Origin of the sequence: Demequina capsici, assembly GCF_032102965.1 — a bacterium.
Lineage (GTDB): Bacteria > Actinomycetota > Actinomycetes > Actinomycetales > Demequinaceae > Demequina > Demequina capsici.
Genome location: NZ_CP134880.1, coordinates 2106402 through 2221744, shown reverse-complemented (window position 1 = coordinate 2221744; position 115343 = coordinate 2106402). Strand labels below are relative to the sequence as shown.

The 115343-nt window shown below is 69.7% G+C and carries 97 protein-coding genes and 1 pseudogene (1 of these 98 only partly in view); 63 read left to right on the top strand and 35 right to left on the bottom strand.

Annotated elements, in window-relative coordinates; translation table 11 throughout:
• Together RN607_RS10635 and RN607_RS10630 are read left to right on the top strand one after the other, a co-directional pair.
• On the top strand, positions 1-82 hold the 3' end of the coding sequence (locus tag RN607_RS10635) for an ABC transporter ATP-binding protein (RefSeq protein ID WP_313542530.1). Its footprint begins 1649 nt before the window's first position; the window shows 82 of its 1731 coding nt (coding positions 1650-1731); its start codon lies beyond the left edge, outside the window; it ends in the stop codon at positions 80-82.
• Positions 79-2061, top strand: coding sequence for an ABC transporter ATP-binding protein (locus tag RN607_RS10630; protein WP_376784158.1), 1983 nt, complete (start codon positions 79-81; stop codon positions 2059-2061). Before RN607_RS10635 ends, RN607_RS10630 begins: the two co-directional genes overlap by 4 nt.
• A 48-nt stretch (positions 2062-2109) precedes the next feature.
• Here the strand turns inward: RN607_RS10630 and RN607_RS10625 are convergent, their stop codons facing one another.
• From RN607_RS10625 to RN607_RS10615, 3 genes are all read right to left on the bottom strand, one after another.
• A complete protein-coding gene (locus tag RN607_RS10625) occupies positions 2110-3150 on the bottom strand; it encodes a TIGR00341 family protein (RefSeq protein WP_313542528.1) in 1041 nt (346 codons plus the stop codon).
• Between the two features lie 162 nt (positions 3151-3312).
• Positions 3313-3624: an SHOCT domain-containing protein gene (locus tag RN607_RS10620; protein WP_313497011.1), complete on the bottom strand. Its 312-nt coding sequence runs from the start codon at positions 3622-3624 to the stop codon at positions 3313-3315.
• A 9-nt stretch (positions 3625-3633) separates the two neighbouring features.
• Entirely contained in the window at positions 3634-4071 is a 438-nt protein-coding gene (locus RN607_RS10615) for a DUF6325 family protein (protein ID WP_313542526.1), read from the bottom strand.
• Positions 4072-4362: 291 nt separating this feature from the next.
• Between RN607_RS10615 and rho the strand changes: the two genes are divergently transcribed.
• Positions 4363-6207 (top strand): transcription termination factor Rho, encoded by a 1845-nt coding sequence (rho, locus tag RN607_RS10610; RefSeq protein WP_313542524.1) that lies wholly within the window; start codon positions 4363-4365, stop codon positions 6205-6207.
• Positions 6208-6377: 170 nt separating this feature from the next.
• On the opposite strand, the gene RN607_RS10605 is transcribed toward rho, so the two are convergent.
• Positions 6378-7310, bottom strand: a complete 933-nt coding sequence (locus tag RN607_RS10605) for an endonuclease domain-containing protein (RefSeq protein ID WP_313542522.1) — start codon at positions 7308-7310, stop codon at positions 6378-6380.
• 366 nt (positions 7311-7676) lie between these two features.
• On the opposite strand from RN607_RS10605, the gene rpmE reads away from it, so the two are divergent.
• The 23 genes from rpmE to RN607_RS10490 all read left to right on the top strand — a co-directional run bounded on the left by rpmE (position 7677) and on the right by RN607_RS10490 (position 28429).
• Positions 7677-7886: a 50S ribosomal protein L31 gene (rpmE, locus tag RN607_RS10600; protein ID WP_313497003.1), complete on the top strand. Its 210-nt coding sequence runs from the start codon at positions 7677-7679 to the stop codon at positions 7884-7886.
• A 21-nt stretch (positions 7887-7907) separates the two neighbouring features.
• Entirely contained in the window at positions 7908-8993 is a 1086-nt protein-coding gene (prfA, locus tag RN607_RS10595) for a peptide chain release factor 1 (protein ID WP_313542521.1), read from the top strand.
• Positions 8994-8995: 2 nt separating this feature from the next.
• A complete protein-coding gene (prmC, locus tag RN607_RS10590; RefSeq protein ID WP_313542519.1) occupies positions 8996-9892 on the top strand; it encodes a peptide chain release factor N(5)-glutamine methyltransferase in 897 nt (298 codons plus the stop codon).
• A gap of 13 nt (positions 9893-9905) precedes the next feature.
• Positions 9906-10571 carry an L-threonylcarbamoyladenylate synthase gene (locus RN607_RS10585; RefSeq protein WP_313542516.1) on the top strand — a complete coding sequence of 222 codons (666 nt, stop codon included), beginning with the start codon at positions 9906-9908 and terminating at the stop codon, positions 10569-10571.
• Positions 10568-11761: an MraY family glycosyltransferase gene (locus RN607_RS10580; protein ID WP_313542514.1), complete on the top strand. Its 1194-nt coding sequence runs from the start codon at positions 10568-10570 to the stop codon at positions 11759-11761. The genes RN607_RS10585 and RN607_RS10580 overlap by 4 nt, the downstream gene beginning before the upstream one ends.
• The gene (locus RN607_RS10575; protein ID WP_313542512.1) at positions 11758-12189 is read left to right on the top strand and encodes a Cg1360 family ATP-synthase-associated protein; all 432 of its coding nucleotides are present in this window, start codon (positions 11758-11760) and stop codon (positions 12187-12189) included. Before RN607_RS10580 ends, RN607_RS10575 begins: the two co-directional genes overlap by 4 nt.
• Before the next feature lie 76 nt (positions 12190-12265).
• Positions 12266-13063 (top strand): F0F1 ATP synthase subunit A, encoded by a 798-nt coding sequence (atpB, locus tag RN607_RS10570; protein WP_313501731.1) that lies wholly within the window; start codon positions 12266-12268, stop codon positions 13061-13063.
• A gap of 36 nt (positions 13064-13099) precedes the next feature.
• A complete protein-coding gene (atpE, locus tag RN607_RS10565; protein WP_062201269.1) occupies positions 13100-13333 on the top strand; it encodes an ATP synthase F0 subunit C in 234 nt (77 codons plus the stop codon).
• Complete coding sequence (locus tag RN607_RS10560; protein ID WP_376784157.1) at positions 13330-13893, top strand: F0F1 ATP synthase subunit B; 564 nt, start codon at positions 13330-13332, stop codon at positions 13891-13893. Before atpE ends, RN607_RS10560 begins: the two co-directional genes overlap by 4 nt.
• A 3-nt stretch (positions 13894-13896) precedes the next feature.
• The gene (locus RN607_RS10555; RefSeq protein WP_313496986.1) at positions 13897-14709 is read left to right on the top strand and encodes a F0F1 ATP synthase subunit delta; all 813 of its coding nucleotides are present in this window, start codon (positions 13897-13899) and stop codon (positions 14707-14709) included.
• 49 nt (positions 14710-14758) lie between these two features.
• On the top strand, positions 14759-16393 hold the full coding sequence (gene atpA, locus RN607_RS10550; protein ID WP_313496984.1) for a F0F1 ATP synthase subunit alpha: 1635 nt from the start codon (positions 14759-14761) through the stop codon (positions 16391-16393).
• A 5-nt stretch (positions 16394-16398) separates the two neighbouring features.
• Complete coding sequence (locus tag RN607_RS10545; protein WP_313496982.1) at positions 16399-17295, top strand: F0F1 ATP synthase subunit gamma; 897 nt, start codon at positions 16399-16401, stop codon at positions 17293-17295.
• A 17-nt stretch (positions 17296-17312) separates the two neighbouring features.
• Positions 17313-18818: a F0F1 ATP synthase subunit beta gene (gene atpD / locus RN607_RS10540; RefSeq protein WP_313496980.1), complete on the top strand. Its 1506-nt coding sequence runs from the start codon at positions 17313-17315 to the stop codon at positions 18816-18818.
• A gap of 3 nt (positions 18819-18821) precedes the next feature.
• Positions 18822-19091: a F0F1 ATP synthase subunit epsilon gene (locus RN607_RS10535; RefSeq protein ID WP_313496978.1), complete on the top strand. Its 270-nt coding sequence runs from the start codon at positions 18822-18824 to the stop codon at positions 19089-19091.
• A gap of 6 nt (positions 19092-19097) precedes the next feature.
• Positions 19098-19793, top strand: coding sequence for an endonuclease NucS (gene nucS, locus RN607_RS10530; RefSeq protein ID WP_313496976.1), 696 nt, complete (start codon positions 19098-19100; stop codon positions 19791-19793).
• A 403-nt stretch (positions 19794-20196) separates the two neighbouring features.
• Complete coding sequence (locus tag RN607_RS10525; RefSeq protein ID WP_313496974.1) at positions 20197-21615, top strand: PTS transporter subunit EIIC; 1419 nt, start codon at positions 20197-20199, stop codon at positions 21613-21615.
• An 80-nt stretch (positions 21616-21695) separates the two neighbouring features.
• A complete protein-coding gene (locus RN607_RS10520) occupies positions 21696-23588 on the top strand; it encodes an oxidoreductase (RefSeq protein WP_313542508.1) in 1893 nt (630 codons plus the stop codon).
• A 28-nt stretch (positions 23589-23616) separates the two neighbouring features.
• Positions 23617-24066, top strand: coding sequence for a PTS sugar transporter subunit IIA (locus RN607_RS10515; protein ID WP_313542506.1), 450 nt, complete (start codon positions 23617-23619; stop codon positions 24064-24066).
• A gap of 85 nt (positions 24067-24151) precedes the next feature.
• Complete coding sequence (locus tag RN607_RS10510; RefSeq protein WP_313542504.1) at positions 24152-24997, top strand: PRD domain-containing protein; 846 nt, start codon at positions 24152-24154, stop codon at positions 24995-24997.
• A gap of 60 nt (positions 24998-25057) precedes the next feature.
• Positions 25058-26506: a glycoside hydrolase family 1 protein gene (locus RN607_RS10505; RefSeq protein WP_313542503.1), complete on the top strand. Its 1449-nt coding sequence runs from the start codon at positions 25058-25060 to the stop codon at positions 26504-26506.
• A 26-nt stretch (positions 26507-26532) separates the two neighbouring features.
• Positions 26533-26844, top strand: coding sequence for an Rv1322 family protein (locus tag RN607_RS10500; RefSeq protein WP_313496964.1), 312 nt, complete (start codon positions 26533-26535; stop codon positions 26842-26844).
• Positions 26845-26878: 34 nt separating this feature from the next.
• A complete protein-coding gene (locus RN607_RS10495) occupies positions 26879-27604 on the top strand; it encodes an alpha/beta hydrolase (protein ID WP_313545425.1) in 726 nt (241 codons plus the stop codon).
• 63 nt (positions 27605-27667) lie between these two features.
• Positions 27668-28429 (top strand): alpha/beta fold hydrolase, encoded by a 762-nt coding sequence (locus tag RN607_RS10490; RefSeq protein WP_313496962.1) that lies wholly within the window; start codon positions 27668-27670, stop codon positions 28427-28429.
• A 3-nt stretch (positions 28430-28432) separates the two neighbouring features.
• Here RN607_RS10490 and RN607_RS10485 read toward each other — a convergent pair whose 3' ends face one another.
• Entirely contained in the window at positions 28433-28840 is a 408-nt protein-coding gene (locus RN607_RS10485) for a hypothetical protein (protein WP_313542500.1), read from the bottom strand.
• A 7-nt stretch (positions 28841-28847) separates the two neighbouring features.
• Positions 28848-31586, bottom strand: coding sequence for a hypothetical protein (locus RN607_RS10480; protein WP_313542498.1), 2739 nt, complete (start codon positions 31584-31586; stop codon positions 28848-28850).
• A 170-nt stretch (positions 31587-31756) separates the two neighbouring features.
• On the opposite strand from RN607_RS10480, the gene RN607_RS10475 reads away from it, so the two are divergent.
• From RN607_RS10475 to RN607_RS10465, 3 genes are read left to right on the top strand one after another with little or no spacing between them, the layout of a single operon-like run.
• Complete coding sequence (locus RN607_RS10475; protein ID WP_313542496.1) at positions 31757-32755, top strand: hypothetical protein; 999 nt, start codon at positions 31757-31759, stop codon at positions 32753-32755.
• Complete coding sequence (locus RN607_RS10470; protein WP_313496955.1) at positions 32752-33729, top strand: DUF8094 domain-containing protein; 978 nt, start codon at positions 32752-32754, stop codon at positions 33727-33729. The genes RN607_RS10475 and RN607_RS10470 overlap by 4 nt, the downstream gene beginning before the upstream one ends.
• Before the next feature lie 17 nt (positions 33730-33746).
• Complete coding sequence (locus RN607_RS10465) at positions 33747-34673, top strand: tetratricopeptide repeat protein (protein ID WP_313542494.1); 927 nt, start codon at positions 33747-33749, stop codon at positions 34671-34673.
• A gap of 22 nt (positions 34674-34695) precedes the next feature.
• Here RN607_RS10465 and RN607_RS10460 read toward each other — a convergent pair whose 3' ends face one another.
• The 7 genes from RN607_RS10460 to RN607_RS10430 form a co-directional block, all read right to left on the bottom strand.
• Positions 34696-35538 (bottom strand): hypothetical protein, encoded by an 843-nt coding sequence (locus RN607_RS10460; protein ID WP_313542492.1) that lies wholly within the window; start codon positions 35536-35538, stop codon positions 34696-34698.
• A gap of 40 nt (positions 35539-35578) precedes the next feature.
• Positions 35579-36184, bottom strand: a complete 606-nt coding sequence (locus RN607_RS10455; protein WP_313542490.1) for a DUF6318 family protein — start codon at positions 36182-36184, stop codon at positions 35579-35581.
• 62 nt (positions 36185-36246) lie between these two features.
• Positions 36247-38412, bottom strand: a complete 2166-nt coding sequence (glgB, locus tag RN607_RS10450; RefSeq protein WP_313542488.1) for a 1,4-alpha-glucan branching protein GlgB — start codon at positions 38410-38412, stop codon at positions 36247-36249.
• A 150-nt stretch (positions 38413-38562) separates the two neighbouring features.
• On the bottom strand, positions 38563-40563 hold the full coding sequence (locus RN607_RS10445; protein ID WP_313542486.1) for an alpha-1,4-glucan--maltose-1-phosphate maltosyltransferase: 2001 nt from the start codon (positions 40561-40563) through the stop codon (positions 38563-38565).
• Positions 40564-40663: 100 nt separating this feature from the next.
• Positions 40664-42820 (bottom strand): glycogen debranching protein GlgX, encoded by a 2157-nt coding sequence (glgX, locus tag RN607_RS10440; protein ID WP_313496947.1) that lies wholly within the window; start codon positions 42818-42820, stop codon positions 40664-40666.
• Between the two features lie 70 nt (positions 42821-42890).
• On the bottom strand, positions 42891-45662 hold the full coding sequence (locus RN607_RS10435; RefSeq protein WP_313542484.1) for an alpha-L-rhamnosidase: 2772 nt from the start codon (positions 45660-45662) through the stop codon (positions 42891-42893).
• A 104-nt stretch (positions 45663-45766) separates the two neighbouring features.
• The gene (locus RN607_RS10430; RefSeq protein ID WP_313542482.1) at positions 45767-46357 is read right to left on the bottom strand and encodes a TetR/AcrR family transcriptional regulator; all 591 of its coding nucleotides are present in this window, start codon (positions 46355-46357) and stop codon (positions 45767-45769) included.
• 109 nt (positions 46358-46466) lie between these two features.
• On the opposite strand from RN607_RS10430, the gene RN607_RS10425 reads away from it, so the two are divergent.
• The 8 genes from RN607_RS10425 to RN607_RS10390 all read left to right on the top strand — a co-directional run bounded on the left by RN607_RS10425 (position 46467) and on the right by RN607_RS10390 (position 58311).
• The gene (locus tag RN607_RS10425; protein WP_313542480.1) at positions 46467-48014 is read left to right on the top strand and encodes an ABC transporter substrate-binding protein; all 1548 of its coding nucleotides are present in this window, start codon (positions 46467-46469) and stop codon (positions 48012-48014) included.
• A gap of 70 nt (positions 48015-48084) precedes the next feature.
• The gene (locus tag RN607_RS10420; protein WP_313496939.1) at positions 48085-49026 is read left to right on the top strand and encodes an ABC transporter permease; all 942 of its coding nucleotides are present in this window, start codon (positions 48085-48087) and stop codon (positions 49024-49026) included.
• Positions 49023-50816: an ATP-binding cassette domain-containing protein gene (locus tag RN607_RS10415; protein ID WP_313542478.1), complete on the top strand. Its 1794-nt coding sequence runs from the start codon at positions 49023-49025 to the stop codon at positions 50814-50816. Before RN607_RS10420 ends, RN607_RS10415 begins: the two co-directional genes overlap by 4 nt.
• Entirely contained in the window at positions 50813-51673 is an 861-nt protein-coding gene (locus RN607_RS10410) for an ATP-binding cassette domain-containing protein (protein ID WP_313542476.1), read from the top strand. Before RN607_RS10415 ends, RN607_RS10410 begins: the two co-directional genes overlap by 4 nt.
• A gap of 55 nt (positions 51674-51728) precedes the next feature.
• A complete protein-coding gene (locus RN607_RS10405) occupies positions 51729-52964 on the top strand; it encodes a family 1 glycosylhydrolase (RefSeq protein ID WP_313542474.1) in 1236 nt (411 codons plus the stop codon).
• On the top strand, positions 52961-55393 hold the full coding sequence (gene pgmB, locus RN607_RS10400; RefSeq protein ID WP_313542472.1) for a beta-phosphoglucomutase: 2433 nt from the start codon (positions 52961-52963) through the stop codon (positions 55391-55393). The genes RN607_RS10405 and pgmB overlap by 4 nt, the downstream gene beginning before the upstream one ends.
• A gap of 2 nt (positions 55394-55395) precedes the next feature.
• Entirely contained in the window at positions 55396-56844 is a 1449-nt protein-coding gene (locus RN607_RS10395) for a DUF1593 domain-containing protein (RefSeq protein ID WP_313545423.1), read from the top strand.
• A 12-nt stretch (positions 56845-56856) separates the two neighbouring features.
• Positions 56857-58311 carry a glycoside hydrolase family 43 protein gene (locus RN607_RS10390; RefSeq protein ID WP_313542471.1) on the top strand — a complete coding sequence of 485 codons (1455 nt, stop codon included), beginning with the start codon at positions 56857-56859 and terminating at the stop codon, positions 58309-58311.
• On the opposite strand, the gene RN607_RS10385 is transcribed toward RN607_RS10390, so the two are convergent.
• Together RN607_RS10385 and RN607_RS10380 are read right to left on the bottom strand one after the other, a co-directional pair.
• Positions 58308-59126, bottom strand: a complete 819-nt coding sequence (locus tag RN607_RS10385) for a CE1 family esterase (protein ID WP_313542470.1) — start codon at positions 59124-59126, stop codon at positions 58308-58310. The genes RN607_RS10390 and RN607_RS10385 overlap by 4 nt on opposite strands.
• 183 nt (positions 59127-59309) lie before the next feature.
• On the bottom strand, positions 59310-60593 hold the full coding sequence (locus tag RN607_RS10380; protein ID WP_313542468.1) for an MFS transporter: 1284 nt from the start codon (positions 60591-60593) through the stop codon (positions 59310-59312).
• A 285-nt stretch (positions 60594-60878) separates the two neighbouring features.
• On the opposite strand from RN607_RS10380, the gene RN607_RS10375 reads away from it, so the two are divergent.
• From RN607_RS10375 to RN607_RS10360, 4 genes are all read left to right on the top strand, one after another.
• A complete protein-coding gene (locus RN607_RS10375) occupies positions 60879-61667 on the top strand; it encodes an electron transfer flavoprotein subunit beta/FixA family protein (RefSeq protein WP_313542466.1) in 789 nt (262 codons plus the stop codon).
• A complete protein-coding gene (locus RN607_RS10370) occupies positions 61664-62623 on the top strand; it encodes an electron transfer flavoprotein subunit alpha/FixB family protein (RefSeq protein WP_313542464.1) in 960 nt (319 codons plus the stop codon). The genes RN607_RS10375 and RN607_RS10370 overlap by 4 nt, the downstream gene beginning before the upstream one ends.
• Positions 62624-62783: 160 nt before the next feature.
• Complete coding sequence (locus RN607_RS10365) at positions 62784-63755, top strand: hypothetical protein (protein ID WP_313542461.1); 972 nt, start codon at positions 62784-62786, stop codon at positions 63753-63755.
• Positions 63756-63964: 209 nt separating this feature from the next.
• Positions 63965-66778 carry an ExeM/NucH family extracellular endonuclease gene (locus tag RN607_RS10360; protein ID WP_313542459.1) on the top strand — a complete coding sequence of 938 codons (2814 nt, stop codon included), beginning with the start codon at positions 63965-63967 and terminating at the stop codon, positions 66776-66778.
• A 104-nt stretch (positions 66779-66882) separates the two neighbouring features.
• Here the strand turns inward: RN607_RS10360 and RN607_RS10355 are convergent, their stop codons facing one another.
• Complete coding sequence (locus RN607_RS10355) at positions 66883-67713, bottom strand: oxidoreductase (protein ID WP_313542457.1); 831 nt, start codon at positions 67711-67713, stop codon at positions 66883-66885.
• Between the two features lie 334 nt (positions 67714-68047).
• Between RN607_RS10355 and RN607_RS10350 the strand changes: the two genes are divergently transcribed.
• Both RN607_RS10350 and RN607_RS10345 read left to right on the top strand, forming a co-directional pair.
• On the top strand, positions 68048-68740 hold the full coding sequence (locus RN607_RS10350; protein ID WP_313496914.1) for a tyrosine-protein phosphatase: 693 nt from the start codon (positions 68048-68050) through the stop codon (positions 68738-68740).
• Positions 68741-68902: 162 nt separating this feature from the next.
• Complete coding sequence (locus tag RN607_RS10345; RefSeq protein ID WP_313496913.1) at positions 68903-69298, top strand: OsmC family protein; 396 nt, start codon at positions 68903-68905, stop codon at positions 69296-69298.
• Between the two features lie 18 nt (positions 69299-69316).
• Here the strand turns inward: RN607_RS10345 and RN607_RS10340 are convergent, their stop codons facing one another.
• From RN607_RS10340 to RN607_RS10325, 4 genes are read right to left on the bottom strand one after another with little or no spacing between them, the layout of a single operon-like run.
• On the bottom strand, positions 69317-70690 hold the full coding sequence (locus RN607_RS10340) for a sensor histidine kinase (RefSeq protein WP_313542455.1): 1374 nt from the start codon (positions 70688-70690) through the stop codon (positions 69317-69319).
• A gap of 2 nt (positions 70691-70692) precedes the next feature.
• Entirely contained in the window at positions 70693-71388 is a 696-nt protein-coding gene (locus tag RN607_RS10335; protein ID WP_313496909.1) for a response regulator transcription factor, read from the bottom strand.
• On the bottom strand, positions 71385-73334 hold the full coding sequence (locus RN607_RS10330; protein WP_313542453.1) for a YhgE/Pip domain-containing protein: 1950 nt from the start codon (positions 73332-73334) through the stop codon (positions 71385-71387). Before RN607_RS10330 ends, RN607_RS10335 begins: the two co-directional genes overlap by 4 nt.
• A 2-nt stretch (positions 73335-73336) precedes the next feature.
• Entirely contained in the window at positions 73337-76081 is a 2745-nt protein-coding gene (locus RN607_RS10325; protein WP_313542451.1) for an MMPL family transporter, read from the bottom strand.
• Positions 76082-76210: 129 nt separating this feature from the next.
• Between RN607_RS10325 and RN607_RS10320 the strand changes: the two genes are divergently transcribed.
• Positions 76211-77353: a cysteine desulfurase family protein gene (locus tag RN607_RS10320; protein WP_313542449.1), complete on the top strand. Its 1143-nt coding sequence runs from the start codon at positions 76211-76213 to the stop codon at positions 77351-77353.
• A 49-nt stretch (positions 77354-77402) separates the two neighbouring features.
• On the opposite strand, the gene RN607_RS10315 is transcribed toward RN607_RS10320, so the two are convergent.
• The 3 genes from RN607_RS10315 to RN607_RS10305 form a co-directional block, all read right to left on the bottom strand.
• Positions 77403-77603 (bottom strand): hypothetical protein, encoded by a 201-nt coding sequence (locus RN607_RS10315; protein ID WP_313542447.1) that lies wholly within the window; start codon positions 77601-77603, stop codon positions 77403-77405.
• The gene (locus RN607_RS10310) at positions 77588-78265 is read right to left on the bottom strand and encodes a hypothetical protein (RefSeq protein WP_313542444.1); all 678 of its coding nucleotides are present in this window, start codon (positions 78263-78265) and stop codon (positions 77588-77590) included. Before RN607_RS10310 ends, RN607_RS10315 begins: the two co-directional genes overlap by 16 nt.
• A gap of 138 nt (positions 78266-78403) precedes the next feature.
• Positions 78404-79399, bottom strand: coding sequence for a hypothetical protein (locus tag RN607_RS10305; RefSeq protein ID WP_313496899.1), 996 nt, complete (start codon positions 79397-79399; stop codon positions 78404-78406).
• A 105-nt stretch (positions 79400-79504) separates the two neighbouring features.
• Between RN607_RS10305 and RN607_RS10300 the strand changes: the two genes are divergently transcribed.
• Entirely contained in the window at positions 79505-80104 is a 600-nt protein-coding gene (locus RN607_RS10300) for a TetR/AcrR family transcriptional regulator (protein WP_313542442.1), read from the top strand.
• Between the two features lie 4 nt (positions 80105-80108).
• Here the strand turns inward: RN607_RS10300 and RN607_RS10295 are convergent, their stop codons facing one another.
• Both RN607_RS10295 and RN607_RS10290 read right to left on the bottom strand, forming a co-directional pair.
• Positions 80109-80663, bottom strand: a complete 555-nt coding sequence (locus RN607_RS10295; protein WP_313542440.1) for a hypothetical protein — start codon at positions 80661-80663, stop codon at positions 80109-80111.
• A gap of 93 nt (positions 80664-80756) precedes the next feature.
• Positions 80757-81449, bottom strand: coding sequence for a TetR/AcrR family transcriptional regulator (locus RN607_RS10290; protein ID WP_313542438.1), 693 nt, complete (start codon positions 81447-81449; stop codon positions 80757-80759).
• Between the two features lie 97 nt (positions 81450-81546).
• On the opposite strand from RN607_RS10290, the gene RN607_RS10285 reads away from it, so the two are divergent.
• Positions 81547-83004 (top strand): MFS transporter, encoded by a 1458-nt coding sequence (locus RN607_RS10285; RefSeq protein WP_313542436.1) that lies wholly within the window; start codon positions 81547-81549, stop codon positions 83002-83004.
• A gap of 42 nt (positions 83005-83046) precedes the next feature.
• Here RN607_RS10285 and RN607_RS10280 read toward each other — a convergent pair whose 3' ends face one another.
• Together RN607_RS10280 and RN607_RS10275 are read right to left on the bottom strand one after the other, a co-directional pair.
• On the bottom strand, positions 83047-83628 hold the full coding sequence (locus RN607_RS10280) for a hypothetical protein (RefSeq protein WP_313542434.1): 582 nt from the start codon (positions 83626-83628) through the stop codon (positions 83047-83049).
• 102 nt (positions 83629-83730) lie between these two features.
• Positions 83731-83844: pseudogene (locus RN607_RS10275) on the bottom strand (GNAT family N-acetyltransferase); the annotation flags it as partial.
• A 258-nt stretch (positions 83845-84102) separates the two neighbouring features.
• On the opposite strand from RN607_RS10275, the gene RN607_RS10270 reads away from it, so the two are divergent.
• The 7 genes from RN607_RS10270 (at position 84103) to RN607_RS10240 (ending at position 93788) form a co-directional block, all read left to right on the top strand.
• Positions 84103-85089 (top strand): LacI family DNA-binding transcriptional regulator, encoded by a 987-nt coding sequence (locus RN607_RS10270; RefSeq protein WP_313542432.1) that lies wholly within the window; start codon positions 84103-84105, stop codon positions 85087-85089.
• A 51-nt stretch (positions 85090-85140) separates the two neighbouring features.
• Complete coding sequence (locus RN607_RS10265) at positions 85141-86412, top strand: sugar ABC transporter substrate-binding protein (RefSeq protein ID WP_313542430.1); 1272 nt, start codon at positions 85141-85143, stop codon at positions 86410-86412.
• Between the two features lie 101 nt (positions 86413-86513).
• Entirely contained in the window at positions 86514-87476 is a 963-nt protein-coding gene (locus RN607_RS10260) for a carbohydrate ABC transporter permease (protein ID WP_313542427.1), read from the top strand.
• A gap of 1 nt (position 87477) precedes the next feature.
• The gene (locus RN607_RS10255) at positions 87478-88314 is read left to right on the top strand and encodes a carbohydrate ABC transporter permease (RefSeq protein ID WP_313496883.1); all 837 of its coding nucleotides are present in this window, start codon (positions 87478-87480) and stop codon (positions 88312-88314) included.
• 3 nt (positions 88315-88317) lie between these two features.
• A complete protein-coding gene (locus RN607_RS10250) occupies positions 88318-90276 on the top strand; it encodes a glycoside hydrolase family 127 protein (RefSeq protein WP_313496882.1) in 1959 nt (652 codons plus the stop codon).
• A gap of 14 nt (positions 90277-90290) precedes the next feature.
• Entirely contained in the window at positions 90291-92336 is a 2046-nt protein-coding gene (locus RN607_RS10245; protein WP_313496880.1) for a glycoside hydrolase family 31 protein, read from the top strand.
• A 345-nt stretch (positions 92337-92681) separates the two neighbouring features.
• Positions 92682-93788, top strand: a complete 1107-nt coding sequence (locus RN607_RS10240; protein WP_313496878.1) for a WD40 repeat domain-containing protein — start codon at positions 92682-92684, stop codon at positions 93786-93788.
• A gap of 150 nt (positions 93789-93938) precedes the next feature.
• Here the strand turns inward: RN607_RS10240 and hutI are convergent, their stop codons facing one another.
• The 5 genes from hutI to hutH form a co-directional block, all read right to left on the bottom strand.
• The gene (hutI, locus tag RN607_RS10235; RefSeq protein WP_313496876.1) at positions 93939-95135 is read right to left on the bottom strand and encodes an imidazolonepropionase; all 1197 of its coding nucleotides are present in this window, start codon (positions 95133-95135) and stop codon (positions 93939-93941) included.
• Positions 95125-96444: a formimidoylglutamate deiminase gene (locus RN607_RS10230; RefSeq protein ID WP_313542425.1), complete on the bottom strand. Its 1320-nt coding sequence runs from the start codon at positions 96442-96444 to the stop codon at positions 95125-95127. The genes hutI and RN607_RS10230 overlap by 11 nt, the downstream gene beginning before the upstream one ends.
• Entirely contained in the window at positions 96441-97745 is a 1305-nt protein-coding gene (locus tag RN607_RS10225) for an allantoate amidohydrolase (RefSeq protein ID WP_313496872.1), read from the bottom strand. The genes RN607_RS10230 and RN607_RS10225 overlap by 4 nt, the downstream gene beginning before the upstream one ends.
• On the bottom strand, positions 97742-99430 hold the full coding sequence (gene hutU / locus RN607_RS10220; protein ID WP_313496870.1) for a urocanate hydratase: 1689 nt from the start codon (positions 99428-99430) through the stop codon (positions 97742-97744). The genes RN607_RS10225 and hutU overlap by 4 nt, the downstream gene beginning before the upstream one ends.
• A 92-nt stretch (positions 99431-99522) precedes the next feature.
• On the bottom strand, positions 99523-101085 hold the full coding sequence (hutH, locus tag RN607_RS10215) for a histidine ammonia-lyase (RefSeq protein WP_313542423.1): 1563 nt from the start codon (positions 101083-101085) through the stop codon (positions 99523-99525).
• 77 nt (positions 101086-101162) lie between these two features.
• On the opposite strand from hutH, the gene RN607_RS10210 reads away from it, so the two are divergent.
• The 3 genes from RN607_RS10210 (at position 101163) to mnmA (ending at position 105029) form a co-directional block, all read left to right on the top strand.
• A complete protein-coding gene (locus tag RN607_RS10210; RefSeq protein WP_313542421.1) occupies positions 101163-101984 on the top strand; it encodes an IclR family transcriptional regulator in 822 nt (273 codons plus the stop codon).
• A 235-nt stretch (positions 101985-102219) separates the two neighbouring features.
• Positions 102220-103932: an HNH endonuclease gene (locus tag RN607_RS10205; RefSeq protein WP_313542419.1), complete on the top strand. Its 1713-nt coding sequence runs from the start codon at positions 102220-102222 to the stop codon at positions 103930-103932.
• A gap of 20 nt (positions 103933-103952) precedes the next feature.
• A complete protein-coding gene (gene mnmA, locus RN607_RS10200; protein ID WP_313542417.1) occupies positions 103953-105029 on the top strand; it encodes a tRNA 2-thiouridine(34) synthase MnmA in 1077 nt (358 codons plus the stop codon).
• Between the two features lie 312 nt (positions 105030-105341).
• Here the strand turns inward: mnmA and RN607_RS10195 are convergent, their stop codons facing one another.
• Positions 105342-105479 (bottom strand): hypothetical protein, encoded by a 138-nt coding sequence (locus RN607_RS10195; protein ID WP_313542415.1) that lies wholly within the window; start codon positions 105477-105479, stop codon positions 105342-105344.
• 462 nt (positions 105480-105941) lie between these two features.
• Here RN607_RS10195 and RN607_RS10190 point away from each other — a divergent pair, with 462 nt between their 5' ends.
• The 5 genes from RN607_RS10190 to RN607_RS10170 all read left to right on the top strand — a co-directional run bounded on the left by RN607_RS10190 (position 105942) and on the right by RN607_RS10170 (position 111935).
• Positions 105942-107294, top strand: coding sequence for an ABC transporter substrate-binding protein (locus RN607_RS10190; RefSeq protein ID WP_376784155.1), 1353 nt, complete (start codon positions 105942-105944; stop codon positions 107292-107294).
• A 67-nt stretch (positions 107295-107361) separates the two neighbouring features.
• Positions 107362-108387, top strand: coding sequence for a carbohydrate ABC transporter permease (locus RN607_RS10185; protein WP_313496859.1), 1026 nt, complete (start codon positions 107362-107364; stop codon positions 108385-108387).
• The gene (locus RN607_RS10180; protein ID WP_313542411.1) at positions 108387-109238 is read left to right on the top strand and encodes a carbohydrate ABC transporter permease; all 852 of its coding nucleotides are present in this window, start codon (positions 108387-108389) and stop codon (positions 109236-109238) included. The genes RN607_RS10185 and RN607_RS10180 overlap by 1 nt, the downstream gene beginning before the upstream one ends.
• 64 nt (positions 109239-109302) lie before the next feature.
• Complete coding sequence (locus tag RN607_RS10175; RefSeq protein ID WP_313542409.1) at positions 109303-110340, top strand: LacI family DNA-binding transcriptional regulator; 1038 nt, start codon at positions 109303-109305, stop codon at positions 110338-110340.
• A gap of 122 nt (positions 110341-110462) precedes the next feature.
• Complete coding sequence (locus RN607_RS10170) at positions 110463-111935, top strand: amidohydrolase (RefSeq protein WP_313542407.1); 1473 nt, start codon at positions 110463-110465, stop codon at positions 111933-111935.
• Between the two features lie 32 nt (positions 111936-111967).
• Here RN607_RS10170 and RN607_RS10165 read toward each other — a convergent pair whose 3' ends face one another.
• Positions 111968-112522: a TetR/AcrR family transcriptional regulator gene (locus RN607_RS10165; RefSeq protein ID WP_313542405.1), complete on the bottom strand. Its 555-nt coding sequence runs from the start codon at positions 112520-112522 to the stop codon at positions 111968-111970.
• A 242-nt stretch (positions 112523-112764) separates the two neighbouring features.
• Between RN607_RS10165 and RN607_RS10160 the strand changes: the two genes are divergently transcribed.
• Both RN607_RS10160 and RN607_RS10155 read left to right on the top strand, forming a co-directional pair.
• A complete protein-coding gene (locus RN607_RS10160) occupies positions 112765-113829 on the top strand; it encodes an SDR family NAD(P)-dependent oxidoreductase (RefSeq protein ID WP_313542403.1) in 1065 nt (354 codons plus the stop codon).
• Between the two features lie 108 nt (positions 113830-113937).
• Entirely contained in the window at positions 113938-114570 is a 633-nt protein-coding gene (locus RN607_RS10155; RefSeq protein ID WP_313542401.1) for a gamma carbonic anhydrase family protein, read from the top strand.
• Positions 114571-114759: 189 nt separating this feature from the next.
• Here the strand turns inward: RN607_RS10155 and RN607_RS10150 are convergent, their stop codons facing one another.
• Complete coding sequence (locus RN607_RS10150; protein WP_313496848.1) at positions 114760-115212, bottom strand: Hsp20/alpha crystallin family protein; 453 nt, start codon at positions 115210-115212, stop codon at positions 114760-114762.
• Between the last annotated feature and the right edge of the window lie 131 nt (positions 115213-115343).

Sequence of the window (115343 nt, the reverse complement as noted above, 5' to 3'; positions counted from 1 at the left end):
CGGCACTCACGACGAGCTGCTCGTCACGTCGGAGACCTACCAGGAGATCGTCAGCACGCAGCTGCGAGTGGAGGCGGCATGAGCACCGAGACGCAGAACCGTCCCCCGCAGCGGCGGGGTGGACCGGGGCCCATGGGCCACATGGGTGGCGCTCCGGCGGAGAAGGCGCAGGACTTCAAGGGCTCGGTGCGGCGACTCGCCGGCCTGCTCAGCCCCGAGAAGAGCCTGGTCTACTTCGTGATCTTCCTGGGAGCGGCCTCGGTCGCCCTGAACGTCATGGGCCCCAAGATCCTCGGTAACGCGACGACCCTCGTCTTCGAAGGTCTCCTGGGCGGCACCGGAGTGGACTTCGGGCGGATCCACACGATCCTCGCGTGGCTGATCGTCATCTACCTCTTCGCGGCCCTGCTGCAGTTCATCCAGGGGTACATCCTCAACGGCATCACGCAGCGCACGGTGTACCGGCTGCGCGAGCAGGTGGAGGACAAGATCCACCGCCTGCCGCTCAGCTACGTGGACCGCCACCAGCGCGGTGAGCTGCTGTCCCGCGTGACGAACGACATCGACAACGTGTCGCAGACGCTCCAGCAGACGCTGAGCCAGCTGTTCACGTCGCTGCTGACCGTCATCGGCGTGCTCATCATGATGATCTACATCTCACCGTGGCTGGCGCTGGTGGCGATCGTCTCGATCCCGCTCACGCTCGGCATCGTGATGCAGGTGGCCAAGCGGTCGCAGCCCAAGTTCGTGGACCAGTGGAAGCACACGGGCACGCTCAACGGGCAGATCGAGGAGGGCTACACCGGCCACGCGCTGGTGAAGGTGTTCGGCCGCCAGAAGGAGACCCAGGAGGAGTTCGCGCGCAAGAACGAGGAGCTCTACGAGGCGAGCTTCGGCGCACAGTTCATCTCCGGGATCATCATGCCGTCGACGATGTTCGTCGGGAACCTGGTGTACGTGGCGGTCGCCGTCGTCGGCGGTGTCATGGTGACCAACGGCAGCCTTCCGCTGGGCGACGTGCAGGCGTTCATCCAGTACTCGCGGCAGTTCCAGCAGCCGCTGACGCAGCTGGGCTCCATGGCGAACCTGCTGCAGTCCGGCGTGGCGAGCGCGGAGCGAGTCTTCGAGCTGCTGGACGCCGAGGAGCAGTCGCCCGATGAGGACCCGGCGCTGACGCCCGCCGACGACCACGGTCGGCTGGTGTTCGAGGACGTCACGTTCCGTTACGTCGAGGACAAGCCTCTCATCGACAACCTCGACCTGACGGTGGAGCCCGGCAGGACGGTAGCGATCGTCGGCCCGACGGGTGCCGGCAAGACCACGCTCGTCAACCTCATCATGCGGTTCTACGAGCTCAACGGCGGTCGGATCACGCTCGACGGCGTGGACATCGCCAAGATGACGCGGGACGACCTTCGTTCGCGCACTGGCATGGTCCTGCAGGACGCGTGGCTGTTCGGCGGCACGATCCGCGACAACATCGCGTACGGCCGTGACGGTGCGACGGAGGATGAGATCCACGCTGCGGCGAAGGCTGCGTACGTGGACCGCTTCGTGCATTCGCTGCCCGACGGCTACGACACGGTGCTGGACGACGACGCGACGAACGTGTCCGTCGGCGAGCGGCAGCTCATCACGATCGCCAGGGCGTTCGTGTCGCGGCCGCAGGTGCTGATCCTCGACGAGGCGACGAGCTCGGTGGACACCCGTACCGAGCTGCTCGTGCAGCACGCGATGGAGAAGCTGCGTCGCGATCGCACGGCGTTCGTGATCGCGCACCGTCTGTCCACCATCCGCGACGCGGACCTGATCCTCGTGATGGAGAACGGTTCGATCGTGGAACAGGGCAACCACGCGGAGCTGCTGGCCCTCAAGGGTGCGTACGCGCGGCTCTACGAGGCCCAGTTCTCGGCGCCGGTCGACGAGGTCGAGCCTCCGATCGACCCGGTGCACGCCCCCGCTGGGGCGCAGCCGGTGGCGTTCGACGATCCGTCCGTTCCGCACACCGAGGCGCCGGCGCACAAGGGGGAGTCCCTGGACGATCCCGACGTGGATCGCTGACGGAAGCGACGAGGGCCGGTGCCGTGAGGCGCCGGCCCTCGTCGCATGTCAGAACGAGTCGCGCGCGCCGTTCGAGTCGAACGTGTAGGAGGGGACGAACTCGAGGATGATCGAGTCGACGTCGAGGCCCGAGGCGGCCATGTCCGCGTAGACCGCGCTCACGTCAGGCAGCGGCGGGGTGCCCTTGATGAGCACGTGGACCATGTTGTTCTCGCGCGCGGTCACGGACACGATCGTCCACTTGGAGTCGGCGGCAGCCTGGTCCACGTAGGTGCGGATCTTGCCGATGCGGGAGTTGTTCTCGATCGCATGCGCGGTCGAGTAGGTGAGAGGTCCGCTCACGACGAGCACGAGCGCGGCCATCGTCATGTAGGTGCGGGCGCGGCGGCGACGCTCCGCCTCCTTGTCATCCGAGGCCTCGAGCCGGAGTCGGGAGTAGCCGAAGATGCCCATCACGAGCGCGCCGGTAGCGAGGATGGCCGCGACGTTGGTGAGGAAGAGCAGGAGCGCGCCGAGCGCCTGCGCAGGCTCGCCGGACTCGAGGGTGAGGCCTACGACGACCAGCGGCGGCACCAGCGAGATCGCGATCGCGACGCCGGGGAGGGTGTCGGAGATGTCCGAGCGGATCAGCGCCACGGAGCCGACGGCTCCCACCGCGAGCGCGGCGAAGAGGTCGACCAGACCAGGGGAGACGCGACCCGCGACCTGCGCATTGGTCTCCGCGACGACGGGCTGCACCACGAGCAGTCCCAGGACGAAGCCGACGGCGACGGCCGCGGCAGCTCCGGCGAGCATGAGTGCGACCGAGCGGAGCAGGTTCCGGTGGTCGCCGAGCACGGTGGCGAGCATCGTGCCCTGGATGGGACGCATCAGCGGTGCCACGATCATCGCGCCGATCACGGTGGCGGTCGAGTCCGCGACGACGCCTGCGGTGGCGATCGCGCTCGCGAGCAGCAGGAGCAGCCAGAACCTGGTGTGCTGCGCCCGCACCCGATCGCCGTCGAAGAACACCGCCTCGCGCATGTACTGGACGGTGTTGAGCCGTCCCGACCAGCGCGTCTCGCGCACCTGCTCGGCCCACGACGCCATGGCGATCCCTTCCCCTCGGGGCTGCTTCGGACCCCTTGATGGCAGGCTAGAGCGGGCCTGGGGACGGTCGACCTCGCCACGCCGCAACCGCGATCCGGGTTCGTAGGCATGCGCAGGCGTGGACGGGCGCGATGAGGCTGCCGGTCCACGGCTGCGCTGTGCTCAGGCGAGCAGCTTGGCCTTCGCGGCGGCGAACTCGGCGTCGTCGAGCAGTCCTGCTGCGCGCATCTCTCCGAGCTTCGTCAGCTGAGCCATGAGGTCGCCTCCCGCGGACGGTGCGGCGACCTGCGGCACGGGTGCGGCGGCGACGGGCTCGGCGTAGGCCGCCTCCGCGTATGCGGGCGCGGCGCTGCGCTGTGCGCGTGCCGCCTGGCGCCTGGCGACGTTGCCGGAGACCGCGGTGGCGGTGCCGGAGATGACGGCGGTGCGCGCCATGGTGCCGATGAGGCCTGGTCGTCCTACACGGATGGGCATGATCGCTCCTCAGTCCTGGTTGTCGAGTGCCGCGACTGCGGCGAGCACGTCGTCGGCGACGGGGCCGGGGATGCGCATGGTGTCGAGCAGCCGCCCGCCCGCTGCGGAGATCGCATCGCGCAGGGGTACCACCCACGTGTGCTCGAAGCAGAGGATCGCAGCGGCCGACCCTGGCGCGAGCTCCTCGACCAGCTCGTCGACGTCGTCGTCGGAGATCAGCCCGTCGATCTCGGAGACGAGCGCGCGCAGCGCGTCGAGCCCGTCATCGGTGGCGTCGTCGATCTCGAGCACGGTAGCGGCGCCGTCGGCGTCCTTGCGGGCGAGCACAGCGTCGACGATCCGGATGGTGCCCGAGTCGACGAGCCGTTGCAGCTCCGGCAGGATCGAACCGTCGAAGCGGTCCTGTCCGAATCCGATGACGACGACCTCGATCGGTCCGAGTCCCATGGCGTTCCCCTTCCCCTCGAGGCGGCACCGGTCGACGCCCCCTCCCTTCGGAGGCTATTCCAGCGACAGGGCGTCGGCAACAGATGCCACGACCCGCCGAAAGCCTCGATTGTGCAGGGGCAACGGCGGTGCTACGCTGGGCGTGCTTCCCCCGGATCGGCGCGTATCGCCCCGGCGGACAGCAATCCACGTGTGAGGCGTCCAGCCTTCTTTGACGCTTATGCGAACGTACCCGCGTGGATCGACTCGCACTTCAGAGCCAAGCGTGCTCGTGCGAGGGAAGGAATGTACGTGACCGACACGACGACGGCCAGCGACAACACCGCGGCCCTCACAGCTTTGAAGCTTCCCCAGCTGCAGGCGCTTGCAGCGGAGCTCGGTGTCTCCGGCACCGCCCGCATGCGCAAGTCCGACCTGGTGGAGGCCATCCGTCACGGCGGCGTGGTGCCGTCCAAGCCCGAGCCTGCCAAGGCGGAGCCGAAGCAGGCTGAGCCGAAGCAGGCCGCGCCCAAGGGCGAGGCACCCAAGAAGGCCTCGTCGCGCAGGGCGACGTCCAAGGCGGGAGCGCCTGCGGCGGATGCCCCTGCGGCCCAGACCGCTTCGGCCGATGCGACGCCTGAGATCAAGATCGACCTGCCCACCCGCGACGAGGCTCCGGCCGGCTCCGGCGACCAGCATGACGGCGAGTCCGCCGACGAGCGCGCGCGACGCGCGAAGGAAGCGGTGTCCATGGCTGCCTCAGGCGACTCCGACGGCGGCGAGCGTCGCCAGGGCGGCAACGGCAACAGCGGCAACGGCAACAGCGGCAACAGCAACGGTGGCAACCGGGGCGGTCAGGACGACCTCGACGGCGACCGCGGCAACCGTCGTCGCCGTGGCCGCGGTCGTGGCCGCGGTCGTGGCCGTGAGCGCGAGGGTGGCGAGACCGGTGGCACCGCGCCTCAGCAGCAGCACCAGCAGTACGACGAGGACGCGCCTCGCGAGGGCGAGGAGATCACCCCGATCGGCGGCATAGTCGACGTGCTTGACAGCTACGCGTTCGTGCGTACGGCGGGCTACCTGCCCGGCAAGGCAGACGTGTACGTCTCGATGAACCAGATCAAGAAGTACGGGCTGCGTCGTGGTGACGCGGTCGCGGGAACCGCCCGCCCGCCGCGACCTGGCGAGCGCGGCCAGCGTCAGAAGTTCTCGGCGCTCGCCACGATCACCCAGGTGAACGGGCAGACGCCTGAGGACGCCAAGGGCCGCCCGGTGTTCGGCGACCTCACGCCGCTGTACCCGCAGCAGCGCCTGCACCTCGAGACCGAGCCGCGCAACATGACCAACCGCGTGATCGACCTCGTCGCGCCGATCGGAAAGGGCCAGCGAGGCCTCATCGTCTCGCCCCCGAAGGCCGGCAAGACCCTGGTGCTGCAGTCGATCGCGAACGCGATCTCGCAGAACAACCCCGAGGTCCACCTCATGGTCGTGCTCGTCGACGAGCGTCCTGAGGAGGTCACGGACATGCAGCGCACGGTCCGTGGCGAGGTCATCGCCTCGACGTTCGACCGTCCCGCGTCCGACCACACGGCCGTCGCCGAGCTCGCGATCGAGCGCGCCAAGCGTCTCACCGAGATGGGCCAGGACGTCGTGGTGCTGCTCGACTCGATCACCCGCCTGGGCCGCGCGTACAACATCGCCGCGCCCGCGTCGGGCCGCATCCTCTCCGGTGGTGTCGACTCGTCGGCGCTGTACCCGCCGAAGCGCTTCTTCGGCGCGGCTCGCAACATCGAGCACGGCGGCTCGCTGACGATCCTCGCGACCGCGCTGGTCGAGACCGGCTCGAAGGCCGACGAGGTCATCTTCGAGGAGTTCAAGGGCACCGGAAACATGGAGCTCAAGCTCTCCCGCACGCTCGCCGACCGCCGCATCTTCCCGGCCGTCGACGTGAACGCGTCGGGCACGCGCCGTGAGGAGATCCTCATGAGCGCCGAGGAGCTGAAGATCATGTGGAAGCTGCGTCGCGTGCTCACGGCGCTCGAGCAGCAGCAGGCCATCGAGCTGCTCCTGGGCAAGCTGAAGGAGAACAAGACGAACGCCGAGTTCCTGATGCAGGTCGCGAAGACCTCGCCGGGCGCCGACGACGCGGAGAAGTAGCGCGAGCGCGGACGACGCTGCAGCGTCGTCCCGATGCGGAAGGGGCCCGGTCCATGCGGATCGGGCCCCTTCCTCGTCCCGGGACGTCCGTTCGCCGAGCCCCGCCGGCCCCTGCATCGTCCGTGTGCGCTGTGAGCACATAGGTGCTCAGAATCTGCGTTCTGGAGCACTCATGTGCTCCAGGGATTGCTGAGTCGTCGTGCGACCACGGTGAGGACCCGCTCGCGGCACCACTCGGGCCGGTCGACGATGTCGCGCCATCCGAACCTGATCACCACGAAGCCCGCTGCGATGAGATCCGTCTGGCGGTTGCGGTCCTCGTCACGGGCCTTCCGGGTGGAGTGATACGTGTCGCCATCGAGCTCGACGATCACCCGTGCGCGCCGGTGAAGGATGTCTACGGTGGGCTTGCGCGTCGGCAGCCTCAGGTCGACCTGCCACTCGAGCTCGGCGAATCGCGTGCCGGTGAAGACCTCGTGCTTCGCGCGCACCTCGAGAGGTGACGTCGCGCCTTCGGCGAACCATCCGAGCACACGCTCAAGGTCGTGCCGACCACGGATGCGGGGTGTGCGCGCGACCTCGTGTCTCACCTGCCTCCACGTGCAAGCACGATTCCACAGTGCGAGGTAGAGCAGCTCTCTGCGTTCGCGCGGAGCGGCATTCGACCACGCGTCGACGGCCGCTCGCGCGGCAATGACGCACCTCACCCCGCGAGGGCCGGACTCGACCGCGACGGGTGCCCTTTGCATGACTCGCACCCACGTGGGATTCCGCACGCGGCTTCCGTAGGGGACGACGAGGTCTGCGGTGTCGGGGACCGGGAGGGCTTCTGAGTAGAGCGACAGAGCGAGCTCACCCGTGACGAGGCCTCGAGGCACCCAGAGGTTGAGGCTCTCTCCGAGGACGAGACGGTCGTTCCGGTGGGCCGGTGCGCAGTAGACACCCGGCAGGATTCTTGTCGCGGTGCCGCCGGCGAGGCAGCGGTCGAGCTCGCTCCGGGGCCACCGCGCGAGCACCTCGTCCCGCGTGAACGCATGTGCGCTGCGGCCGAGCAGGTCGCTGAGCGAGGCCGCGGGAGGCGAGAGCGCAAGGAATGGTCGCATGCGCAGCATCGGACCTGGCCTGTCCGCGCCGCGGAGAGCCGGGCACGAAAGATGTGGAGCGTGGGGGGCTGACGAGGGCCTGGGAGTTGCGCTGGACCCCCTTGAGCACATAGGTGCTCAGAATCTGCGTTCTGAAGAAGCGATGTGCTCAAGGGACGATGCCGGCCCCGGCTTGGTGGCGCGCTCGGGCAGGGGAGGGGAAGGGCGTGGAGGCGCGTGACATGCTCGGGCGCTGGAGCCAGATTCGCCAGCCACTTGACGGGCATGGCAGAATAGCCCGTTGGCTCGGTCCGAGGATCGGGTCCACGGCATCCGGTTCACCGAAGCGAGGTACGCAAGGACCCGGACGCACATCTAAGGGAGATCATGAAGAAGGACATCCACCCCGAGTACGTGGCCACCACTGTCACGTGCACCTGCGGCAACACGTTCGAGACCAACTCCACCGTGAAGTCCGGCGTGATCAACGTCGAGGTCTGCTACGCCTGCCACCCGTTCTACACCGGCAAGCAGAAGATCATGGACACCGGTGGCCGCGTGGCCCGCTTCGAGAAGCGCTACGGCAAGAAGGCCTGAGGCCGGAAGCCAACCGACGACGTGGCCGAGGCCTTCGCAGCCGTCCAGCCGTTGCTGGACGAGTACGCCGACATCGAGCAGCAGCTCGCCGACCCCTCCGTGCATGCGGACGGGGGGCGGGCGCGCACGCTCGGGCGTCGGTTCGCGGAGCTCGGCCGCGTCGTCGCCGCGCATCGCGCGTGGAAGGCGGCGACCGATGACCTCGAGGCCGCACAGGAGATGGCTGAGCTCGATCCCGAGCTCGCCGCAGAGGTCCCCGCGCTGGAGCAGGCCGCCGAGGAGGCGACCGAGCGGCTGCGCCGCATCCTGATCCCTCGCGACCCTGACGATGCGCGGGACGTGATCATGGAGATCAAGTCCGGCGAGGGCGGCGAGGAGTCGGCGCTGTTCGCCGGAGACCTGCTGAAGATGTACCTCAAGTACGCCGAGCATCAGGGCTGGAAGGCCCAGGTGCTCGAGTCGACCGAGACCGACATGGGCGGCTACAAGGACCTGTCCGTCGCGATCAAGGCGCCCGGCAACGTGGACCCCGAGAACGGCGTGTGGGCGCACCTCAAGTACGAGGGCGGCGTGCACCGCGTGCAGCGTGTGCCCGCGACCGAGTCGCAGGGCCGCATCCACACCTCCGCGGCGGGCGTCCTCGTGTACCCCGAGGCGGAGGAGGTCGAGGACCTCGAGCTCGACATGAACGACGTGCGCGTGGACGTCTACCGGTCCTCCGGACCCGGCGGCCAGTCCGTCAACACCACCGACTCGGCCGTCCGGCTCACCCACCTGCCCACGGGCATCGTGGTGAGCTGCCAGAACGAGAAGAGCCAGCTCCAGAACAAGGAGTCGGCCATGCGCATCCTGCGTGCCCGCCTGCTTGCCGCCCAGAAGGAGGCGGCGGAGGCCGAGGCTCAGGACATGCGCAAGTCGCAGGTGCGCACCGTGGACCGCTCGGAGCGCATCCGCACCTACAACTTCCCCGAGAACCGGATCGCGGACCACCGCACCGGCTACAAGGCGTACAACCTCGATCACGTCCTCGGCGGCGAGCTCGGCCCGGTCATCCAGTCCGCGATCGACGCCGACGAGGCCGCTCGCCTCGCCGCGCACCAGGACTGACGGTGCCTTCGGTAGGCGCGCGTCTGCGCGACATCTCGCGGCGCCTGGCCGACGCCGGGGTTCCGTCTCCTGACCACGACGCGGTCGCGCTGATGGCGTACACGTTCGGCTGGACCACCGCCGAGGTGAGGACCGCGGCCGCGCGGGACGACCACTGGCCCGAGGATCCGCTGGACCATGACCTGCTGGAGGCCAGGGTCACGCGCCGCGCGAACCGCGAGCCGCTGCAGCACATCACTGGCTCCGCGCCGTTCCGCCACCTCGATCTCCAGGTAGGCGTCGGCGTGTTCATCCCGCGGCCGGAGACCGAGATGATCGCGCAGGTGGCGCTCGACCTCGCGCGCGACGCCGCGCCGTCGAGCGACGGATTCGTGCACGTGACCGACCTCTGCGCGGGATCGGGGGCGATCGGGCTCTCGATCGCGACGGAGATGGAGAACGCGCACGTCTCCCTGGTCGAGGCGAGCGAGGAGGCGAACGTCTACCTGCGCCTCAACTCCCAGATGCTCCCGCCGAGCGTGCGGCGGCGGGTGCGGCCCATGCTCGCGGACGCTCGCGGCTGCCTGCACCTTTTCGAACGCTGCGCGCAGATCGTCGTCACCAACCCGCCGTACATCCCGCCGAACGCCGTGCCGCGTGACCAGGAGGTGCGCGACTACGACCCGCCGCAGGCGCTGTACGGCCTGGGCGAGGACGGGCTCGAGGTGCCGCGCGCGATCATCGATGAGGCTGCGCGCCTGCTCGAGATCGGCGGATGGCTCGTGATGGAGCATGGCGAGCTTCAGGGCGCTCAGCTGCGCGCGTACGCGGAGTCCTCCGAGTTCTGGGATGACGTCCACACGCGTCAGGACCTGACCGGACGCGACCGCATGCTCGTCGCCCGACGCGTCGGCGTCTGAGACAATCGGGGCCATGATCTACCCCTGCTCGGATCCCGCCACCTGGGGCCCGTCGCTCGACGCCGCCGTCCACGCGGTGGAGCGCGGCGACGTGATCGTCCTCCCCACGGACACGGTGTACGGCGTCGGTGCCGACGCGTTCCAGCCCGATGCGGTGGCACGGGTGCTCGCTGCCAAGGGACGCGGACGCCAGATGCCGCCGCCGGTGCTCATCCCGGACGTCCGCACCGTGGACGGTCTCGCGATCGACGTGCCGGAGTCGGCGCGTGCGCTCATGGAGGCGTTCTGGCCGGGTGCGCTGACCGTCATCGTGATGGCTCAGCCGTCCCTCGCCTGGGACCTGGGCGACACGCATGGAACCGTCGCGCTCCGGATGCCGGATCACGAAGCGGCGCTCGCGCTGCTGCGCCGCACCGGTCCGCTCGCGGTGACGAGCGCCAACCGGACCGGTACTCCCGCAGCGACGTCCGCAGCCGATGCGCAGGCGCAGCTGGGAGAAGCGGTGTCCGTGTACCTCGACGCGGGCGACAGTCCGCTCGGCGAGGCCTCGACCATCGTCGATGCCACGAATCCTGCAGGCCTGCGCATCGTCCGCGCCGGGGGAGTGACCCAGGAGGACATCGTCGGCGTGGTCGGCGAGGAGGCGTTGCTGGGGGCCCCGGAGGCCGGCTCCGAGTGAAGGTCTACCTGACGCTGCTGCTCGTCGCCGCTCTGGTGGCGTACGCGGCGACCCCTGCGATGAGGCACCTGGCACGACGCGTCGGCGCCGTGACCGCGGTGCGCGCGCGCGACGTGCACACGCAGCCGGTCGCGCGGCTCGGGGGAGTGGCGATCTACCTGGGTATCGCCGGAGCGCTCGTCGTGGCCAGCACCGTCAGCTTCCTGTCGCCGGTGTTCGAGGCGTCGCATGCTCCGTGGGGAGTGCTCGCGGGGGCCGGGCTGGTGTGCGCGCTCGGGTTCGCCGATGACGTGTGGGACCTTGACTGGATGGCCAAGCTGGCGGGCCAGATCCTCGCCGCGCTCCTGATGGCGTGGGGTGGCGTGCAGCTGGTGACGGTGCCGATCGCCGGCCTGACCATCGGGTCGTCGTACCTGTCGTTGTCCGCGACCGTGGTGGTGGTGGTCGTCGCGATCAACGCGGTGAACTTCGTCGACGGGCTCGACGGGCTGGCCGCCGGCATGATCACCATCGGCGGGCTGGCCTTCTTCACCTACACCTACCTCCTCGCGCGATCGGCGACGCCTGGCGACTACTCGTCGCTTGCGAGCCTTGTCCTCGCAGTCCTCGTGGGCGCCTGCCTGGGATTCCTGCCGCACAACCTGCATCCGGCGCGCATCTTCATGGGCGATTCGGGCTCGATGGTGCTCGGCCTCATGATCGCGGCGGCGGCGATCATCGTGACCGGTCAGATCGACCCGACCGTGGTGTCGGAGCGCGAGCGGATCCCCGCCTTCATCCCGATCGTGCTGCCGCTGATGGTCGTCGCGGTGCCGCTCATCGACATGGGGGCGGCCGTCATCCGGCGCACGTTGAAGGGGCAGTCTCCCTTCACCCCCGACGCGCACCATCTGCATCATCTGCTGCTGCGCGCCGGCCACAGTCATCGTTGGGCGGTGACGGTCCTCTATCTCTGGACCGCCGTCCTGTCCTTCGGCACGGTGTCCATGGTCTTCCTGTCCACGGCGGGAGCGATCGCGGTGCTCTCCACCGGGATCCTGCTCTCCAGCCTCATCACCTTCTCACCCGGCCTGCGACAGGGCGTCTCGCGCGCGTGGCGGTCCGTGGGCCGGCGCGCGGCACCGCTCCGTGAGAAGGTCACCCCTGAGGGTCGCGCCCTCCCCGACGTCAACCCAGAGGAGAGCTCATGAGAGCCCACGCGCTCGTCTTCCGCAAGGGCCTGATCTGGTCCGCCGTCTCGATCGCCGTCATCGGCGTCGCGGGGGCTGTCGTCGGGTGGTTCGTGGCGGGTTCCGCAGGCCTGTGGTCCGCTGTCGGGGGCTTCGCGGCGGCGGCTGTCTTCGGCCTCGGAACGCAGGCCGTGGCGTACCTCACGGTGCGTCGCCATCCGGTCGTCTGGGTGGCCGCCGTAGGCGCTTCGACGATGGTGAAGATCCTCCTTGTGATGGTCGCCGCTGTGGTCGCGCAGAGCATCGAAGGCCTGGTAAAGCCTATGTTCGGGGCAGTGCTTGTGCTCGGTGCCGTGTCGGCTGTGGTGGTCGACGTGGTGGTGTTCGCACGGGGTCGGATCCCCTATGTCGAGCCACGCACGATGACCTCTGACGATGGGGTAGGCTAAGTCCGTTTCCTGACCAGAACTGGCTTGCTTCCAGCGTGGCCCGGACCGAGGAGGGTGTGCTCTGAACTACGTGTCGATGATCCGTATCGCTACTGAAAGTGGCGACGGATTCCACGCACCCTCGATCAGCGACTTCTATCCCGATGCCCTCTTCGGCGACGGGACGTTCTACGAGTTCAACCGCATCCTGCTCGTGCGCGTGATCGCCACGATCGGCCTGCTCGCGATCATGGGCTTCGTCGCCAAGCGCGCGACGGTCGTCCCTTCGCGCGGCCAGAGCATCGTCGAGCTCATCCTCGGCTACCTGCGCGAGAACGTCGTGTACGGCGTTCTCGGCGAGGAGGTCGGCAAGAGGTACGACAAGCTCCTCATCACGATCTTCTTCGCGATCTTCGCCTTCAACATCACGGGCACGATCCCCGGACTCAACATCGCCTCGACCGGCTTGATCGGCGTGACCCTGGTGCTCGCCGTCCTCATCTGGGTGGTGTACCTGACATCGGGCATCATCAAGCACGGGTTCGTGGGCTACTGGAAGTACTCGCTGTTCCCCTCGGGCGCCGCGCTCGCCGTCAAGCCGCTCATCGCGCTCGTCGACCTGGCGCAGATCGTGCTGATCCGCCCGGCCACCCTTGCGCTGCGACTCACGATCAACATGATCGTCGGACACCTGCTGCTCGCCCTCACGTACTCTGCGACGCAGTACTTCTGGGTCGACGCCGCCTCGAACTTCAACATCGCGTACGGCTTCATCACCTTCTTCGGCATCTTCTTCATGACCGCGCTCGAGGTCTTCGTCGCTGTGCTGCAGGCGTTCATCTTCGTCATGCTCTCTGCGGTCTACATCAACATGGCTGTGTCGGAGGACCACTAACCGTCCGGAGCCTCCGGACGAACGAAAGGAATCACCATGGCAGACGTCACGACGCTTGCTGAGATCACGGGCAACATGAACACCGTGGGATACGGCCTCGCTGCGATCGGCCCGGCCATCGGCCTGGGCATCCTGATGGGCAAGGTCGTCGAGGGCACGGCACGCCAGCCCGAGATGGCCGGTCGCCTCCAGGGCATCATGTGGATCGGCATCGGTCTGATCGAGGTGCTCGCGCTTATCGGCATCGCCACTCCGTTCTTCCTCCCGTGATCGTGACGCAGCAGGCAATCGCGATCTTCGCGGCTGCGGGTGAGGAGAACATCAACCCCCTCATCCCCGCGCCGTTCGAGATCTTCTGGTCGCTGATCCCGCTGGCGGTCGTGTTCTTCGTCTTCTTCCGCTACGTGATGCCCAAGCTGGGTGCCGTGCTGGACGAGCGCGCGGCACTGATCGAGGGCGGCATCTCCAAGGCTGAGAAGGCACAGGCGGAGGCGGCTGCGGCCCTCGAGGAGTACACCGCGCAGCTGACCGAGGCACGTGCCGAGGCAGCTCGCATCCGTGAGGACGCCCGCGCTGAGGCGGCTCAGATCCTCGCGGAGACCCGCGTGAAGGCCGGCCACGAGGCCGACCGCATCGTGGAGACGGCGAACAAGCAGATCGAGGCGGAGCGTCAGCAGGCGATCGTGTCGCTGCGCAGCGACGTCGGCGCGCTCGCCACCGAGCTCGCCTCGAAGATCGTCGGCGAGTCTCTCGCGGACGACGCCCGGCAGCAGCGCGTCATCGACGCGTTCCTGACCGATCTCGAGGCGAATGTGAAGGCGGAGGGGTAGCGGATGCGAGGCACGAGCCAGTCCTCCAGGGCCGCGGTGCTGCGGGAGTTCGAGCCCGTCGCGATCGCGGCAGGCGCGGAGGGCATGACGCTGGCGAGCCAGCTGTTCGTCGTGGTCGACGCACTGGACGGATCGGGCTCGCTCCGGCGCGCGCTGTCCGACCCGGCTCGGGACGGGTCGGCGAAGTCCGCGCTCGTCTCGCAGCTGTTCTCCTCTCTTGACTCCCGCGTGATCGACGTCGTGTCGGCATTCGCGGGACGTCGCTGGTCGGAGGACGAGGACATCGTCGTATCGATCGAGGACGCGGGCGTCAACGCTCTGCTCGCCTCGGCGCAGGCCGACGGCTCCCTCGAGGCCGTGGAGGACGAGCTCTTCCACGTCCAGCGGCTGCTCGAGGGTGAGCGCGACCTGCTGGTGGCGCTCTCCAACCGCTCCGTCTCGCGTGAGGTGCGGCTCGAGCTGCTCGAAGGCATCCTCAAGGGCCGCCTGAGCGCCGTCACGACCGCGCTTCTGAACCGCGCTGTGTCCAAGGTGCGCGGGCAGAGGCTCATCACGACCGTGAAGCAGCTGGTGGAGACGGCTGCGGAACGCCGCGGGCGGCTGCTCGCCTCGGTGGTCTCCGCAGTGGAGCTCAGCGCTTCACAGCGCCAGCGGCTGAGCGCGATCCTGGAGCGGGCCTACGGCCGACAGGTGCAGCTCAACGTGGCCGTGGACCCTGCGGTCCTCGGCGGCATCAAGGTTCAGGTCGGGACGGAGGTCGTTGACGGTACCGTCTTCGCCCGTCTCGACGAAGCACGACGACGACTCGTCAGCTGACCGCTGACACGACCATTCCACCCACGGGTGGAACCGACAGGAGACAGTCATGACTGACGTGACGATCAGCCCCGACGAGATCCGGGCTGCACTCGACAACTACGTGAAGTCGTACGAGCCCAAGGGCGCGGTGACCGACGAGGTCGGCACCGTGACGCTCGCGGGTGACGGCATCGCGCAGGTCGAGGGCCTCCCCGGCTGCATGGCCAACGAGCTGCTGCGCTTCGAGGACGGGACCCTCGGTCTCGCACTGAACCTCGATGTGCGCGAGATCGGCGTCGTCGTGCTGGGCGAGTTCACCGGCATCGAGGAGGGCCAGTCGGTGCAGCGCACCGGCGAGGTGCTCTCCGTCGCGGTCGGAGACGGCTACCTGGGTCGTGTGGTCGACCCGCTCGGCAACCCGATCGACGGTCTCGGCGAGGTGGCCACCACCTCTCGCCGTGCGCTCGAGCTTCAGGCGCCTGGCGTCATGCACCGCAAGTCGGTCCACGAGCCCCTGCAGACCGGCCTCAAGGCCGTCGACGCGATGATCCCGATCGGCCGTGGGCAGCGCCAGCTCATCATCGGTGACCGCCAGACCGGCAAGACCGCCATCGCTATCGACACGATCATCAACCAGAAGGCGAACTGGGAGAGCGGCGACCCGACCAAGCAGGTCCGTTGCATCTATGTCGCCATCGGCCAGAAGGGCTCGACCATCGCCTCCGTGCGTGGCGCCCTCGAGGATGCCGGAGCGCTGGAGTACACGACGATCGTCGCCGCGCCCGCCTCCGACCCCGCCGGCTTCAAGTACCTGGCGCCTTACACCGGCTCGGCCATCGGCCAGCACTGGATGTACGACGGCAAGCACGTCCTCATCATCTTCGACGACCTGTCGAAGCAGGCCGAGGCCTACCGTGCGGTCTCGCTGCTCCTGCGTCGTCCGCCGGGCCGCGAGGCCTACCCGGGTGATGTGTTCTACCTGCACTCCCGTCTGCTCGAGCGTTGCGCGAAGCTGTCGGACGACATGGGCGCCGGTTCGATGACCGGCCTGCCCGTCATCGAGACCAAGGCCAACGACGTGTCGGCGTACATCCCGACCAACGTCATCTCCATCACCGACGGCCAGATCTTCCTGCAGTCGGACCTCTTCAACGCCAACCAGCGTCCCGCGATCGACGTCGGCATCTCGGTGTCCCGTGTCGGTGGCTCCGCGCAGGTCAAGGCCATGAAGAAGGTGTCCGGCACCCTGAAGATCGACCTGGCTCAGTACCGCTCGCTCGAGGCGTTCGCGATGTTCGCGTCCGACCTCGACGCCGCGTCGCGCCAGCAGCTGACCCGTGGTGCCCGCCTCATGGAGCTGCTGAAGCAGCCCCAGTACTCGCCCTACCCGGTCGAGGAGCAGGTCGTCTCCATCTGGGCCGGCACGAAGGGCAAGCTCGACAAGATCGCGCTGGCCGACGTGCTGCGGTTCGAGCGCGAGCTGATCGACCACCTGCGTCGCAACACCTCGATCCTCACGGACATCGCGACGTCGGGCCAGCTCTCCGACGACACCGAGGCTGCTCTTGCGACCGCGGTCGACGACTACCTGTCGACGTTCCTCGACTCTGAGGGCACCGAGCTGTCGACGACCTCGGCGATCGAGGGCGGCGGCGATGTCGACGTCGAGCAGGAGCAGATCGTCGCGAAGAAGAAGAAGTAGGGACGATGAGCGGCAAGCAGCGCGAGTACCGGGGGCGGATCCGGTCCACGCAATCGCTGAAGAAGATCTTCCGCGCGATGGAGCTGATCGCTGCGTCGCGCATCGGGAAGGCTCGTCAGCGTGTGGGCCAGGCCGCTCCGTACACCCGTGCCATCACCCGTGCGATCAGCGCGGTGGCGACGCACTCGTCGATCGACCACCCGCTGACGTCCGAGCGCACCGACACCAACAGGGTCGCGATGCTCGTGGTGACGGCCGACCGCGGCATGGCGGGCGCCTACTCGGCGAACGTCCTGCGCGAGGCCGAGCGCCTGCGTGAGCGCCTCGAGTCGGACGGCAAGGAGGTCGTCCAGTACGCCTCCGGTCGCCGTGCCGTGTCGTACTACAAGTTCCGTCACCGTGAGCTCGCGGGGCAGTGGGACGACGGTTCCGACTCGCCCGAGTTCGCCCGCGCGAAGGAGATCTCCGAGGCGCTCTACGAGGCGTTCCGCGCGGATGCCGACAAGGGCGGCGTGTCCGAGATCCACCTGGTGTTCACCCGCTTCAACTCGATGGTGAACCAGGAGCCCCGCGTCATCCGGATGCTCCCCATCGAGGTCGTGGAAGGCGTGGCGGGACCGGGCGAGGAGGTCGAGCCGCTGTACGACTTCGAGCCCGGTGCCGAGGAGGTCCTCGACGCTCTGCTGCCGCGTTACATCCAGTCGCGCATCTTCACATGCCTGCTGCAGGCGGCGGCCTCGGAGCTCGCCAACCGCCAGCGCGCGATGAACACCGCTGTCACGAACGCGGAGGACATCATCCGTCAGTACACCCGACTCGCCAACTCGGCGCGTCAGGCAGAGATCACCCAGGAGATCAGCGAGATCGTCTCGGGCGCCGATGCGCTCGCGGCGGGCTCCTGATTGGAAGCGAGAGAGTAATGACTCCCACTGCGAAGACCGCCAAGACCGTCGGCGACGAGGTCGACGAGGCCACGCCCGCCGCCCGCGGCCCGGTGACGGGTCGCGTGGCTCGCGTGATCGGCCCCGTGGTCGACATCGAGTTCCCCGCGGACGCCATCCCGGACATCTACAGCGCCCTCACCACCGAGATCGACCTCTCGAGCCAGGGCGAGGACGAGGGCGTCCTGCACATGACGCTCGAGGTCGCTCAGCACCTCGGCGACAACATGGTGCGTGCGGTCGCGCTCAAGCCGACCGACGGCCTGGTGCGCGGTGCGACCGTGACCGACACAGGCAAGCCGATCTCCGTCCCCGTCGGTGACGTCACCAAGGGCCACGTGTTCAACGTGACCGGTGAGGTCCTGAACCTCGAGCCGGACGAGAAGCTCGAGATCACCGAGACCTGGCCGATCCACCGGAAGCCGCCGGCCTTCGACCAGCTCGAGTCCAAGACGTCCATGTTCGAGACCGGCATCAAGGTCATCGACCTTCTCACGCCGTACGTGCAGGGTGGAAAGATCGGCCTCTTCGGTGGCGCGGGCGTCGGCAAGACGGTCCTCATCCAGGAGATGATCTACCGCGTCGCGAACAACCACAACGGCGTCTCGGTGTTCGCGGGCGTCGGAGAGCGTACGCGCGAGGGCAACGACCTCATCCAGGAGATGAGCGAGTCGGGCGTCATCAAGCAGACCGCTCTCGTGTTCGGCCAGATGGACGAGCCGCCGGGCACGCGTCTTCGCGTGGCGCTGTCGGCCCTGACCATGGCGGAGTACTTCCGTGATGTGCAGAAGCAGGACGTGCTGCTGTTCATCGACAACATCTTCCGCTTCACGCAGGCCGGTTCCGAGGTGTCCACCCTGCTGGGCCGCATGCCGTCCGCGGTGGGCTACCAGCCCAACCTCGCCGACGAGATGGGTCAGCTGCAGGAGCGCATCACGTCGACTCGCGGCCACTCGATCACCTCGCTGCAGGCGATCTACGTGCCTGCGGACGACTACACCGACCCGGCACCTGCGACCACGTTCGCGCACCTCGACGCCACGACCGAGCTCTCCCGTGAGATCGCGTCGAAGGGTCTGTACCCGGCCGTCGACCCGCTCACCTCGACCTCCCGCATCCTCGACCCGCGCTACGTGGGCAAGGACCACTACGAGGTGGCGAACCAGGTCAAGTCGATCCTCCAGCGCAACAAGGAGCTGCAGGACATCATCGCCATCCTCGGTGTCGACGAGCTGTCCGAGGAGGACAAGATCATCGTCGCCCGTGCGCGTAAGATCCAGCAGTTCCTGTCGCAGAACACCTACATGGCCACGCAGTTCACGGGTGTCGAGGGCTCGACCGTCCCGCTGACGGAGACCATCGAGGCGTTCAAGGGTCTGTGCAGCGGTGAGTTCGACCACATCTCCGAGCAGGCCTTCTTCAACATCGGTGGCCTCGAGGACCTCGACAAGGCGTGGAACCGTATCCAGAAGGAGATCGGCTAACCCATGGCCTCCATCACCGTCGACATCGTCGCCCCGGACCAGACTCTCTGGTCCGGGACGGCGCGGTCGGTGACCGCACCCACCGTGGAGGGATCCATCGGTCTGCTGCCGCACCACGAGCCGGTCCTGTCCGTGCTCGCGGTCGGGGTGGTGGCCGTGGTCTCCGACGACGGGTCGCGCACCGAGCTTCCCATCACCGGCGGCTTCCTGTCGTTCGACCACGATACGGTGACGATCGTCGCCGACCCGGGGTCGGGCGTCGCCGCCTCGTAGCGTCGCATGCGGGTAGTGATCGCCCGCTGTGCCGCCCGCTACACCGGCCGGCTCAGCGCTCACCTGCCGCTCGCCACGCGGGCGATCATGGTGAAGGCAGACGGCTCTGTGCTGTTGCATTCCGACGGCGGCTCCTACAAGCCGCTCAACTGGATGAGCCCGCCTTGCACGATGCGGGAGGTCGCGCCGGAGCCGGAGGCGTCCGAGCGCGGGGTTGCCCTGGTGTGGGTGGTGCAGCATCAGAAGTCCGACGACCGGTTGGAGATCGATCTGCACGAGGTGCTGTCGGACACCGAGCACGAGCTCGGCGTGGACCCGGGCCTCGTGAAGGATGGCGTCGAGGCGCACCTCCAGGAGCTGCTCGCGGAGCAGGTGAGCCTGCTGGGCGATGGTTACACGCTCGTGCGCCGCGAGTTCCCCACGGCGATTGGCCCGGTCGACATCATGGCAAAGGACGCCAATGGAGCGTCCGTGGCGATCGAGATCAAGCGGCGTGGAGAGATCGATGGCGTGGAGCAGCTGACGCGCTACCTCGAGCTCCTGAATCGCGATCCACTGCTCGCGCCGGTGAGCGGAGTCTTCGCCGCGCAGGAGATCAAGCCGCAGGCGCGTGTGCTTGCCGAGGACCGCGGCATCCGCTGCCTGCTGCTCGATTACGAGGGCATGCGCGGCGCAGAGGACCTGTCGACCCGTCTGTTCTGACGTGGGCCACGTTGCATCGCCGCGCGCGCGGGACGCCGGCGCGCAGCGGAGCCACCCTTGGGATGTTCCGTCGGCCGCGGCGCGGCGCGAGCCAACGGAGCCTCGCGTGATGCGGCGTCGCGGATGGACACAGGTCGTTGCGATCCAGGGCATTTGCGCTCGAATCGGTTCTGCTCCATAATCTCCTTGCGACGTCCCATGCGTCGCATGGTTTTGGGATTGTGACTCCTTGCGAGGCGAGACCCGGACCTGGCAGTGGCTATGGCCGCATGCTGGTCCGGTGCTCCTGCTCCGGGCCTGTGTCGGCCCGTTCATAGGAGGACAACGTGGTCCAGGACCGTACAACCGCCAGCTCTGACGTTCTCGCGTTCCGAGCGTCTCTCACCGAGGGTGAGGGCCGCTGATGTTCGAGGAGTTCGCCACAGAGGCCGTCGCCGCAGTCGGCGGCCCACAGAACATTCGCGGCGTGACGCATTGTGCGACGCGGCTGCGCTTTCAGCTCCGCGACACGTCGGTCGTGGACAAGGAGAGGATCCAGGCTCTCGACCAGGCCGTCGGCCTGCGCGAGTCCGGGAGCCAACTTCAGATCGTCGTCGGGATGCAGGTGCCCGACGCGTATGCCGCGGTGGTCGCCATCGACGGCGTCGAAGAGCTCGCGGACGACTCAGCGGCCGGCGCCGACGAGCGTGCCAAGGCGGATGCGCCCGCGGTCAAGAAGGGATCGATCTTCGATCGCCTGCTCGCCACGATCTCGGCGATCTTCACCCCCTACATCCCGCTGCTCGCCACCGTCGGCATCTTGAAGGGTGCGATCGACCTGTCGGTGAACTTCGGCTGGCTGTCTGCGGACTCGAGCACATACACGATCCTGCAGTCCCCGTGGAACGCGTTGCTGTACTTCTTCCCGATCCTGCTTGCGTTCACCGCGGCCAAGCAGTTCGGCGGCAACCCGTACGTCGGCGCCCTGATCGGTGCCTCCCTCGTGGAGCCCAACCTGGTGGCGATCACGGGGTCCGGGTCCGACGTGTCGTTCTTCGGCATCCCGTTCGTGGCGCAGTCCTTCAGCGGCACGGTGATCCCGATCATCTTCGGCATGTGGGCGTTCGGCTACCTCGAGCGCTGGCTCAAGCGGGTCATGCCCAAGATCACCCATCTCCTGCTGGTCCCGCTCGTGTCGGTTGCCGTCATGGTGCCTGCGATGCTCCTGGTGTTCGGTCCTATCGGATTCAGCATCGCCAAGGTGATCGCGCTCGGTTACGAGTGGCTCGTCGGCTACCCGATCCTGCTCGGTGCGGTCTTCGGCGCGTTCTTCATCTACGTGATCATGATCGGCGCGCACTGGGTGGTTCTCCCGATCCAGCTCGGCATTCTCGCCAGCCAGGGCTACGAGTACTCGCTCGCTGCCGGGGGCATGGGCAACTACGCGCTGCTCGGCGTGGTGCTCGCGGTGGCGCTGCTCGACAAGGACAAGCCGACCAGGCAGGTGGCGGGCGGTGCAGCCTTCGTGAACTTCCTGTCGGGCATCACGGAGCCCGGACTGTACGGCATCGTGATGAAGAACAAGCGGTACTTCGGTGCGCTCACGCTTGGAGGTCTCGCGGGCGGCCTCGTGTGCGGGATCACCGGCACCTACATCACCGCGTTCGCGTTCACGGGCCTGTTCGGCCTGCCTGCATTCGCGTCGTCGCCCAAGGCGGTGCCGTACTTCATCGCGGTGGTGGTCTCGATCGCGGTCGGCTTCGCGGCGACCGCCCTGATCGAGAAGAGCCGCCGCCGCCCCGTCGTCGAGGGTGACGTCGTCAAGGAGGCCGTGAGCGCGTAGAAGCGCCCGAGGCCCTCCCCATCCCCCATGAGGGTGCGCGCCGCGCTCGCTGTGGCGCGCACCCTCCGAAGGAGCATCGAATGAAGTACCCGCTGTTGTTCAGCCCGCTCGTCATCAACGGGATGATGACGAAGAACCGCATTGTCGCGACTCCCACGGGCGAGCATTTCGAGGACAAGGCGCTCGGCGGTGCCGGCATCGTCATCGCCGGGCACGCGATCGTCGAGCCCGGCCGTTCCAGTTACGCCTCGGGAGATGAGCCGGACGCGTTCGCGAAGTACGAGGTCGAGGAGACTCGACGTCGCATCCTGAGGGTCCATCAGGGAGGCGCCAAGGCGTCGATCGAGATCTTCCACGGCGGCGAGCATGCACGCGTGAAGGACTTCGCGCGGGGACCGGACGCGAAGGTTCGGGCCGACGGCGTGGAGGTGCGTGCCATGACCGCGGCCGACATGGACGAGGTTCTCGCGCACTATGCGCGGACCGTGCGCAACGCCCGCGATGTCGGCTTCGACATGGTCTTCATGCACTTCGGCCACGGCTGGCTGCCTGCACAGTTCCTGTCGCCGCGCACCAACCACCGGACCGACGAGCACGGCGGCTCGCTCGAGAACCGCGCGCGGTTCCCGCTGAGGATCCTCGAGACGGTGCGCGAGGCCGTAGGCCCCGACTTCCCGGTCGACATGCGCATCAGTGCCGTGGAGTTCATGGACGGTTCGATCGAGTTCTCGGACGTCCTCCAGTTCATCAGGTGGGCCGAGCCGTACCTGGACGCGGTGCAGATCTCCGCGGGCGTGGACATCGGCATCCAGGGCAACGTGCACATGGCCACCACGAACTTCGAGCCGCATCACCCCAATGCCGCGTGGGCTGCACAGGTCCGTGAGGCCGTGAGCATCCCGGTCGCGGTGGTGGGTGCTGTCATGAACCCCGACGAGGCGGAGCGCCTGATCGCCGACGGGGCGGTCGACATGGTCGCGCTCGGCCGTCCGCTGATCGCCGATCCTGACTGGCCGCGGAAGGCGCAGGAGGGGCGAGGCGGAGACATCACGCCGTGCATCCGCTGCCTGCAGTGCTATCACATCTCCACAGAGCGGCGGCATGTGGGCTGCTCCGTGAACCCGCGGTTCTGGAACGAGGAGATCGTTCCCCGCAGGCTCGAGCCCGCGGTGCGGCCGCGGAGGCTGGTCGTCGTCGGGGGAGGGCCTGCAGGCATCACGGGTGCCCTCACCGCCGCACGTCGCGGTCACGAGGTGATCCTGCTCGAACGCTCCGATGCTCTGGGCGGCCAGCTCCGGTGGATCGCGCAGGAGCGGTACAAGGAGGACATCGCCGCCTACCTCGCCTACCTGGAGCGTCAGGTCGAAGCGAGCTCCATCGACGTGCGGCTCGGCGTGGACGCGACTCCGGACGTGATCAAGGAGCTCACGCCCGACGCGCTCATGATCGCGGTCGGCGCAAGCGAGGTGGAACTTCCGATCCCGGGCGTGGACGGCGCGCACGTGCTCACCGGTAACGAGGCGGTGGAGCGCGAGCATGAGCTCGGTGACGAGGTGGTCATTCTCGGTGCGGGCCAGATCGGCACAGAGATCGGGCTCGAGCTCGCGACGTTCTCCGACCGGCACGTGACGTTGGTCGACCCGGGAGACACATACGCGAGGCGCGGCAACACCCTCTATCGGGAGGGGCTGCGGCAGAAGCTCGACGCGGCATCGACGCGGATGGAGTTCCGCTGGGGAACGGCGTGCCAGCGCATCGAGGCCGACCACGTGGTGGTGCGGGACGCCGACGGAGAGCTGTCGACCATCCCTGCGGACCATGTGATCGTGGCGGTGGGGATGAAGCCCCGCAAGGTCGAGGCCCAGGCGTTCTACGGCGTCGTCGCCGAGACGGTGATGGTGGGTGACTGCAACGCGCCCCGGATCATCCAGGACGCGGTGTTCGAGGCCCACTCGTACGCGATGAATCTGTGAAGCACGGAATGGAAGAGTGAAGGGAAGCATGACGACCTACGTACAGGCTCCAACTTCTGGAGTGGTGATCCCGTTGGCCGAGACCAGCGACCCCATCTTCGCCTCGGGGGCCCTGGGGCCGGGAGTCGCGATCCGCCCCGGTGGTGAGACATTCGTCGCGCCCCTCGCAGGGACGCTCGTGACGGTGATGCCGCACGCCTATGGGATCGCAGGCGACGACGGAGTCGAGGTGCTCGTGCATATCGGGATCGACACGGTCGAGCTCGAGGGCAGGCACTTCGTTCCCGTGGTGGCCAAGGGCCAGCACGTGGAAGCGGGGGACGCCTTCGTCACTGCGGACCTGGAGGCCATCGCCGCGGCCGGGTTCGACACGGTCACGATCGTGGTGGTGACGAACGCTGGCGGTCTAGGCGCGGTGGAGCCCGTGGCCGACGGCCCTGTCGACGCAGGCGCGGCTGTGCTCAAGGTCTCGGCGTAGGGAGAGCGATGATGAGGAAGAGAACCGTCGACAACGACGTCGCCGGTGCGAGGGGCATGCACGCAGCCACGAAGGAGGCCGTGCGATGAGAATCCTCAAGATCTTCAACAACAGCATCCTGCTCGCTCAGCGGGACGACGGGAGCGAGGTCGTGGTGCGCGGCTCGGGTGTGGGCTTCGGGCGTTCCACGGGCGAGGAGGTTCCCGAGGAGCTGGTCGACAAGACATACGTGCCGAGCGGGGCGACGCCCGTGGAGCGCGTGGTCCAGCTCCTGCTGGAGATCAGGCCCCAGGTGCTGTCCGTCGCAGAGCTGATCCTCGATGAGGCGCGCGCGGACCTGGGAGCGAAGGTCAGCGAGCATGCGTTGCTGCCGCTTGCCGACCATCTGAGCTTCGCGATCGAACGGGTGGAGTCGGGCGACGTCGCGACATATCCGCTCCGTTGGGAGGTGGGGACGCTGTATCCCCGTGAGACGGTGTTCGCGCGCCGCGCGTTGCGGATCGTCGAACGGGAGGTCGGGACGAAGCTTCCGGACGAGGAGGCGGTGCCGCTTGCGTTGCATCTCGTGAACGGGCAGTTCGTCGACGGCTCGATGGCGTTGGCGGCGCACGTGACCGATGTCCTCACAGAGAGCCTGACGGTGATCGCGGAGCGATGGAACGGCGAGCTCGACGTGGACGGGATGGATGCCTCGCGCTTCATCACGCATCTGCGCTACCTGATTGCGAGATGCCTGGAGGGGAAGGTGGTTCCGGGGCTCGACGTTCGTGTCGCGGAGGCGCTGCGCGAAGCCAATGCGGCGGAGTATGAGGTGGCGGCCGAGGTTGCGGGGCTGCTGGAGCGGGAGTTCGACTTCACGGTCGGCGAGGACGAGAGGCTGTACCTGACGGTGCATGTGGCACGGCTCGCTACGCGCGCGGCGAAGGGCTGAGCGGCGCCGTCGACCCTGCGGCCGTGACGCAGATCGAAACGTTTCGGTACACTCGTCCGCATGACCTCACGCTTCCCTGACGGCTTCCTGCTCGGCGCGGCCACCGCGTCCTACCAGATCGAGGGCGGCGCGACCGAGGGTGGTCGCGGCGCCTCCATCTGGGACACGTTCTCCCACACGCCTGGCAAGGTCGTCGGCGGTGACACCGGCGACGTCGCATGCGACCACTTCCACCGCTGGCAGTCCGACATCGACATGATGGCGGACCTCGGCCTCGAGGCGTACCGCTTCTCCATCGCGTGGCCCCGTGTGCAGCCCACCGGCACCGGCGAGTTCAACGACGAGGGGATCGAGTTCTACAAGGGCATCATCGCGCGCCTCAAGGACAAGGGCATCAAACCCCTCGTGACGCTCTACCACTGGGATCTCCCGCAGGCCCTGGACGATGCTGGCGGCTGGCTGAGCCGTGACACCGTCGACGCGTTCGTCGCGTATGCGGTCCGGATGGTGCAGGAGCTCGGTGACGACGTCGAGATGTGGACCACCTTCAACGAGCCGTGGGTCGCGTCGTTCGTCGGCTACGGCGCAGGCGCGCACGCGCCCGGGCATGCGGACGACGTCGAGGCCCTTGTCGCCGCCCACCATCTGAACCTGGCCCACGCCCGCGCATATCGGGCGATCAAGTCGTTCCGGCCGGACCTGCAGGTGGGCCTGGTCAACAACTGCCACACGCCGCGCCCCTGGGATCCGTCCAACCCGAAGGACGTGTGGGCGTCCGCACATATCGACGCGCTGGCCAACACCTTCTTCCACGAGCCGTTCATCCGTGGCACATACCCCGCGGTGCTCAAGCCCAACACGGCGCACCTCACCGACTGGTCGTTCGTGCACGACGGCGACCTCGCGGAGATGCACGGGGCCGTCGACTGGTTCGGCGTGAACTACTACGCGTCGCATCTGGTGCGCCACAACCCGCACAAGGGCGCTGCCACGTCGGACGTCGCGACGCTCGCCGACGGGCATAAGGCCGGCGCGAACTCGCCGTGGCCCGGTGACGAGGAGATCGAGTTCATGCGGCCGCTCGGCAAGCTCACGGCGATGGGCTGGAACATCGACCCCGACGCCTTCCACGCGCACCTGCTCAAGATCCACCGCGAGACGGGCAAGCCGATCTACGTCACGGAGAACGGCTCCGCCTGGGATGACGTCATCGCCGAGGACGGCCGCATCCATGATGCGGACCGCATCGACTACTTCCGGGGGCACCTGGCGGCCGTGCTGAAGGCGATCGACGAGGGCGCGGACGTGCGCGGTTACATGGCGTGGTCGCTGATGGACAACTTCGAGTGGGCGCAGGGCTATGCCAAGCGCTTCGGCATGGTCCATGTCGACTACGACACCCTCGTGCGCACCTGGAAGGACTCCGCGTACTGGTACCGCGAGACGCTGCGCACGCGGGAGATCGCTCCCGCGGACATCGACGTCGAGACCCCGGCGCGGACCTACTGAACTCCGAGCCTTCGTAGACTGGCCGCATGCCCTCGAAGCGCCGCTCCTCGAAGCGCCCGTACGGCCAGCCCTACCAGGAGCTGGACGTCGAGCGGCTCGCAGGGTCCGTGGGGGCGCGTCGCGAGATCGGCCCTGGCGGCGAGGAGTACCTGGTCGCCGTCCCCCGCCCGAACGACCGCACCTACCTGTGCCCGGCGTGCGGTCAGGAGATCGACGGCGGCACGCCGCATCTGGTCGCATGGGCGGCCGACGGGCTCTTCGGGTCGGAGGCCGCGGCCGCTGCGCGTCGCCACTGGCACACACACTGCTGGAACACCTATGGGAGGACTCGTGGCTGAGGTCGAGCCGAGCATCACCGCCGCGCCGACGGATATGGCCGAGGTCAGGTCCACGACGGTGCTTCCGGCGATCCGGGAGGAGATCGAGCTCCACACCGCCGACGGCCTGACACTGGTCGGCGAGCTTGCGATGCCCGCGTCGGGCCGGGTCGCCGCCACCCTGGTCACCATGCATCCGCTCCCCACCCACGGCGGTTTCATGGACTCGCACGTCTTCCGCAAGGCTGCGTGGCGGCTGCCGTACTTCGCTGACATCGCCGTGCTGCGCTTCAACACGCGTGGCACGTCGTCGCCACGTGGACGGTCGGAGGGCGAGTTCGATGGCGGCGCTGGCGAAGCGCACGATCTGCGCGCCGCAGTGGCGTTCGCCCACGAACGGGGTCTGCCGCACGTGTGGGTCGTGGGCTGGAGCTTCGGCACCGAGGTCACGCTCATGCACGGCGCCGATCAGGACATCGACGGTGCGGTCCTCCTGTCGCCGCCCCTGCACCGTGCACGGGACGAAGACCTGGAACGGTGGGCCGCGTCGGGAAAGCCTGTCCTCGCACTGGTCCCCGAGCACGACGACTTCCTCAAGCCGGACGAGGCGAGGGAGCGGTTCGCGCCCCTGACGCAGCTCGAGCTCGTCGCCGTGCCGGACGCGAAGCACCTGTGGGTGGGAGAGCGGTTCGTCCGGATCGTGCTCGATGCGATCGTTGCGCGCGTCGCTCCGGAACGCGGGCCGCTTCCCGCGTACGCGCCCACCTCCGTGGTGCAATAGAGAGGCGGCGGCCCGGCAGGGCCGTCCGCACCAGTGTTCCGGCCAGTCTGTCTGGAGGAGACCGTGAGCGTCATCCCCGACGGCACCCCCGTGGTGCTGCTGAACGCCTTCCCTGTCGATCGTGCCCAATGGGACCCGCTGATCGACGCGATGGCGGACATCGATGCCCTTCCCGGCGACGTGATCTCCTTCGACATGCCTGGTATCGGAGAGATGCCCATCCCGGATGAGGAGCCGTCGCTCGAGCTGATCGCCGATGCGGCGGTGGCGGCGATGCGCGAGACCACCGGCCACGACGCCGCCGTGTGGATCGGCTGCTCGATGGGCGGCTATGTGGCGATGGCCGTCGCGGAGCGCCACCCCGACGCTGTGGCCGGCCTGGGGCTCATCGCCACCCGAAGCACCGCCGACACCAGGGAGGCGCACGAGAACCGCCTGGCGATGGCAGCCGCCATGGACGGCGCTCCGGGAGTCCCCGATCCGCGCGCGATGGCGGAGGACCTGGTCGGCACGCAGGGGCCCGGGCGCGCGGCACTCGTCGATGCGATCGCCGCGAACATCGCCACGCACTCGGGTGCCGGCATCGCTTGGGGGCAGCGCGCCATGGCAGCACGTCCCGACCGCACCGCGGTCCTGGCGGAGATCGACGGCCCCGCGGTCGTCATCGGGGGAGAGCACGACAAGCTCGTCTCGTCGCACGACATCGCGGTGATGGCGGAGGCGCTGTTCATCGAGCCGGTGCTCGTGTACGGAGTCGGACACCTCGCGGCATTCGAGGCGCCCCAGGAGGTCGCTCGCCTGCTCGCACCGCTCACCGCTGGCTGAGGCTCAGCGGTCCGAGCGCTCCAGCACCCGGGAGAGGGCGACCGACAGCGGGATCGACTCGCCGTCCCTGCCACCACGGCCCAGCTCGAGCGGCGGATCGGAAGGGCTCAGCGTTGCGCCGCGCAGACGCGCGACGAGTCCACCCTGCACGGACAGCACGTAGAACTCGCCATCCGTCCCCACGGCGACCGAGCGGTCCTTCTTGAGGTACCAGCCCTCGACACCGGTCCTGTAGCCTCCGCGGCCGTCGTAGCCGCGCGCCACCAGTGGGGAAGGCATGAGCCCTGCCGCGCGCGCGTCGGCCAGGAACTGGGCGAGCAGCTCGCGCGCGCGGGATGCCTCCTCCGCGCGTGCCCGGTCGAGCGCGGACGCGCGCAGCAGCGCGTCGTGAGGCTCGACCGGGTCGGTCATCGTGGGATCAGGCGTCCGCGCCGGACTTCGCTGCTGCGGCGTCGGCTGCAGCAGCCTGGCTCAGCTTCTGAGCCGCGGCGAGGTTGGAGACAGGATCGTTGCCGAGCAGCGACCGGAGGTCGTCCAGGTAGGTCGTGATCGACTCGCGCTGACGGTTGAGCTCCTCGACCTCCTTCGATGCCATGGTGCGCTCTCGCTCCGCGTCGGACACGGCTTCGGAGATGATCGTCTCGGCGTGCTCGCGTGCGTCGCTGACGATCTCGTCGGCGTTGTTGCGGGCGTTCGTGAGGAGAGTCTGCGCATGCGCCTCGGCCTCGCGGCGGACCACCTCGGCACGCTCGATCGCCGCAGACAGGCGGTCCTCGGCCTCCGCGGCCCGCACCTTGGCGTCCTCGACCATGGCGGCGTTCTCAGCGGTCGCCTCGGCGTGCAGCTGGTTGAGCGACTGCTCCGCGGCCTCGCGGCGCTGTGCGATCTCGAGCTGCAGGTCCTCGCGGGTGCGGCGGGCCTCCTCGCGAGCGGACTCGGCGTCGGTGTGCGCCGTGGCGCGCAGCTGCTGCGCCTCGGCCTTCGCCTGCTCGACGAGCAGCCGTGCCTCGGCGCGGGCGCTGGCGAGACCGGTGGCCGCCTCCTCCTCGGAGCGAGCCCGCAGCGTGTTCGCCTCGTTCGTCGCGGCGGTGACGATGTCCCGTGCCTGTGCCTGGCCCGCATTGAGCGCCTGCTCCGCGTCCTGCTCGGCTGCGTCGAGCGCCGACTGCGCGCTCGCCCTGGTCGCGGCGGCGTACTTGTCGGCCTCGGTCCGGGTCTCGCGGTCGTACGTCTCGGCCTCGTCGCGCACCTGCTGGGCGTCGACGCCCGCCGTCGCGCGCAGCTCGTCCGCATAGGCGTCGGCCGCGGTGCGCTGTGCCTGCGAGTACTTGTCGGCTCCGGCGCGTGTGTCTCGGCTGTACGCCTCCGCCTCGGCCGCGGTGGCCTGCGCCTGGGCGTCCGCCTCGGTGCGAGCGGCCTTCACGTAGTTGTCGGCGTCGGCGCGTGCGGCATCCACCTCGGCGCCCAGCGCGACGCGGGTGTCGCGGACGTAGGCGTCGGTCTCGGCGCGGGTCTCGCGGCTGTAGAAGCTGGCCTCGGCGCGGATCGCGTCGGCCGCCGACTGCGCCTCGGCGCGCGTGTCCCGGCTGTAGACGTCGGCCTGGGCACGCACCGTCTCGCTGTACGAATCGGCCTCGGCGCGCGTGTCCCGGCTGTAGAGGTCCGCCTGCGCCTTCACCGACTCGGTGTACGAATCGCCCTCGGCGCGCCTGTCGCGAAGGTATCCGTCGGCCTGCGCCTTGGTGGACTCCGCGTACGTGTCCGCCTCGGCGCGCGTCTCGCGGACGTACGCGTCGGCCTGCGCCTTGGTGGACTCCGCGTACGAGTCCGCCTCCTGGCGCTTGTCGCGCAGGTAGCCCTCGGCCTGGGTCCGCATGCCGTTCGCGTAGCTGTCGGCCTCGGCGCGGGTGTCGCGGCTGTACACGTCCGCCTGCGCACGCGCCGAGTCGGAGTAGGTGTCCGCGTCGGTCGTCACGCGCTCGGCATGCTGGTCCGCTTCCGTGCGCACGCTCCGCGCGTACGCGGCGGCCTCGGACGACACCTGCTCGGCGTGCGCGTCGGCCTCACCGCGGGTGGTCCGCGCGTAGGTGTCCGCTGCCTCGCGCACCGCACCCGTCTCGGAGGCGAGGGCCGCGCGGGTCTCCTTGGCGTACGTGTCGGCCTCGGCGCGGGTCTCCTTGCCGTACGCCTCGGCCTCGGCGCGCAGCGCTGCGATCTCACGGTTGCCCGCCTCGTGGAGCGCGGCGACGTCGGCGTCGGCCTGGGAGCGGATCCCGGCGGCCTCCTCGTTCGCGGCACGCACCGCGGCCTGACCCTCGGCGCGCAGCGCGGCGGCCTCGTTGTCAGCGGAGTTGCGGATGTCGGCGATCTCGGCGTCGGCGCTGGCGCGCAGCTGCGCGATCTCGGTCTCGTGACGCGACCGCTCCGCGCGGGCGGCCTCGAGAATCCCCTCCGCCTCGCCGCGCATCTGCTCGGCGGCCGCGGCGGCCGACGTGGTGGTGGTCTCGGCCTCTGTGCGGGCGGACTCGACCAGCTCGGTCGCCTCCCGCTGGCTCGTCACGCGCATCTCCGTGGCCTCGCGCTCGACCGTGGCGCGGATGGTGTGCAGCTCGCGGTCGACGGAAGCCTTGCGCTCGGACGCGTCGCTGTCCGCCGTGGAGACGATGCGCTCGGCCTCGCGCTTGGCGCGTTCCGTGATCTCGCCGGCGTGGCGCTCGGCTGCGTCACGGGCGGACAGCGCGTCGTTCTCCGCCGCGGTGCGCACCTCCTCCGCCTCACGACGGCTCTGCGCCAGGATCTCAGCGACCTCGTTGTCTGCGCGCGCGCGGATCTGCTGCGCGGCGACGTTGGCGCGGGCGACCGTGTCCTGCGCATGGGTGTTCGCACGCGCCACGACGTCGGACGACTGCTCCTCCGCGGACCGCAGCAGCTGCTCCACGCGCGCGCCGAGGCCCTTGTACGTGGGCTGCTCCGACTCGCGCAGCGAGCGGGACGCCTCCTCAGCGGCCTTGGCGGCCTTCGCGGCCTCGGAACGGGCGGACTCCGCCTCCTTGCGAGCCGACGACGCCTCATCCTCCAGCCTGGCGATGTGAGCGGCGACCGCCTCGCGGTCGAAGCCGCGCATGGTGATCGGGAAGGGGAGGTTGTCCTCGGCCATGCTGGGGGGTCTCCTTGTGCACGGGGCGTTGTGAGCAGGTGCGCGGGGGCGCGCAGCAGCACCCCCAGGGTAGTGCGGTGCCCTCAGAAGTGACAAAGCGGTCAGAGCCGATGTGTCACCTTTCGGCCTCATCTCCTACAGTGATCAGTGGAAAGTAGGAGGAACCCCCTGTGAGATTGCGGACAACTGCGCTGATCGCAGGCCTGCTCGGCGTGATCGTGCTGATCATCGGGCTGGTCGCGAACACGCAACGGCCTGACACGGCCGTGACGGTCCCCGCGACCGTCGACACCGCCGCCGTGGTGGTGCCCGCTGACATGCTGGCGTTCGGCGGGGACGGCCGGTACGCGGTGGATGGCACGGGCACCGTGCATGCGTTCTCCGTGCTCCCGAGCGACCTCGAGGCGTGGTCGGCGGACAAGTCGATCACCTACGTGACGGGCATGCCTACGTGGGAGGAGCTCACGACGACGCTCCAGGAGCCTGCGCCGTCGCCCAGTCCCTCGGCGTCGGGATCCGCATCCGCCTCCGCCGAGCCGACCTCCTCGCCCAGCCCGTCCGCCTCGGCCGACGCAGGCCCCGCCTACGAGTCGCTCCTCACCGGATCGAGCGACCTCTGGCGGGACAGCTGGACGGGAACGGATCGCGTGTCGGTGCGGGCCTCCGCGGTGGACCCGGGCCTCGCCCTCGTGTTCGTGTCCGACGACGGCTCGCCGCTCACCTCCGTGGACCTCAAGATGTCCCGCGCCGTCAACGACGCGTGGATCGCGCCGCTCATCGTGTGGGGTGCGATCCTCACCGCGATCGGCCTTGTGGCGCTCGCGATGCTGATCATCGACGTCCGGCCCGTGCAGGCCCGCGCCGAGGAGTGGATCGCCCACCGCCAGCGCATCGGCACCGGGGACGAGGGGCCGAAGCCCGGCTCCCGCCGCGCACGACGCATGGAAGGGGCTGCGGTCCCTGAGGCCGAGCTGACGCAGGAGCCCGATGCCGTGACTGACGACGCGACGCCCGCGCCTCAGGCGAGCGCTCCTGCGCCGGACGCGGCCGGGCAGGCCACGTCGGAGCCCGCCGCGCCCGAGCCGTACTGGTCCACCCCCACGCCCACCACACCCGACGACTCCGACTTCCTGCCGCCCGCGCAGGACGACGGCGAGGAGGACCGATGAGGCGCGCTCTGTTCGCCGTGACCGCGGCCGCGGCCGCCCTCGCTCTGGCGGCGTGCACGCCGGACGTGCCGCAGCCGTCCGTGGCCGCCTCCATCGAGGAAGGCGCCGCGCTGCAGGATGCCCAGGCGCAGAGCGTGATCGATGCGACCTTCGAGGAGCTCGACGCAGCCGATGCCGCTCTCGATTCGTCGATGCTCGGCGACCGTGTCTCAGGGCAGGCGAAGGCCGCGCGCGACGCCCAGTACAAGCTCAAGAAGGCCGACGGCAGCGTGGCGCTCACGGACATCCCGTCCCAGATGCAGGCCGTCTACCTGCCCGCGGCGGGCGAGTGGCCGCGCATCATGGCTGCCGTGACCGAGCAGCCCGGGGACGACCTGACGCCTGTGGTGCTGGTCTGGGTCCAGGACTCGATCTCCGACGACTACACGCTCGTCGGCTGGGCGCACATGGTTCCCGGCGCGGCGCTGCCGTCCATGCCCGGAGCCGTCACGGGCACCGAGGTGCTTGCGCTGGACACGTCGACGCTCGACCCGTCGCCGAGCGCGGCGTACTCCAACTACCTCGACCTGCTCCGGGCAGGGTCGGACTCCGACCTCGCCAGCCAGTTCTCTGCGGACACCTACCGTGAGCGGCTGTTCGCGGCCCGGACCGAGTTGACGAAGACCGCGCAGGAGTCAGGCGGCACGTTCGTCGACACGATCGAACCGAACATGGACGCCACCTACGCGATCTCGACCGCGGACGGCGGAGCGCTCGTGCTCGCGCCGCTCCAGGTGCGCTCGGCGATCACGGTGAAGGACGCCACGATCATCGTCCCTGGTTCCGAGCAGCCGCTCGTCGAAGGCGAGATCAAGGACCAGCTGACCCACACCTATGACGACTACCTCGTCATGTACATCCCTGGACCCGGTGCCGACGGCCTGCCTGGCGTCGTGGCCGCCGACCACTCGCTCGTCAAGCTCAGCGCCAGCTGACCCCACGGAGGTTCCGCGTGACCGAAGCACCGCTGCCCGACTCCGCCCTGCGCGGAGCAGTCGATCTAGCTGCGCTCGCCCGCGCGCGTGAGGCGGAGCGGACCCGCGCGGAGCGTGCCGCCTCCGGCGCGCCGAGCGCCGTATTCGTGACGGAGCAGAACCTGCAGGCAGTCGCCGAGCAGTCGATGTCGGTGCCGGTGGTGATCGTGTTCACGTCCTCCGCTGCGCCAGCGAGCGAGACGCTCGCGCTCGACGTGGAGCGGCTCGCCGCCGAGCTGGGAGGCTTCCTGCCGGCACGCTGCGACGTGGACGTGGAGCGGGGCATCGCACAGGCGTTCCAGATTCAGGCGGTGCCTGCCGCGATGGCGCTGATCGGCGCGAGACCGGCGCCGCTGTTCCAAGGGTCCGCCTCGGAGGCACAGTTGCGGGAGGTGCTGGGCCAGGTGCTTCAGGTGGCGGCGCAGTCCGGTCTGGGCGGGCCTGCGCCTGCGTCGGAAGGGGCTGACGGCGCGGAGCCCGCGCCCGAGCCGCTTCCGCCGCTTCATCAGGAGGCGTACGACGCGATCGAGCGCGGCGACATGGATGCTGCGGTGGCCGCGTACGACAGGGCGCTGGTGGAGAATCCGAAGGATGCCGACGCGCGCGCGGGCAGGGCTCAGGTGCTGCTGCTGAAGCGCACGCAGGGCGCGGACCCTCAGGCGGTGCGCGCTGCTGGCGCGGCCGCGCCTGAGGACGTGCAGGCGCAGCTGGCCGTGGCCGATGTCGACATGCTCGGCGGGCAGATCGATGATGCTCTCGGGCGGCTGCTCGACGTGGCGTCGCGGGTGTTCGGCGACGACCGCGACGCGGTGCGCGCCCGCCTGGTCGAGCTCTTCGATGTGGTGGGCGCCCAGGACCCGCGCGTGGTCCAGGGGCGCCGCATGCTGGCGGCGCTGCTGAACTGATCGCCCCGGATCTGTCGTGTGGTCATTTGTTGAGGCAGTGGCCGTTGAGGTCGCAGTTGACGAGGTGGCTGTGGGGTGAGTAGACGGTGAGGGTGCGGGGGGTGGAGGTGCTGGTGATGGTGCCGTTGATGGTGGTCCAGGTGTTGCCGTTGATGCTGTAGGTGCCGGTCCAGGTGGTTTGCAGGGTGAGGTCGACGTTGCCTGTGACGTAGAGGTATTCGTGGCTGACGGTTTGGTTGGGGTAGGGGGTGCCGGGGTCGGTGGTGGTGGTGGTCTTTCCGTCTCCCCAGGTCCATGTGTAGGTGGTGGGGGTGGCTCGGATCTGGATGGGGATGCCGAGGAGGGTGTCGTTGATGGTGATGGGTGTGGGGTCGACGTAGACGATGGTGGGCAGGGTGGAGTAGACCCAGTCCTGGTCTGGTTGGACGGTCAGGGGTGGGACGCCGGGGTCGAGCTGCGCCCACTCGGTGAGGATCAGATCGTCGATCGTGGGCCCGCCCGTTGGATTGTCCGGGCAGCCGTACCAGGTGAGCATCTCCCAGTCGGTGGACTCGCCGGTATCTGTGTGCACCCAGCGTGCGAATACGGGCCAGCTTGGCTCCACATCGGCGGCACAGACGAAGACGGCGGTGCCGTTCGCAGGGCAGGCGGCGAATCCGGTGACGGGGTCTTCGTTGAGGCAGTCGACGGAACGCGTTTCACGGGTGCGGTTCGCGGCGCTGCCGGCCGGCAGTCCCGACTTGCTGATCTCCTTCTGAATGCCTACGTCGAACTGGGCGCTCTCGTCGCGCGCCTTCGCGTCGATGGCGGACCATTCCTCGTCAGCTTTGGCACTTGCGGCGGCAGTGAGGATCGCGAACATCATGGTTCCGAGGCATAGCGCTGTTCTTCCAGCCAACCTGACGCTACGCATCTTCGACGTACACGCCGTTGATCCGCCACACCGTGTCAGTCCTCGTCAGGAGGAAGCTCATGACGAAGACCCCGGGATCCGATGAGCCCGCGCTGCGGCCCGCCGAATCTACGTACTCGAACCTGCTCTGCGAGACCGGGATCTGGACATGTGCGTGTCCGTCGTCGTCCATCACCGCTTGTAACTGAGAGAGATCCGGACTCAACGTACCGGCAGACAGGCGCTCGCCCGTCTCGGCTAGGTGGTCAACGTCGGCGACGACGTCCGCACAGAAGCTGCATGTCGGAAGAGACATGGCGCGCAGTACGCGTGCGTCCGCCGCCATGAGAGCTTCGGGGTAGGCGCTGACGAAGTACTCCGCAGTCGCCATCGCGCCTGCCACGTCGTCGCGTGCAGCGTCCGCCGGCATCATCGCCAGCAGTTCGTCGTCGGTGAGGGCCGTCGCGCTGGGCGAAGGCGCAGCGCCGGCCGCGGCAGTCGCGGCCGCCGCGGTGGAAGACGGCGACTCGGTCACGATGGCATCCGAGCCGGCGCAGCCAGCGAGGGCGAGCGCACCTGCCAGAAGTATGGGTGGAAGTGTCCGGATCGTCCCCGTCATGCGGCGACCCTAGCGTGCAGACGTACGGCGGGGCCGTGAGGTCAGCGCACCTGTGGAAGCCGTCAGCCTACGGGTCGGAGGATCACGGCGCCGAGCGGCGGCACCCTCAGCGTGGTGCTGTGCTGCCACCCGCGGTGGGGTGAGCCGTCGGCATTCACCTGGCCCAGGTTGCCCACTCCGGAGCCGCCGTAGGCTTCGGCGTCGGTGTTCAGGACCTCGTCCCATGCGCCTCCGCGCGGCAGCCCGAGCCGGTAGCCCTCGTGAGGCACGCCGGCGAAGTTCACGATGACGGCCACGGGCGAGCCCGCGTCGTCGAAGCGAAGGAACGCGATGACGTTGCGCTCGGAGTCGTCGGCGTCGATCCACTGGAAGCCTGCGGCCTCGCTGTCGCGTTGCCACAGCGCGGGCGTGGAGCGGTACAGCAGGTTGAGGTCGCGAAGCATGGTCTGGATGCCGCGGTGCAGCGGGTCGTCGAGGTGCCACCAGTCGAGCGAGCGTCCCTCGGACCACTCGGCGGCCTGGCCGAACTCGGTGCCCATGAAGATCAGCTGCTTGCCGGGATGCGTCCATTGGTAGGCGAGAAGCCCACGGACCCCTGCGGCCTTCTGCCAGGCGTCACCAGGCATGCGGCCGTGGATGGATCCCTTGCCGTGCACCACCTCGTCGTGACTCAGCGGGAGCGTGAAGTGCTCGGAGAAGGCGTACATCAGCGAGAACGTGAGCGTGTGGTGGTGGTACGAGCGGTGGATCGGCTGCTCGGACACGTAGCGCAGCGTGTCGTTCATCCAGCCCATGTTCCACTTGAGCCCGAAGCCCAGGCCGCCCGCGTTGGTGGGCGCGGTGACCCCGGGCCACGCTGTCGACTCCTCGGCGATCATCACGATGCCGGGCGCGGTGCGGTAGGCCGTGGCGTTCGCCTCCTGCAGGAACGCGATGGCGTCCAGGTTCTCGCGCCCGCCGTGCACGTTGGGGCGCCACTGGCCGGGCTGGCGTGAGTAGTCGAGGTAGAGCATGGACGCGACGGCGTCCACCCGAAGGCCGTCGGCGTGGAACTCGGTGAGCCAGTAGACGGCGTTGGCGACGAGGAAGTTCCTGACCTCGGCGCGGCCGTAGTCGAAGATGAAGGTGCCCCAGTCGGGCTGCTCGCCGCGCAGGGGGTCAGGGTGCTCGTAGAGTGGGGTGCCGTCGAAGCGGCCGAGCGCCCATTCGTCCTTGGGGAAGTGGCCCGGCACCCAGTCGAGGATCACACCGACGCCTGCCTGGTGCATGCGGTCGATGAGGTAGCGCAGGTCGTCGGGCGTCCCGAACCGTGCGCTCGCCGCGTAGTAGCCCGTGACCTGGTAGCCCCAGGAGCCGCCGAACGGGTGCTCCATGACGGGCATCATCTCGATGTGGGTGAAGCCCAGGTCCGTGACGTAGTCCACGAGCTCGTCGGCCATCTCGCGATAGGTGAGGCCCTGCTTCCAGGACCCGACGTGCACCTCGTAGACGCTCATGGCGGAGCGGTGGGGCTCGGCGGAGGAACGCGCTGCCATCCACGGCTCGTCGTTCCACTCGTAGACGCTCTCGGTGACCACCGATGCGGTCTGCGGCGGCACCTCGGTGCGTCGCGCCATCGGGTCGGCCTTCTGGCGCCACTGGCCGTCCTTGCCGAGGATCTCGAACTTGTAGACGGCGCCCTCTCCCAGCCCAGGGACGAACAGCTCCCAGATGCCGACCGAGCCGAGCGACCGCATCGCGTGGCCGCGGCCCTGCCAGTGGTTGAAGTCGCCCACGAGCCTGACGGCGCGCGCATTCGGCGCCCAGACAGTGAACGACGCGCCGACCACGTCGCCGAGCACGGAGGGGAAGCGTCGGACGTTGGCGCCGAGCACGGTCCAGAGGCGCTCGTGACGTCCTTCGCGGATCAGATGAAGGTCCAGCTCGCCGATGGTGGGGAGGAACCGGTACGGGTCGTCCTGACGGATCGGTTCGCCGTCGTAGGCGACGTGGAGGCGGTAGTCGGGGGCCTCGGTGCCGGGGATGGTCGCGACCCAGACGCCGTCGGCCTCGTGGGTCGCGGGCCAGCGTCCCTCCAGAGTCTCGAACTCGACCGTCGACGCGAGGGGGCGGAGCGCCCTGATGGTGACGCCGGCGTCGGACACGTGCGGCCCGAGCAGCGAGTGGGGATCGTGGTGCCTTCCCTGCGCGATGTCGGCCAGCAGTGCAGGGTCATGACCCTCAGGCATCCGTCGCCTCCCTTCCGTTCGCGGGGCGCGGACGCCGCACGTGTCGGCGAGCGCCGCCGCCGATGGCGGTCCCGTGCTGTCGAGCGTAGGGCATGCTCGAAGCACGGGATGAGGACGCGCGTCCCGGCGCGCCGGGCGCGATCGCGGCGGTCATGAGCGCACCGCCGCGACGTGCGACATGGACGTCGCCGGGTCCAGGCGGACGTAGAAGTCCCTGGCCCAGGTGAAGGTCGCCCCCGACAGGAGGTCGTCGACCAGCAGGCGCGCGTCGGGCTCGAACCCCAGCGCCTCCATGTCCAGCGAGACGACGCCGTCCTGCACGTGGTGCGGGTCGAACGAGACGACGACGATCACGGTGTCGGCACGCCCCGTGGGGGACTCGTCGGCATTGAGATGCCTGGTGAAGCACAGGATCTGGTCGTTGCTGGTCCTGTGCACGGTGAGGCCGCGCAGGCGTCGAAGCGCCGGATGCGCCGCACGCGCCGCGTTGAGGGTGGTGAGCAGAGTGACGATCCCGTGGTCGTCGGCACGGCTCCAGTCGCGGGGCTTGTACTCGTACTTCTCGTTGTCGATCTGCTCCTCGACGCCGGGGCGGGGGATGTTCTCCACGAACTCGTAGCCGGAGTAGATGCCGAACGACGGCGATCCGGTGGCGGCGAGCACGGCACGCGCGCGGTACTGGGGAGCGCCGCCATGCTGCATGTCAGGCGTGAGGATGTCGTGCGTGGTGGGCCAGAAGTTGGGACGCATGTAGTACGAGCCGTCGCCCGCGAGCTCCTCGAGATACTCGCCCATCTCCTCCGCCGTGGGGCGCCAGGTGAAGTAGGTGTAGCTCTGGTGGAACCCGACCTTCGCGAGCGTGTGCATCATGGGCGGCCGCGTGAACGCCTCGGACAGGAAGATCACCTCGGGATGCCGCTCGGCCATGTCGGCCATGAGCCACTCCCAGAACTCGAGCGGCTTGGTGTGCGGGTTGTCGACGCGGAACAGCGTGACACCCGCGTCGATCCACACCTGGAGCACGTCACGGATCGCCTCGCGCAGGCCGACTGGGTCGTTGTCGAAGTACAGCGGGTGGATGTCCTCGTACTTCTTGGGCGGGTTCTCGGCGTAGGCGATGGTGCCGTCGGAACGGACCTTGAACCACTCGGGATGCTCCTTGACCCACGGGTGGTCGGGGGAGCACTGGAGGGCGATGTCGAGTGCTACCTCGAGACCGAGCTCGTTGGCCCGCTGCACGAAGTTCCTGAACTGCCGCATCGTGCCGAGCTCGGGGTGGACCGCGTCGTGGCCACCTGCGGCAGAACCGATCGCGTACGGGCTTCCAGGGTCGCCGGGCTCGGCGGTCAGCGAGTTGTTGCGCCCCTTGCGGTGGGTGAGGCCGATGGGGTGGATGGGCGTCAGGTAGACGACGTCGAAGCCCATGGCGGCGATGCCGGGCAGCCGCTTCGACGCGGTGAGGAAGGTGCCCGACGTCCACTCGCCGGTCCGCTTGTTGAGCTTGGCGCCTTCGGAACGCGGGAACATCTCGTACCAGGCGCTCGCGAGCGCACGCTCGCGCTGCACGACCAGCGGATGCTCGGCGGACGACGTGACCCCGTCGCGCACCGGGTGCGCACGCATCACGGCCAGCAGGTCGTCGGTGAGCGCGGCGGCGAGCGAGTCGGCGGGGGAGAGGTCGCCGCCTGGCGTGAGCGTGAGCCGCGCCGCTTCGAGCACGGCGCGCTGGCGTTCGGTGAGCGCCTTGTCGGCCATCGCCCTGCCGAGCAGCGCCACACCGTCGCCGAGCGTCAGCTCGACGTCCACCCCCGCAGGGATCTTCTTGGAGGCGGTGTCCATCCAGGTCCCGAAGGGGTCCGCCCATCCTTCGATGTGGAACGTGTAGCGGCCCGTGGCCTTGGGCATCAGGATCGCCTGGAAGGTCGCGAGACCGTGGTTGACCTCGTCCATCCTGAGACGCAGCGTCCGCCCGTTCGGCTGGGTCACGACCGCCGTCGCGGCGACGGCGTCATGGCCCTCGACGAACACGGTGGCCTGAAGAGGGACGGCCTCGCCTACCACTGCCTTGACGGGCCAGCGTCCCTGCTCCAGCGTCGGGTGGACATCCACGACCGGGATTCGTCCGATGGGCTTCTCACCTGGAAGGGCCATGCTCCGAACCTACCGTGATCGGGCTGTCCTGAACACCGCGACGGCCTGCGTGACGGGGCATCCGCGGTCGGTTCGTCGGACTTCTGACGATGTGTTCCGGTCAGTCGACCTGCGACAGGTAGAGCCGCATCGCCATGGGCTCCATCGAGATCGTCTCGCCGGGCTCGCACACGTCCGGCTCCATGTCCCGCACCGAGTCCCAGGCGCTGTCCCACGCATAGACCCACGGCGCTCCGTCGTCCGGAGGGACCGTGACGTCCATGGGACCGCGGGAGCCGTTGATGATGATCAGCGCGTCGGCTTCGCGAGGATCCTGGAGCGAACGCATGAACTGGACCGTGCGGGTGGCAGGGTCCTCCCACCAGTCCTCGTCCTCATGCGTGCCGTCGAACTGGAACCAGGCGGCCTCGGCGCGGAACGACGTGTCGAGCAGCACCTCCTCGACCGCGGCGTAGAAGCCGCGCGGGCGCAGCACCCTGTGCGCTCTGCGCAATGCGATGAGCATGGCGATCGAGTCGCGCAGGTCCTGCTGCCACGGCTCCAGCCTCCAGTCGAACCACGACAGCTCGTTGTCCTGGCAGTAGGCGTTGTTGTTGCCGCGCTGGGTGCGGCCCAGCTCGTCTCCGCCCAGCAGCATCGGGGTGCCTGCGGCGAGCAGGGTGGTGCCCAGCAGGTTGCGGATCGAACGGCGACGCGTGGTCCCGATCGTGTCGTCGTCCGTGGGGCCCTCGACGCCGTGGTTGTACGACCGGTTGTTGTCCGTGCCGTCCCGGTTCTCCTCGCCGTTCGCCTCGTTGTGCTTGCGGTCGTAGGCCGTGAGGTCGTACGCCGTGAAGCCGTCGTGGGCCGTCACGAAGTTGATGGAGGCGATGCAGCCGCGCATGCCTGGCGGCTCGCTGCGCGAGAACAGGTCCGACGACCCCGCGAGCCGGGTCGCGAGCTCCGGTGCCGTGGGGTGGTGGCGGCTGCCGTGGGCGCCCGCTCCCGTGGTGAGCCAGAAGGACCGCACCGAGTCGCGGAAGCGGTCGTTCCACTCGGAGAACGGCTGCGGGAAGTTGCCCACCTGCCAGCCGCCGAGGCCCACGTCCCAGGGCTCGGCGATCAGCTTGACGCCGCTCAGCACCGGGTCGGTCACCAGGCCCACGAGGAACGGATGGTCGGGCGTGAACCCCTGCCCCGTGCGGCCCAGCGTGGCCGCAAGGTCGAAGCGGAAGCCGTCCACGCCCATCTCCGTCACCCAGTAGCGCAGCGAGTCCAATGCCATCTGCGTCACCCTGGGGTGTCCGAAGTCCAGCGTGTTCCCGGTGCCGGTCACGTCGTCGTAGTGCTGCGGCGAATGCGCCTGCGTCCGGTAGTAGGTGAGATTGTCGAGGCCGCGCCACGACACGGTGCGGTCGCCCCAGCCGCCCTCGCAGGTGTGGTTGTAGACCACGTCGAGGATCACCTCGAGGCCCGCCTGGTGAAGCAGGTCCACCATGCCGCAGAACTCGTCCTGCACCGCCTGCGCGCCGGCCTCGCGCGCCGCCGCGGTCGCATAGCCCGGGTGCGGGGCGAAGAAGCTCATGGTCGAGTAGCCCCAGTAGTTGGTGAGGCCGTCGCGCTCAAGGTGCGGCTCGTCGGCGAACGCGTGCACGGGCAGCAGCTCGACGCTGGTGACGCCCAGATCCTTCAGGTGCGCGATCGCCGCAGGATGCGCCAGCCCGGCATACGTGCCGCGCAACTCGTCGGGCACGTCGGGCATCGTCTTGGTGAAGCCCTTGACGTGCACCTCGTAGATGATCGAGTCCTCGAACGGCACATGCGGCAGGGGAGTCTGCCATTCGCCTGACGGAGGAGCGGTGACCACGGAGCGCGGCACGAACGGCGCGGTGTCGATGTCCGCGCGGTTGGACAGCAGCGCCTTCGCGCCCGGCTCAGGGGAGCGCGCCAGGCGACCCTCGACGCCGCGACCGTACGGGTCCAGCAGGAGCTTGTGCGGGTTGTAGCGGTGGCCCTTGCGCGGCTGCCACGGCCCGGTGGCCCGGAACCCGTACTGCGTGCCCTGCATGATCGCCGGGATGAACGCATGCCACAGGCCGTGGTGGGGACCATGCAGGGGGTAGCGGGTCTCCGAGCCGTCGGCATTGAACACGCAGAAGTGGACCGCCGTCGCGTGGGCGGCCATCACCCCCACCGTGACGCCGCCCTCGACCAGGTGCACCCCGAGGCGGTGAGGCGTGGGAGAGGGTGTCGTCTGAGGCAATGGGGCGATGCTCATGTGCTCATTCTGCCCATGCGATGGCGCAAGGTGTCCCCGCCGCCCCGTTCAGGGACGACGGGGACATGCCTCACAGCACGGTCAGTCGCGCGTCCAGGGCCGCCAGGACGTGCGGCGGCACGCCGAACAGCACGTCGGCGAGCGCGCTGCCCTCGGTCCACGACGTGCGGCCGATGAATCCCGCGAGGTATCCCTCGGAGAACGTGCCGAGCTCGTCTCGGATCGCTGCGATCGCCCGCGGGTCGTCGATCAGCGTCGCGAGGTCGGTGCGCAACGAGTACGGGCCGGACGGTGCGACCGCAGCCGGCGCCGTGCACGAGAACGTGTGCGCGCCCGGGCCGACCTCGACGGGATCGCGTCCCGGGAGCTCGACTGTGGCGCGCGCTCCCGCGGGCACGGTGGCGTCGACCGTCAGCTGCTCCGACTCGAGCCGCCACTCCACCTTCGCCTCGCCGTGTGGGGTGCGCTGCACGGTCCGCGCCCAGTCGATGCCCGCCACCGGGGTGGGTGCGATCCGCAGCACGCGTCCGCCCGGTTCGGCGAAGGACAGCCCGGCCAGCGACCGATGCAGCCATTCCGCGACGGCGCCGAGCGCGTAGTGGTTGAAGCTGGTCATCTCGCCGGGGTTGATGGACCCGTCCGGAAGCATCGAGTCCCAGCGCTCCCAGATCGTGGTCGCGCCCATCGACACCGTGTAGAGCCAGGACGGGTTGTCGGTCTGCAGCAGCAGGCGTCCGGCGGCGTCGGCGTGACCGGTGGACGACAACGCCTCGAGGATGAGCGGCGTGCCGACGAAGCCGGTGGAGATCCGGTAGCCGGTCGCGCGCACCCGTTCGGCGAGGCGGGCGCCGAGCGCGGAACGCATCTGCGGGTCGGTGACCAGGTCGAAGCCGAGCGCGAGCGCGTAGGCCGTGGGTGCATCGGACATCATGCGGCCCGCGGGGGTCACGTAGGCGTCACGAAAGGCGCTCGCGACCTCCTGGGCGATCCGGCCGTACGCGACCGCGTCGTCGTCGTTCCCCAGCAGTGCGGCCGTCTGCGAGACGATGCGCGCGGACCGGAAGACGTAGGCGGTGGCGACGATGTCGCGAGAGACCTTCGACGCGCCTGGCTCGTCCGGCGGCGCATCGGGGTCCAGCCAGTCGCCGAACTGCATGGACCCTTCCCACAGGCGGTCGTCGCCTGCCAGCGCGACGAGCCGGTCGGTCCACGTGCGCATGGACGAGTACTGGTCCGCCAGGACCTGCAGGTCGCCGTAACGCTGCCACAGGGTCCACGGGACGATCGTCGCCGCGTCGCCCCAGGCCGCGGTCGCGTGAACCTCGTCCGCGAGCGCGTCGGGGATCACGAACGGCACCAGGCCGTCGTGCGCGTCCTGCTCCAGTCTCAGGTCCACGAGCCAATCGGCCAGGAAGCCGTCCACGTCGTGCAGGATGGCGGCGGTGGGGGAGAAGACCTGGATGTCGCCGGTCCAGCCCAGCCGCTCGTCGCGCTGCGGGCAGTCGGTGGGCACCGACAGGAAGTTGCCGCGCATGCCCCACACGACGTTCTCGTGGAGGCGGTTCACCAGCGGGTGCGAGCATGCGAAGTCGGCGGTGGGCCGCATGTCGCTGTGCATGACCTGCGCCGTGATGGCGGACGGGTCCAGCTCGCCGAGCCATCCGGTGACCTCGGCGTACCGGAAGCCGTGGAACGTGAAGGTCGGCTCCAGCGTGGCGGGGCCGCCCGGGAGCGTGAAGGTGTCGGTCTGCGTGGCGCCGCGCAGCGGGCGCATGCCCATCTCGTCGTGCTCCAGCACCTCGGCGTGACGCACCGTGATCACGGTGCCTTCGGGGCCGTCCGTCTGGATCCGGAGGCGGCCCACGAGGTTCTGGCCGAAGTCGAGGACGGTCGCTCCCGACGGGGTGGTGAGGACCTCGCGCACGGGGAGCTCCCGGGTGACGCGGACGGGAGGGGAGAGCTTCTGCTGAGGGACGAGCGCGACCTCCTCGACGGCGACGGGCTCCCAGCCCTCGGCCGAGGCGCCCGCGCGGTCCCATCCGTCGATCGCGTGGCGCAGGTCGACCGTCTCGCCCTTGTAGATCGACGAGTCGATGATGGGGCCGTCGCCTCGGGCGTGCCAACGCGGGCCGGTGGTGAAGACCTCCTGCGTGCCGTCGGCATACGTGACGTGCAGCTGCGCCGCGTACGACGGCTGGTCGCCGTAGACGCGTCGTCCACGGCCGAAGAAGCCGTACTGCTCCGTGCGCCAGCCGCCGCCGAGCGAGGCCCCGACGACGTTGACCCCTGCGGTGAGCAGCGAGGTCACGTCGTGCGTGTCGGCGACGAGTCGCTTGTCGTACGACGTCCAGCCCGGTGCCATCTGGTGGTCGCCCACGCGGACGCCGTTGATGGACGTGACGTGCGCGCCGATCGCGGTCACGTGCAGGACGGCGTCGGTGGGGGCGTCCTTGAGGAGCAGCTCGCCTCGCAGCAGGGCCGGCTGGGCGATGCGGTCCGGGTTCGCGAGGCAGATGAAGTCGGCGGTCCAGTCGGCGGGGTCCAGCAGGCCGGCGCGGACCTCGAGCGGGGCGCTCCAGCCGGTGACGGTGCCGTCCGCCAGCCCGGCGCGGATCTGGATCCTGCGGCGTTCTCGCGGTGCGAGCGGCGCGAAGGGCCATGCGGCTCCTGCGCTGGCGCCGTCGTCGATCCGGTGGGTGGAGCCGGCGTCGTCGCGGAGCTCGGTCCAGGACGCTGTCGGGTTGCCGGCGGGGGTGGTCCAGGCGAGCGCGGGGGCGGGGCTTGCGGCCGTCTGCGTGCCCTCGCGGGCCAGCTTCAGGTCTGGGATGCGGCGGTCGGTCATGGGCGTCCTCTCGTGGCGGCGCGCGTCGCTGCGGCGGCTTCGGGACACGGTACGTCGCGTCGCAAAATTCTTCAAGTGCTAAGGTTTTTATCCGTTGTGAACGGTCACAGCGGCACGGTGAGGAACTGCTGCATGTGGATCTGCGCGCCCTTGGCCATGTCGATCTCGTCGAACCCCGACAGCCACATGAGCTGCAGGCCCTCGGTGACCGCGATGCTGCTGAGCGCCGCAGCGTGGGGGTCGACGCCCTCCTTGAGCAGTCCGAGGCGCTGCGCCTCCTCGAATGCGGCCTGTGTCCCGCCGAGGACGCGGTGGAAGCGGCGCTGGAAGTGTGCGTGCGCAGGGTGGTCCGGTGCTGTCGCCTCGGCCGCGATGACCGTGTAGAGCCTGATCAGGTCACGCTTCTCGTGGTTGCGACGGGAGATCTCGACAAGTCCTCGCAGGAACTCGATGTCGCGCCGCCCTGACAGGATGTCGAGCGCCGACTGGTCGCGCCGCTCGAACACCGCCTCGAGCATCGCGAGCTTGCTGTCGAAGTGATGCAGCAGGCCCGGTTGGCTCATGCCGACCTCGCGGGCGATCTCGCTGACCGTCGCGCCGGTGAAGCCCGAGCGCGAGAACACGGTGAAGGCGGCGTCGAGGATCTCCTCGCGCCGCCTCGCGCTCTTGGCGTACTCGCCGCGTTGCCCTGCCACGACGCCGAGCGTATCAGAACCGTTATCAAAAATCTTTGCATGTTTAGATTTTGCGTGTTAGCGTCGGCTCAGCGTCAGAGTTGACGCGACCTGAGGAAGGGAAGCAACGATGCTCCGCACAGTCAAGGCCGGCGCCCTCATCGGCGCCGCCGCACTCGCCCTCGCGGCCTGCTCGTCGGGTGGGACCGACGGCTCCACCGCCTCGTCCACCGCATCCGGAGGCACCGGACACGCGGCCAAGCTCACGATCGGCGCCGTCGTCGATGTCTCCACCTGGGCCGCCCAGGACTCGTCGTGGGGCAACGCCGCGACCTACTACATGGCCGTCTACGACACGCTGGTCCGCGCGGCCGCCGACGGCACGATCGAGCCGGCGCTGGCGACCGACTGGTCCTACGACGACTCGATGACGGTCCTGACGCTGAACCTTCGCGACGACGTCACGTTCACCGACGGGTCCGCGCTCGACTCGCAGGTCGTGGTCGACAACCTCACCCGCTTCCAGACCGGCGCCTCCGAGAACAGCGGCAACCTCGCCTCCATCGCCGACGTGACCGCGGTGGACTCCGACACCGTCCAGATCACGCTGTCCGCCCCCGATCCCTCCCTGCTGGACTACCTCAGCCAGAACTCGGGCCTCATCGAGGCCGAGTCGGCCTTCACCGCGGACGACATCCAGACCGTCCCCGTCGGCTCCGGCCCCTACATCCTCGACTCGGCGGCGTCCACCATCGGCTCCACCTACACGTTCACCGCGAACCCCGACTACTGGGATCCGGAGAGCAAGCACTACGACACCGTCGTCATCAACTACTACGCCGACGCGAATGCTCTCACCAACGCGCTCCGCGACGGCCAGGTGGACATCGCGAACCTCAACTCGACGTCGCAGATCCCTGACGCGGAGAGCGCCGGCTACACCGTCAACACTCAGACGCTCAACTGGAAGGGCCTCATCCTCGCGGACCGCTGGGGAGTCGTCGACCCGGCGCTCGCCGACGTGCGCGTCCGTCAGGCGATCAACTACGCGCTCGACCGCGAGGGCCTGCTGCAGGGCCTCGAGTCCGGTTACGGCGAGGTGACGGACCAGATCTTCGGCACCGGCACCACCGCGTACGACGCCTCGCTCGAGGACTACTACACGTACGACGTCGACAAGGCGAAGCAGCTGCTCACCGAGGCGGGCTACCCGGACGGCATCACCATCACCATGCCGCTCAGCGGGTTCGTCCCCGAGGCCGAGGCCCAGCTGATCGCGGGCAACCTGGCTGACGCAGGCATCACCGTCAATTACGAGCAGGCCGGCGAGTCGTTCATCAGCGACCTGCTGGGCGGCAAGTGGGGGGTCTTCGAGTTCGGTCTCAACCAGGAGGCCGTGTCGTGGAGCACCTACAAGCTCGCCGTCGCCCCCGACTCGGCCTGGAACATCTACCACCAGACCGACGACACTCTGCAGGCCCTCGCGGACCGCATGCGCCTCGGTGGCGAGGACGGCGACGCTGCCGCACAGGAGATGAACCAGTACCTCGTGGAGAACGCCTGGTTCGCGCCGTTCTACCGGTACGTCAACGCCGTGGTCACCACCGATGGCACCGCGGTCACGCTGAAGAACGGTCAGGCCGCGCCCAACCTGTGGGACATCGTCCCGACCGCCTGATCCCCGCCATCGCCGGCGGGGCGGGAGCCCCCACCCGCCCCGCCGGCACCCCACCCCAAGGAGAGTCATCGTGCTCGGATTCGTCGGAAGACGCATCGTCACAGGAGTCGGTCTCATCGCCACCCTGGCGACCTTGACCTTCTTCCTGCTGCAGTTCGGAAGCACCGACACCGCGCGGCGCATCGCCGGCCAGGCGGCGACCGAGGACGCCGTCAACGTCGTCAAGGAACGGCTCGGGCTGGACCAGCCGGTGCTCGTCCGCTTCTGGGACTGGGTCACCGCGGCCGTCCACGGCGACTTCGGCAAGTCCTGGTTCTCCGGCCAGGACGTGGTCGAGGCGGTGACGACCCGCATGCAGGTCACCGTCACCCTCGCCGTCGGCTCCGTGGTCCTCACCGCGCTCATCGCCGTCGTCCTCGGTGCGCTCGCCGCGACGCGTCGCGGCTGGCTCGACCGAGCGGTCCAGGTCCTGTCCGTCATCGGCCAGGCGATCCCCGGCTTCCTCGTCGCCTTGGTGCTCGTCCTCATCTTCGCGATCCGGCTCGACTGGTTCCCCGCGACCGGCTACACCAAGCCCAGCGACGACGTCGGGCAGTGGCTGCTATCCATCGCGCTGCCCATCACCGCGCTCACCATCGGCTCGATCGGCGGCGTCGCCCAGCAGGTGCGCGGCTCGATGCTCGACGCGTTCGAGCGCGACTACGTCCGCACCCTGCGCAGCAGGGGTCTCCCGCATCGCACGGTCGTGTACAAGCACGTGCTGCGCAACGCCGCCGGCCCCGCGCTCAGCATCCTCGGCCTCCAGTTCGTGATCCTGCTCGGCGGCGCCGTGATCGTCGAGCAGCTGTTCTCGATCCCCGGCATCGGGCCGGCCGCGCTGTCCGCCACCTCCCAGGGCGACATCCCCGTCGTGATGGGCATCGTCGTCCTCACAGGACTGATCGTCATCCTCGTCAACACCCTCGTCGACGTCGCTCAGGCGTGGGTCAACCCGAAGGTCCGACTGTCATGAGCTCCGCCACCGCGCCCGCCGCCGACTCCCGCGCCCCTCGCGCGGGGCTGTTCAAGCGCCTGATCACGCATCCGCTCGGAGGCGTCTCGATCGTCTTCTTGAGCATCATCGTCGTGATCGCGATCGTCGGGCCGTTCCTCGCGCCCTTCGACCCGTCGCAGACCGACCTGAAGATGATCTTCGCGCCGCCAGGCGGCGACTACCTGCTCGGAGGGGACAGCGCCGGGCGGGACATCCTCTCCCGCCTGCTCGTCGCCACCGGCTTCTCGCTCGCTGGCGGCCTGCTGGTGGCCGCGGTCGGCACCGTCATCGGCGTCTCGGCCGGTCTCGTGGCCGGCTACTACGGTGGCTGGATCGACACCCTCGGGTCGTGGTTCACCGCACTGACCATGTCGATCCCGTCGATCATCGTGCTGATCGCAGCGAGGTCCGTGATGGGTCCGTCGATGTGGTGGACCATGACGATCTTCGGCATCTTCATCTCGCCCGTGTACTACCGGGTGGTCTACAACTCGGTGCGCGCAGTCAGGAACGAGCTGTACGTCGACGCCGCTCGCACCTCTGGCCTGGGCGACGGCAGGATCATCGGACGTCACGTCCTGATGGCGGTGCGCGCGCCCGTCATCCTGCTGACCTCCGGCACGATCGCCGCCGGTATCGGCATGCAGGCGGGCTTCGACTTCCTAGGGCTCGGCGACCCGAACACCCCCACGTGGGGTCAGATGCTCAACGAGGGCTTCTACAACATCAACCGTGCGGGGCAGCTGGTCCTGTGGCCGGCGCTCGCTCTGGGCCTCACCATGATCTTCCTGACCCTGCTCGGCACCGCGCTGCGCGACGAGCTCGAAGGCACGTCCGACGTGCGGCGCGCTAAGGGTCAGATCGCCTGGGCCCTCGAGGCCTCCGCGCCGGAGATCGTGCGTCACGAGGACGCGGCCGAGGCGGACGCCGTCCTCACGGTCACCGACCTCGCCGTCGCCTACCCCGCAGGTGACGGCTGGGCCACGGTCGTGAAGGGCGCCAGCCTCGAGGTCCGTCGTGGCGAGACGCACGGCCTGATCGGCGAGTCCGGCTCCGGCAAGACCCAGACGGCCTTCGCCGTGCTCGGCCTGCTTCCCAAGGGCGGCAAGGTCATGGCCGGGTCGATCGTGTTCGATGGCGAGGACCTCACGGGCGTGTCGGACGCTTCCATGAACACCTTCCGCGGGAGCCGCATCGCGTACGTCCCGCAGGAGCCGATGTCCAACCTGGACCCCGCCTTCACGGTAGGCGTCCAGCTCACCGAACCGTTGCGCAAGGTGCTGGGGATGTCCAAGGAGCAGGCGCACGAGCGGGCGATGTCGCTGCTCGACAAGGTCGGGATCCCCGACCCGAAGCGGGTGTTCCGCTCCTACCCGCACCAGCTGTCGGGCGGCATGGCGCAGCGCGTCCTGATCGCGGGCGCGGTCGCGTCGCACCCCACGCTGCTCATCGCAGACGAGCCCACCACCGCCCTGGACGTCACCGTGCAGGCCGAGGTGCTCGATCTGCTCCGCGACCTGCAGGCGGAGCTCGGGATGGCCGTGCTCATCGTCACCCACAACTTCGGCGTGGTCGCCGACATCTGCGACCGGGTGTCGGTCATGCGGCAAGGCGTGATCGTCGAGACCGGTCCCACCCAGTCCGTGTTCGACGACCCGCGCCACCAGTACACGCAGTCGCTGTTCGAGGCGATCCCGACGGGAGCGCCGCGGGCCCCGCTGCCAGGGGCCGCCAGCACCGGCACCCTCGGAAGGGAGACGCTGTCATGACGGAGCCTCTGCTCAAGGTCGACGACCTGGTCGTCGAGTACCCGGGCCGCGGCATGCGCGCCAAGCCGATCCGGATCGTCCACGGAGTCAGCTTCGACATCAAGCCCGGCGAGACGGTCGGGCTCGTAGGAGAGTCAGGCTCCGGCAAGACCACGATCGGTCGCGCGCTCCTGGGCCTGGTCCCCGTGGCGGGAGGGGCGGTCACGTTCGCGGGGGAGGACATCAGCCACCCCACGAAGCGGCGCCGTCGCGAGCTCACCAGGGACATCCAGGTGGTGTACCAGGACCCTTACTCGTCGCTCAACCCGTCGCTGACGATCGGCGACTCGCTCACCGAGCCGATGATCATGCGCAGGACGTCGAAGGCGGAGGCCAACGCGCGCGTCAAGGAGCTGCTCGACACCGTCGGGCTGCCGGCGGACGCCGCTCACCGCATGCCACGAGAGTTCTCCGGCGGTCAGCGGCAGCGCATCGCGATCGCCCGTGCGCTCGCGCTCGACCCCAAGCTGATCGTGTGCGACGAGCCCGTCTCGGCGCTCGACCTGTCGACCCAGGCCCGCGTCCTCGAGCTGTTCCTGGAGATCCAGGAGCGCACCGGCGTCGCCTATCTGTTCATCTCCCACGACCTCGCAGTCGTGCGAGAGATGTCCCACAGGGTCGCGGTGCTGTACCGCGGGGAGCTCGTGGAGTGGGGCGACGGAGACACCGTCACTGCCACCCCGCAGCGCCCGTACACCCAGCGTCTGCTCCTTGCGTCCCCCGTCCCCGACCCGCTCGCGCAGCAGCAGCGGCGCGCAGACCGGCTGCGCCTCAAGGAGATCCAGGCCCAGCAGCAGGAGCAGGCCGGGGCCGCCTGAGCCTCGCATCGATGTGGGCGTCGAGCAGGTCGGCGCCACGGAAGGAGCACCACCCATGGCAAGCGTGAGCATGCCCACCGACTTCCTCTGGGGAGTCGCCGTCGCAGGACACCAGATCGATGGAGGCGACACCACGTCGGACACGTCGTTCCTCGAGAACGTCGAGCCGACGGTGTTCGTCGAGCCCTCCGGCGCGGCATGCGGAAGCTGGGAGCGCTGGCCCGAGGACCTTGACCTCGCCGCGGGGCTCGGTCTCAACGCCTACCGCTTCTCCGTCGAGTGGTGCCGGATCGAGCCCGACCGTGGCGTGATCGACGAGTCCGCGCTCGACCACTACGAGGCGATCATCGACGGCTGCCTGGACCGGGGGCTGGCACCCGTCGTGACCTTCAGCCACTTCACCGCGCCTCACTGGTTCGCATGCCGTGGCTCGTGGCTTGCGCCCGAGGCCGCCGCTGACTTCGCACGCTTCTGCGACCTCGTGATGGAGCGCCTCGGGGACCGGATCGCGATCGCAGTGACCTTGAACGAGCCGAACCTTCAGCGGCAGCTCGCGGGGGGCTTCCTCCCGCCGCAGGCATGGGAGGGACATGCCGTGACGCTCGACGCGGCGTCGAAGGCCGCTGGCGTGGAGCGATACCGCGCCGGCAACGTGCAGCGCCTCGACGAGCTCGAGCTCTTCGAGGACGCGTTCGAGCGGGCGCACGTCGCCGCGCGCGAGGCCATCAAGGCCCGCCGGCCCGACCTTCCCGTTGGGCTCTCCCTGGCCGTCGCCGACGAGTTCGCCCTGCCGGGCGGCGAGGCGGCCCGCGACAAGGTCCGCGAGGAGTGCTACGGCCGGTGGCTCCGGCTGGCGGAGGACGACGACTTCGTCGGAGTGCAGAACTACGAGCGCATCCTGTACGGGCCGGAGGGTCGCGTCGCCACGCATCCCGGGCAGCAGGAGGTCGAGCCGCTCTCGCTCGCCGGAGCGGTGAGCTACTGCCATGAGGTGTCCGGCGTGCCCGTGCTGGTCAGCGAGCACGGCATGAACACGGAGGACGACGAGGCGCGCTGCGCATTCCTCACCGCGGCGCTCGCGGGCCTGGATCGGGCGATCGCCGACGGCGTGCCCGTGCTGGGCTACTGCCACTGGTCGCTCCTGGACAACTACGAGTGGATCTTCGCGTTCGGACCCAAGTTCGGGCTGCATGCGGTGGATCGCGTCACGCTGGATCGCTCTGCGAAGCGCTCCGCTGCGGTCTTCGCGGCTGAGGTCGCACGCCGATCCTCGCAGGTGGCGCGACGATGACCGGTGCTGGCACCTCGACCGGCATGAGGATCGCCAGGGCGGCGATCTTCGACCTGGACGGGGTGCTCGTGGACACCGCGGTGCACCACTTCGCGGCGTGGCGGGCCATGGCCCAGGGCCTGGGGTTCACCCTCGCCGACGAGGACGAGGAGCTGCTCAAGGGCGTCGGCCGGATGGACGCGCTGCGGATCGTGCTCGGACTCGGTGGCGTCGAGGTGTCCGACGAGGAGGCGCTGCGCCTGGCCGCGGAGAAGAACGCGCAGTATGTGAAGGCGATCTCCATGCTCACTCCGGATGACATGCTGCTGGGCGCGCTCGAGCTCCTTCGCGACCTGAGGAGCCGAGGGGTCCCCACGGCGCTCGGCTCCGCGAGCCGGAACGCCCCTCTGATCCTCGACAGGCTCGGCATCCGTGACCTGCTCGACGTCATCATCGACGGCTCGGTGGTCTCTCAGGCAAAACCGGACCCCGCCGTCTTCCGTGCAGGCGCCGAGGCGCTCGGCGTCGCCGCCGAGGACTGCGTCGTGTTCGAGGACGCGATCGCGGGCGTCGAGGCTGCCCATCGCGCTGGCATGACGGCGGTGGGCGTGGGCGACGCGACGGTGCTCGGCGAGGCCGACGTCGTCATCCCCGGTCTGCATGCGGCCGGCTCGCTCGCCGACCACGGCATCACGTTCGAGGGCTCGCCTGCGACGAGCCTCAAGGAGGAGACCATGTCCGACATCGCCCCTGTGCGCCTGGGGGAGGCGCCGTTCCACCTCGACGCAGACGCGCAAGCCTGGGTCGCGTCGACGCGAGACGCGATGACGCTCGAGCAGAAAGTGGGGCAGCTGTTCTTCCTCATGGCGAACGACCCGGCGGGCGTGGATGCGGACATCGCGATCTCGCAGCCTGGCGGCTTCATGCGTCGTGGCGCGCCTGTCGAGGAGGCGGTGAGCCTGAACCGGCACATCCACGCCGCGAGCTCGGTGCCTCCCCTGATCGCGGGCAACCTGGAGAACGGTGCCGACGGCGCGAGCTTCATGGCTACGCAGGTGGGCACGCCTCTGCAGGCCGCGGCGACGGGAGACGACTCGTGCGCCTACCGGATGGGGGAGGTCGCGGCGGTCGAGGGCCGTGCTCTGGGCGTGACGTGGGACTTCGCGCCGATCATCGACATCCAGCTCAATCCGCGCAACCCGATCGTCCTCAATCGTGCATTCGGCTCGGACCCGGACCGGGTGCGGCGCATGGGCGTCGAGTTCGTCAGGGGCCTGCAGGACAACGGCGTGGCCGCGTCGGTCAAGCACTGGCCGGGCGACGGGGTCGACGACCGCGACCAGCACCTGCTGACCTCGGTGAACTCGCTGAGCGTGGACGAGTGGGAGGCCACGTTCGGCGCTGCCTACCGGGCCTCGATCGAGGCGGGCGCGTTGTCCGTGATGGCCGCGCACATCGCGCTCCCCGCCTACTCGCGGGCGCTGCGGCCCGGCATCGCGGACGAGGACATCATGCCCGCGTCGCTCGCGCCCGAGCTGACCACGGAGCTGCTGCGCGAGCACCTGGGCTTCAACGGCGTCGTCATCACCGACGCGTCCCTCATGGGCGGCATGCTGATGAGGATGCCGCGCGCCGCGCTGGTGCCCGCGTCGGTGGCCGCGGGCTGTGACATGTTCCTGTTCACGCCCGACTACGCGACGGACCACGCGCATATGCTCGAAGGCGTGCGCAGCGGCGTCATCTCCCAGGAGCGGTTGGATCAGGCGGTCACCCGGGTGCTCGCGCTGAAGGCGGCGCTGGGGCTGCACGCCCCCGAGACCCCGGAGGAGCGGGTGCCAGGACTGGACGGCATCGACACCGACACGCATCGTGCCTGGTCGCGGGCCCAGGCCGACGCGGGCATCACCCTGGTCAAGGACAAGGAGGCGGGGCTGCTGCCGCTGGACACGGTGCGACACAGGCGGGTGCTCGTGTACTCGCTGCGCGGCATGCTGTCCTTCACCGGTCCGGCCGAGCGCTTCACCGCGCAGCTGAACGAGCGCGGATTCTCCGCGACGCTGTTCGAGGACGGCCCTCCGGGGTCGACGATGTTCACGCGCGTGGGCGTCGACGGAGGCGTCAACGGCGCCGAGCTGCTGGAGGGCTACGACGCGGTGATCTACGTCGCGGACGTGCAGCCGCGCTCCAACGAGACCGTGGCTCGCGTCCACTGGGCGCCTTTCACGGCGGGCAACCTGCCGCGTCACCTCACCGAGCTGCCGACCCTGTTCGTCTCTCTCGGCAGCCCGTACCACCTGCAGGACGTGCCGTTCGTCCGCACCTACGTGAACGCCTACGCGGCGAACGACGAGACGGTCGACGCGGTGGTCGCCAAGCTGGTCGGCGAATCCGAGTTCCGTGGCGTGAGCCCCGTGGACCCGTTCATGGGATACGAGGACGCTCGGTGGTGACCATGCGCGACGGAAGGGGGCAAGGCCGGGTGCGCGTCGTCGTCACCACGGACCCCGAGCTCGACGACCTCAACTCGATGCTGAGGCTGGTGCTGTACAGCAACGAGATCGAGCTCGCGGGACTCGTCTACTCGTCCAGCATGTTCCACTTCGCGGGCGACCCCGCTCGGGGCGTGGAGGCGCATCGGTGGCCTCCTGCCGGAGCGCGCGGACATATCGACCAGGCGCTCGACGCGTATGCGCAGGTGCATGCGAACCTGGTGGTGCACGACCCTCGGTACCCGGCTCCGGAGCACCTGCGCTCGCTGGTGCGCCAGGGCAACATCGCGGATGTGGGAGACACCCGCGAGCCGACGCCAGGGTCCGACCTGATCGCAGACCTGCTCCTGGACCACGAGCCCGGCACCCTGGTGCTGCAGGCGTGGGGCGGCCTCAACACGATCGCGCGCGCCCTCATGACGGTCGACGAGCGGCTGGTGGACCGCCCCGACCGTGACGCGGCGAGGGCGCGCCTCATGGCCCGCACGGTGCTCACGAGCTGGGGTGAGCAGGACTCGACCTTCGCCGAGTACATCCGGCCCGCCTGGCCGGAGATCGAGCTGAGGCAGGTGGCGACCGCGGCGTGGGGCTACGCGGCCCGGCATGTCGCCTCGCCGGAGGCCCTCGAGTACCTCGGCGCCCCGTGGACGCGTGCGAACGTCACGGCGGTGGGGCCGATCGGGGCCGGCTATCGAGTGTGGGGAGACGGCCTCTTCATGGCCGACGGCTTCGACGCCGACGACTACTTCGGCCACGCGGGCCTCACGGACGACGACCTGCGTGAGCGCGGCTACCAGGTGTTCTTCCCCGTTGAGGAGCCGGGTGCGTGGATCTCGGAGGGCGACACCTCGAATGTCGCGCTGCACATCGACAACGGCCTGCGCAACTGGGAGAACCCCACGTTCGGGGGGTGGGGAGGCCGTCAGGAGGCGGATCCCGAGGATCCGCACCGGTGGAACTCCGTCGGTTCGCACCCGATGGTCTTCTCGATGCCCGCGCCCGATTGGGGCGACGTCGGCCGGTGGATCCCTGCCTTCCAGAACGACTTCGCCGGGCGGCTGCGATGGTCCGTGACGTCCTCGTACGCGCAGGCGAACCACCACCCCCGGATCGACGTGCCCGACGGGTTGGCCAGGTCTGCGGCGCCAGGCGACACGGTGCGGATCGCCTGGATCGTGAGCGACCCCGATGGCGACGCCGTCCTGGTTCGACCCTGGCAGTACGTCGAGGCAGGCACCGCGGACGTGGCAGTCCTCACGTCTGTGGAAGCATCCGCCGTCGACGTGACCATTCCTGCCGACGCCGCTGACGGGGCCACCGTGCACGTGATCCTCGAGGCCACGGACGACGGCAGCCCCGCGTTGACGGCGTACGCGCGCGTGATCATCACCGTCGTCGAGCCCGGAAGGTGAACAGGAGCGCCCGTGACTGACCGACCGATCCTGCCCGGCTTCCATCCGGACCCGTCGATCTGCCGCGCCGGCGAGGAGTACCTGATCGCCACGTCGACGTTCGAGTATGCGCCGGGCGTGCCCATCCACCGGTCCACGGACCTGGTGACGTGGGAGCTCGTGGGGCATGCGCTGCCCGATGCGGTGGTCATCAACGCCGCCCCCGGCGCCGAGGGCGCCAGCCAGGGCATCTTCGCGCCCACGCTGCGCCACCACGACGGTCTGCTGTGGATGACGACCACGAGCATCCGTGACGTGGGCGCGGGCCAGCTGATCACGCACGCCGAACGGCCCGAGGGGCCGTGGTCTGCGCCGATCCGGGTGCCCGGCACCGTCGGCATCGACCCCGACCTGGCCTGGGACGACGACGGCACCTGCCTGTTGACCTGGCGAGGCTTCGCGCCGCCCGGGATCCACCAGGTGCCGATCGACCCCCGCACGGGCGAGCGGCTCGGCGAGGAAGGCGTCGTGTGGCAGGGGACCGGCCTGGCCGACACCGAAGGTCCGCACCTCATCCGGCGCGGCGACTGGTGGTACCTGATCGTCGCCGAGGGCGGCACCCATCTGGGTCACGGCGTCTCGGTGGCGCGCTCGCGGTCGCCCCGTGGACCCTTCGAGGCGCACCCGTCGAACCCCTTCTTCAGCCACCGCTCGACGCCGCATCCCGTCCAGGCCGTCGGCCATGCCGACCTGGTCGAGCTGGCCGACGGCTCGTGGGCGATGGTGCATCTGGGCATCAGGCAGACGGGGTCGCACCCGGGCTTTCACGTGCTGGGGCGCGAGACGTTCCTGGCCGGGGTGGAGTGGGTGGACGACTGGCCCGTCATCGTCGAGGACCGCTTCGACGTCCCGATGCGCGACGGGTCCTTCCGCGACGACTTCGAGGCAGGCGCGCTCGACCCGCGCTGGGTGGCGCCGTCCACCGCTCCCGACATGTTCGCGAGCGCCGACGGCGTCCTCCTCCTCGAGGACGGCCGCGAGCCCGGCGTTGCAGAGCAGGGCTCCGTGCTGTGCGCGCGTGTCACGGCATGGGACTGGGATGCGCACGCTCGCGTCGCCCACGGCGACGCCTGCCTGAGCGTCCGGATCGATGCGTCGCACTGGTACGGCGTCGAGCTTGTCGGAGGCATCGCGCGCGCCAGGGCCGTGAGCGCGCCCTTCGATCAGGTGCTTGGCGAGGTCGCGCTTGCACCGGGCGACGCGCTCGCGATCCGTGCGCGTGCGGTCGTTCCCGCGCTCGGCGAGAGCGCGGGCCCCGACAAGGTCTCCCTGGGGGTGAGGCGAGGCGACGGCCTTCTGGAGCTGGCGACGCTCGACGGCCGCTACCTCGCCACCGAGCTCGCAGGCGGTTTCACCGGACGCATGATCGGGCTCGAGGCGCTCAGCGGCGCCGCGAGCATCGAGTGGGTCTCCTACCAGGAGGTCTAGCGCAGGGGCCGGTTCACGGTGCGGAAGAACTCCAGCAGCAGGCTCGTGGCGGAGACATCGGTGACCGGAGCGTCGTCGAAGGGGGGCCGGGGGTCGCCCGGCCAGACGTGCCCGCCGCCGTCCGTGACGTAGAGGCGCACCTCGCCGGGACCGCCCTGTCCGAACGACAGGAGGGTGGTCCTGTCGCTCGTCGCGCTGACGCCCGGCGTGACGGTTGCCCCGTTGCGCTCGGCCCACCGCTGCGCGGCCTGCTCCACTCCGTAGCCCCAGCGGGGCGTGCCGTCGCCCGCGTACGGATTCACCGGGTCGGCGGTCCCGTGGAAGGCGATCACGGGAAGCGGCGCACCTGCGGCGAGCGCCCCGACCGGGGCAGCGTCGAAAGCAGGCCCCGGCGCGGGACCGGCCCGCAGGCCGGCGACCACGCCGAGGCCGTCGAGGGAGCCGGGATGGCGCGAGGCGAAGGCACATGCCATCCGCGCGCCGCCGGAGAAGCCGACCATCAGCACTGCGGACGGTGCGAACCCCAAGGTGGCGCCGGCGGCCTGGGGGAGACGGAGCAGGAAGTCGATGTCGTCGCGATCCGCGACCGCGGATTCGTCGATGAACGGCACATCGGGCACGTTCCAAGCCCATCCGCCGTCACGGTGAGGAGCCCGCCCCGGCAGGGAGGTGGCGGCGCGCGGCGCGACCATGACGAACCCCGCGTCGGGGGCGAGGGTGTCGAGTCCGCTCCTGTCGAGCAGCTCGCGGGGATTCCCGCCGCTGCCGTGCAGGGCGATCAGGAGCGGGGCGCCTCGCCCCAGCCTGTCGGGCATGCTCACGAGCATGGGATGGGCGACGCCGCCTATCGTCACCTCAGCTGCCGCCGCGCGCATCGCATCTCCTCGTTCGTGTGAGGGCTCTCGCCCTGGTGCAGACCAGAATGCCAGGGGCCCACCGACCGGATGGATCGACAGGCCCCTGGCATCGTCGGCGCGCCGAGCCGCTGGCGCGACGTGTCAGCGCACCCCGCGGATCAGCGGCATGAGGCCGGCGCCGACCAGGCACAGGACCGCGGCGGCGATCCACAGCAGCGAGTAGTTCTGCCCGCCGCCCAGGGCCAGCACCGTCGGGCCGACCGCCGGCACGATGATGTTCGGGATGTTGAGCGCAAGCCCGAACACGGCCATGTCCTTGCCCGCGTCCTTCGCGTTCGGGAGCACCGACGCGCACAGCGCGAGGTCCACGGTGAGGTAGATGGCCTGGCCCATGGCGAAGATGCTCCACGCGATGGCGAAGGTGACGAAGCTGGTGGCGCTGGCACCGAGCACCAGCGCAGCGGCCATGAGCACGGCGGCGACCGCGACGAAGGGCTTGCGGCGGCCCACCTTGTCCGACAGCCAGCCGGAGCCCGTGAAGAAGATCACCGAGATGGGCGCCGAGATCAGCGTGAGAAGGCCGGCCTTCGCGCCGACCTCGGGCAGCGGCACCTGGAGCACGTCGATCATGTAGTAGATGAAGTACGTGAACAGCGACGCCATGGCGATGCCTGCGAGCAGGCGGGCGAGCCAGGTCCAGCCGAAGTTCGGGTGCTTGCGAGGGTTGACGATCAGGCCGCCGAAGAGGTTCTTGACGTCGAGCGCGGGCACCTCGGCCTTCGCCTTGATCGGGTCGCGGTAGAGAGCGAGCAGCGGGGCAACGGTCAGGACGGCGAGCAGGACCGGGGCGGTCATGAGCAGCACGGGCTGCCCGACGAGCGCGCCGGTGAGGTAGGAGCCGCCGGAGAACGCCAGGGCGCCGAAGAGGCCCATGATGCCCATCACGCGCGCGCGCATGGCGTCGGGCACGGCCTCCACGGGGATGACGGCGTAGGCGTTGAACGAGGACTGCATCGCGGTCACGAGCACCACGTACGAGGCGCCGATGACGATGGGGTTCGGCGAGATGCCCGCGATCAGCGCCGTGACGAGGGCGACGACGAGTCCGCCGGCGATCCACGGGCGGCGGCGGCCGAAGCGGCTGGTGGTGCGATCGGACAGGGCGCCCGCGAGCGGGATGACCACCAGCATCAGCAGGGCGCCGATGGCGACGGTGCGGCTGTAGATGACGTCCTTGGTGTCCGGCGCGACGCTGGCGATGCGCAGCGACAGCGCGGTGGACATGCTCATCGCCATCACGTACATGCCGAGCGCGGCGACGAGCACGAGGCCGATCGTCTTGCGGGGCGAGCCGAACTCGGAGGTGATGCGCGTGGAATCGTCGAGCGGTTCCGGGATGACCGCTGCTTCGTCGGAGATAGTCATGAGGCTTCCTTGCCTGAATGGTCGCACGGGCGACCGTACCTGATGTGTGACGCTCGTTTCCGGGGTGAGGAGACTGTAACTCGAAAATCTGTAGACAACAAGAAATTGGAGTGTAAGTTCGTGTGTTGAGAGGTTCCACCCTGCACCCGGTGCGTCGGTGAATCTCGAATAGCGAACAGAAATTGACAACGGAGGCGATCGCAGCCGTGCCCCCGCGGGGGCAACGGCGGAGGTGCCCTCCGGGGCATGCGGCGGCGACGGTGCGCCGCCAGTAGGCTGGAACCCATGCGCATTCTGGTGACGGTCAAGTTCACGCCGGACCTTCAGTCGCAGCGATCCTTCACGGATGGCTCGGTTATGAGGACCGCGGACGACGGCTCGATGAACGAGCTCGATGAGAACGCCGTCGAGGCGGCGCTCAGGCTGGTCGAGGCGGCGGGGGAGGGCGAGGTCTACGCTCTCACCGTCGGCGGGCCCGACGCGGTGGCAGCGGTCCGCAAGGCCCTCCAGCTGGGCGCCAACCACGCCATCCATGTCTCGGACGACGAGATCGCGGGGGCAGACGTGTTCGGCACGGCCAAGGTGCTCGCCGCCGCGATCCGCAAGGTGCACGACGAGCAGCCGCTGGACCTGGTGATCACCGGCATGGCGGCGCTCGACGGCCTCACCTCCATGCTCCCCACCGCGCTCGCGGCTGACCTGGACTGGGCGCAGCTCACGCTCGCCTCGGACCTCAAGGTCGCCGACGGCGTCGCCACGATCGTGCGCCACATGCCCGACGCTCACGAGACCGTGTCCGCGCCGCTTCCGGCGGTCGTGTCCGTGACGGACGAGGCGAACAGCCCGCGCTACCCCAACTTCAAGCTCATCATGGCGGCGCGGAAGGCGCCGGTGACGCAGTGGACTCTCGCCGACATCGGCGTGGACGGCGTGACGGTCGGCGCGATCGCCTCCCGCGTGGAGGTGGTCGAGGCGGTGCCCCGACCTCCCAAGGAGGACCGGCAGGTCCTGACGGACACCGGCGACGGCGGCGTCGTCCTCGCGAACTTCCTCATCGAGAAGGGCCTGGCATGAGAGGCATCACGGTGGCGGTGCTCGTGGAGCACCGGGACGGCACGGTCGCGGGCCCCTCGCTCGAGTCCCTGACGCTGGCGCGCGGGCTCGGACGCCCGGTGGCGGTGTGGATCGGCGAGGCGCCGACGGCCGACGCGGTCGCCGCCCTCGCGTCGCATGGCGCCCAGGAGGTCCGTCACGTGGAGGTCGGCGCGGCGGCGCGTCTGCCCAAGGTGCGCGCCGCGGCGGTCACCGCGGCCGCCTCCGACGCCGCGGTGACCCTCATGACGTCCACGTTCCTCAACAAGGAGGTGGCCACCCTGGTCGCGTTGCGCACCGGCGCGGGCGTGGTGGTCGACGCCTCGGGCGCGGAGCTCGTCGACGGGCGCGTGGAGACCGAGCAGACCGTGTTCGCCGCCACATGGAACGTCCGCACCCGCGTCGCCGCTGAGAAGGCGATCGTGGCGCTGCGTCCCAACACGACGCAGGCCGTCCCGCTCGACGCACCCGCGGCGGCGGTGGTCGAGGCGATCGAGTTCGCGGCTCCCGAGACCAAGGAGAGCCTGGTGGGAGTGGCGGTCGTCGAGCGCGAGGAGGGCGTGCCGCTCGCGGAGGCACGCGTCGTCGTCTCCGGCGGTCGTGGCACGAACGGCGACTACGCCCTGGTGCGCGAGCTGGCCGAGCTGCTCGACGGCGCGGTCGGCGCCACGCGCGACGCGACCGACGAGGGCTGGATCTCCCACGAGCACATGGTGGGCCAGACGGGCACCACGGTGACCCCCGCGCTGTACGTCGCGTGCGGCATCTCCGGCGCCGTGCACCACCGCGGGGGCATGCAGGCGTCGGGCACCATCGTCGCCGTGAACATCGACCCCGACGCGCCGATCTTCGAGATCGCCGACCTGGGCATCGTGGGCGACCTCGGCGACGTGCTGCCTCAGGCGATCGCGACGCTCAAGGAGCGCAAGGGCGCCTGACCCTCACCGCGCCTCACATTCATGAGGCCCCGGGCCCGCCCGGTGCATCGTCGCCTCCAGGCGTAGCCTGAAGAGGAGGAACCGCGCGCGGCGTCGCGCCTGTGGGGCCGCGCTTGATGATCCGGCGGTGAGCGTGCCGTCCGGGGGAGGCGAGGCGGTCATGAGAGCGCAACAGGTCCACACGGACGAATGGGCCAGGTTCGGTCCGTGGATCGACCCGGTGAAGACCATGGACGAGGTGCCGCCCCTGTATCGCGACCATCCCCTGGACCTCATGCACGCGAGACTGGTGCTCAAGGTGCCACGAGACATCGAGCATCGCGACGCGACGCCGGACATGGACCTCTACGACCACCTGGTGGTGATCGACGAGCTCGGAGTCACCGTCCTCACCCGCAACGGGGCAGGTGAGGAGCGGCGCCGCATGCCGGCCCCTCCGCGCGGCTACCGCACGGATCGGGTCGACTTCGACGACCTGGTGGCGGTGCACGACTCGGTCAACCTGCTGCACGGGCTCGTCACGTTGCGGGCTCGGGACGGCCGTGCGATCTCCATGCGACACTCGGGCTCGCCGCGTGGCGGCGTCGGTCGGCTGATCGACGCGCTCCGCGAGGAGCTGGAGCTGCGCGAGCCCGGCCCGTGGGGCCAGACGCTGCTCGACGCGACCGTAGGCGCCGCACCTGACCTCGGCGTGCTGAGCAAGCGAGGCGACATCGGCATCGCCGCCGCCCTGCGCGACCTGCGCGCCGAGCATCGCGACGTCACCGCATGGGCGTGCCACGGCCACCGCCGGGTCAGGCCTGCGGGCGACGGGCTGTCGGGGATGTGGGAGCGCGCGCGTCAGGTGCTGTCGCCGGTGACGCTGCAGGGCGGCGTGCTCGCGGGCGACCGTCGGGTGATCGAGCTGCTGGGCCGGCACGAGTGGCTGACCCGCGGGTCGGTGCCCACCCTGTCGTCGTCCAGGCTGACCGTCCCGATGGCGTCGATCGACCGCGTCGACGTCGAGCCTCACCACGAATACCCCGATGCCGTGGTGCTCACCCTGAGGGCCGGAGACGCGAGGATGCCGTTCGCGGTGCCGGCCCACGCGCCCATGGTCGCGCTGCTCACCGGAGGAGCGACGTCCGGCTGAGACGTCCGCCCCCGGCAGCGGCCTGGACAGGCGGCGGCGACGAACCTTGAGCGTCGCCGCCGCCGTTGGCGCGTCTGCCAGGAAGAATTCACACGCTGTTTACGTGGCTGCCCTCCCGGTCGCCAACTTCTGCGCCTAGGTTGGAAAAGGTCTGTTTCGCCCGAAATGGATCTATCCCCCAGGGGTGGGGGATCTAGGGAGGGAAACCTATGCGCGCACGCGCTCTTGCGTCCGCGGCACTGGTGGCGATGGGGGCGACGACTCTTGTCGCCCTGCCGGCCGCCGCAGCCGACGGTGATGCACTGCACGACCTGATCATCTCCGAGTACATCGAGGGTTCGTCGAGCAACAAGGCGATCGAGATCTACAACGGGACCACCGACGCGATCGACCTGGGCGGCTACACGCTCGCCCTGTACTCGAACGGCGCGACGTCCGCCACGTACCACAACACGCTCTCCGGCACGATCGCCGCAGGGCAGACGCAGGTGTACTACAACTCGTCCGCCACCCAGGCCATCAAGGACGTCGCAGGCAGCGTCAGCCTGAGCTCGGTGAACTTCAACGGCGACGACGCCGTGGTCCTCTACTACGGCGACCTGGCGACGGGCACCGTGGTGGACTCGATCGGCCAGGTGGGGCTCCAGGTCGTGTGGACCGGCGGCACCGCTGGCGACGCCACGGGCAGCACCAGGGACCGCACGCTCGTGCGCGATGCCGCGGTCTGCTCCGGTGACGCCGACCCGACCGACGTCTACGACCTCGCAGGCTGGACCGGCTATGCGACCGACACGTTCGGCTACCTCGGATCGCACACCACGACCTGCGCGGCCGGCGCATACACGCCCGCCGGCTCGGGCGATGGCGGCGACACCGGCGGCGGCACCGACGAGCCGTCCGTCACCAAGATCTCCGCGATCCAGGGCTCCGGTGAGACCTCGCCGCTCACGGGTCAGATCGTCACCATCGAGGGCGTCGTCGTAGGCGACTACCAGGGCGACGGCGGCGACTACCAGCTCTCGGGCTTCCACGTGCAGTCGCTCGACGCCGACGCCGATGGCGATCCCGCCACGTCCGAGGGCGTCTTCGTCTACGACTACAGCGACCCGGTCGCGCTCGGCGACCTCGTGTCCGTGAGGGGCAAGGTCACCGAGTACAAGGGCGTGACGGAGATCGGCTCGGTCACCGACGTCACCGTGATGTCGAGCGGCAACACGGTCACGCCCGCGACGGTCACTCTGCCGCTGACCTCGGCCGACGAGCTGGAGCGATACGAGAGCATGCTCGTCACGTTCCCTCAAGCGCTGTCGGTGACGGAGCTGTACAACCAGGCGCGCTACGGCGAGGTCCTGCTCAGCTCGGGCGGACGCCTGGACCAGCCGACCGCAGTCGTCGCTCCGGGCCCCGACGCGATCGCACTCCAGGCCGCGAACGACCTCAACCAGATCACGCTCGATGACGCCACCAACGCTCAGAACCCGTGGCCCCTCGTGTACGGAGTCGACGGGCAGAACGTCACGTCGTCCACCTCGCTGCGCGGCGGTGACACGGTGACGGGCCTGGTGGGAGTCCTGGACTACTACCAGTCGGGCGGCGGGTACCGCGTGCGTGCCGTCGGCGACCTCTCCGACTCCGGCCTCGTGCCGGGCGGGGTCATCCCCCTCTTCGAGTCCACGAACCCGCGTCCCGCCGAGCCGGAGGACGTCGGCGGCTCGATCCAGGTGGCCGGCTTCAACGTGCTCAACTACTTCCTCACCGTGGACGACGGCAAGCACGACGTCTGCGGCGCGGCTCAGACCATGGAGTGCCGCGGCGCCGACTCCGCGCAGGAGCAGTCCAAGCAGCGGGCCAAGCTGCTGCAGGCGCTGTCCGCCCTGGACGCCGACGTGATCGGGCTCGCCGAGCTGGAGAACACCCCCGGTGTGGACACTGCGGGTGACCTCGCGTCGGGCCTGAACGACCTGCTCGGCACGGACGTGTGGGCGCCCGTCGAGACCGGGGTGATCGGAACCGACGCGATCCGCGTCGGCATGATCTACCGCACCGACAAGGTGGCGCTCGCGGGCGACTTCACGCTCATGGACTCGTCGGTGGACGCGCGGTTCGTGGATGACAGGAACCGTCCGTCGCTCGCACAGTCCTTCACCGATCTGAGCACGGGCGGCGACTTCACGGTGGTCGCGAACCATCTCAAGTCCAAGGGCTCGTGCCCGGCGGCCGACTCGCCGGAGGCCGGCACGGCGGACGATGACTCCGGCGACGGCGCGGGCTGCTGGAACGCGACCCGTACCGCGGCTGCGGAGGCGCTCGTGGATTGGATCGACTCGGGAGCTGCCGGCAACGGCGACCCCGACGTCATCATGGTGGGCGACTTCAACTCCTACGCCAAGGAGGACCCGATCCAGGTGCTCGTGGACGCCGGCTACGTCCAGCTGGGAGACGGCGACTACTCGTACGTCTACTCGGGCCAGTGGGGCTCGCTCGACTACGGCTTCGCCTCACCGTCGATGGCCGCACAGGTGACGGGATCGAGCGAGTATCACATCAACTCGGACGAGAACCCGGTGCTCAGCTACAACGAGGAGTACTTGAGCGCCGACGAGATCGCCGCGCTCTACGCCCCCGACATGTACCGCACGTCCGACCATGACCCGGTGCTCGTCGGCCTGCAGCTGACGCCCGACGTGCACTCCTGCCAGGTGCGTTACGTGACCCACTCGGCCTGGTTCAACCCCCGCATGGGCGGCGGGTTCAACGCGCAGGTGGTCCTCACCAACACCGGGACCGAGCCGATCGACGGCTGGGACCTCACGTGGAGCTGGAGCGGCGCCGAGCAGATCACCCAGGCATGGAGGGTCGACGTGACGCAGGACGGGGCGGACGTCACCGCGTCGAGCCTGTCGTACGACTCGCTCATCAAGCCGGGGAGGCAGGAGACCTTCGGGTTCCTCGGGACCCAGGTGGACGGCGTGACCGCCCCCGGAGCGTTCCTGCTCAACGGCGGCTACTGCGACATGGCGTAGTCGCGCGCGCATGACGAGGGTCCCGGGTCGACCGTCGACCCGGGACCCCTGTGCGTCCTTGCGAGAGGAGACGGCCTCGGCCTGTGGCTCCAGGCCTGCGTCGTCTATTCGTGCGGACGGTCGACGGAGAGAGTCAGCTGCTCCCAGGCGTCGACCTCGGCGCCAAGGCTTGTCAGCTTGGCGCGAGTCTGGGTGAGCGCGTGCGCGCCCGCGATGAAGTGGCGCGGCGGCTCCTGCGCGGCGACGAGCGTGAGCATCGCCTCGGCGAGCGCCGTGGGGGAACCGGGCTGGTGGCCGGGGAGCGCGTGGATGCGGTCCCAGAACGGCTCCATGACCGGCGCGTAGTCCGGCATGATGTCCTCGTTCTTGGCGCCCGACGGGATCCAGAGGGAGCGCACCGGGCCTGGCTCGACCAACGTGATCTTGATCCCCAGGTGTCCCACCTCGGCGGCGAGGGCCTCCATGAACCCGGACACCGCGAACTTCGAGGCGCAGTAGTAGCCCAGGCCGGCGGAGCCGCGCACGCCCGCGATCGAGGAGATCGTGAGGATGTGACCCGAGCGCTGTGTGCGCAGGTGGGGCAGCAGCGCGGTGGTGACCTTGGCGGCGCCCCAGAAGTTGGCGTCCATGACGGCGTGGGCGTCGGCCGGGTCGGACTCCTCGATCGTGGAGAACAGTCCGATCCCCGCGTTGTTGAGCAGCACGTCCACACGGCCTGCGCGATGGATCGCTGTCGAGACGGCAGCGGCGATCGACGCGTCGTCCGTGACGTCCAGGGGAAGGGCATGGACGTTGGCGGGGAACCGGGCCACGAGGTCGTCGAGCGTCTCGGGGCGGCGAGCCGTCGCGATGACGGTGTGCCCCGCCTCGGCGGCCACCTCAGCGGTGGCGCGGCCGATGCCGGTGGAGCAGCCGGTGATGAACCAGACGGACATGGGTCTCCTTCCCGCCGCGCGGGGTCGCAGCGACGCAGGCCACGGTACTCGCGCTCGAGGACGGCAGACCGGGACGGTGGGCCGGGACCGTGGGCGGCGACTGTGGGCGGGGACTGTGCGCTGGGACTGTGCGCCGGGGCCGTGGGCGGCTGCACAAGCGGCGCACGGCGGGCTCTGCGTTCTGGCAGTGCATGAGCGTCGGATCTGGCGCGTCGACTCGACACTGATGTCCTGCCAGGGCTCACTCGGCCTCGCAGTTGTGCCACTGCGGGGGTGCCGCGACACGGGACTCCGTGCCGTGTGCGAAGACGCCAGGCTGTGGTGGACTCGAGGCATGAACACCCTGGCCAACCTTCGCGACGTCGCCCACCTTGTCCCCGGTCTGAAGCTGGGCGTGCTGTGGAGGTCCGACGCGCCGCACTTCGGAGACCTGCCGCCCGAGGGCCACGAGCCTTGGCCGCCGTCGCTGGTGGTGGACCTGCGAGACGAGGCCGAGAGGTCGCACGGGCATCCCCTTGCCGAGAGCACCGTCGTGGTGGCTGTGCCCGTGTTCGCCGACGCCGCAGTGCAGGCGCAGGCCGGGGGAGGCACGCTCAAGGGCCTGTATGCGCAGATGATCAAGGGCGAGGCGGCCGCGCGACTGGTGGAGGCGGTCACGGTGGTGGCAGGTGCCGATGGTCCCTCGCTCGTGCACTGCTCAGCGGGCAAGGACCGCACGGGCCTCACCGTGGCGCTTGCGCTCGCGCTGATCGGCGTCGAGCGTCGGCACATCGTCGAGGACTACGTGCTCACCACGGAGTCGATGCCGGGGGTGATCGCGCGCATGTCCCGCCAGTTCGGGATCGGCGACGGTGCGGCGAACCTTGCCGAGATCCCTCAGGAGGTGCTGCAGGCGCCGGCGTACGCCATCGAGTCGGTGCTGGACGTGTGGGAGGCGCACCCCGGTGGCGTGGAGGAGTGGTTCTACGCCGCGGGCGGCGAGGCCGCGGTCGTGACGCGACTGCGCGAACGTCTCCTGGATGCCTGACCCGAATCGGATATCTGATGGCGCCCATCACGGTTCGGGTGTGTAAGTGCCGTTTCTGGAGCCGCGCTGCATCTGACGGGTAGGTGAGTGTCGTTGGGGTGCGACCCCGCGCCGTGACATCGAGCATGCGGTGCAGATCGGGTGCGAGTCAGAATGGGACTCATGGAGACGTACGAGGTCACGGTCGCATCGGGATCGTGGTGCTTGCCCGATGCTGGCGGCACGCGCTTCCCGCACCGCTGGACGGATGAGGGCGTGGTGACCGACGCCGTGTTCACGGGCGCGCACCTGCTGCACCTGGCGGTGGCGGGGTGCGTGCTCAACGACACTCATCGCGAGGCTCAGGCGCTCGGCATCGAGGTCAGAGGTGTCAAGGTGGTGGCGCGTGGCGGCTTCGACGAGCGCACGTGGACGTCGACGGGCATCGAGTATGGGGTGACTGTGGACGCCTCGGCGGACGCGGCGACGTTGGACGTCCTGCATGCGCGTGTCGATGCGGTGGCGGAGATCCCCTTTGCGGTCCGCGCGGGAGCGTCCGTGGTCAGGGTCGCCGCGTAGCGCGTCGCGACGTCAGCGTCAGCCGCGCGCGATCGGCAGCGTGACCGTGAACTCGGTGCCCTGGCCAGGCGTGCTCGCCACAGCGACCGTCCCGTCGTGCTGCTCCACGAGCGCCTGAACGATCGCGAGGCCCAGGCCCGCGCCGCCGCGCGCCGAGCGGGCAGCCCCGCCTCGCCAGAACCTCTCGAACAGGTGGGGGACGTCGGCAGCCGCGATGCCAGGGCCGGTGTCGAGCACCCGCAGCACGTGCTGCTCCGCACCTGGCTCCACGAGCACGGTGATGGTCGCATCTGCAGGCGTGTGCTGCACGGCGTTGCCGACGAGGTTGCGGACGACCTGAGCGAGGCGCGCCTCGTCGCCACGCATCAGCGCCGCGTCCGACGCGGTGCACACGATCGATCGCTCCGGCGCTGCGATCCGGGCGTCGCTCACCACGTCCCGCGCGATGTCCGCGAGATCCAGAGGCTGCCGGTCCAGCGGACGGCCTGCGTCGGTGCGCGCCAGCGCGAGCATCTCGTCGGTCATGAGGCGCATCCGGGTGAGTTGGGTGTCCACGCGCGTCATCGCATCGTCCAGGCGTTCGCGATCCTCCAGGCCGCCGCGCAGGTAGAGGTCCACCCAGCCCGAGGCTGTGGTGAGCGGTGTGCGGAGCTCGTGCGAGGCGTCGGCCAGGAAGGTGCGCAGCCGCTGCTCGGCGAGCTCTTGCGAGTCGAGCGCGGCGTCGACCGTCGAGGCCATCCGGTCGATCGCGGGGTCGCCGCTCGAACCCGGGCTGAGCCGCAGGGATCTGTCCCCGGACGCGATCCGTTCGGCGCGGTCCGCCATCGCCTCGAGCGGACGCATGCCCCGCGCGACGACGATGGCTGCGACTGCGATCAAGAGGGCCGATGTGGCGACGCCGCCGAGCAGGAGCCAGGTGGCGATCGTGGCGATCACCTCCTCGCGGTCGGTGGTGCGCATGACGAGGACGACGCGGTCGATCGGGATCTGGATGCCGTCGGCATCGAGGTAGGTGAGGTTGAGCCCGGTCATGTCGACGCTCATGCCCAGGTAGCGGCCGGCGACCTCGGTCGGGGCCGTCACACTCAGCGCCGCGAGGGTGGAGACGTCCTCGGCTGCGACACCGTTCGCGGCCACGGGCTCCCCGGAGGACAGCAGCACGAGGCCCATGCTGTCTCCCGCGATGCCGGGCAGCGTCTGGTCGGTGAGCTCGGCGCCCCCGGCGGACGCCAGGCTTGCCGACGCGCGCGTGGCCGCGGACTCCAGCTGGTCCGCGAACCGCTGCTGCAGGAGGGGTGGCACGGCGATCGAGCCGACGATGGCGGCGCCGAGCACGACGGCGGCCGTGAGCGCGGACAGCGTGACGGTGAGGCGTGCCCTGATCGAACGCATCGTCACGCACCGTCGGCGGTGCGCAGCGAGTAGCCGAAGCCGCGGATCGTGTGGATGAGCGGGGTGTGCCCGTCGTCGACCTTGCGGCGCAGGTTGGAGATGAAGCGCTCGACGACGTTCGTGTCTCCACCGAAGTCGTACATCCAGATGTCCTCCAGGATCTGCCCCTTGGACAGCACGCGGCCGGCGTTGACCAGCAGCAGCTCGAGCAGGCGGAACTCGGTGGGGGAGAGCGAGATCTCACGGCCCTCACGTTCCACGCGATGCGCGGCGAGGTCCATCGTGAGGTCGGCGAGGCGCAGCATCCGTGGATCGTCCGCCGCTTCGGTGCGTGACCCGCGGCGCATCAGCGCCTCGATGCGGGCCACCACCTCGACGGCGCTGAACGGCTTGGTGACATAGTCGTCGCCGCCCAGGCGCAGGCCGCGCACCCTGTCCTCGACGGCGTCGCGGGCGGAGAGGAACAGCACGGGGAGGTCGGCGTCGCGGCTGCGGATGAGCTGCACCAGGTCGTAGCCGTCGGTGCCTGGCATCGTCACGTCGAGGATGACGACGTCGGGCCGGTGAGCAGCCAGGGAGGCGAGCGCGGGCGTCGCGCCCTCGGCGAGGTCCACCTGGAACCCGGCGAACGCGAGGGTGGACGCGAGCATCGTGCGGATCTCCTCGTCGTCGTCCACGACGAGCACGCGGGACGTCATGCGGCCATCCTGCCATCCGCGCCCGCGGACGCGAGGGAAAGTGCGCGTGACCGCGGGCGCGGAAGGTCCACCTTGGCAACGCGTCGACGCAGCAGAACGCTCCCGAGCGCTCCCCACGCGACGAGGCACACGATCGCGACGGCCAGTGAGTTGCCTGTCGGGTCCCCTGCCAGGGACGATGCGGCGTCCATGAACGCTGTCGCCGGCAGCAGCGAGGCGAGCGCGCCGAGCGGTGCGGGTGCCGTCTGCACCGGGAGCACGCCTGTGAGCGTCGCCATCTGGAGGAGCGCGAGTCCCGCATATGCGGCGAGCGCGTAGCGGCCCAGGGACGCCCGGAACCCGAGAGCGAGCAGCGCGAACGCGGCGGCTGCCAGCACGGAGAGCGCGGTGAGCGCCAACGGCGCGCTCAGGGTGGTCCCGCTCCAGGCAAGGACGACGACGGCGGCGACCGCTTGTGCTGCTGCCAGCAGCAGTGCGGGCCGGGTGAGCGAACGGCTGATGCGTCGCGCGGACGCGGGGGTCGCCAGGACGGCGGCGGTCCCGGCCCGACGCCCCGTGGCCCAGACCGTGAGCGGCCCCAGCCACAGCACGATCGTGAGGATCGCGGCTGCGCCCCAGCCGCCGGCGCTGGAGTCGGAGCTGGAGCTGAGCGCGACGGGCTGCGCGACGACGGTGGCCATGGCCGAGGCCTGGTCGTCGGTGTAGGAGGGAACCTGCGCGGAGGCCTGTGCCAGGCCATCGGCCAGGGCGCCGGTGCCTTCGGTGAGGCCGGCCGCGCCGGAGGCGAGCTGAGCGGTGCCGTCTGCGAGCGAGGAGGCGCCGTCCGAGACGTCGCCGATGCCCTGGCTCACGGCGGCGGCGCCGTCGGCGAGCTGCGCAGCGCTGGCGGCCAGCGTCTCCAGCCCCGTGGCGGTGGCCGCGGTGCCGGAGGCGAGGGTGTCGGCCGAGGAGGCGAGCGTGGCGGTGCCCGTGGCGACGCCCGACGTGCCGGTCGTGAGGACGTCGAGTCCGGCTGCGAGGGTCTCCGCGCCGCCGGACGCCGCCGCGAGCTGGGCACAGTACGCGGCGCTCCCTCCTGCGGCGGAACATGAGGCGGACAGGGCGGTGAGCGACTGGGCGAGCGCACGCGCACCCGAGGCGGAGCTGGCCGCTCCTGCCGCCACCTGTGCCGTGGCGTCGGCCAGGTCTGAGGCGCCCGAGGCGAGCCCGGCCGCCCCGGAGGACAACGAGGCTGCCCCAGACGCCGCCTGCGCGGCACCGTCGGCGATGCCCCGGCTTCCGCTCGCGACCCCGCTCGCGCCCGTCCCGAGCGCCCCGAGGCCGTCGGCCAGGCTGCTCGCGCCGTCGTCGACCTGTGACGCGGCGTCGGCCAGGGACTGCGCCGCGTCGTCCGCCTGTGCCGCCCCCGAGGACGCGTCCGCGAGCGACGACGACAGGGTACCGAGGCCCTCGTACGTGGTGGTGAGCACCTGTTCGGACACCTGCGTGCCCAAGGCGTCCGCGGCTGCGGTGCTGACGAGCTGGGAGATCGCAGCAGCGCTCGCGGACGAGGCGGGGTCGGTCTCGAGCGACAGCTCGGCCTGCTTCGGTGAGTCGCCTGCGAGCGACAGCACGGAGGAGGAGAAGTCCTCGGGGATGGTCAGGACGGCACTGTACGTGCCGTCGGCAAGGCCCTGCGCGGCGAGGTCGTCGTTGGTGAGCTCCCAGCCGAGCGTCGGCTGGTCGGTGGTGGACGGGTGGATCAGCGCGTCCGACAGCGCACGGCCGGCGGCCATGGGTGTGTCGCCGGTGATGATCTGGTCGTCGTTGACGATCGCGACGGGCACGTCGGACAAGGAGCCGACGCGGTCGGACACGCTCCACGACAGGAGCGCTGCGCCGAGCGCGGGAACCGCGATGCCTGCGAGCGCCAGGAGGGCGGTCGGGCGGGACAGGGGTGATCGCACGGTCAGGCTCCGATCTCGAGCTGCTGGGCGCCGGTGCGGGTGAGCGTGGCGCGGACGGGGGCGAACAGGACGACCGAGGCGCCGTGCCCCGCAAGCAGGGCGGCGAGGTCGTGGTCAGGGGCGCCGGGCAGCACGATGAGTCGGGCGCCGGCGGCGAGGGCGGACACGGCCACCACGGCACGTCGGTCGGCTTCGTCGAGCGCCGCCAGGTGCGCGTCGGCGGGGATGTCGAGCGCGGCGAGCAGCCCGAGCGCGTGCGCGGTGCGATCCGTGAGGTTCCGGCGTCGCGCTCCTGCGAGCGTCAGCGTGGCCCGCACCTCGTGCGCTGCGGTGCGGGTCTGGTCGACGCCCTCCGGTGTGGCCACCGCGGAGCGTGCGCGCACCTCGCCTGCGCGTTCGGGCAGAATCATGCCGTCCACCACGAGATCGCCGGACCAGGCGTGCGCACGTCCGGTGAGGACCGCGCCGAGCGCGACCTGAGCGTCAGTGTCGGGGATGTCCAGGATGACGATCTGGCCCGGGGCGGCCTGGACCGTGACCGGGAGGTCTCCGAGGCGGGCGGTGACGTCCAGCGCGGACAGGGCGCACGACGCCTCGGGCGAGGAGCCGACGGCGGTCTGACGCACCAGGGCGTCGCCCTCGACGTCCACGGTGGGGAGCCTCCGCTTCCAGGACTCGGGCATCTTCCAGGCATGATCCCCGAGGAGTGTGAGCACCGCGGGTACGAGCGTCATGCGCACCAGGAAGGCGTCCACCGCCACCCCCACCGCGAGGCCGAATGCGATGGGCTTGATGGTGGTGGAGCCTCCGGGGAGGAAGGCCACGAAGACGCTCACCATGATGACGGCGGCGGCCGTGACGACGGGTGCGGAGTGCGAGAACCCGACGCGGATCGCCCGCGTGGCATCACCGCTGTGCGCATACTCCTCCCGCATGCGGCTCACCAGGAACATCTCGTAGTCCATCGCGAGGCCGAACAGCACGCCCATCACGAGGATCGGAAGGAAGCTCACCAGCGGGCCCGGCTCGTTGCCTCCCAGGATGAACGGCAGCCAGCCCCACTGGAACACCGCGACGATCGCGCCGAACGCGGCGCCGACGGACAGCACGTAGCCGACGGTCGCCTTGATGGGCACCGCGACGGAGCGGAAGACGATGAGGAGCAGCACCAGCGAAAGGCCGACGACGGTGAGGCCGAAAGGAAGCAGCGCGTCGGACAGGCGCTGGGACACGTCGATGTTGATGGCGGTGGTGCCGGTGACGCGGACGTCGCCCACTCCGAGCTCGGCCTCCACGGCGGCAGCGTTGTCGCGGATGGTCTGCACGAGCGTGACCGTCGCAGGGTCGGACTGCCCGCCCTCGGGGATGACCCGAAGGAGCGCGGTGTCGGCGGATGCGTTGGGGGTCGCCTTGGACACGGCGGCGACTCCGGGAAGCGCGGCCACCGCGTCGGACAGGTCTTGGACCGTCTGCACCGGGTCGGTCGAGCCCAGGATGTCCGCCGTGATGAGCAGCGGGGCGTTGTACCCAGGTCCGAACGTGTCCGCCACCGCGTCGAAGTGGTCGCGTGCCGCCGTCCCGACGGGCTGGGTGCCGGCGTCGGGCAGCGCGAGCCTGATCGAGAACGCTGGCGCGGCGATGGCGCCGACGACCACGACGACCGCCGTGATGGTGACCAGCGGGCGTCGCGTCACGCTCCGGATCCACCGTTCCGACACGCGCGTGCCGGCCTTGTCCGTGCGGCCGGCACGCGGCCGCAGGCGTTCGCCGGCGAGCAGCGCCACCGCTGGCAGCAGGGTGAGCGCGGCAAGCACCGCCATCGTCACGGCGAGTGCGCCACCCAGCGCCATGACGGTGAGCATGGGGATCTGCACCACCACCAGGCCCACCAGGGAGACGACGACGGTGAGCCCGGCGAACACCACCGCGGAACCTGAGGTGGCGAGCGCACGTGCCATGGCCTCGCGCGGCTGCGCGCCCGCGGCGAGCTCGGCGCGATGCCGCGACAGGATGAACAGCGAGTAGTCGATCGCGACCGCGAGCCCCAGCATCGACGCGAACGCGGGCGCCGCGTTCGACACCGACGTGACGTGGGTGAGCAGGGTGATCGCGGACAACGTGGTGCCGACTCCCACCAGGGCGGTGAGGATCGGCATGCCGGCGGCCAGCAGCGAGCCGAACGTGAGGACCATCACGAGCAGCGCCATGGTGATGCCGATCAGCTCGGACGTGTGCCCGCCGACGTCCGTGCCGTTCCCGTACGAGCTGCCGCCGATGGTCGAGGTCACGCCGTTGTCCGCGACGGTCGCCGCGGCCTCCACTGCGTCGAGGGTGGCGTGGTCGGGGTGCTCGTCCGTGAACTGGACGGTCGCGAGCGTCGCGTCGCCGGCATCGTCCACCGGCAGGGAGCCCGCGTCGGTGACGTTCGCGACGCCGTCGATCGCTGCGATGGCACGGAGGCTGTCCGCGATGGTCGCCTGTGCGCCCGCCGTGGTGATGTCCGAGCCTGCGTCCACGCGGTAGAGGACCTGTGCCGTGGCGCCGGTCGCGGCGGAGCCGAAGCGTGCGGCCAGCACGTCCTGACCCTCCTGCGACTCGGTGCCGGAGATCGTGTAGTTCTCGTCGAAGGTCGAGCCCATGACCCGGGAGGCGCCTCCCACCACCAGCAGGAGCAGCAGCCAGCCGACGAGCACGGCGGCCCGGTGGCGGCCGACGAAGCGGCCCAGGCGATGCAGAGCGAGAGACATGGAGGCGGTCCGATCCGTCGGTGGGGTGCGAGGCGTCCAGTGCACCCGACGCACCTGAGCGCGCCCGCCCCGCGCACCTGACGGTTCGCTGACGATCGCTTGCGGCCTGGCACGACGTAGGGTTCCCGTGTGCACTATCTGGACCACGCCGCCACCACGCCGCTGCGGCCCGCCGCGCGCGAGGCCTGGCTTGCCGCGGCCGACCTCACCGGCAATCCGTCCTCGCTCCACGGTGAGGGACGACGCGTGCGCGCCGTGGTCGAGGACGCGCGGGAGCGGATCGGGGCCGCGCTCGGGGCCGATGCCGCGGAGGTGATCCTGCTGAGCGGAGGCACCGAGGCGGACAACCTGGCGCTGAAGGGGTTGTGGTGGGGTCGCGGCGGTGCCGGACGGATCGTGACGACGGCGGTGGAGCATCACGCAGTCCTGGACCCGGCGAGGTGGCTGGCCGATCGCGAGGGTGCGGAGCTGGTCGAGGTGGGTGTGGACTCGGCGGGCGCTGTGGACGTCGATGCGTTCACGGCGGCCCTGCCGGGTGCGGCGCTCGCCACGGCGATGTGGGTGAACAACGAGGTCGGTGCGGTCCAGCCGGTCGCCGAGCTCGCGGCGGCGGCCGCCGTCGCGCGCGTGCCGATGCACTGCGACGCCGTGCAGGCCGTCGGCTACGAGCAGGTCGACTTCGGTGCCTCGGGCCTGACGACGATGGCGGTGTCGGCCCACAAGATCGGGGGTCCCGTGGGCGTCGGGGCGCTGCTCGCGAGGCGTGACGCACCCCTCGCGCCTTTGCTCCATGGCGGAGGCCAGGAGCGCAAGCTGCGCTCCGGCACCGTCGACGCCGCAGGTGCCGCCGCCTTCGCGGCCGCGCTTGAGCAGGTGGTCGCGGAACGTGACCTCGAGCGGCGCCGCGTCGAGGCCCTCGGCGACCGCCTGGCCACAGGGATCAGGGATGCGGTGCCCGACGCGGTCGTCCGCGGGGCGGCCGACGGGTGCTCGGCCCACGTGGTCCACGCCGTCGTCCCGGGGGCGTCGTCGGAGGCGATGCTGATGCTCTTGGATGCTGCGGGCGTCGCCGTGTCGTCGGGCTCCGCGTGCACCGCAGGCGTCGTCGAGCGCAGCCACGTCCTGCAGGCCATGGGTCACTCGCCGGAGGAGTCTCGTTCCGCCGTGAGGTTCAGCCTCGGCTGGACCACCACCGACGGGGACGTGGACGCGGCGCTCGCGGCTCTGGCGGACGCGGTTGCACGGGCACGCGCCGCCGGTCGCATGCGTTAGAGCGCGAGGGAGGCTGACGTGTTGGCGACATGCCTGCGCCGAGGCAGCATCAGTCCGGGTTGCGTGCGCGCGACGCTATCGTGGATCGGACCACGGCAATGGTGACGGCGACGGTCCAGACGCACATGATCGCCACTCGGTACACGGTGTCATCAAGGAGGGCTGCCGCAGCCGCGAACACCGCGAGCAGCGCTGCGGCGACGAGCGCGAGGCCCCATCCGTGCCGGAACCAGCTCAACGAGACGTGCATGTGACCCATCCTGACCAGAACACGTTGATGTTGATCCCGCGTCCCGCAGCATTGCAGAACCACACCGCGGATGCGCCGACCACCAGGATGCCGGCCACCACGGGGTAGGCGGTGCTGTTCGCCCGGTGTTCGACCACCTGCGTGAGCGACGATCCCGACACCTCGTAGTGCGTCGGGATCGGGTTGCCGTTCGCGTCCTCGGCCCAGGCAGCGGCCACGGCGGTGACGAGGGTCACTCCGTCCGCAGCGAGGACGTATGCGCCGCCGTATTCGTCGAGGGAGAGCGTGGCGCCTGCGGGGAGCGTGAGGTCGTAGTCGAATCGGGTGGGTGCGTCGGTGCCTTCGATGGTCGTGAGGACCTGTACCGAGCCGTCGTCCTTGACGACGGGCACGGTCGAGGTGTCGTTGTTGTTGTCGAAGGTGACCGCACCGTCGCCCGCGTCACGAGGGACATCGATCCCGACTCCGGCGACCACCTGGTCCACCAACGAGTCGCCGTGATCCACGTAGTCGAGGTCAGCGGAGTCGGTGAACACCTCGGGAGCGATGCCGTTCACGGTGTCGATCGCGGTGTCCTGGTCCGCCGCCTGCGCTGGTCCCGAGAACGCGATAGCGAGTGCAGTGATGGTTGCTGCGGAGATCGTCCGTGTCGTGATGGTCAACTACGTGCCTTCTGCTACGGGGGACTCCGAACGCGCTGTGCGGCCCCCGCGGGACGCTCGGCACGATCATGCCGCAACAAGCGTCGGCCTGGCGGGTGGCTGTGGAAAGCCCCTGTGCATCGGCCTCGCGCGCTGACCTCAGCGGGTCGGAACCAGCTCGATCGCGGGCTTGTAGCGGGAGCGGACCTGCGAGAGGACCAGGAGCGCGGTCCCGAGCACGAGCCAGGCGAGCAGCACGAGCACCGGCTTGAGCGTGGCCGCGCCGTCGAAGAATCCGACGTTGCGCAGCAGGGTGCCGGTGGCGCCGGGCGGGAGCAGCTGGCCGATCGCGCCCCAGGGCGTGGGGAGCATCTCGGGGGCGGAGGTCAGGCCGGACAGCGGGTTGCCGAGGAACACGATGAGAAGTGCGGCGACCGCGATGCCGGGCCTGCCGAGCAGGCTCTCGATGCCGAGCACCGTCATGCCGGTGGCGAGGATGCCGAGCGTCGCCGCGGCGGCCGTCAGCCAGAAGCTGCCTGACAGGGACCCGAACCAGAAGTGCAGGATCGTCATCATGAGCAGGCCTGCGACCACGGCGAACGTCGCCATGGCGGTGAGGCGGCGGGCGGTGCCGGACAGGAGCAGGGTGGTGGCGACACCGGCGATGAACCCGCCGAGCGCGATCGGCAGGGCGCCTGCGGACAGGCCGATGCCGCGGGGGTCCTCGGTGGTGGTCGGGACGATGTCGTCGACCGTGGCCGTCGCGCCCAACTGGGTTGCGGCATTGGTGCCGATCGTGGTCAGCAGGGTGGCGACGGTGGGGCTGGCGGCGGATGCGATGTCGACAGTGAGGCCGTCGGCGCCCACGATGAACGCGCCGTACACCTCGCGGTCGCGGATCAGCTGGTCGGCGGCGTCTCGGGAGGCGGCGGCCGTGACGTCGAAGCCGCCTGGCTGGGCGTCTTCGAGGGCTCCGGTGATCTGGGTGGCGACCGCATCGGGGGCGACGATCGCGATCGGGATGCCGTGGGGTCCGCTCTTCACCGCCGGGAGGCCGAAGGCGATCAGCATGGTGCTGAGCAGCAGCGCGAGGCCGAGTGCGAGGCCGATGACCGGGCGCCAGCTGGTCGCTGCGGAGGGGGAGTGGTCGGACATGGTCGCTCCTGGGGATACGGTTCAATAAGATACGAAACGTATCGTAGCCAAACGAGGTGGCGTAGTGTCAACCCGCACCGACGGATCAGCGCAGGAGGAGCACGGATGAGTGAGAGCCCGGCCCGGCGACGACGTGCGGAAGAGCTCGAGGATGCCATCCGCGACGCCGTGCGCGAGGAGCTCGACGAACGTGGGTACGCGGGCGTCACGTTCGAGGGGGTCGCCCGGCGTGCCGGCACCAGCAAGCCGGTGGTCTATCGTCGCTACGACTCGCGCGCGCAGATGGTCATCGACGCCGTGATCGCCCGTGGATTCTCGATGCCGCGCCCACCCTTCGTCGGCCCGCTCCGCGACGACCTGGTGCTGTTCATGCGCTCCGTCATGACGAGGATCGGCAAGGGGCGCGTGCAGACCTTCCGTGGTGTCATCGGTGAGGTGGACGACGCCACGGTCGCACACGTGGCGCGGGTCACGCTCGAGTTCGCGAACGGCATGCTCGACGAGGTGTTCGCCTCAGCGCGTGCGCGCGGCGAGCTCGGTGCTGCGCCCGTGCCGCCTCGCGTCGCGGGAAGCATCGTCGCGCTGCTGCGCCACTACTTCGTGTTCGAGGGAGGCGATGTGGGCAGCGACGCGGTCGACGAGATCGTCGATCAGGTGCTGGTGCCGCTGCTCAAGTCGGTCACGGCCGTCCCGACGGACGGGTGACGGGTCACGCCGGCTGTGCGAGGCAGCTCAGCGCCGACTGGTCGACGGCGATTCCTATGTCCACGCCGGCAGGGCTGACGTCGACTCCCGTGACCGTCGTGCCAGGACAGTCGCCGATCGGCGGATCCACGGTGACCGACGTGTCGTCGCCCATGAGCATCGAAGGGTCGATCTCGAAGCCGGCGATCTCCACGGAGTCCACGGCCACGACGATGCCGTCCGATGACGGAGTGAGGGTCGCCCACGCGACCCCGTCCTGACGCCCGATGGTGATGTGCACCCCGATCGCGTCGTCTGTGAGCTCGACTGCCCCTGCGGCGGGCAGGCGGCTCGATATCAGGGAGGATACATCGTCGGCCGTCAGCGATGCCGTGACGGCCATCCGGCCCGTGGCGAGTGCGAGCAACGCGGAGCCGCCGGTGAATCGAAGAGGGTACGGGGACGGTGCGTCCGCGAGCCGGGCGTCGATGCGCTGCCGGCCCGCGGCGTCGGCCGTGACGGTGAGCGCGAGGAGGCATGCCGCGACGGCGGATGTGATCAGCAGGGAGCGACGCTTCATGTCGCCCACCCCATCAGGCCGGCCTGACCTGCGGCTGGGGGAGTGCTGACGGTCGCCTGAGGGAGTGCTGCGGATATGGCAGCCGGCGGACCGTCAGCCGGCCTCGGCGCGTTGGCGGATCCCGTCGAGCAGGAGGTCGAGACCCGCCCGGAACTGGGTGGCGTCGTCGTGGGTGGCGAACTCGTCGAGGATGAAGTGGATGAAGGGGAACTCGTGCGGGTCGAGCGCGCGCCAACGGGCGACTGCTTCCTGCAGGTGCTGATCGAGAGAGAGGCTTCCGTCGCGCACCGTCTGCGGCGGCTGCTGGCTGAGGTCTGCTGCGGTGCCGATGACGAAGCCGATGATCGCGGACACGGCGTCGAAGGTGTCGTGCGCGGTCAAGCCGAGCCGCATGACCTGACGCCCGAGGCGGTCGAAGAGCCGGAGCGCGTTCGGCTGCTGCTCGGCGTCTCGCATGAAGTAGGCGGCGAGCCAAGGGCGGACGATGATCGTGTCGAACAGGGTGACGGCCACGGTGCGCGCATCGTCGATCGGGTCGGAGCCTTGGAGGTCCTCCGTCGCCGCGAGGACGTCGGCGAGGACGTGGTCGCTCGCGCGGTCGAGGAGCTCGTCCTTGCTGGACACGTACCAGTAGACGCTTGCCGGTCCGCCTCCGAGCCGAGCAGCGAGGGCGCGGAAGGTGAGGGCCTGCTCCCCGGATTCGTCGAGCAGTGCGACGGCCTCCGAGATGACGGCCTCGAGCGAATGCGTGGCGCGGGTGCGGGTGCGCTTCGAGTCGTCGGCCATGGCTTCATCTCATCACATCTTGCGTGTTGTCGAACACTGTTCTATTCTCTCGAACAGTGTTCGACAACCGAACAACGTTCGATTCAAGGAGGCGCCCATGAGCTCCACCACCCTCGAGGCCCTCAGGCCTCGCACCTACACGTCGCTCCGTGCGGCAGCGATCCCGCTCGCAGCACTCTGCCTGGCCTTCTTCGTCGAGATGACCGACAACACGCTGCTGTCAATCGCACTACCCACGATCGGCCGCGACCTCGGGGCCAGCACCACCGCCTTGCAGTGGGTGACTGGCGCCTACTCGCTCACCTTCGGGGGACTGCTGCTCACCGCGGGATCCGTGGCCGATCGCTTCGGCCGGCGCCGCGTCCTGCAGATCGGCCTCGCCGCGTTCGGGCTGATCAGCCTGGGCGTCCTGCTCGTCGAATCGGCCGCCGGCCTGATCGCCCTGCGCGCGGCGCTCGGCATCGCCGCAGCCGCCATGGCCCCCATCACGAACTCGCTGGTCTTCAGGCTCTTCGATGACGAGTCGCTGCGCCGCGAGGCGATGACCCTCATGATCGCGGTCGGCATGAGCGGTTTCATCCTGGGCCCGCTGCTCGGGGGCACGGCGCTCGCGCACGTCGACTGGCGGTGGCTGCTGCTGGTCAACGCCCCCATCGCCCTGATCGCGTGGATCGGAGTGCGGCTCGGGGTGGCAGGCGACGATCCTGAGGGCCTCACGCACGACCGTCTTGACCTCGTGGGGTCCGCGCTCAGCATCGCCACGATCGGTCTTGCCTGTTACAGCCTCACGAGCGGCGTCGAACATGGCTGGCGGGCTCCGCTCACCGTCACGGTCGCCGTCGGGGCCGTCCTCGCGCTCGTCGGGTTCGTGGCGCGCGAGAAGCGCGTCGCGCAGCCCATGCTCGACCTGGCGGTGTTTCGCGACCGCACCGTCCGGGGAGCGAGCCTCGCTCAGGTGGGCACCTCGATCGCCATGGCAGGCGTGATGTTCGGGCTGATCCTGCTGTTCCAATACGCGTACGGCTGGAGCCCCGTCAAGGCCGGCCTCGCGAACCTGCCCCTGATCGCCACCATGCTGCTCGCGTCACCGCTGTCCGAAGGGCTCGCGCGCCGGTACGGCCACCGCGCGGCCACTCTCGTCGGCGCCGGGCTGCTGACCGCGGGACTGGGAACGCTGGCGTGGAGCGTCGAGCACGGATATCCGGCGATCGCCGCGTCGATGGTCGTGTTCACGATCGGCTTGCGCACGGTCATGACGATCGGAGCCGTCGCGCTGGTGGACGCGATGCCGGAGAACCGCACGTCGCTCGGCGCTGCGCTCAACGACACGGCGCAGGAGGTCGGCTCGAGCGTCGGCACCGCGGTGGTCGGCACCCTGATCGCCGTGCTCGTGACCACCGCGCTGCCCGTCGGTGCCTGGAGCGACGCGCTCGTCGCATCGTTCCTGCACGGTGCCAGCGTGATCTACCTGGTGCTCGCCTTGGTGGTCGGGCTGATCGCGGGCGTGGGAGCGCTGACGCTCACCGACTCGCGCGCCGTCGAGGAGGCGCACTGACGGCCGCCGCCTGGCGGCTGGCTCCGTCGCGCCGAGGCGGCGTCAACCGCAGGTCCAGGACAGTGTGGCCTGCAGCTGGTCGTTGTCGGCGACGATGCTCCCGGACAGGTCAGAGCCGATGCTTCCGTAGGCGACGAGAGGGGTCGACGTGGTCTGCCCACCGGCGGTGACCGTGAGCGACCCGGCGAAGGTGTAGTCGCCTGCGCCGGTGTAGCGCGCGGCCGTCAGGTCGAACGCGATCGCCGCGTTGTCCCCGCCGGCATCCGTCGATGCGGAGTAGATGCGGCCGTCGACGGCACAGTCCACGGTCGCCGCAACTGTGAGCGTCGCGGCGCGCGGCACGGTCATCGTGAAGCTGACCGAGCCGTCACCGCTCGGTGCGTTCGTGCGCACCTGAGCAGCCACGGCGCTCGCGGACACACTGGGGTGGGGTGTGGCCGACGCCTGTGCCGCCACCGAGGCCAGCGGGCCCGGCGTCGCCGCTGCCGACGCGACGGCCGACGCTGCGGCATGCGCGGCGCTCGAGGCGGCGTCCCCGGCCTCGTCCCTCAGGCTGCCGACACCGCCGCATCCGGCGAGCGTGAGCGTGCCGATCAGCGCGATCGCGATGACGTGGATCCTCATGTGATGCCCTCCCTGTGGGGGAGTGTGCCAGGCTCGAGGTGCGCGCGGCAGGGGGTGCCGCGAAACTTCATCAGATCTCCATGCGGCGCTGCCGCCGATGGGTCAGTCCGCGCGGCGACGCTCCACCAGGACGGTGTCGCACCACTGCCCTTCCCAGGGGCAGTAGCCCATCAGGGCGATCCGTTCGCGTCGTCCGACGCACCGGAACCCTGCACGCCCCGCCTACAGGCGGTCGCCGGGGGTTCACACTCATGAATATCAGGGGCGATAGCGGAATCCAGATGTGTGCTCCGGGGTCCGCGAACCATCGCCGGTGCATCACGATTCGGTAACGGCGCCGGATTGCGGTTGCAGCGTCGAATCCATTCGACATAGAGTCGTCGACGTTGAATCGAATGGATTCGACGATTGTCGACAGCAAGGGAGCTGAGGCGAACAGTGGTCACCATCGGAGATGTGGCGAAGGCTGCGGGCGTGTCCCGCAGCACCGCGTCGTACGCCCTCAGCGGCAAGCGACCCATCTCCCCGGAGGTCACCGATCGGGTGCTCGCCGCAGTCGAGCAGCTCGGCTACACGCCCAACGCCGGAGCCCGTGCGCTCCGCACCTCGCAGACCCAGGTGCTCGCCCTGTTCGCACGCTTCGTCGAGGACGAGTTCGCCCCCGCCATGCTCGAGTACATCAAGGGCGTCACCGATACCGCGCGGGAGCTCGGCTACGACACCCTCCTCGTGTCCGACGAGGACGGCCCCGGAGCGATCCGCCGCCTCTCGGGCTCCCAGATGGTCGACGGCTTCGTGCTCCTCAACGTGGCCGAGGAGGACGACAGGCTCGAGCCCCTCCGCTCCGTCCACCGCCCCGGCACGCTCGTCGGCCTCCCGGGCGACACTCACGGCGTCGACGTGTTCGACCTGGACTTCGAGGCCTCCGGTCGCCTCATGGTGGAGCACATGCACGGGCTCGGCCACCGGGAGATGATCCTCGTCTCCCAGCCCGAGGACGTCGTCCGCCGCGGCGGCGCCTACGTGTGGAGGCTCGCCGACACGGCCAAGGCCAAGGCCGATGAGCTCGGCGTCGACCTGCACCACTACTTCGCCGCATCCAGCCAGCCCGGCATCGGCGAGGACCTGCACCGGTTCCTCGACGCCCACCCGCATGCGACGGCGTTGTTGCTGAACAACGAGGGAGCGGCTGCGGCCCTCCCCGCCGTCCTGCAGGAGCGAGGCCTGTCCGTCCCCCACGACCTGTCGGTCATCGGCCGGTACTCGGACGTCTTCGCCCGCACCTTCTCACTTCCGTTCTCGGCGATCGACAGCGCCGCAGACCGGCTCGGTAGGCACGCTGTCCAGCAGCTGGTCGACCGCATCGAGGGCCGCATCGACGCGGCAGCGCCTCACACTGTCGAGCTGATCGCCCCGGAGATTCACGACCGGGGCTCCATGGCGGCACCGCCAGCCGTCTGACGGGGCACGCAGCTCCCGCATCCCCAGCGGGTCAACGTTCAAGGAGGAACGATGAAGTACAACCACAAGCGATCCACGGTCGTGCTCGCGACCGCCGCCATCGCAGTCGGCGCGCTCGCCGGCTGCTCATCCGGCAGTGGCGACGACGCCTCCGCTTCCGGCTCGGGCGCCGCCGCGGGCGGCACCTACACCTGGTGGGACCCGTACCCCCAGCACACGGAGGGCTCGGATTGGGCCAACCGCGTGCAGCAGTGCGGCGACGAGGCGGGCGTGACCATCCAGCGCACCGCGTACGACACGACCGCGCTCACCAACCAGCTGCTGCTGTCCGCGCAGGAGGGTACCTCGCCCGACATCGCGCTGCTCGACAACCCAGCCGTGTCGACGCTCGCGTCGACCGGCGCGCTCACCACCACCGATGAGCTGGGCCTCGACACCTCCGCGATCGATTCGAACCTCCTCGCAGCAGGTGTGCTCGACGGCGACACCTACGGCATCCCGATCGGCGCGAACACCCTGGCGCTCTACTACAACAAGGACATCCTCGACGCGGCAGGCGTCGACCCCGCATCGATCACCGACTGGGACTCCCTGAACGCGGCGCTCGCCAAGATCGCGGACACCGGTAACAAGGCGATCACGTTCGCCGGTGTCGGCACCGAGGAGGGCTCGTTCCAGTTCCTGCCGTGGTTCTGGGGCGCAGGAGCGGACCTCACCGAGCTCAACTCGCCTGCGGCCGTCGAGGCCCTCCAGCTGTGGGTCGACTGGCTGAACGAGGGCTACGCCCCCCAGTCCGCCATCCAGAACTCTCAGAACACCGCCTGGGAGGAGTTCCTGGACGGCAAGACCGGCTTCGTCGAGAACGGCACCTGGCAGGTCAACGCCGCCATGGCAGCCGACTTCAACACCGGGTTCATCACGCTGCCCGCCATCGACGGCGGGGCTGCTCCAGCTCCCACCGGCGGCGAGTTCATCATCGCGCCCGTGCAGTCCGACACCTCGCGCTACGACGTGACCCGTCAGATCGTCGAGTGCATGACCACCACCGACGGGTTCGTCCAGACGGCCGACACCTTCGCGTACTACATCCCGCCGACGGCCGAGGCGCAGGCCGCATTCCTCGACGAGCACCCCGAGCTGCAGGTCTGGGTGGACGCGGTGAAGGCCGCCAAGGGTCGCACCAGCGACAACCTCGGCACCGACTACCCGCTGATCTCCGAGCAGCTCTGGACCGCAGTCCAGGCTGCGATGTCCGGCGCGATGTCCGCGCAGGACGCCCTCGACGCGGCCCAGGACGCCGCCGTCGCAGCCACCGGCGAGTGACGCTCGGCTGACCGACGGGTGCGGGGCACCTCTCCAGCCCCGCACCCGTTCCCGCCGGAACCGCACCACACGCACCACATCAGCAGCATCGAGGTACACGCATGACCACCACAGCCCTGGCTGCCGTCGCCGAGACAGAGGAGCGGGCACCCAGCCCGCGTCGGCGCCGCGCCTGGCAGCGCACCATCCACGGCTCCCCCTGGACGGCCGTAGGATTCGCGGCCCCGCTCGTGATCTACCTGATCGCGTTCTACGCATACCCGCTCATGAGGAGCGTGGACCTCTCCGTCCACGACTACAACGTGCGGGCGTTCGTGCAGGGCAACGCAGAGTTCGTGGGCCTCCAGAACTACGTCGACGTCATCACGTCCAACCTGTTCAAGCCGGCACTGTGGAACACCTTGGTGTTCGTCGGCCTGTCGATCATCTTCCAGTACGCGATCGGGCTCGCCCTCGCCGTCTTCTTTCGCCACAACTTCCGCCTCTCCGGCGTGCTGCGCGCGCTCTTCCTGGTGCCGTGGCTCCTCCCGCTCATCGTCTCCGCCTCGACGTGGGCGTGGATGATGAACTCCGACTCGGGTGTCGTCAACGCATTCCTCGTCGCCGTCGGAGCGGACCCCATCAACTGGCTCACGTCGCCCGAATGGTCGCTCACCGCGGTCATCATCGCGAACATCTGGCTCGGGATCCCGTTCAACCTGGTGATCCTCTACTCGGGCCTGCAGAACATCCCCGGTGACGTCTACGAGGCGGCGTCCCTGGACGGCGCGGGTGCGTGGAAGACGTTCTGGCGCGTCACGTTCCCGCTGCTGCGCCCCGTGTCCGCCATCACGATCCTGCTCGGGCTCGTGTACACGCTCAAGGTCGTCGACATCATCTGGATCATGACCAAGGGCGGACCGGCGAACAGCTCGCTGATCCTCTCCGTCTGGTCGTACCGCGAGGCCTTCGGCACCGGTCAGCCGGCATTCTCGCCTGCCTCCGCGATCGGAAACCTGCTCATCCTGATCGCCCTGGTGTTCGGCCTCTTCTACGTCCGCCTGCAGAGCCGAGAGGAGCACTGACATGGCCCGCACCGCCGTCTCGAAGAAGCGTTCCACCTGGTGGAAGACCGCATTGGGAGTCTTCTTCACTGCCGTGATGCTGTTCCCGGTGTACTGGATGGTGAACGTCTCGTTCACGCAGCGCAGCGACCTGCGCGCCAACCCCCCGCACCTGTTCCCCACGAACCCGACCCTCGAGGGCTACCAGGCCGTCGCCGAGCAGCAGCTCCCCGCGCTCGGGGTGAGCCTTGTCGTGGGGCTCGGCTGCGTCATCCTCACCATCGCCCTGGCGGCACCCGCCGCGTACGCCATCGCGCTGCTGAAGATGCGCGGTGGGAAGACCCTCAACTTCATCCTCCTCGTCGCGCAGATGATCCCCGCCGTCGTGATGTCCATGGGCTTCTACGCGATCTACGTCCGCCTGGGCCTCCTCAACTCCCTGCCCGGCCTGATCCTCGCAGACTCCACGGTCGCCGTGCCGTTCGGCGTGCTGCTCTTCACTGCCTTCATGAGCGGCATCCCGCGTGAGCTGCTGCAGGCTGCGAGGGTCGATGGCGCCGGTGCGTGGCGCACCTTCCGCTCGGTCGTGATGCCCATCAGCCGGAACTCCGCCATCACGGTCGCGCTCTTCGCGTTCCTGTGGGCGTGGTCGGACTTCATCTTCGCGTCGACGCTCGCGCGCAACGCGGAATTCGTCCCCGTCACCCTCTCCATCTACGCCTACATCGGCAACAACACCACCCAGTGGAACGCGATCATGGCCACCGCCGTCGTCGCGTCGGTGCCCGCAGCCGTGCTCCTGGTCTTCGCACAGAGGTACGTTGCCGCGGGTGTCACCGCGGGTGCAGTGAAGGACTAGAACATGACCTTCTCAACACCGGCTCCGATCGTCGTCGCCGGCCAGCCCGCTGCGTCCTCCGCGTGCCCCGTCGTCCCTGCCAAGGGCGCCAGACGTGGCGTCGGGATCCGGGACGTCTCGTGGAGTCCGCAAGGGTTCTGGGGCCGCCGCCAGCGCGTCAACGCGCAGGCCACGATCGCGCACTGCGAGTCGTGGATGGAGCGGCTCGGGTGGCTGGAGAACTTCGACCGTGTCGCACGCGGCGCGGAGACCACCGAACGGGCCGGCTGGCAGTTCTCGGACTCCGAGGTCTACAAGATGCTCGAGGGCATCGCGTGGGAGCTTGGACGGGCCGACGATGCCGAGCTCCGCGCCCGCTACGAGGCACTCGTCGCACGGGTCGCCGCAGCACAGGACGATGACGGATACCTCAGCACGGCCTTCGGGCACCCCGGGCTGCCACCGCGATACTCCGACATGTCCATGGGGCATGAGCTGTACAACGTCGGACATCTCCTCCAGGCCGCGGTGGCGAGGCTGCGCACCGGGCACGACGACCTGCTGGTCGCTGTCGCCCGGCGCGCAGCCGATCATGTGTGCCGCGAGTTCGGGCCCGGCTCACGCGAGTCGCTCTGCGGCCACCCTGAGATCGAGGTGGGACTCGCGGAGCTCTCTCGCGCGACGGGGGAGCAGCGCTATCTGGAGCAGGCAAGGATCTTCCTCGACCGTCGCGGACACGGCGTCCTTCCTGTGCGTCCGTTGCTGTCAGCCGAGTACTTCCAGGACGACACCCCCATCCGGGAGGCGACCGCGTTCAGGGGCCACGCCGTCCGTGCGCTGTACCTCGCGTCGGGGGCGGTGGACGTCGCCGTCGACTCGGAAGACGCGGAACTGCTCGGCACGCTCGAGGCCCAGTGGGCTCGCACCGTCGAGCGTCGCACGTATCTGACGGGCGGGATGGGCTCACGGCATCAGGACGAGGGCTTCGGCGAGGACTGGGAGCTGCCGCCGGATCGTGCCTATTGCGAGACGTGCGCGGGCGTCGCGTCGACGATGCTCGCGTGGCGGCTGCTGCTCGCCACTGGTGATCCGCGGTACGCGGACCTGATGGAACGCACCCTGTACAACGTGGTGGCCGCCGCGCCCGACGAGGATGGCACCGCGTTCTTCTATGCGAACCCGCTCCACGTGCGCGTCGCCGGCGGAGAGTACTCGGGTGGGGGTGTGAATCACCGTGCCGAAGGCGGCGTGCGCGCACCGTGGTTCGATGTGTCGTGCTGCCCCACGAACGTCGCCCGGACCTTCGCGTCGCTTCACACCTACTCCGCGTACGCCGAAGGCGACGTCGTGTCCCTCGTGCTCTATGAGGCTGGCGAGTGGAACATAGCGGTCGATGGTGGGCGCCTCGGCTTCCATGTCGAGACGCGGTACCCGGACGACGGGACGGTGCGGGTCGTCATCGATGAGGCACCCCCGACTGGAGCCGGCCTGCGGCTCCGTATCCCGTCGTGGTCGCGTGGCGCCGTTGCCGCCGGCCCGCGCGGCGAGGCGACGCCCGAGCCTGGCTGGTGGGATGCGGGTGCCGTGAGCGTCGGGGACGTGGTGACGCTGTCCCTGGACGTGGCGCCCCGTCTCACATGGCCGGACCGCCGCATCGACGCGATGCGCGGCACCGTGGCAGTCGAGCGTGGCCCCTTGGTGCTGTGCCTCGAATCGACCGATCTACCGGAGGGGGCGAGCTTCGAGGACGCCTCGATCCTCGCGTCCGAGCCCGTGCTGGCCGAGGCGGACGGCGCCTCGGTGACGCTGCGTCTGGGTGACGGAACGGTCGCCTCCGGCGGCCTTCCTGCCTACGGCAGCGCCCCTTCCGTCGCCGCCACGACGACCACCGCCCAGGTGCCGCTGGTGCCCTACCACCGGTGGGGTGAGCGCCTGCCGTCGCAGATGCGGGTGATGCTGCCTGTCGCTGGCCAGAACTCGTGAGGGGTCTTCTTCCCATGACGCACAGCTTCGAGATCAGGCCTGACGGAGTCGTCTGGCGAGGCGACGGCGAGACGGTCTACGTCCAGGCATGGGGCGCCGACAGCCTGCGCACGCGTTCTACCCGCGCAGGGGAGCTCGTCGACACGGACTACGCGCTCCTTCCGCCCTCGTCCACCGCGCCGACGGTGACGGTCGAGGGGGACGTGGCCCGGGTGGTGAACGGCCGGATCGTCGCGACGCTCACCGCGTGCGCTTTCCTGGACGTCCAGGCCGGCTATCCGGTCCACCAGTGCCGCATCGACTACACGGACACGGACGGCACCGTGCTGCTCCGCGAGCTCGAGACGGGCGGCTCGCTGAAGTACGAGGCGCGACACCTCCGTGGCATCCCCGGAGGTGCGCACAGGATCACCGCGTCGTTCGAGGCGAACGACGGTGAGCGGCTGTACGGCATGGGGCAGTACCAGCAGGCGCTCATGGACCTCAAGGGTGCGACGCTCGAACTGGCCCACCGCAACTCGCAGGCGAGCGTGCCGTTCGTCCTGTCCAGCCGCGGCTACGGACTCCTGTGGCACAACCCCGCGATCGGACGGGCCACGTTCGCAGCCAACAGGAGCGAATGGACCGCCGAGTCGGCGCTCCAGCTCGACTACTGGATCACCGCCGGAGCGACGCCCGCCGCGATCACCGCGGCTTACGCCGATGCGACCGGCCATGTGCCGATGATGCCGGAGCACGGGCTCGGGTATTGGCAGTGCAAGCTCCGCTACTGGAACCAGGAACAGCTGCTCGACGTCGCGCGCGAGCACAAGCGGCGCGGCCTGCCTATGGATGTGATCGTCGCCGACTTCTTCCACTGGCCCACGATGGGCGACTTCCGGTTCGAGGAGGAGTTCTGGCCTGACCCTCAGGCGATGGTCGACGAGCTGTGTTCGCTCGGCATCGAGCTCATGGTGTCCGTGTGGCCGCAGATCTCCGTGCACTCGGAGAACTTCGACGAACTCGCGCGCATGAACGCCCTGGTCCGCGTGGAGCGGGGCGCGAACATCCAGATGTCCTTCGAGGAGCCGAGCGCGTTCCTCGACGCTACGAACCCGGCCGCGCGCGACAAGGTCTGGGAGATCTGCAAGCGCAACTACGCCGACCTGGGCATCAAGCTGTTCTGGCTCGACGAGGCGGAGCCCGAGTACGCGGTGTACGACTTCGACCAGCAGCGCTACCACCAGGGTCCGGCCGTGCAGGTGGCGAACATCTATCCGCAGGCCTACTCGCGCGCCTTCTATGAAGGACAGATGGCCTCGGGTCAGACGGACGTCGTCAACCTGGTGCGCTGCGCGTGGGCGGGAAGCCAGCGCTACGGAGCGCTCGCCTGGTCCGGCGACATCCACTCCACGTGGACGGACCTGCGCCGCCAGATCACCGCCGCGATCCATATGGGCATCGCGGGCATCCCGTGGTTCACCACAGACATCGGCGGCTTTCACGACGGCCACATCGAGGACCCCGAGTTCCACGAGCTCCTGATCCGTTGGTTCCAGTTCGCGACGTTCTGTCCGGTGATGCGCATGCACGGCGACCGCAAGCCGGTGGAGCGCGTGACCACGGCCGACGGCGAACGTCGGCTTGAGAGCGGTGCACCGAACGAGCTGTGGAGCTTCGGCGACCAGGTTTACGACGTGCTCGCCTCGTACGTGCACCTGCGCGAGGAACTGCGGCCCTACCTTCGGCAGACGATGCGGGACGCGCATGAGCACGGCCAGCCCGTGCTGCGCGCCATGTTCCACGAGTTCCCCGACGACGCGCGGTGCTGGACCCTGAAGGATCAGTTCATGCTGGGCGGCGAGCTGGTGGTGGCACCCGTGGTGGACCCCGGTGCGCGCGCCCGGAAGGTCTACCTTCCCGCCGGCGTCGAGTGGCACGGCATGCACGACGGGTCCATACATGCGGGCGGTGAGTGGATCGAGACCGCGGCTCCGCTCGACGTGATCCCGGTCTACTCGCGGGGACGGGCCGGCTCGGCGTCGGTCAGCCTGCCTGGTATGCCTCGGCCGGCTCAGTAGCGCGCGACGAATGGGCTGAGCAACGCCGCTACCTCGGACTCGACGCCCTCGCCGCAGCACGTCGCGTCGGCGAACCCGACACCGAGGAGGTGATCGAACCCGACCTCCGCGCTCTCACCGCCTGACACACAAGCATCGAAGGATCACGAATCAGATACACCACGTCTAAGGACTTGACCGCCCAAGCCGGTGGATTGACCACTGGTCGGTTTGGCGGCAAGTGCGTCGCCCCGTGAGATTGCAGAGCCGGCAACTTCTCCCTTGTCGGTGCGGGGCAGATGTGGTCCGGCCATACTTCAAGACATCGAGGTCAACGCTGACGGGCATGGGGGAAAGATGAAAGGCATGGCTCGCTGGAGTCCGACCTTGGGTGAAGGCTCCTTGTGGCCTTCGGATGCGCCGGTGGTGGCGTTGTTCGGTTTGGGGCAACGCACCTTGTTGGGCTTCCAGTACGAGGGCTGGAGTCTCGGTGCGAAGCAGACGGGCCAGATGGCTCTGCCGGCGGACTTCGACGCGGGTGAGCAGATCGCCATCGTTCCTGGTGGGCGAGCGATTCTCGTGAATCGACGAGTGGCTGTCCCTGCAGCTGAGGTGCGGAAGGGTGTGCCATGGTCCACTACGGAGGGCGTCTATCGGGTCGACGTGTCCACAGGTGAGGTCGACAGAGTGGGATTTGAGCCCCGCATAGCGGCGGCTCAGGCCTCGGCATACTTCGGTGGTTCTCCCGACGGGGAGCATGTCGCGATCATCGAACTCTGGACCTCGGCGACCGAACCATGGCCGGATACCTCCGGCATGCCGCCGGAGGAAGCCAATGCGTTGGAAAGCGCACATCACCGGCACGTCATTCGCAGCGTACGTACCTCGATCTGGATCGCTACATTCGATGGCCAGGTTCCTCGCGAGATCTACACGTACGGACATGAACGAGTCCTGTCGGTTACTGGCGGCCGACCCACTTTCGACGAAGCGACCGTTCCGGTGCAGTGGTCGCCCGACGGGCGGCTGCTGGCGGTCGAGGTTCGAGGCCCCGAAGGTGAGTTCGACGTGAACGGGGTGCGAGTCCTGGACGTGGCCACGGGCCACACGGTCGCCTCGTATCCCGGCGCGTACCTGTCGGGCACCGCATCATGGGGGCCTGACTCGGATCGTCTGCTCCTTGGCGGGCATACGACTCATCCGCCACGGCCGCTCTCATGGATCCAGGGGCTCGACGGAACCAGGCATGAGATCGAGATGTTCCCCAAGCCGAACTCGATGGGGTTCCGCAGGCTGCGGCCGCTCGGCCTTGCAGACAACGACCACCTGTTGACCGCTCAAGGGCTGGGCAAACGCGCCACAGTCCTGCGCACCAACATCGCGACAGGCGAGCACGAAGCGCTGTTCTCCGTGACTGGCAGCGACCCGATCAACCCCGTCATCGCACAGATGCCACCCGAGACCTGGTTGTAGTCCCCGGAAGCCCGCAACCGATCCGCCGGAGGGCGATGGTATCCGCGCACCCGGAGTCGGGCGAGCCTCCCGGGCATGCGAGCAGAGGCGGTGGACGTCGTTGCATGCGGGATGAGGACGAGCGAGAATCTGCTGGCCAGGCGCTTCTCTTCAGCCCGCCACGTGCTCCCACCGGGTCGCCACCACGCCGTCGCGCCAGACGCGGCTCACGAGCGGCACGCCCGGCCGGTAGGCCAGGTGCACCGGGTCGGGGGCGTCGAGCAGCACCAGGTCGGCACGGGCGCCGACAGCGATGCGGCCCACGTCGGTCCGGCGCAGCGCTTGCGCCCCACCCAGGGTCGCCGCGCGGATCGCCTCCGACGGCGTCATGCCCATGTCCCGGACCGCCAATGCGATGCAGAACGGCATCGACGTCGTGAAGGAGGAGCCGGGGTTGCAGTCCGACGCGATCGCCCAGGTGACGCTCGCCTCCCGTAGGCGCTCGATGCGTGGATAGGGCTGACGCGTGGAGAACTCGGCGCCCGGCACGAACGTCGCCACTGTGTCGGACGCGGCCAACGCGTCCACGTCCTTGTCCGACAGGAACGTGCAGTGGTCGATGCTCGCCGCCCCCAGCTCGACGCCGAGCCCAGCGGCTCCCGACTGCGTGAGCTGGTTGGCGTGCACACGCAGCCCCAGCCCGGCGTCACGTCCGGCGGCCAGGATGCGCCGCGTCTCCTCGACGTCGAACGCCCCGTCCTCGCAGAACACGTCGATCCACCGCGCCAGGGGGGCAGCCTCAGCGAGCATCGGCCCCGCCACGAGGTCCACGTACTCGGCACGGCGCGACGTCATCTCTGGCGCGACCACGTGCGCACCGAGGAACGTGACCTCGTCGGTGAATCGCCCGGCGACCTCGAGCAGCCGCCGCTCCGTCTTCACGTCGAGCCCGTAGCCGGACTTGATCTCCACGGTGGTGGTGCCTTGGCGCAGGGCTTCGTCCAGCAGGTGCTGGGTGCGTGCCGTGAGCTCGTCGGATGTTGCGGCGCGCGTGGCGGCCACAGTGGAGCGGATCCCGCCGGCGGAGTAGGGCGCTCCGGACATCCGAGCATCGAACTCCGCGGCGCGGTCCCCGCCGAAGACCGCGTGGGTGTGCGAGTCCACGAAGCCCGGGATCATCGCAGCGCCAGCCGCGTCGTACCTGGTATCCGTCTCAGGAGTCTGGGACGACGGGCCGATCCATGCGATCCGTCCATCCTCCACGACCACGGCCGCATCACGGTGGAGGGCCATGAGGCCTGCACCGGTGCCCTCGCGGTCGTCCATCGTGGCCAGGACGCCGATGCCGACGATCGCCTCACTGCCCATGGCCGGCCTCCGCCCTCAGGTAGTTCGCGACGGCCACGGCGCGCAGGTGCGCCGACTCCCGGTGCGTCCCGCGCACCACGGTGCCCAGGACGTCGTCCGCCGATGCGGCCAGCATCAGCTCGTGCGGGTCTGCGCCTACCGTGCGCACAGAGCGCGCATCGAGGATCGCCAGATCGAACGGATGGCCCACGCGCAGCGCCCGTACTGGCGCGCCGAGCGGGCAGAGCGCGATGTGGCCCTGTATGCCGCCCGCCCGCCACAGCTCGTCGGGGGAGAGGACTCCGCGTCGGTGGGCGGCGAGGCGAGCGCCGCCCTCCAGGCGCCGCAGCTCGTCGAAAGGGTCCACGACCACGTTCTGGTCGGACCCGATCGTGAGCCGCGCGCCCGCGTCGCGCAGATCGGCGGCCCGGCCCAGCCCGTCGCCCAGATCCGCCTCCGTGCTGAGACACATGGACACCGCCACGCCCGCACCGCCCAGCATCGTGACGTCGGCATCGGTCAGATGCGTCGCATGGACCACGGTGGTCCTCTCGGACAGCGCCCCCGCGCGCGCCAGCAGCGCCGTGGGCGTCACTCCGGTCGCGGCAAGGCACTCGTCGTTCTCGGCGGTCTGCTCGGACAGGTGCACGTGGAGCGGGACATCCTCGGGCAGGCCCGCGACCGCGTCGGCCAGATGTCCCGGACCCACGGCGCGGACCGAATGGATCGCGGCGCCGAGGACCACCGTCGGGTGAGCGTCGGCGAGGGCCGCGCGCAGCGAACGCCAGCGCTCGTGCGAGCGCGCGACGGTGCCGTCGGTGAAGCGTGCCTGAGCGCCCTCGACCGGGCGGCCCAGGCCTCCCTGGAGGTAGAGCGTGTCGAGGAGCGTGAGCCGGATCCCGGCCGTGTCCGCCGCCTCGGCGAGCGCCAGCTCCATGTCATGCGCCTGATACGGCGTGCCGTCGGGACGGTGGTGCAGGTAGTGGAACTCGCCCACCGCGGAGTAGCCGGCCGCCACCATCTCCGAGTACACGGCCGTCGCGATGAACCGCATCCGATCGGGGTCCAGCGTGCCGGCCTGCGCGTACATCACCTCGCGCCAATGCCAGAAGTCGCCGCCGCCCGAGTTCGTGCGGCCCCGCAGCAGGCGGTGGAATGCGTGGCTGTGCGTGTTCGCGAACGCGGGGACGGCGAGCGCGACAGCGAGATCCGGCGTCGCGGCAGGCGATCCCGTGGACCACGACTGGACGATGCCGTCCGAGTCGAGGTCGATGACGACGTCGGTCAGCTCGCCGTCGGGCAGGACCAGGCGGTCGCAGGCGATCCTCATGCGACCTCCGGCGAGGTCAGCGCGCGCAGCGTATCGGTGAGCGCGGCGACTCCCGCGCGGATGTCGTCGTCCGTCGCGCCCTCGAGCGGCGAGTGGGACACACCGTCGGGATTGCGCACGAACAGCATGGCGGTCGGCAGGTACGCCGCGAGGATGCCCGCATCGTGGCCCGCACCGGTCGGGATGCGCGGCACGTCCCCGAGCGTCGGCCGGAGGGCCGCTCCGATGCGCGCGGTCAGCGCGGCGTCGAACGTCACCCGAGTGCTGAACGACTCCTCGGTGAGGGCCATCTCGCAGCCCTCCGAGTCCGCGGACGTCTCCATCTCGGCGACGATGCGCGCCACGAGCGCGCGCACGTCCTCATCGCGTTCCGCGCGAGCGTCCAGCCACAGCCGCACCTCGGACGCGATGGCGTTCGAACCGCCGGGCACCACCTGCAGCTTGCCGACGGTCGCGCGCCCCTTGGTCGCAGGGTCCGCCAGCAGCGCGTGCGTGCGGGCTGCCTGGATCGCGGTGGCGGCCACGAGCATCGGGTCGTGCCGCGACTCGAGCTCCGTCGCGCCCGCGTGGTCGCCGCGGCCGGTGATCGTGAGCAGCCAGCGTCCGTGCGCCAGGATGCCGGTCGCGAGGCCCACAGGAGCGTCGAGCGGCGCGAGCTGGCATCCCTGCTCGACGTGCAGCTCGACGTACATGGCCAGGTCTGCCAGGCGCGACGGGTCTGCGCCGATCACGGAAGGCTCGTACCCGCCCGCCTCGAGCACGTGCGCGCAACTGGTTCCCGTGGCGTCGGTCAATGCGCGCACACGCTCGGGTGCGAGCTCGCCGCACAGCAGCTGAGATCCCAGGCAGGGGACGCCGAAGCGCGCGCCCTCCTCCTCGGCGAAGTTCGCCACCCGGATCGGGTGCGCGGGTCGGTGACCCTCCGCGATCAGGCGGGAGACGGCCGCGAGCGAGGAGACCACGCCGAGCGGGCCGTCGAGCGGACCGCCGCCGGGGACGGAGTCCAGGTGGCTGCCGGTGCCGACCGCCTTTCCGGAGGCCCCTGGGGGCGCCCAGACGGCCCACTGATTCGCGTTCGCATCGCGTTCGAAGCGCAAACCGAGCGATATTGCCGTCTGGAAGAACCATTCGCGCATCTTCTGGTCCGCATCGTCCAGCAGATGACGGGACCAGCCGCCCCGCGCCTCGTCGCGTCCGATCGGAGCCAGCTCGGCCAGGGCATCGACCGGGTCCAGCACGCCGTCGCGCAGCGCAGGCCGGGTCCGCGAGAGCTCCGTGGCGGTCGGGGATGCGGTCATCATGCGTCCAGCATGGGCACACGGAGGCCCCGCTCGCGAGCGATGTCCCTCGCATGCTCGTAGCCGGCATCCACGTGACGCATGACGCCCGTGCCGGGGTCGTTGACCAGCACGCGCGAGATCTTCTCGGCAGCCAGGTCGGTGCCGTCCGCCACGACCACCTGGCCCGCGTGGATCGAGCGCCCGATCCCCACGCCGCCGCCGTGATGCAGCGACACCCAGGTCGCGCCCGACGCCGTGTTGAGCAGCGCGTTCAGCAGCGGCCAGTCGGCGATCGCGTCCGATCCGTCCTTCATGCCCTCGGTCTCGCGGTACGGGGACGCGACCGAGCCGGAGTCCAGGTGATCCCGCCCGATCACGATCGGAGCGGACAGCTCACCGGAGGCGACCATCTCGTTGAACTTGAGGCCAGCCAGGTGACGCTCCTGGTATCCGAGCCAGCAGATGCGCGCAGGAAGGCCCTCGAAGTGCACCTTCTCGCCTGCAGCCTTGAGCCAGCGATGCAGCGACTCATGCTCAGGGAACAGCTCCATGAGCGCCTTGTCGGTCCTCGCGATGTCGTCCGGGTCTCCAGAGAGCGCCGCCCACCGGAACGGTCCGCGTCCCTCCTCGAACTGCGGGCGGATGTACGCAGGCACGAAGCCGGGAAAGTCGAAGGCCCGCTCGTATCCGCCCAGCTGCGCCTCGGCTCGGATCGAGTTGCCGTAGTCGAAGACGTCGGCGCCTGCGTCCTTGAACCCGACCATCGCCTCCACATGCCGCGCCATCGAGCCGCGGGCGGCGGCGGTGAAGCATTCGGGGTCGAGCGCAGCGCGCTCATGCCACTGCTCCACCGTGAACCCCTCCGGCAGGTAGCTCAGCGGGTCGTGGGCGGACGTCTGGTCGGTGACGATGTCGATCGGCACGCCTCGGCGCAGCAGCTCGGGGAACACCTCGGCGGCGTTGCCGACCACGCCCACCGAGAGCGCGCGTCCCGCGTTCCTCGCTGCGACCGCCTGCGCGATCGCGTCGTCCAGGTCCGTGCCTACCGTGTCGAGGTACCCGTGCGCCACCCGGCGCTCCAGCCTCGCCGCGTCCACGTCCACGATCAGGCAGGCACCCTCGTTGAGGGTGACCGCGAGCGGCTGCGCGCCGCCCATGCCGCCCGCGCCGCCGGTCAGCGTGAGGGTGCCGCGCAGCGAGGCGACGCGCGGGTCTTGGCCGGCGCGCTCCGCACGCTCCCGCGCCACCGCGGCGAACGTCTCGTACGTGCCCTGCAGGATGCCCTGGGTGCCGATGTAGATCCACGAGCCGGCCGTCATCTGGCCGTACATCGTGAGGCCCAGCGCCTCGAGCTGGCGGAACTCGGGCCAGGTGGCCCAGTCGCCCACCAGGTTCGAGTTCGCGATCAGCACCCGCGGCGCCCACTCGTGCGTGCGGAATACGCCCACCGGCTTGCCCGACTGCACCAGCAGCGTCTCGTCGGACTCGAGGTCGCGCAGGGTCGCGACGATCGCGTCGTACGCCTCCCAGCTGCGGGCCGCGCGACCGGTTCCGCCATAGACCACCAGGTCCTCGGGCCGCTCCGCGACCTCCGGGTCCAGGTTGTTCATGAGCATGCGGAGCGGCGCCTCGGTCTGCCACGACTTGGCGGTGAGCTCCGTGCCACGGGCGGCGCGGACGATGCGGGCGGTAGCGGGGGCGGTCATCGTTCCTCCTGGTAGCGGGTGGTGTGAAGGCGGTGCGGCGGTCGTCAGGTGGGGTGGTGGTGACGTGGGGCGGTCGTCAGGTGGGGCGGTCGTCAGGTGTGGCTGAGCCGGCCGATGCGGTGCTCGACCGCCGCGAGCACGTGGCCGTCGCGCACGGCGGAGGCGGCGGCCTCGAGCTCTGGCGCCACGAAGCGGTCCGGGCCGGGACCGGCGGACTGAGAGACGAGCATCGCTGCGGCCTCCGTCGCGGGCGACGGCTCGAGCGGAGCCCTGAGGGCCTGCGCGCGGGACGCCGCAAGCAGCTCGATCCCCAGCACGCGGGACAGCCCGTCGATCGAGGTCCGCAGCTTGCGGGCCGCATGCCAACCCATCGACACGTGGTCCTCCTGCATGGCCGACGACGGGATCGAGTCGACCGACGCAGGGGAGGCCAGCCTCTTGAGCTCGGACACGATGCCCGCCGCGGTGTACTGCGCGATCATCAGGCCCGAGTCGACGCCCACCTCGTGCGCCAGGAACGGCGGCAGGCCGTGATTGCGGGCGGGGTCCAGCAGACGGTCGATGCGGCGCTCCGCCATGCTCGCCAGGTCCGCCACCGCGATGGCAAGGAAGTCCAGCACGTAGGCGACCGGCGCGCCGTGGAAGCTCCCATTGGACTCGACACGACCGTCGGGCGTGACCACAGGGTTGTCGACGGCCGCCGCGAGCTCGCGGCTCGCCACCAGACGCGCGTGAGCGATCGTGTCGCGCACGGCGCCGCCCACCTGCGGAGCGCACCGCAGCGAGTAGGCGTCCTGCACCCGCGTGCAGTCCGGGCCGCGGTGGCTCGCGACGATGCCCGACCCGTCGAGGATGCGGGTGAGGTTGTGGGCTGACGCGCCGATCCCGGGGTGAGGGCGCAGCGCCTGGAGGTCCGCGGCGAACGGCGCGTCCGTGCCGAGCAGCGCCTCGATGCTCATGCCCGCCGTCACGTCGGCCGTGGTCACCATCAGGTCCAGGTCGGCGAGCGCCAGCAGCAGCTGGCCCAGCATCCCGTCCGTGCCGTTGATGACCGCCAGGCCCTCCTTCTCCTCGAGCACCAGAGGCTCGATCCCGGCGCACGCGAGGGCGTTCGCTGCGCCCATCGCAATGCCGTGCCCGTCTCGCACGGGGCCTTCGCCGGTGGCGGCGAGCGCAACGTGCGCCAGCGGCGCAAGGTCGCCGGAGCAGCCAAGCGAGCCGTACTCGTGGACGATCGGCGTGATGCCCGCGTTGAGCATCGCCGCGTAGGTCTCGGCGACGACGGGACGTGCGCCCGTGCGGCTGGTCAGGAGGGTCGACAGGCGCAGCATCGTCAGCGCGCGCACCACCTCGCGCTCGACCTCCGGGCCAGCGCCGGCGGCGTGCGAGCGCACCAGGCTCAGCTGCAGCTGACGGCGACGGTCGCCGTCGATGAACGTGGTGGCGAGCGCGCCGAAGCCGGTGCTGACGCCGTAATGCGGCTGCGGATCCGCCGCGAGCGCCTCGATCACGCCACGCGAGCCGGCCATGCCCTCCAGTGCGGCCGGGTCGATCAGCAGGTGCGCGTCGCGGCGGGCCACGGCGACGACGTCCTCGGGGGACGGGGCGCCCGCGCCGATCGTGACGGTGGGGACGGACGTGTCGAGGAGTGTCATGCACTCATGAAACGGCGCTCCTGTCGCGGGCGGACCGCGCATCCCCGCAGTGCTGTCTCATATGTGAGACTAGTCGCATGGACGACGCGCAGGAAGCGGCACCCGGTGGCGTTCGCAGGCCGGCCCGAGCCCGCCCCGCCACGCCAGCCGTCGATCAGGCGCTCGCCATCCTCACCCACCTCGCACGCCAGCGCGGTCCCGTCACGGCCGGTCATCTCGCGACAGCGCTGCGCATCCCACGCGCCTCCCTGTACCGCCAGCTCGCGTCCATGGTCGATCACGGGTATGTGGTGCACCTGCCAGAGGAATCCCGCTACGGCCTGGGCGTCGCCGCCTATGAGCTCGGCTCCGGCTACTCCCGACAGCAGCCGCTGTCCCGGCTCGGCGCCCCGCTGATCGCCGGGCTCGTGGACCGGGTGGGGGAGTCCGCGCACCTCGCGGTCCTCGAGGGTCGCGACGTGGTCTACGTCGTCGAGCAGCGCGCGCCACGCAGGCCCATGCTCATCACCGACGTCGGCGTGCGGCTCAGCGCGCTCGTGACCGCGTCAGGCCGTGCGATCCTCGCGGCGCTGCCACACGCGCAGCTGCGGGCCACCTTCCCTGGACCGGCGGCCTTCGAGTCGGCGCCCCAGGGCGCGCCGCGGTCGTACCGTGAGCTCAAGGAGCTGGTCCGCGTGACCCGCGCCAGAGGCTACTCCTGGGAGGACGGCTCCGTGACGGAGGGGCTCGCATCCGTCGCTGTGCCTGTACGCGACCACGCGGGCTGGCCGGTCGCGGCGCTCGCGGTCACGTTCCCGTCCGAGCGAGGGGACGACACATGGCGAGAGCGGGTCGTCGAGGCGGTCACGCGCGATGCCGACGAGCTGGCCCGCCGCATCGGGGCACGCCGCACGGGGTGAGGGTCCGCCGCGCGGGCCGCAGGCGCGGTCGCGTGACCGCGCTCCGCGCACCCGGTCATGAGAGTGGTCGCAATCGGCTTCTCGCGGTCCCGTCCGTGGTGCTCCGGTGGTCGCCGACTGCGCTGGCTGTGCTGTGCTGTGCTGGCTGAGGTTGCTCGTCCCGCTGCCGCTCGTCCCTGAACACTCTGGCACCCCTTTCGTCCCATTTGTCAGACCCCCGTGACGGGATGAATCCATGACGACGAGTGACGGCACCCTCACGGATGTCGTCGCGCTGCGCGCGCTCGTGGACGACGTCGAGTCGCTGCCTCGCGCGGAACTGCTGGCGGTGCAGGTGCGTGCGGTGGCGGTCCGGCGCGAGGCCGACGTGCTGCTTGCACGGATCTCGGCGGAAGTCGCGCGGCGGTCCGAGCCGACCGATGGCGCGGTGGGGTTGGCCCGTCACGAGGGGCATCAGAGCGCGCAGGGCCTCGTAGCCTCTGTCGCCGGTGGGAGTTTCGCCGAGGCGTCGCGGCTGATGCGAGTCGGCAGGGTGCTGGCACGTGATGACGAGGCCCGGTGCGCCGAGCGTGGGGATGTAGAGCGTGCGGCTGCCGACTCTGCTGGGTCGGGTGCCGACGGTGCGTTCGCGCCGGGTGCCGACCCTGCCGCGACAACGCATCGGGGTCCGCGCTTCCCCATGCTCGCCATGGAGCTGCGGAGCCACCGGCTCTCCGTCGATGCCGGCGCGCTCCTTGCCGATGCGCTTGAGCGCGTCGCCGAGAACCTCATTGGGGACCAGCTCGCGCAGTGGGAACGGGACGTCGTCGGCAAGGCAATAGGCCTGCCGCTGGCGAAGATCCGACGGCTGGTCGCGTTCGCGGAGGCGCGTGTGCGCCCTGATGAACTGGAAGGACGCGAGCAGCGCCAATACGCCGACCGAGCCGCGACGATCCGGTCCGAGCCCGACGGGATGGTCACCGTCACCGCACGGCTTGACCCTGTCTCGGCCGCACCTGTGCGCGCCATGCTCGACGCTTATGTGCGTGACGCCTTCCAGAAGCAACGCGACGCCAGGGCCGCACAGGCGGCGCAGGCTACGTCGGCGGGCACACGTCGGCAGATCGGACAGGGGCCTACCTCCGACTCCACTGCGCTTCAGCTGCGCGCGGATGCCCTGGTCTGGCTCGCGCGCCACGCCCAGGGCTGCGAATCCGATCATGTCGGTGTCCGGACCACGGTAGTGGTGCGTGTCGACGTCGACGCTCTGCACGAAGGCGTCGGCATCGCCGAGATCGACGGTGCGACTACGCCCATCAGCGTGACCGCACTGCGACAGATGGCGGCCGACGCCGAGGTCATCCCCGCAGTGCTCGGAAGCGAAGGCGAGGTTCTCGACTGGGGGCGTCGTCGACGGCTGTTCACCCAGGCCCAACGGCTTGCGCTTGTCGAGCGTGACGGCGGCTGCGCGAAGTGCCATGCACCGCCGAGCTGGTGCGAGGTGCATCACATCGAGTGGTGGGACCGAGACTCCGGCCCTACCGACCTGTCCAACGGAGTGCTGTTGTGCGTGCGATGCCACCATGACGTGCATCGCGACGGATGGGACATCAATGTCGTCGACAACCGCGTCTGGTTCGTGCCTCCACGGTCGGTCGACCGTGCCCGCACACCCTCGCTCGGCGGCCGCGCCCGCATTGACGCCTACGCGCGCGGCGGCGTCGCGACTCGGAGTCACGCTGTGACTAGGGACGATGTTGCGACTCGGGACGACAGCGCGACTCGGGGCGGCGCTGTGACACCGGACGACGTTGTGACACCGGACGACGTTGCGCTTCTGAATGACGGTGCGGCCCCGAATGACGGTGCGAGACGGGACGACGTTGTGACACCGACCGATGGTGTGCACGGTGCGAAGCGCGCCGGCGGGGCCCAGTCAGAGCGGCGCGTAAACTTGGCGGGTCCCTGACGCCGTCCTGCGAGGTCCTCATGCGCGTGCTCGCCGCCCTCTCCGGAGGAGTCGACTCCGCCGTTGCTGCGGCGCGCGCGGTCGATGCGGGGCATGACGTGACAGGTGTGCACATGGCGCTCAGTCGCAACCGGGACCTGCACCGCAACGGGTCGCGAGGCTGCTGCTCCATCGAAGACGCGAACGACGCCCGGCGCGCTGCGGACCTGCTCGGCATCCCGTACTACGTGTGGGACCTGTCCGACGAGTTTCACGACACCGTCGTCGCCGACTTCCTGTCGGAGTACGAGGCCGGGCGCACTCCGAACCCGTGCGTGCGCTGCAACGAGCACATCAAGTTCGACACGCTCCTGGAGCGTGCGTCGGCCCTGGGGTTCGACGCCGTGGTCACCGGCCACTACGCGCGGATCGACATCCGCGACGACGGGGTGAGGGAGCTGCATCGCGCGGCGGACCCCGCCAAGGATCAGTCCTATGTGCTGGCCGTGATGGGGCCCGACAAGCTGGAACGCGCGATGTTCCCGCTCGGCTCCGTCGGCTCCAAGTCTGAGGTGCGCGCGGAGGCCGCCGCGCGCGGGCTGGGCGTCTCGAACAAGCCCGACTCCTACGACATCTGCTTTGTCGCCGACGGGGATACCAAGGGTTTCCTCGAGCGTGCGCTCGGTGAGCGGCCCGGTGAGATCGTCGACCAGGACGGCGCCGTGGTTGGCGCGCACACGGGCGCGTACTCGTACACGGTGGGGCAGCGCAAGGGCCTCGGCCTGGGCAACCCCGCGGCGGACGGGCGTCCGCGCTACGTCACCGGCATCGACACCGTCCGCAACGTGGTCATGGTCGGCCCTGAGACGCTGCTGTCGGTGTCGACGCTGGTGGGGGAGCAGGTCGTGTGGCTCGCCCCGGACGTCGGCGCCGACGAGCCTGTCTCGTGCGAGGCGCAGGTGCGTGCACATGGCGAGCCGGTGCCCGCCACCGTGGTCCGTGAGGGCGACCGCATCGTCGTCCAGCTGGAGCAGCCGATGCGCGGCGTCGCGGCTGGCCAGTCGCTGGTCGTCTACGCAGGATCGCGAGTCCTGGGACAGGCGACGCTCAACCGTTGAGCCCCCGAACGGAGTGCGTGGCGGTCGCTCACGGGGTGCTTGGCCGTCGGTCACGGGGTACCTGGCCGTCGCTCGCTGGGTGCGTGACTGTCATTCATGGCGTACATGGCCGCTGCCGATCGGGTGGGCCAGTGTCGTTTCTGAGACGTCACTGCGCCTGACGGGTGGGCCAGTGTCGTTTCTGAGACGTCACTGCGCCTGACGGGTGGGCCAGTGTCGTTTCTGAGACGTCACTGCGCCTGACGGGTGGGCCAGTGTCCTTTCTGAGACGTCACTGCGCCTGACGGGCAGCTCGGTGTTGCAGGTCGGCGCTCACCACATCGGCATCGGTGCGAGCGAAGGATCGTGGACGTGCGTGACGTCGCCCGAGGAGTCGGGCTCGCGGGCCGACGGGATCGTCATGTCATCGGTGGGGGACCATCCTCCGCCCGCTGCGTCCTGGTCTCTCATGCGGTAAGTGACGCCGGCGTAGGTGAGGGTGGACGTCGCGGAGTCGCATGAGGCCGGCCGACGCGCGAGCACGGGCACGGTCTCGAGTCCCGCGGCGTCGACCTGTGACCGGGTGCCGCCAAGGCACTCGGTGACGGGGCGGCGAGGTGACGCGCTGCCGAGGCGGCGGCGTGGGAACCAGGGGAGGAGCCTCGCCGCCCCCGCCGTCTCGTGCGACAGCTCAGAGTTGGACCCATCGCGACACCCGGTGGTCGATGCGCTTCGACGAGAGAGCGCTCTCTCCAGCACGTGAACGCGCTCTCACGAGAAAACCGGTTGTGTGCGTCCCGGGGGTAACGATTCGATATCGGACCACGCTTGCAAGCGCTTGCACGGTTTGACGGGCATACCCCCCGGGCGTACGTTCAAGGCGATTCGTGAGAGCGCTCCCACCGCACGGGAGAGCGCTCTCAGGAGTCGGTCATGCACCTACTTCACAAGGGAGTGAACGTGAGCCTCTCACGACGCAACAAGACCGCGGGGATCGCTGCGGGTGCGGCAGTCTTCGCGCTCAGTGTCGCAGCCTGCTCCAGCAGCGGCGACGCCAACCCAAGCGACTCGGCCTCCGGCAGCACCAGCGACGAGCAGATCACCCTGACCGTCGCCACCTTCAACGACTTCGGCTACACGCAGGACCTGCTCGACGAGTACACGGCTCTGCACCCGAACATCACCGTGGTGCCGACCGTCGCAGCGACGTCGAACGACGCTCGCACCAACTACTTCGCCAAGCTGGGCGCCGGCGGCCTCGCCGACGTCGAGGCGATCGAGGTGGACTGGCTGCCCGAGGTCATGCAGTACTCGGACATGCTCGCCGACCTCACCTCGGACGACACCACCGGTCGCTGGCTCGACTGGAAGACCGCCGCCGCCACCGACGCCGATGGCCGCCTGATCGGCTACGGCACCGACATCGGCCCTGAGGCCGTCTGCTACAACGCGGACCTGTTCGCGGCCGCCGGTCTCCCGACCGACCCGACCGAGGTCGCCTCGCTCCTCAAGGGCGGCTGGGACACCTACTTCCAGGTGGGCCAGCAGTACATGGACGCGGGCGGCAACGCCTGGTTCGACGGCGCCGGCGCCACCTACCAGGGCATGATCAACCAGGTCGCGGCGGCGTACGAGGACCCCGACACCGGCGCCCTGACCGTCGCCGACAACGCCGAGGTCAAGGACATCTACGACCAGGTCACCACCGCCGCGTCGACGATGTCGGCCCACCTCTCGCAGTGGTCGGACGACTGGTACGCCGCTCTCGCCAACAACGAGTTCGCGACGATGCTGTGCCCGGGCTGGATGCTCGGCGTGATCCAGGGCGCGGCCCCCGACACCACCTCGTGGAACGTCGCGGACGTCTTCCCCGGCGGCGGCGGCAACTGGGGCGGCTCGTACCTGACCGTTCCGGCCAACGGCGCCCACGTGGAGGAGGCCAAGGCTCTCGCCGACTGGCTGACCGCTCCTGAGCAGCAGCTCAAGGCCCTCGCCAACGCGGGCACGTTCCCCAGCCAGGTGGACGCACTGTCCGACGAGGCTTCGCTGAACGCGGCCTTCGCCTCCGGCGACGAGCCCACCAAGGCGACCTACTTCAACAGCGACACTCTCGGCACGATCTTCTCCAACCGTGCCAACGCGATCACCGTGTCGCCGTTCAAGGGTGCCCTGTACTTCCAGGTGAACGATGCCATGCAGAACGCGCTGACCCGCGTCGAGGACGGCTCGCAGGACGCCACGACGTCCTGGAACCAGTTCCTGACCGAAGTCTCCGCGATCGGTTAACACGCCGCGGTCCGGGCCGCCCCACGTGGGGCGGCCCGGGCTGTCGCGTCCAGCTCGAAGGACCTCCATGTCATCCACCCTCACGAAGCCTGACCGCCCCACCGAGGAGCAGCGTCGGGCCGGCGGCAACGCGAAGCTGACCTGGCGCCAGCGCCGGGGCCACTGGGACGTCAAGTACTCGCCGTACCTCTACATCGCACCGTTCTTCCTGGTCTTCGCGGTCACCGGGCTCTTCCCTATCCTCTACACCGCCTTCATCTCCACCCAGGACTGGGACCTGGTGCGCAACACCGGCTCCTACGTCGGGTTCGAGCACTTCGCGTGGGTGCTGCAGGACCGCGAGTTCTGGATCGCGCTGCGCAACACGTTCTCGATCTTCCTGTTCTCGTCCGTCCCGCAGATCATCGTCGCCACCGTGATCGCGGCCATGCTGGACCAGAACCTGCGCGCCAAGACCTTCTGGCGCATGGGGGTGCTGCTGCCCTACGTGGTGGCCCCCGTCGCGGTCTCGCTGATCTTCTCCAACATGTTCGGAGACAAGTCGGGCCTGGTCAACACGCTGCTGGGCGACATCGGCATCAACCCGATCCTGTGGCACACCGACGTGATCCCCTCGCACATCGCGATCGCGACCATGGTGAACTTCCGCTGGACCGGCTACAACGCCCTGATCCTGCTCGCGGCCATGCAGGCCATCCCGCGTGACCTGTTCGAGGCCGCGGCGATCGACGGCGCGGGCGCCATGCGCCGCTTCTGGTCCGTCACCATCCCGCAGATCCGGCCGACGATGGTGTTCGTCATCATCACGTCCACGATCGGCGGTCTGCAGATCTTCGACGAGCCTCGCATGTACGACACGTTCGGCCTGGGTGGAGCCAACAAGCAATGGCTCACCATCACGATGTACCTCTACAACACCGGCTGGGGCAAGTTCAACTTCGGTCGAGCGGCAGCGGTCGCGTGGATCCTCTTCCTCATCATCGTGTCCATCAGCCTCGTCAACTTCTTCCTCACGCAACGGCTCATCGCCAGCGACACCGTCGCCAAGAAGGTCAAGCCGAAGCGAGTCAAGGCCTCGAAGGGAGGCAAGTGATGGCCCGCCGTCGGTCCACCTCCATCAGCTCGGGTCGACCCAAGTGGTTCGTCTACGGGGTCCTCGCGATCGTGCTCGCCACGGCCATCTTCCCCTTCTACTGGTCGTTCCTGATCGGTTCCGGCGACCAGTCGACGATCTACGCGACGAACTTCTCCTGGATCCCGGGCGGGAACTTCATCCACAATGCGACCGAGGTGCTGAAGAACCCCGCCGTGAACTTCTGGAAGGCGCTCGGCAACTCTGTCATCGTCTCGACGACCACGGCGATCACCACTGTCGTCCTGTCCACCCTCGCAGGCTTCGCCTTCGCCAAGCTGCGCTTCAGGGGCTCAGGGGTCCTTCTCGTCGCGGTCATCGCGACGATGGCGGTCCCGGTGCAGCTGGGCGTCGTGCCTCTGTACATCCTGATGCAGAAGTTCGGCTGGACGGGCTCGCTCGGCGCGGTCATCATCCCGGCGCTGGTGACGGCGTTCGGCGTCTTCTGGATGACGCAGTACCTGTCCCAGTCCCTGCCGACCGAGCTCATCGAGGCGGCGCGCGTGGACGGCTGCTCGATGATCCGTACGTTCTGGCACGTGGGTCTGACGGCGGCGCGTCCCGCTGCGGCCATGCTGTTCCTGTTCACGTTCGTGACCACCTGGAACAACTTCTTCTGGCCGTTCATCGTGCTCGACCAGAACAACCCGACGCTGCCTGTGGCGCTGTCGCTGCTCCAGGCGAACTACTTCGTCGACTACTCGCTGGTGCTCGCGGGCGTCCTGCTCGCCACGGTGCCGCTGCTGCTCCTGTTCATCTTCGCGGGCAAGCAGCTGGTCTCCGGCATCATGCAGGGAGCCGTGAAGGGCTGACCGGCGTGGTCACGATCCGATCGTGCCTGGCGAGGCATAGGGCCGTCTCTGACATGATGGCCCTATGCCTGGCATCGAGGGAGACGGCGCCATGAGCCTCGTGCGCCACGCAGCGCCGACGCTGGAGATGGTGGCCGCGCGTGCGGGAGTGTCCCGTGCGACCGTGTCCAGGGTGGTCAACGGCTCTCCCAAGGTGAACCCTGCGAGCGTCGAGTCCGTGCGCGACGCCATCGCGGAGCTCGGGTACGTGCCCAACAGGGCCGCGCGGTCCCTCGCGAGCGCGCATAGCCACGCGATCGCGCTCGTGGTCCCCGAGGACATCACTCGATTCTTCGGCGACGTGTTCTTCGCGTCGATCGTGGCGGGGATCAATGGCCGCCTCGAGCAGTCGGACTACGTGCTCAACCTGATGGTCGCGAGCCAGGACCCTGGCGGCAAGACCGAGCGGTACCTGCTGGGCGGCGCGGTCGACGGCGCCGTGGTGGTCTCCCACCACACGTCCGACCACTTCCTCGAACGGATCGGCGATGCGATCCCCCTGGTGTTCGGCGGTAGGCCGGGGCTGGAACGGATCGACACGTGGGTCGTCGACGTCGACAACGAGGAGGGCGGCGCCGTCGCGGCACGACGTCTCGTCGAGCGTGGATGCACGCACATCGCGACGATCACGGGGCCTACGGACATGCAGTCGGCCCTGGAGCGCACGCACGGCTGGCGCCGCGTCGTGGAGGAGGCCGGTCTGGTTCCCGGCCCCGCGATCGACGGCGACTTCTCGATGATCGGCGGGGCGCTCGCCGCGCGCGAGCTGCTGGAGCAGTACCCGGAGGTGGACGGCGTGTTCGTGGCGTCCGACCTCATGGCCTCCGGGGCGATGCCCGTGCTGCTCGACGGCGGGCGGCGCATCCCCCAGGACGTGGCGGTGGTGGGCTACGACGACAGCCCGGCGGCGCTGGCATGCCCCGTGCCGCTCACCACCGTCCTCCAGCCCTCGGAGGCGATGGGGCGTGAGATGGCGGACATCCTCCTGGACCTTCTCGATGGGAACGACCGTCAGCGGTCCACGATCATGCCGATCGAGCTCATCGAGCGAGAATCCGCCTGACGGGTCGCGCTCGGCACCGTTGCGCGCTCCACGCGGCACCTCCTGCCCGAGCGGGCGTCGTCCCGCCTCGCCGCGGCGGTAGGGTCGCTCCGTCCCCGTGAGAGGCGTGGAGGTGGACTGCGGTGACGCTGGTGCTCAGATCGGTTCGGCTGGTGGGCGGGCAGGACGCCCCGGTGGACGTCGTGCTCGAGGATGGCCGCATCGCGCGAGTGGTGCCGGCAGGCGCCGACATCGCTGGGGCGTCCGCTGAGGTGCTGGACCTCGACGGGCGTTGGGCCATGCCTGGCCTGGCGGACAATCACGCGCACTTCACCACGTGGGCTCACCACCTCGCCAGGGCCGACGTGTCCGGCACCCCCGAGCCGGAGGCTGCGGTGGAGCGGGTGCGGCAGGGGCTCGCAGCGCAGGCTCCGGGCGAGACCCTCACCTTCGTGGGCCGGGGATTCCAGGATGCGCTGTGGACGCGAGAGGCGACCGCGCGCATGCTTGACGACGTCGCGAAGGAGACCGGCCACACGGACCGGCCGATCGTGCTGTATGCGCACGACCTCCACACGGTGTGGTTGAGCTCGGCCGCCGCCGCCCGGTTCGGCGCGCCTCGGGCGGGCCTGGTGCGTGAGGCCGCGGCGTTCGCGGTGGAGAAGCTGGTGGACGCGGAAGCGGCGGGCAGCGACGATGCAGTGGTCGCCGGCGCGCTCCAGGCCGCCGCCGCGCGGGGTGTCACCCGCGTGAGCGACATGCAGATGGCGGACAACCCCCTGGTGTGGGCGTCGCGGGTGCCCCGCGGGCTCGACTCCGTGCGCGTGATCGCGAACGTCTACCTGGAGCACTTGGGCATCGCGGCGGCGCGTGGGCAGCGGACAGGCGATGCGGTGCCCGGCACGGACGGCCTGGTCACCGTCGGATCCCTGAAGCTCATCTCCGACGGCGCGCTGAACTCCGGGACCGCGCTGTGCCATGACGCGGATCGCGACGGCGGCCACGGTCATGCCGAGTACACGGAGTCCGAGCTCCGCGCGATCCTCTCGGACGCCCACGCGAAGGGCTTCGCGATCGCGTTGCACGCGATAGGCGACCTGGCGGTGACTCGGGCGCTCGACGCCTTCGAGGCGACCGGCGCGGGCGGCACGATCGAGCACGCGCAGATGGTGGCGGACGCGGATCTGCCGAGGTTCGCCGCCCTCGGCATCGGGGCGGCCGTGCACCCTGAGCATCTGCTGGACGACCGGGACGTGACGGATCGACTCTGGGCGGGACGCACTCGTCGGGCCTTCGCATACCGGGCGTTGGCGGAGGCGGGGGCGCGTCTCACCTTCGGTTCCGATGCGCCTGTGGCGCCGTTGGACCCGTGGCTGGCGATCGCGGCGGCGGTGTTCCGCACGCGCGACGACCGTGAGCCCTGGGAGCCGTCGAACGCGGTTGATGTCCAGACGGCGCTAGCGGCCTCATGGACGGCTCCCGGACTCGCGGAGGGAGGCGCCGCGGACCTGGTGGTCATGGATGCCGATCCGCTCGCTGCGGGGATGGCCGCGATGCGCCAGATGCCCGTGGCGCTCACGGTGTGCGCAGGACGCGTCACCCACCAGGCGCTCTGAGGACCCGCCGCGCGGACGCGCGGAATCGGCTCTCAGCGGCTCTCCAGGCCGCGTTCGAGCAGCGTCCATGCATGCTCGGCACGGTGCTCGCGCAATGCTGGCGGCGTGGAAGCCGTGAGCGCGGCGACCATCGAGATGGCGGTGAGCAGGTCGTCGATCGTGACGTCGGAGCGGATCCGGTCCGAGTGGCGTGCGTGATCGCGGGCCGCCGTCAAGAGCGCGCGCATGCGTGATTCGAGGGCCATCAGCCGAGGATCTTCGGGCACCTGCGTCACGAGCGCCAGCAGGGGTGCCACGCCGGCGGCGCGATGCGACACCTCGTGGCCCAGCCTGCGCAGCGTGAGCGGACCGCCGGCGCAGAGCGCCTCGAGCTGCTCCATGTTCTCGTCGAACACCGCGAACGCGAGCGCGAGGCGGTCCGGGAAGTGGCGGTACAGCACGCCTTGGCCCACTCCCGCGCGCCGCGCCACCTCGACCAGCGGCACGTCGATGCCTCGTTCGTCGAAGAGGGCTCGCCCGGCGTCGAGCAGTGCGCGCCGGTTGGCGGCGGCTGCGCGGGGCCCAGGATTGGCGCGTGAGGTGGTCATGCGCCTACGCTAGCAACCGGACACTGAAGTCCGGATGTACGAGGGAGCAGCGCATGCACGAACGGGGCCTGGCGATCCTCTCGCCCGCGCCGCGTGGTGAGGTCGATGCTCCTGCTCCGGAGGCGCTGTTCACTGCCGAGCGACGCCGCCATCACCCCGCCCCCGGCGCGCCGCCTCCGCGGCCCGGCTCGCGCGCTCTGCCGCGCTGAACGGCACGCCGTTCACGAAAGGAACAGTCCCCCATGTCCCTCACCCATCTCTCCGGCGACTCGAAGATCGCCGACTGGTTCAAGGACCCCTACGGCGGTCCCGTGATCCGGCAGATGCTCGCCGATGCCGGACAGAGCGAGCGGGCGATGCTGCCCGTCAGGCGCTTCTCGATGAACAAGCTCATCAAGGTCAGCGGCGGACAGTTCACCCAGGAGATGCTGGATGGCCTGCTCGCGAAGGCCGAGGCCGCAGCCGCAGCCGGCGGTGCACCCGTCGAGACCGTGCCTGAGGCCCCCGACGATGCAGGTGCCGCGCCGCAGGCCGCGGATCTCCCGGAATGGGAGGAACGGATCACCGAGGGCCGGTTCACCGGGAAGACCGTGATCGTGACCGGAGCGGGCTCCGGGATCGGCCGCGCCACCGCATCCCGCGTCGCGCGCGAAGGTGGCCGCGTCATCGGTCTCGACATCTCCGAGGAGAGGCTGAAGGCCTTCGCGGCCGAGCACGACGGCCTCGACGTCACCGTGATCACCGCCGACGTCACGAAGGAGGACGACCTCGCACGCGTGATGGAGGCGACGGGAGGGAAGGTCGACGCGCTCGCCAACGTCGCAGGCATCATGGACAACATGACGCCCCTCCATGAGGTGTCGGACGAGATCTGGAACCGCGTGTTCGCGGTCAACGTCACAGGCCTCATGAAGCTGTCGCGTGCGGTGATCCCGCTCATGCTGGAGGCGGGTCGCGGCTCGATCGTGAACATCGCCTCCGAGGCCGGGTTGCGCGGTTCGGCGGCCGGGGCGGCTTACACGGCGTCGAAGCATGCGGTGGTGGGTCTCACGAAGAGTTCCGCGTTCATGTACGGACCGAGCGGATTGCGGGTGAACGCGGTCGCGCCCGGCGGTGTGATCACGAACATCGAGGCGCGCTTCGACTCACCGCTCGGCGAGGAGAGGGTGATGGGGGCCCTGGCGGTGAGCCCGCCTCCGACGACGGCCGACCAGCTCGCGGCGTCGATCACGTTCCTGCTCTCGGACGACGGGGTCAACCTCAACGGAGTGATCCTTCCGTCCGACGGAGGCTGGTCCGCGGTCTGAGGCTCGCCGCCGCGGTCTGACGTCCCACCTTGATGCAGGGGTGCGCAGAGGGCTCCGGGGAGATCATCCCCGGGGCCCTTCGCGCGCGCGGTCGTACCCTGGCCTCGGATGCCGCTTCGCGGCGCGGGCGGCAGGACGGAGGTGGAGATGATCGCGGCCTATGAGGGTGTGAGCCCCCAGATCCATCCGACGGCCTCCGTGGCGGCGTCGGCCGTGGTCAGCGGCGATGTGGTGCTGGGGCCCGGTGCACGGGTGTTGCACGGCGCGGTGGTCTCGGGTGAGCAGGGTCGCGTGCTGATCGGCGAGGACGTGCTGATCATGGAGAACGCGGTGGTCAAGTCCCGCGCGGGTCACGCATGCACGATCGGGGACGCGGTGATGATCGGACCGCATGCGCACGTCTCCGGCGCGACCGTGGGGGCCGGTAGCTTCGTGGCGACGGGGGCGTCGGTCTTCGCCGGGGCACGGGTAGGCGCGGGTTGCGAGATCCGCATCGGCGCCGTCGTCCAGGTGAACTCCTTGCTGGAGGACGGCGTGACGGTGCCGATCCATTGGGTGGCGGTGGGCCATCCGGCGCATGTGTTCCCGCCTGACCGTCACGACGAGATCTGGCGGATCCAACGGGATCTCGACTTCCCTGGGACCGTGTACGGCGTCGAGCGCGGCACACCGATGGCGCAGATCATGCGTGAGCAGAGCGAGCTCCACGCGCCGCGGCCGGAGGGTTCGACTCGCGAGTGACCCGTGATGCCTGTGCAGATGAGGGCGTGGTGCGCTGTGGTCGGGGTCCGCGTGCGAAGGGCCCCGGGGGTGACGCCCCGGGGCCCTTGCCGCCTCTGCGACCTCCGCGAAGGGGGTGACGCGGTGGTGCGAGGCGAGTGGCGCCTGTCGGCTTCGGAGGGGTGGCGACAGGCGCGTCGATCGCGAGGGTTATGCCGCCTTCGCGACCGTGATCTTGCGCGGCTTCGCCTCCTCGGCCTTGGGGACCGTGACCGTGAGGATGCCGTCCTTGTAGCTGGCGTCCACCTTGTCCGGGGAGACCCGGTCGGGCAGGCGCACGGCGCGGTGGAACTTGCCGAAGCGGCGTTCGATGCGGCGGAAGCCCTCGGCGTCGCTCTCGTCGTAGAAGCTGCGCTCGCCGGACACCGTGAGCACGTTGTCCTCGAGCGAGACCTCCACGTCCTCAGGCTTCATGCCGGGCAGCTCCACATGGAGCGTGAACGCGTCGTCCGTCTCCTTCACGTCGAGCGCGGGGGAGAAGGCGCCGGCGAGCGGCGCGTCGGCGTCGCCGAAGAACTGGCGGAACATGCGGTTCAGGTCGTCCTGCCACAGCGACGCGGTGGTCGTCGGAACAGTCTGACGGGTGATCTCGCGAGCCATCATGGTGAACTCCTCTGTAGTCGTGTGGTGGTGCCGTGTGCACCGGCTGCGGGCGGCGGACCCGGTCGGCCGGCCCCTGCTGGTGGCCCCCGCGGGTCCGTCGCTCACCTTCACTATAAGACTTGAGCGTGAGT

Coding starts and splice junctions, on each gene's coding strand:
- RN607_RS10155 (WP_313542401.1), top strand. CDS start 113,938: ATGCCGCTTCGCGGCGCGGGCGGCAGGACGGAGGTGGAGATGATCGCG.
- RN607_RS10165 (WP_313542405.1), bottom strand. CDS start 112,522: ATGACCACCTCACGCGCCAATCCTGGGCCCCGCGCAGCCGCCGCCAAC.
- RN607_RS10415 (WP_313542478.1), top strand. CDS start 49,023: ATGAGCTCCGCCACCGCGCCCGCCGCCGACTCCCGCGCCCCTCGCGCG.
- RN607_RS10575 (WP_313542512.1), top strand. CDS start 11,758: ATGAGAGCCCACGCGCTCGTCTTCCGCAAGGGCCTGATCTGGTCCGCC.
- RN607_RS10195 (WP_313542415.1), bottom strand. CDS start 105,479: ATGAGAGACCAGGACGCAGCGGGCGGAGGATGGTCCCCCACCGATGAC.
- RN607_RS10505 (WP_313542503.1), top strand. CDS start 25,058: ATGACCTCACGCTTCCCTGACGGCTTCCTGCTCGGCGCGGCCACCGCG.
- pgmB (WP_313542472.1), top strand. CDS start 52,961: ATGACCGGTGCTGGCACCTCGACCGGCATGAGGATCGCCAGGGCGGCG.
- RN607_RS10480 (WP_313542498.1), bottom strand. CDS start 31,586: ATGGCCGAGGACAACCTCCCCTTCCCGATCACCATGCGCGGCTTCGAC.
- rpmE (WP_313497003.1), top strand. CDS start 7,677: ATGAAGAAGGACATCCACCCCGAGTACGTGGCCACCACTGTCACGTGC.
- RN607_RS10325 (WP_313542451.1), bottom strand. CDS start 76,081: ATGTCTCTCGCTCTGCATCGCCTGGGCCGCTTCGTCGGCCGCCACCGG.
- RN607_RS10520 (WP_313542508.1), top strand. CDS start 21,696: ATGAAGTACCCGCTGTTGTTCAGCCCGCTCGTCATCAACGGGATGATG.
- hutI (WP_313496876.1), bottom strand. CDS start 95,135: ATGGGCAGTGAGGCGATCGTCGGCATCGGCGTCCTGGCCACGATGGAC.
- RN607_RS10385 (WP_313542470.1), bottom strand. CDS start 59,126: ATGCCCGACAGGCTGGGGCGAGGCGCCCCGCTCCTGATCGCCCTGCAC.
- RN607_RS10515 (WP_313542506.1), top strand. CDS start 23,617: ATGACGACCTACGTACAGGCTCCAACTTCTGGAGTGGTGATCCCGTTG.
- RN607_RS10460 (WP_313542492.1), bottom strand. CDS start 35,538: ATGATGTTCGCGATCCTCACTGCCGCCGCAAGTGCCAAAGCTGACGAG.
- RN607_RS10340 (WP_313542455.1), bottom strand. CDS start 70,690: ATGCGTTCGATCAGGGCACGCCTCACCGTCACGCTGTCCGCGCTCACG.
- RN607_RS10240 (WP_313496878.1), top strand. CDS start 92,682: ATGGCTCGCTGGAGTCCGACCTTGGGTGAAGGCTCCTTGTGGCCTTCG.
- RN607_RS10425 (WP_313542480.1), top strand. CDS start 46,467: ATGCTCCGCACAGTCAAGGCCGGCGCCCTCATCGGCGCCGCCGCACTC.
- RN607_RS10300 (WP_313542442.1), top strand. CDS start 79,505: ATGAGTGAGAGCCCGGCCCGGCGACGACGTGCGGAAGAGCTCGAGGAT.
- atpD (WP_313496980.1), top strand. CDS start 17,313: ATGACTCCCACTGCGAAGACCGCCAAGACCGTCGGCGACGAGGTCGAC.
- RN607_RS10250 (WP_313496882.1), top strand. CDS start 88,318: ATGACCTTCTCAACACCGGCTCCGATCGTCGTCGCCGGCCAGCCCGCT.
- RN607_RS10290 (WP_313542438.1), bottom strand. CDS start 81,449: ATGGCCGACGACTCGAAGCGCACCCGCACCCGCGCCACGCATTCGCTC.
- RN607_RS10555 (WP_313496986.1), top strand. CDS start 13,897: ATGCGAGGCACGAGCCAGTCCTCCAGGGCCGCGGTGCTGCGGGAGTTC.
- RN607_RS10625 (WP_313542528.1), bottom strand. CDS start 3,150: ATGGCGTCGTGGGCCGAGCAGGTGCGCGAGACGCGCTGGTCGGGACGG.
- RN607_RS10545 (WP_313496982.1), top strand. CDS start 16,399: ATGAGCGGCAAGCAGCGCGAGTACCGGGGGCGGATCCGGTCCACGCAA.
- RN607_RS10395 (WP_313545423.1), top strand. CDS start 55,396: ATGCGCGACGGAAGGGGGCAAGGCCGGGTGCGCGTCGTCGTCACCACG.
- RN607_RS10365 (WP_313542461.1), top strand. CDS start 62,784: ATGAGAGCGCAACAGGTCCACACGGACGAATGGGCCAGGTTCGGTCCG.
- RN607_RS10255 (WP_313496883.1), top strand. CDS start 87,478: ATGGCCCGCACCGCCGTCTCGAAGAAGCGTTCCACCTGGTGGAAGACC.
- RN607_RS10150 (WP_313496848.1), bottom strand. CDS start 115,212: ATGATGGCTCGCGAGATCACCCGTCAGACTGTTCCGACGACCACCGCG.
- RN607_RS10205 (WP_313542419.1), top strand. CDS start 102,220: ATGACGACGAGTGACGGCACCCTCACGGATGTCGTCGCGCTGCGCGCG.
- RN607_RS10180 (WP_313542411.1), top strand. CDS start 108,387: ATGGCCCGCCGTCGGTCCACCTCCATCAGCTCGGGTCGACCCAAGTGG.
- RN607_RS10160 (WP_313542403.1), top strand. CDS start 112,765: ATGTCCCTCACCCATCTCTCCGGCGACTCGAAGATCGCCGACTGGTTC.
- RN607_RS10380 (WP_313542468.1), bottom strand. CDS start 60,593: ATGACTATCTCCGACGAAGCAGCGGTCATCCCGGAACCGCTCGACGAT.
- RN607_RS10265 (WP_313542430.1), top strand. CDS start 85,141: ATGAAGTACAACCACAAGCGATCCACGGTCGTGCTCGCGACCGCCGCC.
- atpB (WP_313501731.1), top strand. CDS start 12,266: ATGATCCGTATCGCTACTGAAAGTGGCGACGGATTCCACGCACCCTCG.
- RN607_RS10455 (WP_313542490.1), bottom strand. CDS start 36,184: ATGACGGGGACGATCCGGACACTTCCACCCATACTTCTGGCAGGTGCG.
- RN607_RS10355 (WP_313542457.1), bottom strand. CDS start 67,713: ATGTCCGTCTGGTTCATCACCGGCTGCTCCACCGGCATCGGCCGCGCC.
- RN607_RS10605 (WP_313542522.1), bottom strand. CDS start 7,310: ATGCGACCATTCCTTGCGCTCTCGCCTCCCGCGGCCTCGCTCAGCGAC.
- RN607_RS10435 (WP_313542484.1), bottom strand. CDS start 45,662: ATGACCGACCGCCGCATCCCAGACCTGAAGCTGGCCCGCGAGGGCACG.
- RN607_RS10350 (WP_313496914.1), top strand. CDS start 68,048: ATGAACACCCTGGCCAACCTTCGCGACGTCGCCCACCTTGTCCCCGGT.
- RN607_RS10510 (WP_313542504.1), top strand. CDS start 24,152: ATGAGAATCCTCAAGATCTTCAACAACAGCATCCTGCTCGCTCAGCGG.
- RN607_RS10585 (WP_313542516.1), top strand. CDS start 9,906: ATGATCTACCCCTGCTCGGATCCCGCCACCTGGGGCCCGTCGCTCGAC.
- RN607_RS10315 (WP_313542447.1), bottom strand. CDS start 77,603: ATGCACGTCTCGTTGAGCTGGTTCCGGCACGGATGGGGCCTCGCGCTC.
- RN607_RS10470 (WP_313496955.1), top strand. CDS start 32,752: ATGAGGCGCGCTCTGTTCGCCGTGACCGCGGCCGCGGCCGCCCTCGCT.
- RN607_RS10615 (WP_313542526.1), bottom strand. CDS start 4,071: ATGGGACTCGGACCGATCGAGGTCGTCGTCATCGGATTCGGACAGGAC.
- RN607_RS10285 (WP_313542436.1), top strand. CDS start 81,547: ATGAGCTCCACCACCCTCGAGGCCCTCAGGCCTCGCACCTACACGTCG.
- RN607_RS10335 (WP_313496909.1), bottom strand. CDS start 71,388: ATGACGTCCCGCGTGCTCGTCGTGGACGACGACGAGGAGATCCGCACG.
- glgB (WP_313542488.1), bottom strand. CDS start 38,412: ATGCCTGAGGGTCATGACCCTGCACTGCTGGCCGACATCGCGCAGGGA.
- RN607_RS10405 (WP_313542474.1), top strand. CDS start 51,729: ATGGCAAGCGTGAGCATGCCCACCGACTTCCTCTGGGGAGTCGCCGTC.
- RN607_RS10485 (WP_313542500.1), bottom strand. CDS start 28,840: ATGACCGACCCGGTCGAGCCTCACGACGCGCTGCTGCGCGCGTCCGCG.
- atpE (WP_062201269.1), top strand. CDS start 13,100: ATGGCAGACGTCACGACGCTTGCTGAGATCACGGGCAACATGAACACC.
- nucS (WP_313496976.1), top strand. CDS start 19,098: ATGCGGGTAGTGATCGCCCGCTGTGCCGCCCGCTACACCGGCCGGCTC.
- RN607_RS10260 (WP_313542427.1), top strand. CDS start 86,514: ATGACCACCACAGCCCTGGCTGCCGTCGCCGAGACAGAGGAGCGGGCA.
- RN607_RS10230 (WP_313542425.1), bottom strand. CDS start 96,444: ATGAGGATCGCCTGCGACCGCCTGGTCCTGCCCGACGGCGAGCTGACC.
- hutU (WP_313496870.1), bottom strand. CDS start 99,430: ATGACCGCCCCCGCTACCGCCCGCATCGTCCGCGCCGCCCGTGGCACG.
- RN607_RS10245 (WP_313496880.1), top strand. CDS start 90,291: ATGACGCACAGCTTCGAGATCAGGCCTGACGGAGTCGTCTGGCGAGGC.
- RN607_RS10190 (WP_376784155.1), top strand. CDS start 105,942: ATGCACCTACTTCACAAGGGAGTGAACGTGAGCCTCTCACGACGCAAC.
- RN607_RS10295 (WP_313542440.1), bottom strand. CDS start 80,663: ATGAAGCGTCGCTCCCTGCTGATCACATCCGCCGTCGCGGCATGCCTC.
- RN607_RS10410 (WP_313542476.1), top strand. CDS start 50,813: ATGACGGAGCCTCTGCTCAAGGTCGACGACCTGGTCGTCGAGTACCCG.
- RN607_RS10445 (WP_313542486.1), bottom strand. CDS start 40,563: ATGGCCCTTCCAGGTGAGAAGCCCATCGGACGAATCCCGGTCGTGGAT.
- hutH (WP_313542423.1), bottom strand. CDS start 101,085: ATGACACTCCTCGACACGTCCGTCCCCACCGTCACGATCGGCGCGGGC.
- RN607_RS10630 (WP_376784158.1), top strand. CDS start 79: ATGAGCACCGAGACGCAGAACCGTCCCCCGCAGCGGCGGGGTGGACCG.
- RN607_RS10210 (WP_313542421.1), top strand. CDS start 101,163: ATGGACGACGCGCAGGAAGCGGCACCCGGTGGCGTTCGCAGGCCGGCC.
- RN607_RS10620 (WP_313497011.1), bottom strand. CDS start 3,624: ATGCCCATCCGTGTAGGACGACCAGGCCTCATCGGCACCATGGCGCGC.
- atpA (WP_313496984.1), top strand. CDS start 14,759: ATGACTGACGTGACGATCAGCCCCGACGAGATCCGGGCTGCACTCGAC.
- RN607_RS10185 (WP_313496859.1), top strand. CDS start 107,362: ATGTCATCCACCCTCACGAAGCCTGACCGCCCCACCGAGGAGCAGCGT.
- RN607_RS10500 (WP_313496964.1), top strand. CDS start 26,533: ATGCCCTCGAAGCGCCGCTCCTCGAAGCGCCCGTACGGCCAGCCCTAC.
- RN607_RS10280 (WP_313542434.1), bottom strand. CDS start 83,628: ATGAGGATCCACGTCATCGCGATCGCGCTGATCGGCACGCTCACGCTC.
- RN607_RS10305 (WP_313496899.1), bottom strand. CDS start 79,399: ATGTCCGACCACTCCCCCTCCGCAGCGACCAGCTGGCGCCCGGTCATC.
- RN607_RS10525 (WP_313496974.1), top strand. CDS start 20,197: ATGTTCGAGGAGTTCGCCACAGAGGCCGTCGCCGCAGTCGGCGGCCCA.
- mnmA (WP_313542417.1), top strand. CDS start 103,953: ATGCGCGTGCTCGCCGCCCTCTCCGGAGGAGTCGACTCCGCCGTTGCT.
- glgX (WP_313496947.1), bottom strand. CDS start 42,820: ATGAGCATCGCCCCATTGCCTCAGACGACACCCTCTCCCACGCCTCAC.
- RN607_RS10370 (WP_313542464.1), top strand. CDS start 61,664: ATGAGAGGCATCACGGTGGCGGTGCTCGTGGAGCACCGGGACGGCACG.
- RN607_RS10360 (WP_313542459.1), top strand. CDS start 63,965: ATGCGCGCACGCGCTCTTGCGTCCGCGGCACTGGTGGCGATGGGGGCG.
- RN607_RS10345 (WP_313496913.1), top strand. CDS start 68,903: ATGGAGACGTACGAGGTCACGGTCGCATCGGGATCGTGGTGCTTGCCC.
- RN607_RS10495 (WP_313545425.1), top strand. CDS start 26,879: ATGGCCGAGGTCAGGTCCACGACGGTGCTTCCGGCGATCCGGGAGGAG.
- RN607_RS10375 (WP_313542466.1), top strand. CDS start 60,879: ATGCGCATTCTGGTGACGGTCAAGTTCACGCCGGACCTTCAGTCGCAG.
- RN607_RS10535 (WP_313496978.1), top strand. CDS start 18,822: ATGGCCTCCATCACCGTCGACATCGTCGCCCCGGACCAGACTCTCTGG.
- RN607_RS10225 (WP_313496872.1), bottom strand. CDS start 97,745: ATGATGACCGCATCCCCGACCGCCACGGAGCTCTCGCGGACCCGGCCT.
- RN607_RS10175 (WP_313542409.1), top strand. CDS start 109,303: ATGCCTGGCATCGAGGGAGACGGCGCCATGAGCCTCGTGCGCCACGCA.